The following is a 111,217-nucleotide window of genomic DNA, read 5'->3' as shown; positions in this document are numbered from 1 at the left end:
GCGAACTGGTCTACGACGGTCCCAGCGCCGCGCTCACCCCCAGCTTCCTGCAGCAGCTGTACGGCACCGCGGCCGAGGAGCTGCTGCACGACGACCACGACTTCGCGGCCCCTGCCGCCGAAGCGCCGCCGCTCGCGTTGGCCGCCTGAACCGGTTCTCGCGCGGCCCTTCCGTTTCCCTTCGCCAAAGCCACCACCATGTTCAAACACAAAGCCCTCTTCGCCCTCGCCGCCACCCTGATCGCCAGCAGCGCCACGCTGCACGCGCAGGAGATCAACTTCGGCATCATCGCCACCGACACCGCCTCCACCCAGCGCGAGCGCTGGGAGCCCTTCTTCCGCGACATGGAGAAGAAGACCGGCCTGACGGTCAAATCCTTCTACGCGCCCGACTACGCCGGCGTCATCGAGGCCATGCGCTTCAACAAGGTGCAGGTGGCCTGGTTCGGCAACAAGTCGGCCATGGAAGCGGTGGACCGCGCCAACGGCGAGGTGTTCGCGCAGGTCATGTTCGCCGACGGCAGCTTCGGCTACAAGGCGCTGCTCATCACGCACAAGGACAGCCCCTACCAGTCGCTCGACGACGTCTTCAAGCACTCGAAGTCCATCAACTTCGGCATCGGCGACCCGAACTCCACCTCGGGCTTCCTGGTGCCCACCTTCTATGTGTTCGCCCAGAACAAGGTGGACTACCGCACCCGCTTCAAGACCATCCGCAACGCCAGCCACGGCGCCAACATCCAGGCCGTGCTGGCCAAACAGGTGGACGTGGCCACCAACAACACCGAAGAGATCGAGAAGCTGCGCGCCAACAAGCCCGAGCTGCTCGCGCAGCTGCGCGTGATCTGGGAAAGCCCGCTGATCGCCAGCGATCCCTTCGTCTGGCGCAAGGACCTCGACCCGGCCGTCAAGGCCAAGCTGGCGAACTTCGTCGTCAACTACGCCAAGACCGATGAGCAGGAGAAGGCGATCCTCAAGAACATCTACAACTACGGCGGCTTCCGCGCCTCGACCAACGCGCAGCTGATCCCCACCCGCCAGCTGGAGCTGTACAAGGACCGCAACAAGGTCGAGAACGACGCCGCGCTGGACGCCGGCGCCAAGGCCAAGGCCCTGGCCGAGATCGACGCCAAGCTCGCGCAGCTGCAGCCGTGAGCGTGGCGCACCCCATCAAGGCCAGCGCCACTTCGCTGGCGCAGCTGCGCGAGCGGGCCGCCGCCGAGCGGCCCGGCCCGGGCACCTGGGCCACCTGGGCGGCGGTGGCGGTGCTGCTCGGCTGGTCGTGGCGGGGCGCCGAGATACAGCCCTTCGCCCTGGTCGACAACGCCGGCAACATCGCCACCTACGCGCGCGAGTTCTTCCCGCCGGACTTCCACGACTGGCGCATCTACGCCCGCGAGATGCTGGTCACGCTGCACATCGCCGTCTGGGGCACCGTGCTGGCGGTGCTGGCCGCGGTGCCGGCCGGTCTGCTCTGCGCCTCGAACATCGCGCCGGCCTGGGTGCACCAGCCCATGCGCCGCCTGATGGACGCCTGCCGCGCGATCAACGAGATGGTGTTCGCCATGCTGTTCATCGTCGCCGTGGGCCTGGGTCCCTTCGCCGGCGTGCTGGCGCTGGCGGTGCACACCACGGGCACGCTGGCCAAGCTGTTCTCGGAGGCGGTGGAGGCCATCGACCCGCGCCCGGTGGAAGGCATCCGCGCCACCGGCGCGCACAAGCTGGTGGAGGTCGTGCACGGCGTGGTCCCCCAGGTGCTGCCGCTGTGGATGAGCTTCACGCTCTACCGCTTCGAATCGAACGTGCGCTCGGCCTCGGTGGTCGGCATGGTCGGCGCCGGCGGCATCGGCGTGGTGCTGTACGAGGTGATCCGCAGCTTCCAGTACGCGCAGACCGGCGCGGTGCTGCTGATCCTGGTGGTGACGGTATCCCTCATCGACCTGGCCTCGGCGCGCCTGCGCCAGCGCTTCATCTAGCTAGAGGAAACGGGCGATCTGCTGCACGTCTTCCTCGAACAGCTGCCCGATCTCCGACATCACCACCCGCCCGTCCCGGCCGCGCACGCAGGTGACGGGTATGGCCTTGCCCGGGCGGGGCATCACGCGCTCGATGGCGGGTGTGTGGTGCGCGGTGGGGAAGGTATAGCCCCGCCGCGCCATGTACTGGCGCGCGTCCTCGATGCGCTTGTCGACCGCCAGGCCCAGCATCAAGAGGCCGCGCGGGCGCTGCGCGTCCCACAGCTTCTGGATGAAGGGGTTGGTGGCGCCACAGAAGGGGCACCAGCTGGCCCACCAGTAGACGAGCACCACCTGCCCTTGCGCCGCCGAGGCCTTGAAGGTGCTGCCATCGAAGAGCGGGGCGTCGGGCAGCGTCAGCGCAGTGCCGACCTGGGGCGGCGGTACCTCGTCGGCCGCCCGCGCCAAGGGCGCGCTGGCCAGCGAGGCGGCGCCCAGCGCCTGGAGAAGGGTTCGTCTGTCCATGGTCACTCCTTGCCGCGTGGCGCGCGCTGTGGCCTGGCGGGCGCCTGCGCGCGCAGCGCCTCCCGCAGGCGTTCGATGGAGGCCGCCTTGGCCGTGTCCGGTGGTCCGTGGCGGGTCACGAAGTAGGTGCTCCAGCCCGCGCTGGTCCTGAGCAGCGGGGCCACGCAGAAGTCCCGCTCGGGCAGGTGGCGCGTGGCGTACAGCGGCAGCACGGCCACGCCGAGCCGGGCGCGCACCAGCTCCAGGGCGGTGGAGAGCAGTTGCACCTCGTGGCCGATGGCCAGGCCTTCGTGCGCGGCGAGCTGGTCCTGCAGCAGCAGGTTCCATTGGCCACCGGTGCGGCCCACCAGCACCAGGTCGGTGTGGTGCAGGTCGCTCCAGCCCAGCCCGCCGGCCCGTTCGGCCTGCTCGTCCAGCGCGCCGCCGCGCGCGCACACCACGGCGATGCGGTCCTCGAACAGCAGCGTGGAGCGCAGCTCGCCCGACAGGCGCAGCGGCGAATCGATGGAGCCGACGGCGACGTCGGCCTCGCCCTGCAGGAGCATGTCGCCCAGCATGCCCACGGGGCGGTCGAAGAGCGCGATCTTCAGCTGCGGGTCGCTGGCCTGCAGGCGGGCGATGGCCGGCGGCAGCAGCGCCGCCGAGGAGAGCGAGCCGGCCGCCACGCGCAGCACGACGCGCTGCGCCGCGCCGCCCTGGCGCAGGTCTTTCAGCGCGCGATCGATCTCCAGGTCCGCGCGCTGGCCGGCGCGCTGCAGCTGCTCGCCGGCCTCGGTCAGGCTGATGACCCGCCCGCGCTGCACCAGGGGCATGCCGACCTCTTCCTCCAGTTCGCGGATGAGCGAACTCACGGCCGACTGCGTGATGAAGAGCTTCTCGGCCGCGCGCGTGAAGCTGCCGGTCTGGCCGATGAGGGCCAGGGCCTTGAGCTGGCGAAGGGTGGGCATGGCCGATTATGGTGGCCGCGCCCGCCCGCGGCGGGCGCGCCGCCTCAGGCCAGGGCGCGCTCTTCCACGCGGCTGGTCGCCAGCTCGATCAGGCAGGGGCCGTCGAGCACCTTCGCGGTATCCGGGTCCGACGCAGGCCAGGCCCGCTCCTCGCCGCTCGCCAGGTCCAGCCAGCGCCGCACCCGAAGGTCCTGCGTGTCCAGCCAGTCGGGCAGCTGCATGAGCGCGGCGCCACCCAGGGGCAGCACCAGCAGCAGCTGCGACCGGTCCATCCGCGCGGCGCCGACCAGGAACTGCGGGTCGCGCACCCAGCGCGGCGCGTCCATCGCGGGCAGCTCGCTCAGCGCGCCATGCAGGTTGCGCAGCGCCTGGCCCTCGCGCTTGGGGTTGAAGCGGCGGTCCACCAGGCCGGCGCGCGGGAAGTAGCCGCGGTCGACGTCGCTGAGCGTGTCGAGGAACACGTCGGCCTGCGGACAGCCGCGGCTGGTGAAGGCCGCGCCGAGCGCGCGCACGCCATTGGCCTGCGCATCGGTCCGCGCCTGGGCCGGGCTGTCGGAGGCCAGCCGAACGTGCACCTGCGCGCGCAGGCCGTGGCGCGCCGCGAAGGCGGCGGCACCGGTGATGCCTTCGTCGACGTCGGTGTCGGCCGCGACGCGGAACACCAGGCCGTCGAAGCCCTGGCCCCGCGTGTGCTCGAGCAGCTCCTTCGCGGCCGGGTCGGCCGGGCCGGCGAAGCCGTGGTCCACCAGCAGCTTGATCTGCTTGCCGTCGCGCGACTGGCCCGAGGCGCTCCAGAAGCGCGACAGGTGCAGCGGCACACCGACCCGCGCGCGCAGCGCGCCGAGCCGCCCACCGAGGTCCGGCGCCAGCGGCCATTTCACGATGAGCTCCAGCGCCCGCAGCAGGCCCTGGTGTTGGCGCAGCAGCTCGATCTGCCCATCCGTGGGCCAGCCGAACAGGAAGACCGTGAAGCGGCTGCCCAGAGCGGCCAGGGCCCGCATGCGCGCGCGCGAGGCCGGGTCGCTCAGGTCGTCCAGAGGCACGCGCAGCGCGCGAATGCCCATCTCCCAGAGCGCGAGGATGGGGTAGTCGTTGCGCGCCTGTTTGCGGCGGAACTCGTCGAGCATGCTGCTGTAGGGGATCTGGTGCAGCTCGCCCCAGTGGTAGCGCAGGTCCAGGCCCAGGCCGGGTTCGCGCGCGCCAGCGGCGGGCGGCAGTTGCGGCCAGTCGCGCTGCACCTGGGGCGCGGCGCCCTCGGGCCGGTCCTGGGTGCGGATGAACTGCGGCACCAGCCGGTCCGGGTACACGTCGACCACCAGCACACCGAGCTTGGACACGTCGTTGCGGCCGTTCTCGTGCTCGCTGGGCTGTCCCACGGCAAACAGCTCCGAGTAGTCGCCGCGCACGAAGGCCGTGGACGGCAGGGAGAAGATCGGCGTGCCCGCGTGCTCGTTGAAGAAGAAGTTGTGCACGTGGCCGGTGAACACGGCCGCGAGCCGGTGCCGCGCCACCAGCGACAGCAGCCAGGAGCGGCCGGGCTCGTCGATGTTGTCGTAGTGGCCGTGCTCGTCGGCACTGGCGATGAAGGGCGGGTAGTGCACGAAGAGCAGCGTGCGCCGGCTGGCGTTGGCCTGCAGGTCCTGCTCCAGCCAGCGGGCCTGCCGCGCCTCGGCGGCCAGGCCCGAGTTGATGAGCGAGGTGTTGATCACCACGAAGTGGCAGTCGTCCCGGTCGAAGGCGTAGTGGTGTTCGCCGAAGTGGCGCTGGTACAGATCGACGTAGGGCTCGCAGATCTCGCCGGCGGGCACGTAGTCCGCGCGCTTGTCGCCCACGTCGTGGTTGCCGGGCACCAGGTGCAGGGGCGCCTTGAGGCGGCCCACCGCCGCCTTGAAGCGCGCCACCGCGTCGGGGTAGGACACGGCCTCGGGCACGGGGTGGATCATGTCACCCACGTGCACCGTGAAGTCCGGCGCCAGGGCATTGAGCACCTCGACGGTGTGCGCGAGGCGTGCGTTGGTGAGCCGGTGGGACTCGTAGGGCGAGATCAGGTCTTCGTCGGAGGGGTTGACGTGGCTGTCGGCGATGACCGCGAAACGGAAGAGGCGTTCGGACATGCGGACCTTCTCAACTGGCGGCCGCGCCCGAGTACTTGACGGCGGCCTGCCACAGCTTCTGTTCGCTGGCCATGGTGGCGGCGTAGTCGCGCGCGTCGCGGTAGGCCACGTCCACGCCCACCGCGCCGAGCTGCCCGGCCACGGCGGGCGTGGCCAGCACGCGCTTCATCGCGGCGCTCCATTGCGACAGCACCGCCGCCGGCGTGCCGCTGGGCATCATGAAGCCCAGGTTGGTGCCGCTGGGGATGCCGCGCACGCCGAGCTCGTCCAGCGTCGGCACATCGGGCAGGGAGGCGGAACGCTTCGATCCGGTCTGCGCCAGCGGCACGATCTTGCCCGCCTTGATGTGGCTCAGCGTGGGGCCGATGGCATCGATGCCGATGTCCAGCTCGCCGCTGAGCACCGACGTGATGGCCGCCGGGCTGCCCCGGAAAGGCACGTGAACGATGAAGAGCTTGCGCTGGGCCTTGAGGCTCTCGAAGGCCAGGTGCGCGGTGGTGCCGCTGCCGGGCGAGGCGTAGTTCAAGCGGCCCGGCGTGGCCGCGATGCGGCGCATCAGCGCGTTCAGGTCGCGTGTGCCCAGGGCGGGCGAGCCGTAGATGACGCTTTGCGCCACGCCGAACTGCGCCACCGGCACCAGTTCCTTGTCGGCGTCGTAAGGCAGCCTGGCGTACAGGTAGGGCGCGATGCCGAGGTTGGCCGAGGTGGACAGCAGCACCGTGTAGCCGTCGGCGGACGCGCGCGCCACCTGGCCGGTGGCGATGGTGGCGGAGGCGCCGGGCTTGTTGATGATGGCCAGTGGCTTGAGGCCCTCGTCGGCCAGGGCGTTGGTGACGACGCGCGTGGCGACGTCCATGGCGCCCCCGCCGGGAAAGCCCACCAGCACCTGGATGGCGCGCGCGGGATAGGCCTCCTGGGCCCAGGAGGGCCGCCCGCCCATGAGGGCAGCGGCGCCGATGGCGTGGATCAGTTGTCGTCTTTGCATGGGGCGGTCTCGTTGATGTCCGGCCCATTGTGGGCAACGAGGCCGCGCGACTGAAGCGCAAATTTCTAATGCGCGGATAAGCAGAACTTCTGCCGCCCGCCGCTCAGGCCCGACGGCGCAGCACCGCCGCCAGGTCGGGCGTGCGCGGGTCGAGCTGCAGGTTGCGCTCCACGCTGGTGATGTGCTGCTCCATCAGGCGCGAGGCCGCGCGCCCGTCGCGCCGGGCGAGGGCCTCGACGATGTCCACGTGCTCGGCCTGCGAGTGCTCCGCCGAATGGCCCGACTGGTACATCAGCGCGATCAGCTGCGAACGCGACAGCAGGTCCGCGATCATCTCCGCCAGCACCTCGTTGCCCAGCAGGCGCGCCAGCACCACGTGAAAGTCCGCCAGCAGGCGTGTGCGCCCCGGCACGTCCGATCGCACCACGGCCTGACGCTCTTCTTTCAGGTGCATGCGCAACTCGGCGATCTGCGCGTCGCTGACCTGGGCGGCCAGCTGGCGGACCATGCCGCCTTCGACCAGGCGGCGCACCTGGAACACCTGGCGGGCCTCGTCGATGCTCGGCATGGCCACGAAGGCCCCGCGCGCCGGCTCCAGCGTCACCAGCCGGTCGCGGCTGAGCTGGTTGAGCGCCTGCCGCACGATGGTTCGCGACACCGAGAACACATCGGCGATCTGCTGCTCGACCAGGCGCGTGCCGGGCATCAGCCGGCGTTCGACGATGGCGCCGGTGATGGACTCCGTGATCTGGTCGGTGGCGCTGGCCTCGGTGCGCGGGGCGCGTTTCGCCTCGGTGGGCCTGGGGTTCGCGGCGGGCTTCTTGGCCATGGGTTCGGTCCCTTGAAATGGGCGGTAAGGCGGTGGGGCGGACGGGCGAAGGATCGGGCGGGCCTCAGGGCGCGCGCTGCCACCAGCCGTCCTGGAGCTGGGACTGAAGCCAGGCGATGAAGGACTTGACCTTCTGCGGCACGAGCTTGGGCGAAGGAAACACGGCGTGCATCTCCTGCGACGGCAGGGCGTGGCCCTCCAGCAGCGGCACCACACGGCCCGCCGCCACCGAATCGCGCGCCACGTACCACGGCAGGACCGCGAGCCCAAAGCCCGCCTCGCACGCGGCCAGCACCGCGCTCAGGTTGTTCGAGCGCAGCGGCCCCTTGACGGGCACGGACTCATCCTCTCCCGAGGCGCCGTGGAACAGCCAGCGCGCATCGCCCTGCACGCTGCTGTAGATGAGGCAGTCGTGCGCGGCAACCTCGACCGGCGAGCGCGGCCGGCCGCGCCGCGACAGGTAGGCCGGGGCGGCGCCCAGCATCCACGGATTGGTGCCCAGGTAGCTCGCCCCGAGCGTGGAATCCGCGAGGCGGCCCATGCGGACCGCCAGGTCCACCCCCTGCTCCACGAGGTTGACGTAGCGGTCGTCGAAGCTGAGGTCGATCTGCAGCATCGGCTGCTCGCGCATGTAGCGCAGCACCAGCGGCGCCATCACGCGCCGCCCGAAGGCCACCGAGGCGCTGATGCGCAGCGTGCCCGTCGCCGCCTTCTGCAGCAGCGCGGCGATGTTCTCCGCCTCTTCCACGTCGCGCGTGATGAGCTTGCAGCGCTCGTAGTAGAGGCTGCCCGCCTCGGTGGGGGTGACGCCGCGCGTGCTTCGGTGCAGCAGCCGAACGCCCAGGCGCCCCTCGGCCTCGGCCACGGCCTTGGTGGCGGTGGGCTGCGTGGTGCCCAGCGCCGCCGCCGCCTTGCTGAAGCTGCCGGTCTCGACGACGCGCACGAAGATCTGCATGCCTGCGACTTTGTCCATACCGGAATGTATACACGCCAAGGGGCACATTCCAACCCGGAATAAGACATATCCCCGGGCTGGAATTCCCAGCCGGCCCGCGCCGAACCACCATCGAGTCCGTCCCAACCAAGGAGCCGGATATGGCGAAGATGAAGGCCGCGATGGCCGCGGTGCTGGTGCTGGAGAAGGAAGGCGTGACCCAGGCCTTCGGCGTGCCGGGGGCCGCCATCAACCCGCTGTACGCGCAGTTGCACGAGCGACAGACCATCGCCCACGTGCTGGCGCGCCACGTCGAGGGCGCCTCGCACATGGCCGAGGGCTACACCCGCGCCAAGGCCGGCAACATCGGCGTGTGCATCGGCACTTCGGGGCCGGCCGGCACCGACATGCTCACCGGCTTGTACTCGGCCCAGGCCGACTCGATCCCCATCCTCTGCATCACCGGGCAAGCGCCGCGCGCCCGGCTGCACAAGGAGGACTTCCAGGCGGTGGACATCGCCGCCATCGCCAGGCCACTCACCAAATGGGCCACCACCGTGATGGAGCCCGCCCAGGTGCCGCGCGCCTTCCAGCAGGCCTTCCACCTGATGCGCTCGGGCCGCCCCGGCCCGGTGTTGATCGACCTGCCCCTGGACGTGCAGATGGCCGAGATCGAGTTCGACATCGACACCTACGAGCCCCTGCCCGTGTACAAGCCCGCCGCCACGCGCCGGCAGATCGAGAAGGCGCTCGACATGCTGGACGCAGCCGAGCGGCCGCTAATCGTGGCCGGCGGCGGCGTCATCAACGCCGAGGCCTCGGACCTGCTGGTGCGCTTCGCCGAGCTCACCGGCATTCCGGTGATCCCCACGCTGATGGCCTGGGGCGCGATCCCCGACGACCACCCGTTGATGGCCGGCATGTGCGGCCTGCAGACCAGCCACCGCTACGGCAACGCCAACCTGCTGGCCAGCGACTTCGTCATCGGCATTGGCAACCGCTGGGCCAACCGCCACACCGGCAGCCCGGAGGTGTACTGCAAGGGCCGCCGGTTCATTCACATCGACATCGAGCCCACGCAGATCGGGCGCGTGTTCACGCCCGACTACGGCATCGTCTCCGACGCCCGCGCCGCGCTGGAACTGCTGGTCCAGGTGGCCCAGGAGCGGCGCGCCAGCGGCCGGCTGCGCGAGCGCGGCGCCTGGGCGGCGCAATGCCACGGCCGCAAGGCCGATCCCCGGTACCTGCGCAAGACCCACTTCGACGACGTGCCCATGAAGCCGCAGCGCGTCTACCAATGCATGAACCGGGCGTTTGGCGAGGACGTCACCTACGTCTCCACCATCGGCCTGTCGCAGATCGCCGCCGCGCAGTTCCTGCACGTCTACGGTCCGCGCCGCTGGATCAACTGCGGCCAGGCCGGACCGCTGGGCTGGACCGTGCCGGCCGCGCTCGGCGTGCGCGCGGCCGACCCGCAGCGCAAGCTCGTAGCGCTCTCGGGCGACTACGACTTCCAGTTCATGATCGAAGAGCTGGCCGTGGGCGCGCAGTTCAAGCTGCCCTACCTGCACATCGTCGTCAACAACAGCTACCTCGGCCTGATCCGCCAGGCGCAGCGCGGCTTCGACATGGACTACTGCGTGCAGCTGGCCTTCGACAACGTGAACATGCCCGCCGACGAGGTGGCCCGCGGCTACGGCGTCGACCACGTGAAGGTGGTGGAAGGCCTGGGCTGCAAGGCGATCCGCGTGCACCGGCCCGAAGAGATCGCGCCCGCCATCGCCCAGGCCGAGGCCTGGATGGCGGAGTTCGAGGTGCCCGTGGTCGTCGAGCTGATCCTCGAGCGCGTGACCAACATCGCGATGGGCACCGAGATCGACAACGTGACCGAGTTCGAAGCGCTCGCGCAAGACCGCTGCGACTCGCCGACGGCGATCGCCACCACCTGGCCCGACTGAGCCGCCTTCCCCACCACCCCAAGGAAAGACCCGACATGCCCCAGTTCGCGGCCAACCTGACCATGCTCTTCAACGAGGCGCCCTTCCTCGACCGCTTCGCGCTCGCGCGCGACGCGGGCTTCGAGGCCGTGGAGTTCCTCTTTCCCTACGACCATGCGCCGCAGGAGATCCGTCGCCGCCTGGACGACAACGGGCTGCGGCTCGTGCTGCACAACCTGCCCGCCGGTCACTGGGCGGCCGGCGAACGCGGCATCGCCTGCCTGCCCGGTCGCAGCGACGAGTTCCGCGCCGGCGTGGACCTGGCGATCGACTATGCCCAGGCCCTGGGCGCGCAGCAGCTGAACTGCCTGGTCGGCCAGGTCCCGCCGGACGCGGACCCGGCGAGGCTGCGCGGCAACCTGCTCGAGAACCTGGGCTTCGCCGCCGAGCGGCTGCGCCGGGCGGGCCTCAAGCTGCTGCTCGAACCGATCAACAGCCACGACATACCGGGCTTCTACCTGACCCGCAGCGACCAGACGCTGGACCTGCTCGACGAGCTGGGCGCCGACAACGCCTTTCTCCAATACGACATCTACCACATGCAGCGCATGGAAGGCGAACTCGCGGCCACGCTGCACAAGCGGCTACCGCGCATCGCCCACATCCAGCTCGCCGACAACCCGGGTCGCCACGAACCGGGCACCGGCGAGATCAACTACCCCTTCCTGTTCGCCCACCTCGACCGCCTCGGCTACGCCGGATGGATCGGCTGCGAGTACAAGCCCGCCGGCCGCACCGAAGCGGGCCTGGGCTGGCTCCATCGCCTGACCGCATACGCACCCACCCACTGAAAGACCACGAATGCGCACACCCACCTTGAAGATCGGCTTCATCGGCCTCGGCGTCATGGGCCGCCCCATGGCCGGCCACCTGCTGAGCGCCGGCCACGCCCTCTACGTGTTCGCGCGCGGCAAGGTGCCGGACGAGATCGCCAACAGCCGGGCCACGCAATGCACCCACGCGCGCGGCGTGGCCGAGCGGGCCGACATCGTCATCACCATGCTGCCCGACACGCCGGACGTGGCCTCGGTGCTGTTCGGCCCGGACGGCGTGGCCGAAGGCCTGACGCCGGGCAAGGTGGTGGTCGACATGTCCTCCATCTCGCCCGTGGACACCCAGGCCTTCGCCCGGCGCATCGAGGCGCTGGGCTGCGACTACCTGGACGCTCCGGTGTCCGGCGGCGAGCTGGGCGCCCGCCACGCCACCCTGTCCATCATGTGCGGCGGCAAACCCGAGGTCTTCGACCGCCTGAAGCCCGTGCTCCAGGCTATGGGCCAGAACATCACGCGCGTGGGCGGCAGCGGCGACGGGCAGACCTGCAAGGTGGCCAACCAGATCGTCGTGGCGCTCACCATCCAGGCCGTGGCCGAGGGCCTGCTGTTCGCGGCGCGCGCCGGCGCGGACCCGGCGAAGGTGCGGGAGGCACTGCTGGGCGGCCTGGCCACCTCGCGCATCCTGGAGGTGCTGGGCGATCGCATGGTCAAGCGCAACGTCGAGCCCGGTTTTCGCATCGCCTTGCACCAGAAGGACCTGAACCTGGCGCTGGGCGCCGCCCGCTCGCTCGGCCTGGCGCTGCCGGGCACGGCCACGGCCCAACAGCTCTTCAGCGCCTGCGTGGCGCAGGGCGGCGCGGCCTGGGACCATTCCGGCCTGGTCCGCGCACTCGAACGGCTGTCGGGCGTGGAAATCGGTCGGACGGCCGGCGACCCCGTCCCGTCGAACTGACGCGGGTTTATCCGAAGGCGAATGGCACACAGAACTGTATACACTTTTTGCCATTCGGTCGCCGCGGGTTCCCTTGACGGGGATCGCGACCCTTGCTCCTCACAGAGCCCGCTGTGGTGGGGGGAAGAACCGGTCAGCCCTGGCCGCCTTCCCCCTTGGATCCGTTCCGCCAGGACGCTCGCCACCGCTGAGGCTTGAGGAGACGACCCCATGTCCACCCCCGCTGTCCACCCCGTGGACGAAAAACTCCCCCTCGGCCAGACGGCCGCGCTTGGCCTGCAGCACGTGCTGGTGATGTACGCCGGCGCGGTGGCGGTCCCCCTGATCGTGGGCCGGGCGCTCAAGCTCTCGCCCGAGCAGGTCGCCATGCTGATTTCCGCCGACCTTTTCGTCTGCGGCCTTGTCACGCTGATCCAGAGCCTGGGCGTGACGCGCTGGTTCGGCATCCGGCTGCCCGTGATGATGGGCGTGACCTTCGCCGCGGTCGGCCCCATGGTGGCCTTCGCCAACGCCATGCCCGGCGTGGACGGTGCCCGCGCGATCTTCGGCGCCATCATCGGCGCCGGCGTCGTCTCCATGCTCATCGCGCCGATGGTGAGCAAGCTGCTGCGCTTCTTTCCGCCCGTCGTGACCGGCACCATCATCGCCATCATCGGCATCAGCCTGATGCGCGTGGGCGTGGGCTGGGCCATGGGCGGCCCGGCGCCCATGGCGCAAAGCGTGGACGTGCCCCGGCTGGTGGCCATGGTCGATGGCGCCAAGGCGGCCCAGGCCGCGGCGGTGGCCAGCGGCGCGAGCGCGCCCGCCCTCGTTCTGCCGGGACCGATCCCGATGGTGAACAACCCGAACTACGGCTCGCTGAGCCACATGGCCGTCGCCGCGGCCGTGCTGCTGGTGATCCTCCTGCTGGTGAAGTACACCCGGGGCTTCATCGCCAACATCTCGGTGCTGCTGGGCATCGTCGCGGGCTGCGCGATCGCGGTGTCCATGGGCGCGATGAACTTCGACAAGGTGGCCAAGGCCGACTGGTTCGCGGTGGTCACGCCCTTCGCCTTCGGCATGCCGACCTTCGACATCGTGATGATCCTGACCATGGCCCTGGTCATGATCGTCGTGATGATCGAATCGACGGGCATGTTCCTGGCCCTGTCGGACATGACGGGCAAGAAGATCGAGCAGAAGGACCTGGCGGCCGGCCTGCGCACCGACGGCCTGGGCACGCTGATCGGCGGTCTCTTCAACACCTTCCCCTACACCAGCTTCAGCCAGAACGTCGGCCTGGTTGGCGTGACCGGCATCCGCAGCCGCTGGGTCTGCGTGGCCGGCGGCGCCATCATGGTGGTGCTGGGCCTGCTGCCCAAGATGGCGGCCTTCGTCGAGTCCATCCCGACCTTCGTGCTGGGCGGCGCGGGCCTGGTGATGTTCGGCATGGTGGCGGCCTCGGGCATCCGCATCCTGTCGACGGTGGACTACCAGGGCAACCGCAACAACCTCTACGTCGTCGCGCTGTCCATCGGCTTCGGCCTGATCCCCCTGGTGGCGCCGCGCTGGTCGCAGCAGATGGCCCATGGCCTGCACCCCCTGCTCGAGTCCGGCATCCTGCTGACGGCAGTGGCCGCGGTGGTGCTCAACCTGTTCTTCAACGGCACGAACGGCGACGTCCGTGCCGCCATCAACGCCGCGAAAACGGCGGAGGCGCACTGAGCCCGATTCACCAGCGCGCCCGCGCCAGGTGCGCGGCGCGCGCGCCGAATTCGTAGAAGGCCTCGCGCGCCGCGCGCAGCGGCGCGGCGCGCGGCGGCGTCACGGGCAGGGCCATGTCGGCCTCGCCCTGCTGGCCCAGCACCAGGCGCGCGAACTCGCGGCCGAACACCGTGCCCGGCGCGATGCCCCGGCCGTTGTAGCCACTGAAGGACCAGACGCCGCGCGCGAGGCGGTGCAGGCGCGGCAGCGCGTCGCCCGTCATGCCGATCTGGCCGTACCACTGGTGCTCGAACGCCACGCCGCGCAGGGCGGGAAAGAGGCGCGCGAGCGCGCGCCGGCCCCAGCCGGTGTGGATGGCGCGCCCCGCGCCGCGCAGGGCACCCACGCTGCCGAACACCAAACGTCCCGCGGCGTCCAGCCGGAACGAGGACAGCACCGTGGCCGTGTCCCAGGCGCCCTGGCGCTGGGGCAGGATGGCCGCGCGTTCGCGCTCGTCCAGCGGGCGCGTCGCGAGGTTGAAGTACGGGAAGCGCACCAGCTCCTCGTGCAGCGCGGGCCAGGGGCCGTCGGGCGCGCTGTAGGCGTTGCTGGCCACCAGCACCCAGCGCGCGTGCACCGTGGCGCCCTGCGCGGTGCTCAAGCGCCAGTGCGTGCCCTCGTCCCGCAAGGCGGCCAGCGGCGAGCGCGCGTGCAGCGAGGCGCCGACCGCGAGCGCGGCGCGCGCCAGGCCGCGCGCATAGGCCAGGGGCTGCAGGGTGCCGGCGCGCCGGTCGAGCAAGGCGCCGCGGTAGGCAGGGGTGCCGATCAGCCGCGCGGCGGCGGGCGCGTCCAGCAGCTCCACCGGAGCCCCGAGCGCGCGCCACTGGCGCGCGCGCTCGCCCAGTTCGCGCCAGCCCGACTCGCCCACCGCGCAGTGCAGCGTGCCCTGGCGCACCGCCTCGCAGGCGATGCCGTGGCGCGCGATCAGATCGAACACCACCGAAGGGCCCTCGCCCAGGCGTTGCAGCAGGCGCGGGCCGTGCACGGGGCCCAGGCGCTCGGGCAGCGCCTCGGGCATGAGCCACAGGCCCGCGTTGACCAGGCCCACGTTGCGGCCCGATCCGCCGTGGCCGATGTCCATGGCCTCCAGCACCAGCGCCGAGGCGCCGCCCTCGGCCAGGTGCAGCGCGGCCGACAGGCCGGTGTAGCCAGCGCCGACGATGGCCACGTCCACCGAGTGGTGCCCCTGCAGGGGCGGTGCCTCGGGCGCGGGCGGTGCCGAGGCCGCCCACAGGCCATGCGCACGCGGGTCGCGCTCAGCCACAGGAGCCCACGTAGCCGCAGGCCGTGCAGTGGTCGCAGCCGTCCTTGCGGATCATGGCGTGGGCGCCGCACTCGGGGCACTTGCGGCCGGCCATCTGGCCCGGCACCGACAGCGCCACCGCCGAGGGCGCGGCGGCGGGCGTGGCGACGGATGCCGCGCCCACCACGCCCCGGCGGCGCTCCAGGATGTTCTGCACCGCGAAGGCCAGCGCCGCCACCTCGGAGTCGTGCCACATGGGGATCACCGCGCCGTCCTCGCGTGTGCGTGTGCCCAGGCGCACGGGGCCGCGGTCCCAGGCCACCTTGCGCATGTCGCGCAGCGCGCGCTCCAGGAAGCCGCCGCGCGCGGCCAGTGACAACAGCCGCATGCTGGCGGTGATCCACTGCTGCGACTCGGCGCGCTGGCCCACCGGCATGAAGAACTCGATGGCGCGCGACTGCGTGCCAGGCCCCTCGGCCGCCGGCACGGGCAGGAAGGACACCACGATGTAGGTGGTGTGGTGGCCCTCCTGCGTCCAGTACTCGATCTTCTCGGCCACGGCGTCGAGCGCGCCCAGCGGGCGCTGCTCGATGACGCTGCGCATGGGGTCGCCGGGCGGCGGCGCAACGGACGCCTCGGCCTCGGCCGCGCCCTGCACCGACAGCACGGCGCCCAGGATGTCGTTGGGCCGGTAGGTGGCCAGGCCCTTCAAGCCGCCGCTCCAGGCCTTGAGGTACAGGTCCTTGAAGTCATCGAAGGGGTAGGCCGCGGGGACGTTGACGGTCTTCGATATCGAGGTGTCGATAAAAGGCTGCACCGCGGCCATCATGCCCAGGTGGCCGTCCACGCCCATCTCCAGCGCCGACACGAAGTACGGCGGCAAGGCCTGCGCCTCGCCGCCCAGCGCGCGCCACAGGCGCCAGGCGTGGTCGCTCACCTCATGCTCGCGCGTGCCGCCGTCGGCCTCGCGCTTCTTGCGCGTGTAGGTCCAGGAGAAGGCGGGTTCGATGCCATTGGAGGCGTTGTCGGCGAAGGCCAGGCTCACCGTGCCGGTGGGCGCGATGGACAGCAGGTGGCTGTTGCGGATGCCGTGCGCGCGGATGCCTTGCTGGATGTCGGCTGGCAGGCGGCTGGCGAAGGTGCCGCTGGCCAGGTAGCTGTTCACGTCCAGCTTGGGAAAGGCGCCCTTCTCCTTCGCCAGTTCCACCGAGGCGCGGTAGGCCGCGTCGCGCATGCGCTCGGCGATGCGCGCGGCCATGGCCACGCCGGCCTCGCTGTCGTAGCGCAGCTTGAGCAGGATGAGCGCGTCGCCCAGCCCGGTGAAGCCCACGCCGATGCGCCGCTTGGCCTGCGCCTCGGCGCGTTGTTCGGGCAGTGGCCAATAGGTGAGGTCGAGCACGTTGTCCAGCGCGCGCACCTGCAGGGCCACGGTGCGCTCGAAGGCATCGAAGTCGAAGGCCGGTTCGCCCCCCACGCCGAAGGGGTGGCGCACGAAGCCGGTGAGGATGACGGGGCCGAGGTCGCAGCAGCCGTAGGGCGGCAGGGGTTGCTCGCCACAGGGGTTGGTCGCCTCGATGCTCTCGATCGCGCGCAGGTTGTTGTCGCGCCCGATGGCGTCGATGAACAGGATGCCGGGCTCGGCGAAGTCGTAGGCGGAGCGCATGATCATGTCCCACAGCTCGCGGGCGCGCACGGTCTCGTAGACCCACAGGCCATCGTCGCGCTGGCGCGCACCGCGGGCGAGCTGGTCGGGGCCGGGCTGCGCGCGGTGTACCAGGTCCCAGGGTGCGTCGGCCAGCACCGCGTCCATGAAGGCGTCGGGCACGGCCACCGAGACGTTGAAGTTGTTCCAGCGCCCGGGCGTCCGCTTGGCGGTGATGAATTCGCGCACGTCGGGGTGGTCGATGCGCAGCACACCCATCTGCGCGCCGCGCCGCGCGCCCGCGCTTTCCACCGTGGCGCAGGACTGGTCGAAGACGTTGATGTAGCTGCACGGCCCGGAGGCGACCGAGGCCGTGACCTTCACGCGCGCGCCGCGCGGACGGATGCGCGAGAAGTCGTAGCCCACGCCGCCACCGCGGCGCATGGTCTCGGCGGACTCGCGCAGCGCCTCGTAGATGCCCGGGTAGCCGGACTCGTCGCGGCCCTGAATGGAATCGCCCACCGGCTGCACGAAGCAGTTGATGAGGGTGGCCTGCAGCTCGGTGCCGGCCGCGCTCATGATGCGCCCGGCACCGATGCCGCCCTGCCGCAGGTGCGCCAGGAAGCGCGCCTCGAACCCGGCGCGCAGCTCGGGCGCTTCCACGCTGGCCAGGGCGCGCGCCACGCGGGCGAACAGCTGCTCGCGCGTGGTTTCGCCGTCCTTGAGGTACTTCTCGCGCAGCACCTCTTCGCTGATGGGCTGGGGGTCCAACTGGGGCAACAGCTCGCGCGCGGCGGGTTCTCTGTTCATGGTGTGGGTGTCCTCGGGCGTGGGCACACGCCCCATGGCTGCGTGAAGCCACAGGGTACCCGCTTCCACGGCGCGGCGCACATCGGGCCGATCGGCAGCCGTCCGGGCCCACGCGCCGTGCCGCCGGGCGCGCCGGCCCCGGCGCTCATTGCACCAGCGGCGAGCCCGCGCCGTCGAGCGCGATGCCGCACAGCGTCGCCTCGCCCACCAGGATCTGCATGTACTGGCGCCAGGCCACGGCGCGCGCCTGCAGCGCCAACTCGTCGGCGATGCGCTCGGCGATGGCCTCGAAGGGCGGCAGCGTGCCGTTGCGCCGGCCCAGCACCTCGACGATGTGCAGGCCGTGGCGCGAATGCACCAGGCGCGGGTGCACGCCCATGCCCCAGGCGCTGTCGCGCAGGTGGAAGAGCTCGTTGGCCAGCTCGGGCGCGCAGTCCTCGGGGGCGATCCAGCCCAGGTCGCCGCCCTGCGCGCCGCTCGGGCAGTTGGACAGCTCGCGCGCGAGCGCCTCGAACCGGCCGGGCTCGGCGTCCTTGCGCGTGAGCTCCAGCAGCGCGGCCTCGGCGCGCTGGGCCAGGCGGTGCACGTCCACCCCCGGCGTGACCGCGAACAGGATGTGGCGCACATGGCGGGCCTGGCCCACCAGGTAGCGCTGGCGGTGCGCCTCGTAGTGGCGCCGGCAGGACTCGGCGTCCGGCACGGGCACCGTCACCTCATCGTCGAGCATGGCTTCGATGGCGGCGCGCTGGTCCGCGTTGAGCGGCGGCGCGGTCTGCACGTCCTGCGCGGGCAGGCGGCCTCGCCGCACCGCGGCCTGGCGCAGCAGCTCGGTGTGGGCGCGCTCGCGCAGCTCGTCGGTTCCCAGGCGTTCGCCCGGACCGACCAGCCGAACGCCGTTGACGCTGGGGGTTTCGGCGCCGGCCGCCGCCGGGGCGCTGGCGCTCGCGGCGCAGCCGCAGTGTCCGCTGCCGCAGCCGCTGGGTTCGTGTCCGGTCATGGTTCAGCGCTCCTGTCGGGTAGGCAGCCCGAGACGCCGGCTGCGCACCACCTGGTAGGGGCGCAGCAGGTAGGCCACGGTGGCGAAGCCGCTCCACACATGCACCAGGCGCGAGAACGGGAACAGCAGGAAGATGGTCATGCCGAGCACCAGGTGCACCTTGTAGGGCCAGGCCAGGTTCAGCAGGCCGCTCGCGTCGGGGCGCAAGGTGACGATGCGCTGCGCCCAGTCGGACAGCACCAGCATCACGCTGCCGTCGCTGTGGCCGAGGGAGAACGGCAGCGTGATCAAGCCCAGCACCAGCTGAACCCACAGGATGACCAGGATGAACAGGTCGGTGCGGTGGCTGGTGAGCCGGATGCGCGGATCGAAGATGCGCCGGTGCAGCAGCAGCGTGAGGCCCACGAAGCAGACCGCGCCGGCCACGCCGCCGGCCACCACCGCCAGCATCTGCTTGTGGGCCGGTGAGATGAAGGGCTCGTAGACCCAGTGCGGCGTGAGCAGGCCCACGGCGTGGCCGAAGAACAGGAACAGGATGCCGGCGTGGAAGAGGTTGCTGCCCCAGCGCAGCTGTCCGGCGCGCAGCAGTTGCGAGGAATCGCTCTTCCAGGTGTACTGGTCGCGGTCGAAGCGCGCCAGGCTGCCCATGAGGAAAACCGACAGGCAGATGTAGGGATAGACGCTGAACAGGATGTTGTGCAAGGTGTTCACGGCTGCACTCCTTGGCTGGCGGATCGCACGAAACGAACGGCTTGCTCGGCGCCAGGGCGGGCCTGGCCGGCGGTGGAGCAGCCGTCGAAGACCGGCGGCTCTTCCCAGGTCTGGTCGAGCGGCTCGTCCTCGGGCACGGCCACCGGCTCGGCGCGCTCGCCCGCGAGTTCGAGCGCGGCGGCCAGCACGCTGGCGTAGGGGCTGCCTTTCTTGAGCAGGGCGCTGAAGAGCGCCCGCAGGATATGGGCCGTCTCGGCCAGCAGCTCGCGCGCCTGCGCCGGCGGCTGCGTGGACGCGTACTCGAGCAATACGCTCAGGTGGTCGGGCAGTTCGTCCTCGCGCAACAGCAGGCCGGCCTGCTCGTAGGTGCGGATGAGATCGATCATGGCCGGTCCGCGGTCGCGCGAATCGCCGTGCACGTGTTCGAACAGGTGCAGCGAGGTGCTTCGGCCACGGTCGAACAGCTCCACGAATTCGGCCTCCACCGCCAGCGCGGGCCGGCGCGCCAGGCGCGCCAGCAGGAGCTCGAGCTCGCCGCGGCGGGCCGCGGCGAGCGCGCCCTCGCCGGCCAGCGCCTGGGCCATGTCGGCGGCGTGGCCGCGCAAGGCCTCGTCGGGGTAACTCAGCAGGCGGGCCAGCACGCGCAAGGTGCGCGGGGCCGCGGGTGCGGGCGCAAAAGGGTTCTTCATGTCAGATCTCCGCCTGGATGGGAATCGTGCGGCGCTTCTCGCTGCCGAACAGGCTGGTCTCGGTCACGCCCTCGCTGCAGCCATTGCCAAAGCTGAAGCCGCAGCCGCCCTTGACGTTGAACGCGTTCTCCGCGTACTCGCGGTGGGTGCTGGGAATGACGAAACGGTCCTCGTAGTTGGCGATGGCCATCACGCGGTACATGGCCTCCACCTGCGCCACCGTGAGTCCCACCTGGTCAAGCACGCTCTGGTTGAGCACGCCATCGACGTGCTTGCTGCGCTGGTAGGCGCGCAGGGCCAGCAGCCGCTCGAGCGCGCGCGCCACGGGCTGCGTGTCGCCAGCCGTGAGCAGGTTGGCCAGGTACTTGAGCGGGATGCGCAGCTGCGAGACGTCGGGGATCTCCCCGTTGATGCCCAGCTGGCCGGCGTTGGCGGCGGCCGTGATGGGCGACAGCGGCGGCACGTACCAGACCATGGGCAGGGTGCGGTACTCGGGGTGCAGCGGCAAGGCCACCTGCCACCGCACCGCCATCTGGTACACCGGGCTGTGGCGCGCCGCCTCCAGCCAGGCCTCGGGAATGCCGTCGGCGCGGGCCTGCTCGATCACGGCCGGGTCGTTCGGGTCGAGAAAGATGTCGAGCTGCGAGCGGTAGAGGTCGATCTCCTGCTCGGCGCTGGCCGCTTCGGCGATGCGGTCGGCGTCGTAGAGCAGAACGCCGAGGTAGCGGATGCGGCCCACGCAGGTTTCGCTGCACACCGTGGGCTGGCCGGCCTCGATGCGCGGATAGCAGAAGGTGCACTTCTCGGCCTTGCCGCTTTTCCAGTTGTAGTAGATCTTCTTGTACGGGCAGCCGCTCACGCACATGCGCCAGCCGCGGCACTTGTCCTGGTCGATCAGCACGATGCCGTCTTCCTCGCGCTTGTAGATCGAGCCCGAGGGGCAGGAGGCCACGCAGGCGGGGTTCAGGCAGTGCTCGCACAGGCGCGGCAGGTACATCATGAAGGTGTTCTCGAACTCGCCCACCATGGCCTTCTGCGCGTCGAGGAAGCCGTCGAGGTTGGGGTCCTTGCTGCGTTTGGCGAACTCGCCACCCAGGATCTCCTCCCAGTTGGGGCCCCACTCGATCTTCTCCATGCGCTGGCCGGTGATGAGCGAGCGCGGCCGTGCCGTCGGCGCGTGCCGCATCTCGGGCGCGGATTGCAGGTGGTCGTAGTCGAAGGTGTAGGGCTCGTAGTAGTCGTCGATCTGCGGCAGGTTCGGGTTGGCGAAGATCTTCATCAGCAGCGACCACCGGCCGCCCTGGCGCGGCTCGATGCCGCCGTCGGCGCGGCGCACCCAGCCGCCCTTCCAGCGGTCCTGGTTCTCCCATTCCTTGGGGTAGCCGATGCCGGGCTTGCTCTCCACGTTGTTGAACCAGGCGTACTCGACGCCGGGCCGCGTGGTCCATACGTTCTTGCAAGTGACTGAGCAGGTGTGGCAACCGATGCACTTGTCCAGGTTCAGCACCATGCCGATCTGTGCGCGCACTTTCATGCTTGTTCTCCTGGGGCGGGGGTTTCGTGGGTGTCGACGCCGAACAGCGTCACCAGGGCCGAGCAGGCCTCGAAGGCGCGCACGGCATGCTCTTCATCGGGAGGTAGGTGGCACAGGTCGCCCGCGCCCAGCACGAGCCGGCGGCCCATGGCCTCGAACTCGAAGCGGCCTTCCAGGCACTGGATGACCATGCGGTCGCGCACGCGATGCGGCGCGAGCACCTGACCGGCCGTGAGCACCAGCCGGAAGATCTGCAGGCCACGGTCGCGCACCAGGGTGCGCGACGAGGAAGCGGCCAGCGCCGGGCCCAGAGGGCCGGCGGCAATCACCTCGGCGGCGGCGGCGTGGGGCAAAGCCATGGGGTGCTCCCGCCGCGTTCAGGGGTTTTCGCCCTGGGCCTGATAGGCGCGGGCCAGGTGATCGTCGCGCGGCGTGTCGAGCCAGTCCACCCGGCGCATCTTGCGCACCACCACGAACTCGTCGCGGTTGGTTCCGATGGTGCCGTAGTAGTTGAAGCCGTAGCTGAGCTGCGCGTAGCCACCGATCATGTGGGTGGGCTTGAGCACGATGCGCGTGACCGAGTTGTGGATGCCGCCGCGCACGCCGGTGATCTCCGAGCCCGGCGTGTTGATGATCTTCTCCTGCGAGTGGTACATCATCACCATGCCGGGGTTGACGCGCTGGCTGACCACCGCGCGCGCGGCCACCGCGCCATTCACGTTGAACAGCTCGACCCAGTCGTTGTCCACGATGCCGGCGCGTTGCGCGTCGGTCTCGCTGAGCCAGATCACCGTGCCCCCGCGGTTGAGCGTGAGCATGATCAGGTTGTCGCTGTAGGTGCTGTGGATGCCCCACTTCTGGTGCGGCGTGATGAAGTTCAGCACGATCTCGGTGTGGCCATTGGGCTGGCGGCCCTGCACCGCGTCGGTGGTCTTGAGGTCCACCGGCGGGCGGTAGCTGCTGAAGCCCTCACCGAAGGCGATCATCCAGGGGTGGTCCTGGTAGAACTGCTGGCGCCCGGTGAGCGTGCGCCAGGGGATCAGCTCGTGCACGTTGGTGTAGCCCGCGTTGTAGGACACGGTTTCGCTCTCGATGCCGCTCCAGGTCGGTGAGCTGATGATCTTGCGCGGCTGCGCCTGGATGTCGCGGAAGCGGATCTTCTCGTCCTCGCGGTACAGCGCCAGGTGCCGGTGGTCCCGCCCGGTGGCCTTGCCCAGCGCCTCCCAGGCCTTCACGGCCACGTGGCCGTTGGTCTCGGGCGCGAGCTGCAGGATCACCTCGCAGGCGTCGATGTCGCTGACGATGCGCGGCAGGCCGTGCGTGGCCCCCGGCTCTTCGGTGGCGCCATTGAGCTGGCCGAGCTGCGTGACCTCCTGTTCGGTTTTCCAGCCGATCCCCTTGCCGCCATTGCCCAGCTGGTTCATGAGTGGCCCCAGCGCGGTGAAGCGCTTGAACACGTTGGGGTAGTCGCGCTCGACCACGGCGATCTGCGGCGCGGTCTTGCCCGCGATGAGATCGCACTCGCCCTTCTTCCACTCCTTCACCTCGAAAGGCTGGGCCAGCTCGGCCGGGCTGTCGTGCATCAGCGGCGTGAGCACCACGTCCTTCTCCACACCGAGGTGGCCCACGCAGACCTCGCTGAAGGCCTTGGCGAAACCCTTGTAGATATCCCAGTCGCTGCGGCTTTGCCACACCGGGTCCACGGCGGCCGACAGGGGGTGGATGAAGGGGTGCATGTCGCTGGTGTTGAGGTCGTTCTTCTCGTACCAGCTCGCGGTCGGCAGCACCACGTCGCTGTACAGGCAGGTGGTGCTCATGCGGAAGTCGAGTGTGACCAGCAGGTCGAGCTTGCCCTCGGGGGCTGTGTCGTGCCAGCGCACCTCGGCGGGTTTCGCGTCGTCCGGGCCCAGGTCGGCGCCCTGCACGCCGTGCTGCGTGCCCAGCAGGTGGCGGCAGAAGTACTCGTGGCCCTTGCCGCTGGAGCCCAGCAGGTTGGAGCGCCACACAAAGAGATTGCGTGGCCAGTTCTGCGGGGCGTCCGGGTCCTCGCAGCTCATCTCCAGCGTGCCGTCCTTGAGCGCCTTGACGACGTAGTCCTTGGGGTCCATGCCCGCGGCCGTGGCGTCTGCCACCACCTGCAGCGGGTTGGTCTTGAGCTGCGGCGCGCTGGGCAGCCAGCCCATGCGCTCGGCGCGCACGTTGTAGTCGATCATGCTGCCGCCCCAGGCGGCCTTGTCGGCCAGGGGACTCACGATCTCCCCGAGGTCGAGTTTTTCGTAACGCCACTGGTCGGTGTGGGCGTAGAAGAAGCTGGTGCTGTTCTGCTGGCGCGGCGGTCGGATCCAGTCGAGCGCGAAGGCCAGCGCGGTCCAGCCGGTCTGCGGGCGCAGCTTCTCCTGGCCCACGTAGTGCGCCCAGCCGCCCCCGCTCTGGCCGATGCAGCCGCACATCATGAGCAGGTTGATCACGCCGCGGTAGTTCAGGTCGGCGTGGTACCAGTGGTTCATGGCCGCGCCGATGATGACCATGGACTTGCCCTGGGTCTTGTCGGCGTTGTCGGCGAACTGCGTGGCCACGGTGATCACCTGCTCGCGCGGCACGCCGGTGATGCGCTCCTGCCAGGCCGGCGTGTAGGGCGCGTCCTCGTCGAACGACGCCGCGCCGCTGCCCAGGCCGCGGTCGATGCCGTACTGCGCGACCTGCAGATCGAACACGGTGGCCACGAGCGCGTGGCGCTCTTCACCGGCCTTGCCCAGGCGCAGGCGCACCGCGGGCACGCGCGCCAGGTTCACCGCCCCGGCCGAGTCATTGCCCGCGAAATGCGGCGAGGCCTGGCCGCCGAAGTAGGGAAAGCCCACGTCGACCACCTCGTGCGCCTGCTCGCCGTCCTCCAGCACCGAGAGCTTCAGGCGAACCTCGGCGCCATGGCGCGCCTCCTTGTTCTCCAGGTTCCAGCGGCCGGCGTCGTCCCGGCCCTCGGGGCCCCAGCGAAAGCCGATGCTGCCCTGCGGCAGCACGGCGCGGCCATCGGCATCGAAGGCCACGGTCTTCCATTCCGGGTGGTTCTTCTGACCCAGGCGGCCGTTGAAGTCGCTGGCGCGCAGGTAGCGGTCGGGCACCTGCACCACGCGGCCGTCGGGCAGGGTCTTGTCCTTGAGCACCACCAGCATGGGCAGGTCGGTGTAGCGGCGCGCGTAGTGGTCGAAGTAGCTCGAGCGGGGGCCGTTCTCGGGGAAGTAGAAGCGCTTGAGCACCACATGGCCCATGGCCATGGCCAGCGCCGCGTCCGTGCCCTGCTTGGGGTGCAGCCACAGGTCGGCGAGCTTGGCGACCTCGGAGTAGTCGGGCGTGACGGCCACCGTCTTGGCGCCCTTGTAGCGCACCTCGGTGAAGAAGTGCGCGTCGGGCGTGCGCGTCTGCGGCACGTTGGAGCCCCAGGCGATGATGTACGAACTGTTGTACCAGTCGGCCGATTCGGGCACGTCGGTCTGTTCGCCCCAGACCTGCGGGCTCGCCGGCGGCAGGTCGCAGTACCAGTCGTAGAAGCTCATGCACACGCCGCCAATGAGCGAGAGGTAGCGTGAGCCCGCGGCGTAGCTGACCATGCTCATGGCCGGGATGGGCGAGAAGCCGATGATGCGGTCGGGCCCGTGCCGCTGGATGGTGTAAACGTTGGCCGCGGCCACGAGCTGGTTGACCTCGTCCCAACTGCTGCGCACGAAGCCGCCCATGCCGCGCACCTGCTGGTAGTCGCGCCGCGCCTCGGGGTTCTCGACGATGGAGGCCCAGGCGGCCACCGGGTCCTTCGCCACCGCCAGCGCGGCGCGCCAGCGCTGCAGCAGCCGCCCGCGCACCATGGGGTACTTCACGCGGTTGGCGCTGTAGAGGTACCAGGAGTAGGAGGCCCCGCGCGCGCAGCCGCGCGGCTCGTGGTTGGGCATGTCCCAGCGCGTGCGCGGGTAGTCGGTCTGCTGCGTCTCCCAGGTGACGATGCCGCCCTTGACGTAGATCTTCCAGGAGCAGCTGCCGGTGCAGTTCACGCCGTGCGTGCTGCGCACGATCTTGTCGTGCGCCCAGCGGTTGCGGTAGGCGTCCTCCCAGGTGCGGTCTTCGTTGGTGACCTGCCCATGCCCGTCGGCGAAGGACTCGCGCGGCAGCTTGAAATGCATCAGGCGGTCGAGGAAATGGCTCATGTCGGACTCCTTGGTTCCCGGGGCATCAGCAGGGCATGGGCGCGTTGCGGCGGCTGTACTGCCACCAGGTGATCGCGATGCACAGCAGATAGAAGACGATGAAGAGGTAGAGCGCGGCCTCGGGTCCGCCGGTGAGGGTGATCGAGGTGCCGTAGCTCTTGGGGATGAAGAAGCCGCCGTAGGCGGCCATGGCGGCGGTGAAGCCCAGCGCGGCCGCGCCCTCGGTGTTGCCTTCGCGCGTGGCGCGCGCCACGGCCTCGGCATCGCGCGGGTCGACGCCCTTGAGCGCCTGGTTCAGGAAGATCACCGGGATCATGCGGAAGGTGGACCCGTTGCCGATGCCGGTGGTGAGGAAGAGCACCAGGAACATCAGGAAGAAACCCGTGAAGTGGCCGCCGGCGCCCTGCCTGGGCAGGAACAGCAGCACCCCGCCCACGGCCAGGGCCATCACCACGAAGTTCCAAAAGCTCACGCGCGCGCCACCCAGCTTGTCGGCCAGCCAGCCGCCGAACGGCCGCACCAGGGCGCCCACCAGCGGGCCGAGCCAGGCGTAGGCCAGCGGGTTGACGCCCGGGAACTGGCTCTTGATCAGCAGCGGAAAGCCGGCGGCATAGCCGATGAATGAGCCGAAGGTGCCCAGGTAGAGCACGCACATCAGCCAGTTGTGCTTGCGCCGGAAGATCGCGGCCTGCGCGGCGAAGGAAGCCTTGGCGTCGGCGATGTCGTTCATGCCGAACCAGGCCGCCAGCGAGGCCAGCGCGATCCAGGGCACCCAGATGAAGGCGGCGTTCTGCGTCCAGACCTGCACCGTGGCGCTGTTCTTCACGATGGTCTGGGCCTCGCCGCCGAAGATGCCGAAGATGCCCGCCGTCACCACCAGCGGGCTGAGGAACTGCACCACCGACACGCCCAGGTTGCCCAGGCCGGCGTTCACGCCCAGCGCCGAGCCCTTGCGCTCCTTGGGAAAGAAGAAGCTGATGTTGGCCATGCTGGAACTGAAGTTGCCGCCGCCGAAGCCACACAGCAGGGCCAGCACCAGCATGGTGGCGTAGGGTGTGGTGTTGTCCTGCACCGCGACGCCGATGCCGATCGCGGGGATCAGCAGCAGGGCGGTGGAGATGGCCGTCCAGCGGCGCCCGCCGAAGATGGGCACCATGAAGGAATAGAAGATGCGCAGCGTGGCGCCCGACAGGGCCGGCGCCGCCGCCAGCCAGAACAGCTGGTCGGTCGAGTAGTTGAAGCCCAGCGCCGGCAGGCTGACGGCGACCACGCTCCAGACCTGCCAGATGGCGAAGGCCAGGAACAGCGCGGGCACGCTGATCCACAGGTTGATCTTGGCGATGGCTTCGCCTTCGCGTTCCCAGAAGGCCTTGTCTTCGGGTGTCCAGATGGTGAGGACGCGGCCGGTGGGGGCCGTCGCCCGGGTGCTGGTGCTCATGGGCTTCTCCTGGAGGGGCGCTCAGTGCGCGGGCGAAGGCTCGGCGGACCCCGCGCCGCGCAGGACGTCGGTGCGGCGCACCTCGGTCCAGTACATCCAGATCAGCGACACCCACACCACCCCATAGAGCAGCATGAAGGCGCTGGAGCGGATGCCGGTGAGGTCGAGCAGCAGGCCGAACAGGATGGGCAGCACGAAGCCGCCCAGGCCGCCGGCCAGGCCGACGATGCCGCTGATGGCGCCGATGTTGGTGGGGTAGTCGTCGGCGATGTACTTGAAGACGCTGGCCTTGCCGAAGGCGAAGGCGACGCCCAGAACGGCCATCAGCGCGGTGAAGGCATAGACGTTGAGGCCGATGGTGAAGGTGCGCGGGCCGTCGACGGCGCTGACGGTGAACTGCGTTTTCGGGTAGCTCAGCAGGAACAGGCAGACCCAGCTCACCCACAGCACCCACCAGGTGACCTTGTGGGCGCCGTACCGGTCGCTGAGCACGCCGCCGACCGCACGCAGCACACCGCCAGGCAGCGAGAAGCAGGCCGCCAGCAGCGCGGCCAGGCGGATGTCCAGGCCGTACTCGCCGATGTAGTACTGCACCATCCACAGCGCCAGCGCCACGTAGCCGCCGAAGACGATGCTGTAGTACTGGCAGTACTTGAGGACCCGCCGGTCCTTGAGCGCCTTGAGCTGCTGCGCAAAGCCCGCCTGGCTGGGCACGAGGTGCGCCGGGTCGCTGTGGCTGAACAGCCAGAACAGCAGCACGGTGCCGGCCATGATGGCCGCGTACACCTGCGGCACCATCTGCCAGCCGAAGGCCACCAGGATGACCGGCGCCACGAACTTGTTGACCGCCGAGCCGCTGTTGCCGGCGCCGTACACCCCCATGGCCATGCCCTGCCGGTGCTTGGGAAACCAGCGCGCCACGTAGGGCGTGCCCACCGAGAAGGAGCCGCCGGCCAGGCCGACGAACAAGCCGATGGCCAGGAAGTGCCAGAACTGCGTGGCGTAGGCCATGAGCCAGATGGCGGGCACGGTGGCCGCCATCAGCAGCGTCATCACGGTGCGGCCGCCGTAGCGGTCGGTCCAGATGCCCAGCGGCACGCGCACCAGCGAGCCCGTCAGCACGGGCGTGGCCGTGAGCAGGCCGAACTGCGTGGCGTTGAGATTCAGCATCTGCCGGATCGGGATGCCGATCACGCCGAACATCATCCACACCATGAAGCACACGGTGAAAGCCCATGTGCTCACGATCAGCACGGACCAGGCTTGGCGGGTTCTTGCGGTGTCGCCGTTCATGAGATCGCTCCCTTGACCATGCCGGACACTGTGCCGTCGCGGCGGCGCCCGCAACATCCTGCGCACGAGCGATGGGAGCCTCCCGGTGGAAGGACTCCGGCATCCTCCCAAAGAGCTATGTTCTGTCCACAGCGGCCCCGCGGGCCTAGGATGCGCCATGGTCATGCGCATCGCCCTGCCCGGTCAGGCCCGGGACACCGCCACCACCGAAGTGCCGCTGGAAATGCTCTCGGCCTGCCATGGCCGCGTGCAGGCGCAGTGCGAAACGCTGCGGCGCCTGTGCGGGCACCTGCCGCGCCACGGTGCGGACCGCAGCGCCGCGCAAGCGGCCGAGGCCGTTCTGCGCTACTTCCGCCAGGCCGCGCCGCACCACCACGCGGACGAGGAGGCCGACCTGTTTCCGGCGCTGCGCGACGCGGCGCACGGATCCGAGCGCGAGGCCGTGCTCCGGCTCACGCAGGCGCTGGCGCTGGAGCACCGCGCGCTCGAGGACCTGTGGCGGCGCCTGGAGGCCGGGCTGGAGGGCGTGCGCGGCGGCGACGGCGCGGCGCTGTCGCCGGCCGTGGCCGACGCGTTCATCGCCGCGTACGAGCGGCACATCGAGCGCGAGGAGGCCGAGCTGCTGCCGCTGGCCGAGCGGCTGCTCGATGGCGCCGCGCTCGCGCACATCGGCGCCGCCATGCGCGCGCGGCGCGGCATCGCCGCGCCCTGAAGCGGTTCAGGCCAGCAGTCCGCGCTCGGTGGCGTACACCGCCGCGTGCACGCGGTTGCTCAGTTCGAGCTTGCGCAGGATGTGCTGCACATGGATCTTCACCGTGGTCTCGGCGATGTCGAGGGCGCGCGCGATGTGCTTGTTGCTGTCGCCGCGCGCGATCAGGCGCAGGATCTCGCGCTCGCGCGGTGAAAGGGAGTGGATGGGGTCGGACGGCGGCGGCTCTGGCGGCGCGGGCGCTGGCGCGCCCGCCTCGTCCGCCGCCGGCCCGCGCCGCAGCAGGCCCACCAGCTTGCCCATCATCTCGGGACTGATGACCGAGTCGCCCTCGAACACCCGCCGGATGGAGGCCGCGAGGTCGGCCGTGTCGATGGTCTTGAGCAGGTAGCCGTCGGCGCCCGCGCGCAGGCCGCGCGCAAGGTCGCTTTCGTTCTCGCTCACGGTGAGCATGAGCACGCGCGCCTGCGGCGCGGCGGCCTTGAGCGCGGCGACCGCGTCGATGCCGGTGACGCCGGGCATGTGGTTGTCGAGCAGCACCAGGTCGGGCCGCAACCGGGCCGCCAGGCCCATCGCCGCGGTGGCGTCGCCGGCCTCGCCGACCACCGAAAAACCGGGTTCCTGCGCCAGCAGGGCCATGAGGCCGCGGCGGAACAGCTGGTGGTCATCGACCACGAGAAGGCGAATGACCGGCTCGTTCATGGCATGGCGGGCAGATCGGCGGCGGGAGCGGGCACGTCGAGCGACACCTCGGTTCCGCTGCCGGGGCGGGATTGGACCTCGACCCGCGCGCCGATGCGCTGGGCGCGCTCGCGCATGATGTGCAGGCCCACGTGGGTGTCGGCGTCGCGCGCGCCATCGGTCGCGAAGCCCTGTCCGTTGTCGCGCACGGTGAAGCGCCAGCGCGGCCCGCGCTGCACGCCCACCGACACCTCGCTCGCGCCAGCGTGCTTGCGCACGTTGGACAGCGCTTCCTGCACCACATGCAGCACCTGGAGCTGGGTGTCCGGCGGCAGGGCCACGCCATGGCCTTGCAGGTCCAGGCGCGCGTTCAGGCCGCTTTGCAGCTCGAACTTGCGCAGCGTGGTGCGCAGCGCGTCCTCGATGTCGCCGTCGGGCGTGCGGGTCCTGAAGTGCACCAGCAGTTCGCGCACGTCGTTGGTGCTCTCGCGCACACCGGCCTCGATCTCCTCGATGATGGCCGGCACCGCGGCCGCGTCGCCCCGTTGCACGGCCGCCTTGAGCAGCGCGACCTGGATCTTCAGGAAGGACAGCGCCTGCGCGATGGAGTCGTGCAGTTCGCGCGCGAGCAGCCCGCGCTCCTCGCTCACCGCCGATTCGCGCAGCAGAGCCTGCACGCGCAGGTTCTCGGCCGCATTGGCCAGGTGGCCCGCCAGCGCGTCGTACAGGCCGCGGTCGTCCTCGCCCAGCAGGGCTTCATGGCGGTAGAACAGGTTCACCTCGCCCAGCAGGTATTCCTGGTGGCGGATGGGCACGCCGATCAGGCAGACGTAGCCCTCCTGCGCGCAACCGCCCAGGCGCCGGTCCGCGGCGGTGGCGATGGGGATGACGCGCGTGCGCGCCGTGGCGGCGGGCTGGCCGCAGGCGCACTCGCCGGCCTCCAGGCAGCGCTCGTCTTCCACCAGCTGCTGGGGCAGGCAGTCGCTGGCGAGCATGAAGTAGCGCCGCGAGCCCTCGTCGCTCCAGCGGATGGCCACCGCGTCGGCGCCGCTCACGGCGCGCAGCTTGCGCGCGAAGCCACGCGCCAGTTCATCGAGCGTGCGCGCGTTGACGATGAGCGAACTCACTTCGTACAGCGCCGCCAGGCGCGCGCGCTTGGCCTCCAGGTCGCGCGTCTTGGCCTGCACCTGCCGCTCCAGGCCGTGGTACAGCCCCTGCAGGGTCTGCGCCATGTGGTTGAAGCCGGCCGCCAGCTCGGCGAACTCCTGGTGCGACTCCACCTCCACGCGCGCGGTGAAGTCGCCCGCCTCGATCTGGCGCAGGCCGGCCCGCAGCCGCTTGAGGGGGTGGATCACGAACAGCTGGCCCACATAGAGCGAGACCACGGCCGCGGCCACCGCCATGGCCATCATGACGAACTGGAACAGGTTGAGCACGGCCGTGTAGCGCGCCATGGTGGACTCCATGGCGCGCACCAGGGCGTCGATGCGTTCGACCAGGCCGTCGATGCGCGCCGTGAGCGCCGCGGCCTCGCGCCCGGCGTCGCCGGGGGTCATCCACAGCGGCCGCATGGCCTGCCATCGTCCCTGGATATCGGCGAAGTGCCCGCGGCTGGCTTTGCTCCAGGGCACGGCCAGGGGGCGCTGCGGGTCGCCCCGGTCGAGCAGGGCCAGCGTGCGGTCGACCTCGGCCACGAGCAAGGGCACCTGGGCGGGGTCGCGTCCGCCCTGCCAGGCGCTGGCCAGGCGCCAGGCCTGCATGCGCAGGCGACCGGCCTCGTTGACCGCGGCCGCGCCGCCTTCGATCTGGCGCGTGACCCACATCGTCAGGCCGATGGACAACAGCGCCAGCAGCAGCAGCGCCAGGCCGATGAGGACGAACTTGGTGGAGAGCTGGCGCGGCCAGGCTCGGGCGACGGAAGGCATGGTGACAGCAATGGGTGCGTCGGCATTGTCGGCCCGGCCCCGCGCGCTGTCCACGCGCCGCCGCAGGGGCGTGGACGGGCCATCGTTCTTCCGGAGGATGGCGGGCGCCGGGCACCTTCCACGGGAGGATGGTGGGACGCACCCGTCGGCGGCACAGTGTCCTGGTCGGCCGGCCCGCGCGGCCGGCCCTTTCCCTGTCTTGACCGCGCCCCGCCATGGCACACGCTCCCCGCCCCATCCCCCTGGCCGCCGCCCGGCCGGCACCGCTCGAACCGGCCGCCCTGCGCTGGCGCCCCGCCCACCTGATGCGGGCGCCGCACCGGCTGGCCTTCGCCGGCGCCACCACGGTGCTGGTGCTGGGCTCGCTGTGGTGGCTGTGGGTGCAGTGCGCCCGGCTCGGCTGGCTGCCGGCGGGGCCGCTGGCGGTGTCGCCCAGCCTGGGGCATGGCGTGCTCATGGTGCACGGCTTCATGCCGCTGTTCTTCACCGGCTTCCTGTTCACGGCTGGCCCCAAGTGGCTGGGCGTGGACGGACCCGAAGCGCGCGCCGTGCTGCCTGCGGTGGCGTTGCAGGCCCTGGCCTGGCCATTGTGGCTGTCCGGCGTCCACCTGTCGGCCCGGCTGGCGGTGCTGGCCTTGCTGCTGGCCGCCGCCGGGCAGGCGCTGGCTGGCGCGCGTTTCCTCGGGCTGCTGCGCGCCAGCGACGCCGACGACACCGTGCACGCCCGGCTGGTCGCACTGGGCTGGGCCGTGGGGGCGCTCTCTCTGCTGGGCCTGGCCTGGGGTGTGGGGCGCGACGATCCCGAGTCCGCGCGGCGTTGGCTGCACACCGGGCTGTGGGGCTTCGTGGCGCTGGTTTACGTGACGGTCGTGCACCGCATGGTGCCCTTCTTCACCTCCAGCGCCCTGCCGCTGGTGCGGCTGTGGCGGCCGATGTGGGTGCTGTATGTCCTGGTGGCCACCGTGGCGCTCAAGACCCTGGGGCCCTGGCTCACCTGGGCGGGCCTGGACGCCAGCGGCTGGGGCGCCTTCGAGGGCTTCGCGCTGCTGGTGGCCGGCTTCGTGCTGCTGTGGCTGGCCTTCGTGTGGGGCCTGGCGCAAAGCCTGGCGATCCGGCTGCTGGCGATGCTCCACCTGGGCTTCGTCTGGCTGGGCCTGGGACTGTCGATCGACGGCCTCGGACAAATCTGGGCGTGGATCGGCGGCGCGCCCGTGACGCCGCTGGCGGCGCTGCACGCCACCACCATGGGGTTCCTGGGCTCGCTCATGCTGGCCATGGTCACGCGGGTGGCCTGTGGCCACGGCGGCCGCGCGCTGGTGGCCGATCGCCTGTCGTGGTCGGCTTTCCTGCTGCTGCAGCTGGCGACACTGCTGCGCATCGCCGCGGCGCTGGCGCCACCGGCCTGGGTGGGCGGCCTGACCGCCGCCACCGCCGGGCTGTGGCTGCTGGCGGTCGGGCCCTGGGGACTGCGGCTGCTGCGCTGGTACGGGCAGCCCCGACCGGACGGGCGCCCGGGCTGAGCCCGCCCGCACGGGGCCCCCGCCGTGGCAACATTGACGGACGGCATGGCCCGATCGCTCAAGAACGCCGGCCAGCCGCCGAAAACCCGACAGGGCACGCGCCTGGCGCAGGCCCGGACCTTTCCGATCGCCCCTGGAGCGCGCCATGACGCCATCCTCGCTGAACCCGGTGCCCCGGCGCCACAAGATCCTCATCGTCGACGACGACCCGGGCATGGTGCACCTGCTGGCGCGCACCCTGCTCGACATCGCGCAGCTGCATTTCGCGGTGCGCGGCGACGACGCCCTGACCAAGCTGGCCCAGCACCAGCCCGACCTGCTGGTCATCGACGCCGAACTGCCCGACCTCAATGGCTACGAGGTGATTGCCCGCATGCGCGAGAAGCCGGCGCTGGCCCACACCAAGGTGGTGATGGTGACCTCGCACAACACCTCCTCGTACCGCCAGCGCGCGTTCGAGGCCGGGGTGCTCGACTTCTTCACCAAGCCCATCGACCGCGACCTGATCCGCCTGCGGCTGGAGCAGATCCTCAACGGCGAGGCCATGGAGTACATCGAGCTCGACGAGCGCCCGCTGCCGCTGCGCAAGGCCGCCGCGAGCGCCCCGGCACCCGCGGCCGCGCCGGCCCCGGCACCCGCACCCGCTCCCGCTCCCACGGCCACTCCTGTGGCCGCCGCGGCCGCGGTCGACGTGAACGCCATCACCTCCGAGCTGTTCGAGCGCATCTCGGCCATCCTGCTGCAGGCCGAGACGCTGCGCGAGCGCGTGCCCGCCGGCGCGAGCGCGGCCGAGCTCTACCCCGTGCAACGCATCCAGGAAGAGTGCGCCGAGGTGATCCAGCTGCTGGTCACCATCAGCGGCGAGGACTGAGCCCCGCGCTCAGGCCTTCAGCGAGAACCCCGCGATCCGCTTGTAGTTTTCGGAGATCTCGCGCAACGCGTCCTGGCTGATCAGGTCGTCGATGCGTGTGAAGGGCTGGCCGCCGCTGAGCTCGTCGGCCTTCATGATGATGAAGTCCGGCGGCAGCGTGCGGTTGGTCTCCACCACCTGGGCCGTCGCTGGCCGGCGCGCCGCCTCGTAGCGGCGCAGCGCGGCCTCGGGGTCCGCCGGTGTGGCGGCGAGCTCGTCGGCCAGGGTGCGCGCGTCGATCAGCGCCTGGGCCGAGCCGTTGGAGCCGCGCGGGTACATGGGGTGGGCGGCGTCGCCCATCAGCGTCACGCGGCCCTCGCCCCAATGCGGCAGGGCGTCCTTGTCGACCATGGGGTACTCGAACACCTGTTGCGCGCCCTGGATGAGCGCGGGCACGTCGAGCCAGTCGTAGCGCCAGGCCTCGAAGATCGGCAGGAAGTCCTGCATCCGACCGGGCTTGTTCCAGTCGTTCATGGGCGCGCGCGGGTCGCGGATCTCGGCCACCCAGTTGATGAGCTGGTTTCCCTGGCCGTCCACGTTGTCGACGATGGGGTAGATCACCATCTTGCCGGTGTCGATGCTGCCGATGCGCAGGTAGCTCTTGCCATCCAGGATGGGCTTGTGCACCGTGACGCCGCGCCAGGTGTTGATGCCGGCGTAGCAGACCTGGTCCTGGGGATGGAAGTGGCGGCGGACCACCGAGTTCACGCCGTCGCAGGCGACCACCACGTCGGCACGCTCGACCGCGCCGTTCTCGAAGCGCAGCGTGGCGCCCCCCGCGTCGGGCTCGATCGCCACGCAGCGGTGGCCGGTGTGCAGGCGCTGCGCGCCCAGCCGCTGAACCGCGGCGCGCCAGAGCGCGCCATGCAGCTTGCCCCGGTGAATGCCCAGTTCGGGCAGCGGGTAGCCCGCGTGGCGGCCGCGCGGTTCGCTGTACACATACTGGCCCCAGCGGTTGAAGAACACGCTCTCGCGGTTCTCGATCGCCATGGCTTGCAGCTCGGCGGTCAGGCCCAGGGCGTCGAGTTCGCGCATGGCGTGCGGCAGCAGCGTGATGCCCACGCCCAGCTCCTTCACCTCGGCCACGCCCTCGTACACCTCGCAGGCCAGCCCGCGCTGCTTCAGGCCCAGCGCGAACGCCAGGCCGGCGATGCCGCCGCCCACCACCGCGATCTTCATCGTGTCGCCTGCTTTCATTGGACAAGCCTCCGCGCGGCGCACCGCGTCGCTGCGCGCCTGGGGAACGGCCTCGTGGCGCTCATTCGGCCTTGATGCCCTGCGCCTTGATCAGCGCGGCCCAGCGGTCCGCGTCCCGGGCCACCAGCTTCGCGAAGCCGTCGGGCGTGTCGCTTGCCGGGTCCATGCCCTGCCCTTCGAAGGCCTTCTTCACGTCCTCGGCACGCAGGATGTCGTTGATCTCGCGGTTGAGCGCGGCCACCTGCGCGGCGGGCATGCCCTTGGGCGCAAAGATGCCGTACCACATGTCCACGTTCACCTCGCCGGCCCTGGCCTCGCTCAGCGTGGGCAGGTCGGGCAGCAGCGGGTGGCGCTTGTCGCTGCCGATGCCCAGGGCCACCAGGCGGCCGCTGCGCACCTGCGGCAGCGCCACGTGGATGGGCAGGAACATGGCGTCCACCTGACCGCCGATCATGTCGGTGACCGCCGGGCCCGTGCCGCGGTAAGGGATGTGCGTGAGGAAGACCTTGGCGGTGTTCTTGAACAGCTCCATCGACAGGTGGTGCGGCGTGCCCACGCCCGGCGAGGCGTAGTTCAGCTTGCCCGGCGCCTTCTTCGCGGCGGCGATCAGATCGGCCGCCGTCTTGAAGCCCGAGCGCGGGTGCGTCACCAGGATGAGCTGGCCCCAGCTCGTCAGGCTCACCGGCTGCAGGTCGCGCACGGGGTCGAAAGGCATCTGCGGGTACAGGCTGCGGTTCATCACGAGCGTGTTCACGCTGACCAGCAGGGTGCTGCCGTCGGGCGCGGCGCGCACCACGGCCTCGGTGCCGATGTTGCCGGAGGCGCCCGCGCGGTTCTCCACCACCACCGGCCGCTTGAGGCGCTCGGACAGCTTCGGACCCACGGTGCGGGCGATGAGGTCGATGCCGGTGCCAGGGGTGAAGGGCACGATCAGGCGCAGCGGGCCTTCCTGCGCGGCGCTCAGGCCCACCGTGGCCAGCAGCGCGGCGGCGACGAGGCCGCGGCGCAGGAACGAGACATCGACAACCATGGCAGGCCTCCTATCGTTAGCATGCTATTGATGTTGGCGGAAGTTCGTCCCCCGCACATCCGTAGAATCCCGCTCGCCCGACGAACATCATGACCCTGACCGATCTCTACCAGCGCCCAGGTTTCCTGCTGCGCCGCACCCACCAGATATCGGCGGCGGTGTTCGAGAACGCCTGTGCCAGCGTGGGGCTGACGCCGGCGCAGTACGGCGTGCTCACCGTGGTGGCGGCCGAACCCGGGCTGGACCAGACGCGGCTGTCGCGCGCCTTGGCCTTCGACAAGGTGACCGTCATGCGCGTGCTCAAGGGCCTCGAGGAGCGCGGTCTGGTGAGGCGCGAGCGCTCGTCCGTGAGCCGGCGCCAGATGACGGTGAGCCTGACCGCCGACGGCGAGGCGCTGCTGGCCGCCGCGCGCGAGCCGGCCGAGCGCGCCTACCAGCGCCTGCTGTCACCGCTCACGCCGGCGCAGCGCCGCCAGTTGATCGAACTGCTGCAAACCCTGACCGAAGGCCTGGCGGACGAGGCGCGCGCACCCTTCGTGCCGCTGGAGGCCAGCGCCCCCGCGGCCGGCGAACCCCGGGCGCGCACACGCAACACCCCCACCTGAGGGGTCCGCGGCCCAGGGGCCTGGGACCCGGGAAGCTCAGCGGTCGCGGCGGCCGCGCGGGCCACCCGCGCGCTCGCCGAAACCACCACCGCGCGGGCCGCCGAAGCCGCCCTCGCGCCCACCGCCACCGGCGTTGGGGCGCTGGCCCCAGCCGCGCGCCTGGGCCGGGCGGTCATCGCGCGAGAAGCGCACGTCGCCACGCGGGGCGCGCGTGTCGTTGTTGTAGGGCGCGCGCGGCTCCTGCTGGTACGGCGCGCGCGAATCGGCGCGCGCGGGGCGGGCATCGCCCTGGAAAGGACGGCCCTCGCCACGGAAGGGGCGCGCCTCAGCGTAGGGCGCACGGCCTTCGCCGCGCGACGGGCCCCAGCCCTCGCCCCGGCCAGCGGGACGGCCGCCCGGGCGGCCGCCACCGCCGCGGCGCTCGGACGACCAGCCGTCGCGGCGCGGCGCGGGCGGGCGCTCGCGCGGCTCCAGGCCCGGCACCACCTCGGCCTTGAAGCGCTGCTGGGTGTAGGCCTCGATGTCGGCAATGCGGCGGCGGTCGCGGAACTCGGCGAAGGTCACGGCCAGGCCGTCGCGGCCAGCGCGGCCGGTGCGGCCAATGCGGTGCGTGTAGTCCTCGGCCTTCATAGGCAGGCCGAAGTTGAAGACGTGCGTGATGGTGGGCACGTCGATGCCGCGCGCGGCCACATCGGTGGCCACCAGGATCTGCACCTGGCCGTTGCGCAGCGCCATCAGGCGGCGGTTGCGCAGCCCCTGGCTGAGCGCGCCGTGCAAGGCCACGGCCGCGAAGCCGGCCTGCTGCAGTTCGCCGGCCAGGCCGTCGCACTCGATCTGCGTGCTGGCGAAAACGATGGCCTGGTCGATGGAGGCGTCGCGCAGCCAGTGGTCGAGCAGCTTGCGCTTGTGATCGGCGTGGTCGGCCCAGAACAGCACCTGCTTGATGTTGGCGTGCTGCGCCTGCGGGCTGTCGATCTGCACCTTCTGCACGTGCTTGCCGTTGTCGTGCATCACGCGCATGGCCAGCTGCTGGATGCGCGGCGCGAAGGTGGCGCTGAACATCATGGTCTGGCGGCGCTGGGCGGTCAGGGCATTGATCTCGGCCAGGTCGTCGGAGAAGCCCAGGTCGAGCATGCGGTCGGCCTCGTCGACGACGAGGAACTGCACCTGGTCGAGCTTGAGCTGCATGGAGCGCTGCAGGTCGAGCAGGCGGCCCGGCGTGGCGACCACGAGGTCGGCGTTCTGCAGCTTGGCGATCTGCAGCTGGTAGGGCATGCCGCCCACCACGCTGGCGATGCGCAGGCCGCGGCAGTGGCGCACCAGGTCGATGGCGTCGTGCGCCACCTGCTGCGCCAGCTCGCGCGTGGGGCACAGCACCAGCGCGCCCGGCGTGGCGGCCTTGAAGTGGCGCGGCAGCAGCGGGTTCTTGCGCTTGGGCGCCTTGGGCGGCACCTCGCCGCGCAAGGCGGCCTCGACCGCCAGTCGCTCGCGCTCGGCGCGCTCGGCCGTTTCACGCGCGGCCTGCTGCTGGATCAGGGTGTGCAGCACAGGCAGCAGAAAGGCCGCCGTCTTGCCGCTGCCGGTCTGGCTGGAGACCATCAGGTCGGCGTAGCGCTCGGCGCCCTCGGCCTTGATGGCCAGGGGCATCACACGCGCCTGCACCGCCGTGGGCTGGGTGAAGCCCAGGTCGGCCACGGCGGCCACCAGTTCGGGGGCCAGGCCCAGCGCGGCGAAGGCGCTGGCGTCCACGGGGGCCGTGGTTTCCACCGGGGCCGTGGGTTGTTGTTCGGTAGAGATCGCGGGCGAGGTCTCGCCGCGCGCTTCGAAAGCGTCGCTCATGTCAGTTCCTGCGCCCCGCAAAAGGAATGGGGCGCCAATGACCGAATGCCGCGCGAAGGGGAGTTTCAAGCCCCGGGGCGTCGGATCCGTTCGTGGTTACACAACATCAACCACAAACGGTCCGCCCGGAAGCGGTGGCCCCTGCTCGCTCGCGTCGGATGGCGGGCGGTGTTCGGGGGCCGGGTGTGTGAGGCCAATGCACAAAGGGCTTCGCCGTTGCCAGCGAAGCCCGTGATTCTCTCACAGATTCGGGAAAACCCGAAGCCCTTCACCCATCAAGACATGATCGCGGCCACCAGGTGGAACAGCAGGGCGGCCAGAACCGCCGTGGCGGGCACGGTCACGATCCAGGCCGCCACGATGCGCATGACCACCGATCGCTTGACGATTTCCTTCTTGTAGGCCTTCTTGAAGGCCTTGCGCTCGCCCTTGGCGAACACCGCGCCGTCCAGGCCGCGCACCTTGGCGCGCTGCTTCATCTCGGCCAGCATCTGCTTCTTTTCCTGCACCTCGGCGGCTTCGAAGCGCTGCATGTAGGCCTCGACCTCCTCGCGGTCGGCGCCCTGGTGGCCGGCGCGCACCACGGCCTCCATCTTGGCGTAGTTCACCTTGAGCAGCTCGCGCAGGAAGCCCACGCCGAACACCGCGCCAATGGAAATGTGCGTGGTCGACACCGGCATGCCCAGCTGCGAGGCGACGATCACCGTGAGCGTGGCGGCCATCGCGATGGCGTAGGCGCGCATCTGGTCGAGTTCGGTGATTTCCTTGCCGACGGTGCGGATGAGCTTGGCCCCATACAGCGCCAGGCCCACCGCCAGGCCCAGCGCGCCCAGCACCATGATCCACAGCGGCGTGCCGGCCTTGGTGGCGATGGCTCCGGCCTTCACCGCCTCGAAGATCGCGGCCAGGGGACCGATGGCGTTGGCCACGTCGTTGGCGCCGTGCGCGAAGCTCAGCAGCGCGGCCGAGCAAATCAGCGGCCAGGTGAAGAGGTGATTGACGCCATCCTTGGAGTTCTCCTGGCGCAGCGCGATGCGCTCCAGGGGCTTGCGGATCAGCGTCCAGACCACCGCGGCGGTGGCCGCGCCGGCCAGCAGCGCCACCACGAATCCCACCTTGACCACCTGGTTCACCCCTTTGAGCAGCATGTAGGTGGTGTAGGTCCAGACCATCAGCGCGATGAGGATAGGCACCACGCGCGCGGCCGCTTCGGTCTTTTCGGTGCGGTAGGTCACGCTGCGTTTGATGACGTACAGGAACACGGCCGCGATCAGCGCGCCCGACAGCGGCGAGATCACCCAGCTCGCGACGATGGCGCCGATGGTGGACCAATTCACCAGCCCCCAGCCGCCCGCCGCGATGCCCGCGCCCATGACGGCGCCGATGATGGAGTGGGTGGTGGACACCGGCGCGCCCAGCGCCGTGGCCAGGTTGAGCCAGAGCGCGCCGGCCAGCAGCGCCGCGAACATCACCCAGGCGAACAGGGTGGGGTCGGCAATGTCGGCCGGATCGATGATGCCGCCCTTGATGGTGCCCACCACGTCGCCGCCCGCGACGATGGCGCCCAGCGCCTCGAACACCGCCGCGACGACGATCGCCCAGCCCATGGTCATGGCGCCCGAGCCCACCGCCGGGCCCATGTTGTTGGCCACGTCGTTGGCGCCGATGTTCATGGCCATGTAGGCGCCGACGGCCGCCGAGACGATCAGCAGCCAGACCGCCGTGCGGCTCAAGCCGGCGTCGGACGCGCCGGTGAGCGAGGCATACAGCCCCACAAGCAAGAGAAAGGCCACCGCGGTGGCCAGTTGCAGCGCCTCGAAGTGGCGCTCAATGAAGGGGCGGGATTTCTTTTTCATGTGAAATCGGCGTGAAAGTCACCCTATTGTCACGCAAGGCCCCGGTGACAGGCCCGCGAGGGGAGCGGCGGTGGCGTCGGACCACCCCGCCGCCGGCAAGGGCCGGCAAGCCGCGGACCCGGCCGGATCAGCGCAGAAACCGCGCGCGGTAGTGCTCCAGCTCGTCGATGGATTCGTGCACGTCGGCCAAGGCGGTGTGCAGCTGGCGCTTCTTGAAGGCGTCGACCACTTCGGGGCGCCAGCGCTTGGCCAGTTCCTTCAAAGTGCTCACATCGACGTTGCGGTAGTGCAGGTAGGCCTCGAGCCGGGGCATGTACTTCACCAGGAAGCGGCGGTCCTGGCCAATGGTGTTGCCGCACAGGGGCGAGGCCTGCTTGGGCACGTAGCGCGAGATGAAGTTGATGAGCTGCTGCTCGGCCTCCGCCTCGCTCACCGTGCTGGCGCGCACCTTGTCGATGAGACCGCTGCGGCCGTGCGTGCCCTTGTTCCAGGCGTCCATGGCGTTGAGCAGCTCATCGCTTTGGTGGACCACGATGACGGGGCCTTCGATGCGCGGCGTGAGCTGCGGGCCGGTCACGACCACCGCGATCTCCAGCAGGCGCTCCTTCTCGGGATCAAGACCGCTCATTTCGCAGTCGATCCAGACCAGGTTCTGGTCGTTCTTGGCGAGCGTGGGCACTTCGGGGGCGGCGATGTCGGCGGGATTCGAGGTCATCCCGCGATTTTCCGTCATCCGCCCGCCCCGGCGGGCCGGCGGGGGCACCGGTAGACTGGCGCCTTCATGGACACCGCTTCCCTCGCCTTCACCGCCCTCTTCTGCGCCCTGCTGGGGCTGGGCCTGCTGACCCGCTTTGCCCTTGCCAGCCGCCAGATCCGCCACGTGGCCCGCCACCGCGACCAGGTGCCCGCGCCCTTCGACGCCACCATTGCGCTCGACGCCCACCGCAAAGCCGCCGACTACACCATCGCCAAGACGCGCTTCGGCCTGCTCAGCACCGCCTTCGAGACCGCGCTGCTGATCGGCTGGACCCTGCTCGGCGGCCTGAACGCGCTCAACCTCGGCCTGCTCGACTGGCTGGGTCCTGGCTTGTGGCAGCAGCTCGCCCTGCTCACCGCCTTCGCGCTCATCGGCGGCCTGCTGGGCCTGCCCTTCTCCTGGTACGCCACCTTCCGGCTGGAAGAGCGCTTCGGCTTCAACAAAATGGGCCTGGGCCTGTGGATCGCCGACGGGCTCAAGGGCGCGTTGATCGGTGCGGCCGTCGGCCTGCCGCTGGCCGCGCTGGTGCTCTGGCTCATGGGCGCCGCCGGCAGCACCTGGTGGCTCTGGGCCTGGGGCGTGTGGATGGTCTTCAACCTGCTGGCCCTGGTGCTCTACCCCACGCTCATCGCGCCGCTGTTCAACCGCTTCGAGCCGCTGGCCGACGAAGCCGTCAAGGCCCGCGTCAACGACCTCATGGCGCGCTGCGGCTTTTCGGCACAGGGCCTGTTCGTCATGGACGGCAGCAAGCGCAGCGCGCACGCCAACGCCTACTTCACCGGCTTCGGCGCGGCCAAGCGCGTGGTCTTCTTCGACACCCTGCTCAAGCAGCTCAGCGCCGACGAGATCGACGCCGTGCTCGCGCACGAGCTGGGCCACTACCGCCTGCGCCACATCACCCAGCGCGTGCTGCTGCTGTTCGCGCTCAGCTTCGTCGGCTTCGCGGCCCTGGGCTGGGCGGCCTCGCAGGCCTGGTTCTTCACCGGCCTGGGCGTGGAACCCGACCTGCGCGCGCCCAACGATGCGCTCGCGCTCATCCTCTTCCTGCTGGTGGTGCCGCTGTTCACCTACTTCCTGTCGCCGCTGGCCGCGCAACTGTCGCGCCGGCACGAGTTCGAGGCCGATGCCTTCGCCAAGGACAAGACGCGCGGCGCCGACCTCGCCAGCGCCCTGCTCAAGCTGTACCAGGACAACGCCAGCACGCTCACGCCCGACCCGCTGTACGCGCGCTTCTACTATTCCCACCCCCCCGCCAGCGAACGCCTGGCCCGCCTGACCGCCGCCTGAGAGCGCCCGACCATGCACCCCATCCACCAGAACCGCCGCGCGCTCAACGCCACCGAGATCGTCACCCAGCTCAGCCAGCTCAACGGCAGCGAGGCCGACGGCTGGAAGCTGATCGACGGCGCCATCGAGCGCACCTTCCGCTTCGCCAACTACCACGAGACCATGGCCTTCGTGAACGCCATGGCCTGGATCGCCCACCGCGAGGACCACCACCCCGACGCGGCCTTCGGCTACAACCGCTGCACCCTGCGCTTCAACACGCACGACGTGAACGGCATCTCGGTCAGCGACTTCCACTGCGCGGCGGCGGTCAACGCCTTGCTCGCGTCCTGATGGGCGGCACGCGCCTGGCCCGTGTGGTGGCGGCCCATGGCCGCCATTGCCTGGTCGAGGACGAGCGCGGCCAGCGCACCCTGTGCCACCCGCGCGGCAAGAAAAGCGCCGTGGTCGTGGGCGACATCGTGGCCTGGCAACCCAGTGGCGACGAGGGCAGCATCGAACGCATCGAGACCCGGCGCAACCTCTTCTACCGCCAGGACGAGATGCGCACCAAAGCCTTCGCGGCCAACCTCGACCAGGTGCTGATCCTGCTCGCCGCGGAGCCCGTGTTCTCCGAGGCCCAGCTCACGCGCGCCCTGCTCGCGGCCGAGGCCGAGGGCATCAGCGCCTGCATCGTGCTCAACAAACAAGACCTGGGCGGGCCCTTCGATCAGGCCTGGGCGCGGCTCGAACCCTACCGGCGCATGGGCACGCCCGTGCTGCCGCTGGGCCTTCACGACGGCCACGGGCTGGACGCCCTGCGCCAGCGCCTGACCGGCCGCCACACACTGGTGCTGGGCCCTTCCGGCGTGGGCAAGAGCACGCTGGTCAACCGGCTGGTGCCCGAGGCCGGCGCGCAGACCGGCGAGATCTCGCGCGCCCTCAACACCGGGCGCCACACCACGACCGCCACCACCTGGTACTGGCTGGAGCCGGCGCGCGAAAGCGCGCTCATCGACTCGCCCGGCTTCCAGGAGTTTGGCCTGCACCACCTCGAGGCCGAACGGCTCGCGCAGCTCATGCCCGACCTGCGCGCCGCGCTGGGCGATTGCCGCTTCTACAACTGCACGCACCGGCACGAGCCGGGCTGTGGCGTGCGCGCCCATGTGGGCGCCGATCCATCGGTGGACCCGCTGGCCATCGACCAGAACCGCTACCGGCTCTACGACGAACTGTTCGATGAACTGAGCAACAAGCGGACGTATTGACCGGTCCGCCCCTGCCGCGCGGCCTACACCCGCGCCAGCGTGAGCAGCGCCAGCAGCAGCATCCACAGCACCACCGCGCGCCACACCAGGCCCACCACGCTGCCCAGGTGGGCGAGCTGGGGCTCGGGACGCGCGCCGGGGTCGGTCTCGTCCGGGGGCGGGGCCGCCGGGTCCTGCGGCGTCAGGCGCACGTTGATGGCGCCCGAGGTGGCCGCCAGCACCACGCCGTCGCTGCCCGGCGCGAAGCGCTCGGCATCGGCGCGCCAGCTGGCCACGGCCTCCTCGAAATTGCCCACCACCGCGAAGCCCAGGGCTGTGACGCGCGCCGGCACGTGGTCGATCCAGCGCCAGGCCGTGGCCGCGGCGCGGCGCAGCGACTCGCTGGGCGTGCCGTCGGGGCGCTCGCGCCAGTTGCGCGACAGGTACTCGGCCAGCCGGTAGAACACCGCCCCCGCCGGCCCCAGGCCGATCACCCAGAACACCAGAAAGCACACGAACACGCCGAACACGTGGCGGTGCGCGGCCAGCACGGAGTGCTCGATCACCTGGCGCAGCAGCTCGGTGCGCGGCAGGGCGCTGGCGTCCACGCGCAGCCAGCGCGCCAGCTGCTCGCGCGCGCCGCGCTCATCGCCGTCCTCCAGGCTGCGGCGGATTTCGCTGAAGTGGTGGCTGAACTGGCGAAAGCCCAGGGTCACGTAGAGCACTGCCACCGTCCAGACCAGGGCCAGCACGCCGCTCAGTTCCCACAGGGCGTGGTAGATCAGCGCCGCCAGCGCCGCCGGCACGCCCACGGCCAGCAGCCAGGCCAGCCACCCATGCGACGACTGGCCCGCATCGAGGTTGCGGCGCACGCCACGGCCCCAGGCGCGCAGACCGGCGTGCACGGGGTTGTCGAACGACAGGGGACGGGCCTGCTCGATGAGCAGCGCCAGCAGAATGGCCAGAAAACCCATGGGGCCGATGATAGTGGGCGCACGCGCCCCTTCGCTCAACGGACGCGACCGGGCCGCGCGCCAGGCCCCGGTCAGGCCGTGAGCAGGCGGTACAGGTTGCGCAGCATGCCCGCCGTGGCGCCCCAGATGAAGCGCTCGCGCTGGCCATCGTGCCAGGGCATGGAGTACCACTCGCGCGCGTTGCCGTCGAAGTTCATGAGGTGGCGGCGGTGGTGGCGCGGGTCCATCAGGAAGCGCAGCGGCACCTCGAAGACGTCGTCCACCTCGTGCGGGTTGGGCCTGAGCGTGAAGTCGGGCCGCACCAGCGCCACCACCGGCGTCACGTGGAAGGCGGTGCCGGTGATGTAGACCGGCAACGTGCCCAGCACCTCCACGTTCTGCGGCGGCAGGCCGACCTCCTCGTCGGCCTCTCGCAGGGCGGCGGCGATGGCGTCGGCGTCCTGCGGATCGACCTTGCCACCCGGGAAAGCGATCTGGCCCGAGTGCGTGGACAGGGTGGCGGTGCGCTGCGTGAGCAGCAGGCTGAGTTCGTCGCGCACCACCAGGGGCAGCAGCACGGCCGCGTCGGCCGGCTCGCGCTCGGCGAAGCGGCGCTCGCGCCGCAGCTCGGGCGTCCAGACCGGCGGCGCCTGGAACAGCGCGCGCAGGCCGTCGGGCGTCAGGCGGTACGGGGACGGCGGCGGCAGACCTTCGCTCGCCCCCGTGGCCACCACGGGCACGGTGCGGGGATCGAAGGGCGGGATGCGGACGACGGGTTCGGTCATGGACACAAAAAAGCCGCTCCAGGGAGCGGCTTTTGCGCGGGGCCGGATCAGGCGCCCAGCTTTTCCTTGATGCGGGCCGACTTGCCGCTGCGCTCGCGCAGGTAGTACAGCTTGGCGCGGCGCACGTCGCCGCGGCGCTTGACCTCGATCTTGGCGATCAGCGGGCTGTACAGCGGGAAGGTCCGCTCCACGCCTTCGCCGCTGGAGATCTTGCGCACGATGAAGCTGGAGTTGAGGCCCCGGTTGCGGCGGGCGATCACGACGCCTTCGTAGGCCTGCACGCGCTTGCGGGTGCCTTCGATGACGTTGACGCTGACGATCACGGTGTCGCCGGGGGCGAAGGGCGGGATGGTCTTGCCGAGGCGGGCAATCTCTTCCTGCTCGAGGGTCTGGATGAGGTTCATGTTTCCTGTTCCACGATCGTGGCCGCGCTGCACTGAAGGCCGCGAATCCGTGGGTCAGGATTGACTGAGGAAACGGTCGCGACGGCCGGCCAGAGGATCGAAAAGCCCGCCATTATAGCCAGACCCGCCGGAGCGGGGGATCCGGCCCACCGGCTCAGCCCAGGCCGCGCAGAAAGCGCTCGTCGTCCGGCCCCAGTCGGCCCTCGGCCCGGGCCCTGGCGATCAGGTCCGGCCGCTGGCGCGCGGTCAGCGCCAGCCGCTGCTCGCGGCGGTAGCGCTCGATCTGCCCGTGGTGCCCGCCCAGCAGCACCGGGGGCACGCCCAGGGGTCCGTGCGGGCCCTGCCAGACCTCGGGACGGGTGTGGTGCGGGCTGTCGAGCAGGCCGTCCAGCGCGGGATTGAAGCTGTCCTGCTGGTGGCTGCCCTCGTCGCCCAGCACGCCGGGCTGCAGGCGCGCCACGGCGTCCAGCAGCGCCATGGCGGGGATTTCGCCGCCCGAGAGCACGAAGTCACCCAGGCTGAGCTGCCGGTCGACACAGGCGTCGATGAAGCGCTGGTCGATGCCTTCGTAGCGGCCGCAGACCAACACCGCGCCCCCCGGTCCGGCGGCCCAGGCCTCGACGCCCGCGTGGTCCAGCCGCTCGCCCACCGGCGAGAACAGCACCACGGGCGCGCGCTGGCCCTCGGCTTCGGCGCGCTCGGCGCGGATGGCCTGCAGGCAGCGCCACAGCGGCTCGGCCATCATGACCATGCCAGGACCGCCACCGAAGGGGCGATCGTCCACCCGCCGGTAGTTGCCCTCGGCGAAATCGCGCGGGTTCCACAGGTGCACATCCACCTGCCCACTCTCGAAAGCCCGGCGGTTGATGCCGTGCGCGAGAAAAGGCCCGAACAGCTCGGGGAACAGGGTGATGACGTCGAAGCGCATGGGCGCCTGCCCCGCTCAGTAGTCTTTTTGCCAGTCGGCGGTGATGCGCCGGGTGGCGCGGTCCACGTCGTCGATGTACGCGGCCACGAAGGGGATCATCCGCTCGGCGGCGCGCTCCTCGCCGTCCACCGTCTCGAGGTACTCGAGCACGAGCACCGAGGTCGGTCCCGTGCTCATGAGGTCACGTACCACGCCCAGGTCCTCGCCCTCGCGGTTGACCACCCGGAGGCCGATCAGGTCGACCCAGTAGTACTCGCCCTCTTCAGGCTCGGGAAAGGCGCTGCGCGGCAGACTGATGCGGCAGCCCTTGAGCGACTCCGCCAGAGTGCGGTCGTCGACGCCCTCGAAGCGGGCCACCAGGCCGTCGGCGTGGACCTTGAGTTCGGTCACCCGCACGGCCACGCAGCCCTTGAAAGCAGAAAAGCCGCGCGCGAAGCGGGCTTCGGGCGGCTGGAGGTACCAGTCCTGGCTGGCGAACAGCGCGTCGGTGTCGGCGCTGTGGGGCTGGATGCGGACCCAGCCCTTGATGCCCCAGGCATCCTGGACGCGGCCCAGTTCAACGGCATCGGCCGGCAGGACCGACGCGACCAGGGCCGCGGACATGGCGCGGTCAGGCGGCCGGCGCAGCGGCCTTGGCTTCCTTGACCAGGCGCGCGACGGTGTCGGACGGGGTGGCGCCGACGCCGAGCCAGTAATTCAGGCGGTCCGTGGCGATGCGCAGCTTTTCTTCGCCGCCCTTGGCGTTGGGGTTGTAGAAACCCAGGCGCTCGATGAAGTTGCCGTCGCGGCGCGCGCGCTTGTCGGCGGCGACGATGGTGTAGAACGGACGGGCCTTGGCACCGCCGCGGGAGAGTCGAATGACGACCATGATTTATCCTTCGGGTGGTTGGGCACCGACCGGGCCTTCCGGGGTGCCGCCGGATCTTTCGATCCGCTGCTTCACAGCAATTTCCGCGGTGCCTGAGACACACGACTGACCACCCGGCCAGCGAAACACCGCAAAGCCGGCGATTATAGCCCGCCGCCGATCCCGCCACGCCCCTCTTCTTCCGGCCACCCGCCATGCCCCTGATCCGCCCCAGCACCGACGACGACCTCGCCGCCATCACCCGCATCTACGAACACCACGTGCTGCATGGCACGGGCACCTTCGAAACCACGCCTCCCACCGTGGCCGAGATGGCCCAGCGCCGCGCCGACGTGCTGGGCAAGGGCCTGCCCTGGCTGGTGATCGAAGAGCAGGGCCAGGTGCTGGGCTACGCCTATGGCAACTGGTTCAAGCCGCGCCCGGCCTACCGCTTCTCGGTCGAGGACTCGATCTACCTCGCCCCCGAGGCCGCCGGCCGGGGCCTGGGCCGCCTGCTGCTGGCCGAACTGCTGGCCGTGCTGCAGCGCGCCGGCATCCGCAAGGTGATGGCCGTGATCGGCGATTCGGGCAACGCCGGCTCCGTCGGCGTTCACCGCACGCTCGGCTTCACGCCCGTGGGCACGGTGCAGGCCTGCGGCTGGAAGTTCGGCCGCTGGCTGGACATCGTGATCATGGAAAAGCCGCTGGGCGAGGCGCACCACACCCCGCCGCTGGAGGGCTGAACGTGACGGCACGCAAGAACAAGACACTGGCCGTCTGGCTGGCGCTCATCGGCGGCGCCTTGGGCCTGCACCGGTTCTACCTGCGCGGCCTGGGCGACTGGGTGGGCTGGCTGCACCCCCTGCCCACGGCCCTGGGCTGGTACGGCGTGCAGCGCGTGCTGGCCTTCGGTCAGGACGACAAGCTCTCCTGGGTGCTGATCCCCATGCTGGGCCTGAGCATCGCCGCCGCCTGCCTCACGGGCATCGTCTACGCCCTGGCCGACGCCGAGAAGTGGGACCGCTGGTTCAACCCCGCCGCGCCCGGCGGCACGGCCAGCCAGACCAACTGGCTCACCGTCATCGCCCTGGTGCTCGCGCTGCTCATGGGCACCATCGCCTTCATGGGCAGCCTGGCCTTCGGCATCCAGCGCTACTTCGAATACCAGGTGGAAGAAGCGCGCAAGATCAGCCAGTGAGGCCGGTGGCTCAGCCCGCGAGCGGATTGAGCCAGGCCATCGCCGTCATCACCACGCTCAGGGTGAACAGCGCGAGCACGGTGGACAGGCCCATGCTCGCGGTGGTGAGCGCCTGTGCGGTGTCGTAGCGCTGCGCGAACAGAAAGACGTTGGCGCCCACCGGCAGGGCGGCGGCCACCACCATCACCGTCAGCGGCAGGCCGGTGATGCCCAGCCCCCAGGCCGACAAACCGACCAGCAGCGGCAGCAACAGGTTCTTCACCAGCGACACGCCCAGCGCGGGCCGCCAGTGCCCGGCCAGCGGCGTGCGCGCCAGGCTCACGCCCACCAGCACCAGCGCGATCGGGCCGAAGGCGCTGCCCAGCAACTGCAGCGGCTTGTCCACCACCACGGGCAGGGCCCAGCCGGTCTGCGCGTACAGCAGGCCGCACAGGATGGGCAGCGGGATCGGGTGGATCACCGTGCCTTTGATGACCGAGCCCAGCGTGGCCCACAGCGGCGGCGTGGTCTCGCCGCGCTCGCGCGCCTCGCGCGCGACCACCAGCTCCAGCACCACCGAGCCCACGCTGAGCAGGATGAAGGCATGCACCGACACCAGGGTCAGCATGGTCACCAGCGCCGGCTTGCCGTAGGCCAGCTCGGCCAGGGTGATGCCGATCATCACCATGTTGGAGAACACCCCCGCCATGGCCACCACGACGCTTTCGCGGCTGAAGCCGCGCCAGGCGACGACGGTGAAGAAGACCAGCAGCACCACCGGGAAGTAGGCCAGCACGGGCCGCAGGTCCAGCTCCTCCAGGTGCACCGAGGCCATGGTGCGAAACAGCAGCGCGGGAATGAGGATCAGGAACACGAGGTTGGACAGGTCCTTGACCGCCGTGTCGCGGATCCAGCCGCGCCGACCCGCCAGGTAACCCAGCGCGATGAGCAGGAAGACGGGCGTGAGAGAGACGAAGAGAGGGTGCTGGGCCAGGTTCACCCGGCGATGGTATCGCCCGCCCCCGCCGACACCGGGTGCGGGCGGACCGGGCGCGGTGCGTCAATGCGCGTGGCGCAGGCCGCAGTACTTGCCCAGGGCCAAGCCCTTGCAGGCCTCGGCAAGCGCCGCCTGGCAGGCCTTCTCGCCCTTGCCCGCCTCCAGGCATTTGGCCGCGCCTTCGTGCGCGGCCGCCATGGCGCGGTGGCGCTGGATGTCCTCCTGGATTTCCTTTTGCGAGTGCTGCGCGAGGGCCGCGCCGGCGGACAGCAAGGCAGCGAATGCGGCGGGGATGGCAAGGGCTTTCATGGTTCGGCTCCGGGTTGGGAAAGGGTGTCGGGGTTGGCGCAGCGCGCGCACAGGCCCAGCAGGGCCAGCTCCGCGCGCTCGACCACCTCGCCCTGGCGCGCCAGCGCGCGCTGCAAGCCGCGCAGCCAGGCCTGGGCGGCGGGTGTGTCGTTCAGCGTGCGGTCCTGGCCGCAGCGCCGGCATTCGAAGCGCGGCCGCAGCGCCGGCGCGCCGCGCGGGGTGACTGGCGCGGCCGGGTCCTGCAGGCGGTAGCGCCAGGTGCCCCGGTCGTCGCTGTGGCGCGCCAGCACGGCGCAGGCGGCCAGGCGGTCGAGCAGGCGGTAGAGCGTCACGCGGTTGGGCTCATGGCCGCGCTGGCGCAGGGCCTGCAGCACCTGCGCGTGCGTGAGCCCCTGGCCGGGGCGCACCAGGAACACGCCCAGGGCCGCGCGCGTGGCCAGGGTGCGGCGCAGGCCGGCGGCGTCCAGGCGCGCCTGCAAGGCGGCAGGCACGGCATCGGTGTCGGCGGGGAAGCGGGCCATGGCGTCGAAATTATCGCAACAAAGTTGCAAATAATAACCCCATGCACGACCCCGGCCGGTCCGCCGCGCGGCGCCTGACTACACTGCCCGCTCCCTCCCCCACCCGCACCGACCTTGCCCACCCCGCACCTGCTGCTTGCCCTGGCCGTCGTGGCGGTCTGGGGCACGAACTTCGTCGTCATCCGCTGGGGGCTGGACGGGCTGCCACCCTTCCTGTTCGCCACCCTGCGCTTCACCTTCTCTGCCCTGCCCTGGTTGTTGTTCGTGCCGCGTCCCAAAGCCTCCTGGCGCTCCATGGCCGCCGTCGGCGTGCTGCTGGGTCCGGGGCAGTTCGGGCTGCTGTTTTTCGCCATCAAGGGCCACATCTCGCCCGGCCTGGCTTCCCTGGTGGTGCAGGTGCAGGTGTTCTTCACCATTGGCCTGTCGCTGTGGCTCATGCGCGAGCGCGTGCGGGGCTACCAGGTCGCGGGCCTGCTGCTGGCGATCGCCGGCCTGGGCGTGATCGCCGCTCACCTGGACGCCAGCGTCACCCTGCTCGGGCTGGGCATCATCCTCGCCGCCGCGTTCTTCTGGGCGGCGTCCAACCTGGTGGTCAAGTCGCTGGGTGGGGTGAACATGCTGCACTTCATGGTCTGGAGCAGTGTGTTCGCGGTGCCGCCACTGCTGGCGATATCGCTGGTGGTGGAAGGACCGGCGCTGATCGCGCAGTCGCTGCGCTCGGCCGGCGCGGTGGTGTGGGCCAGCGTGCTGTGGCAGGCGCTGGGCAACACCCTGTTCGGCTACGGCGTCTGGAACTGGCTGCTGGGGCGCCACCCGGCCGCCACCGTCACGCCGCTGGCGCTGCTGGTGCCGGTGTTCGGCATGAGCGCCTCGGCCCTGTCGCTGGGGGAGTCGCTGCCCGGTTGGAAGCTCGGCGCGGCCGCCCTGGTGCTGCTGGGCCTGGCGGTGATCGTCTGCTGGCCGGTGCTGCAGCGCCGGCTGGCCGCCTGACCCCGGGGCCCGCGTCATGCGCCCGGCCGACGACGCCCCGTTCAAGGACTGGATCGCCACCTCGGCCGTGCGCGCCAAGCCGCCGCTGACCGACTTCGCGCTCGGCCGGGGCGATGACCTGGCCAGCGTTCGCTGGTTCGTCTTCGGCGCCCAGGACGAACTGCTGTCCCACCCGGCCCTGCGCCCGCTCGGCCTGGCCGAGCGCAACCGCCTCGCCGCCGCGCGGCTGGTGCAGTTCCTGGACGACATGACGCTCACCGAGCACCGCATCGTCAACACCGCCGCGCAGGCCATCGCGCAGAACCGCCTGAAGGACTTCCTGCCCGAGCCCATGGCGCTGGACGCGCTCAAGCTCTACACCGACGAGGGCTACCACGCCTTCTTCACCGCGCACGCGAGCCGCGCGGTGCGCCAGTGCTTCTCGCTGGCGGCGCGCGACGAACCAAGCCTGAAGATCGCGGCGCTGGAAGCCTGGGTGGCCGAGGCCCCGCCGGCGCAGCGCGACCTGGCCTGGTTCATGGTCGGCTTCGTCGGCGAGACCATGATCACCAAGGCCATCGTCGACGCCATGCGCGGCACCGCGCACTCGGGCCTGCAGCGCCTGCTGCTGGCCCACCTGGAAGACGAGTGGGTGCACGCGCGCTATTTCGCGCAGGCCTTCGCGCTGGTGTGGAAGGGCCTGGACGCCTCGGCGCGCGCGCACTGGGGCGGCCAGCTGCCGCGGGTCATGGCGGCCTTCCACGCGCGCGATCCCCGCCTTCACGGGGAATGGCTGGAACAGGCCGGGCTGGACGCCGCCGCGCGCGAACGCGTGCTCGACCGGCTGTGCGGCGGTGAGGGCCTGACCACCCGCACGCGCCGCCTGTGCGCCAACACCCTGCAGGTCCTCGAACGCTGCGGCGCGTTCAAGCACAAGGCCGTGCGCGAGCGCTTCGTCGAGGCCGGCCTGATCGACCCCGACCACCGCCGCTGAGGCGCGGCGCGCCGCGCACCGTTCCGTCAATCGAAAGCATCGAGAGCCGCCCGCAATTGAAGCGGGGGTGCCGCGTGCGTAACCTCGTCGCACCCACTCGCGGCGGGCCCGCCGCCGCTCAAGGACCCCGATGCCCGACACCCCCCGATTCCTTCCCGTTCACAGCGTTGACATCGCTGGCGCCCGCCTGATGTTTGTCTCCGGTGCCACCGCGGGCACCGCCGCGCCTTACGACACCGCGCAGCAGACACGCATCGTGTTCGACAAGATCCTGGCCCGGCTGGCCGAGCATGGCGCCACGCGCGACGACATCCGCAAGCTCACGGTGTTCCTCACCGACATCCGCGAATACGCGCTGTTCAGCGAGGTGCGCAACCAGCTGTTCGCCGACTCTCCCGCCCCACCGGCCAGCTCGGCGGTGGAGGCGCGCCTGGGCTCGGCCTCGGTGCGCGTGGAGATCGAAGCCATTGCGGTGCGCGTCGGCGGCTGAAGCGATCCTCGAGGAGTCCCCCATGAACACCCCCACCCCCGCCCAAGCCGGCTTCAGCGACTACATCGACCAGGCCTGGGCCGACATGCTGTCCGCCTGCACGCGCTGCGGCGCCTGCGTCGAGGTCTGCCCGGTGCGGCCGTTCGCGCCCGGCCTGGCCGAGGCCGACCCCGGCCAGGTCGTCTCCGGCGTGCTCGACTTCATGCGCGACTCGGTGCCGCTCCCGCCGGCCTCCGCCACCTGGGTGCGCCAATGCAATGGCTGCGGCGACTGCATCCCCGCCTGCCCCGAGGGCATCAACCCACGCCGCCTGGTGATGATGAGTTGCTCCAAGGTGTCCCAAGTGGACAACCCGACGCCACACGTGTTCCGCAAGATGGCGCGGGCCATCCGCATCATGGTCTCCATGCAGCTGCTGCCGGCCGAGGTGGCGCGGCTGCTCAGGCCGCCGCAGGCCCGGCCGGTGGATGTCGTCTTCTACACCGGCTGCAATCCGATCCGCACGCCGCACGTGCTGTTCAACGTGATGACCATCCTGGACCGCCTGGACGTCGAGTACGAAGTGATGGGCGGCCCTTCGGCCTGCTGCGGCATCGTCTACAGCAAGTGGGAGGGCGATCTCAAGAAGGGCGGGCGCGTGTCCGAGCAGACGCTGCAGCGCTTCGGCGAATTCACGCCGCAGAAGGTGCTGAGCTGGTGCCCCTCGTGCCAGATCCACCTGGGGGAAACGATCAAGGGCTACCGCGAAGTCGCCTTCGATTTCGACCACATCACCCAATTCCTGCTCGAGCACGAAGCCGAACTGATCGGGCGCTTCACAACGCCAGTGAACGAGCGCGTGGTGGTGCACACCCACCGCGGCCTGCCCGAGGTGGGCCAGGCGGTGCTGCGCCTGCTGCGCGCCATCCCTGGCCTGACGGTGGTGGCCGAGGCCGAGGAGCCCGGCTACATGTGCGGCGCCTCGGGCTCCGACCGCTCGCCCGAGCTCAAGGCCCACGTGCGCCAGGACACGCTGGCGCTGTGCCGGCAGAACAACGTGGACGCGCTGGTGTCGCTGTTCCATGGCTGCCACCTGCAGTTGTCCAAGGAAGGCCACACGCACGGCTTTCGCGTGACCAACTTCACCGAGCTGCTGGTAAGGGCCTTGGGCGAGCAGCCCTGCCCGGACACGGTGGAGCCCTACCGCCTCATCAAGGACTGGCGCGCGATGGTGGACGAGGCCGCGCCGCTGCTCAAGGCCAACGGCATCCAGATGGACCCGGACGAATTGGCGGCGGTGCTGCCCGAGGTCTTCACCTCGGCCGAATTCCGCGGCGGGCTGTGCAGCTTCGCACCCAACGAATGACGGACAGGGCCTGAGCGCACACCGGGCGCTCAGGCCGCGGCGTAGCCGCCGTCCAGGTTCCAGGCCGCGCCTCGCGTTTGCGCCGCCTCATCCGACACGAAGTAGGCCGCCAGCGCGGCCACCTGCTCCAGCGTCACGAAATCCTGCGAGGGCTGCTTCACCAGCAGCTGGCGCACGACGTCCTCGCGGCTGCCGCCCTCGGCCGCGTGGCGCGCCTGCAGCTGCCGCTCGACCAGGGACGTGAGCACCCAGCCCGGGCAGATGGCATTGCAGGTAATCGCCTCGGTGGCGGTCTCCAGCGCGGTGACCTTGGTCAGGCCCACCAGGCCGTGCTTGGCGGCCACGTAGGCCGCTTTCATGGGCGCGGCCACCAGGCCGCTGACCGAGGCGATGTTGACGATGCGGCCCCAGCCCCGCGCGCGCATCAAGGGCAACGCCAGGCGCGTGGTGTGAAACGCCGCGCTCAGGTTGACGGCAAGGATGGCGTCCCAGCGCTCGGGCGGAAATTGATCGATCGGCGCCACGTGCTGGATGCCGGCGTTATTGACCAACACGTCCAGGCGGCCATGGTCCTGTGCCACGGCGGCCATCAGCCGCTCGATCTGCGCCGGCTGCAGCAGGTCGGCCTCGAAGTGGCGGGCCTGCGGCGCGCCCAGCTTCCTCAGCGCCTCCTCGATCGCGGCCACGCCCTCGGGCGGGGCGAAGCCATGCAAGGCAATGCGGAAACCCTCGCGCGCCAGGCGCCGGGCGATGGCCAGGCCAATGCCGCTGGTGGACCCGGTCACCAGCGCCACGCGCTCGCCGGCGCTCATTCGGCCAGCTCCACCGGCGGCTCGACGTGACACACATCGGGTACCGCCCGCAGCCGCACCAGCCCATCCACCGCCACCGCGCCGTCGCCGCGCGCGATCAGCGGGTTGATCTCCAGTTCGTCGATGTGCTCGCGCAAGGCCCAGGCCGCGTCGGACACCGCCTCGACGGCCCGCGCCAGCGCGGCCAGGTCCACCGCGGCGCTGCCGCGCGCGCCTCGCAGCAGCGGCCAGGCGCGCAGGCGCTGCAAAAGCGCGAGCACCAGTTCGCGGCCCACCGGCAGGGGCGCGTGCACCACGTCGCCCAGGACCTCGGTCCAGAGACCGCCCAGGCCCAGGCTCATCACCAGCCCAAACACCGGGTCGCGCGCTACGCCCACCAGCAGCTCCACGCCGGGCGCGGCCTGCGCCTGCACCAGCGCGCCTTCCACGCGGGCCCGCGGCGCGCGCTGCGCCACCGCTTGCTGCACACCTTCATAGGCTTCGCGCACGGCCGCCTCGTCGCGCAAGTGCAAGCGCACCCCCCCCACGTCGGACTTGTGCGCGAGGTCAGCGCTCAAGACCTTGAGCGCCACGGGGTAGCCGATGGCGCGCGCCGCCAGCACCGCGGCGTCGGCGTCCCGCACCGCGCGTTCGGCCACCGTGGGCACGCCCAGGGCCGCGAGCAGGCGCTTCGAATGGTGCTCGTCGAGCAGCGTTCGGCCTTGTTCGCACGCCTCGCGCAGGAGGCCAAAGGCGGTCGCGCCGAGGCCCGGCCCGGCCGCCGAGACCCGCACCGTGGGCATCGACGCGTAGCGGCGCCGGTTCTCGTGCCAATGGGCGAGGCTAGCCAGCGCCTGCACGGCCCGCGTGGTGTCGTCGAACACGGGGATGCCAGCGTCTTCGAGCGCGCCGCGGCGCGCCACCTGGCCGGTGGAGATCACCGCCACCAGCCGCCCCGCGCAGCGCGACACCTCGGCGATGCCTTCGGCCATGCGGTCGATCAGGAAACCCGGCGCGTACAGCACGGCGAAGTCCGCCTCGCCCGAGTCGAAGATGTGCTGCAGCGCCTCGGCGCTGAACTGGTGGCGGTTGACGATGTTGCCGGTGAAGTCCACCGGGTTGCGCACCATACCGAAGCGCGGAATGCCCGCGTGCAACGCATCGCGCAGCGAAGCGGAGAACTCCGGCAGTTCCACGCCGGCCTGGGTGAAGGCGTCGGCCAGCAGCGCACCGATGGCGCCCGAGATGGTGAGAACCGCCACGCGCCGGCCGCTCGCGCGCTGCCGGAAACGGGCCAGGTAGGCGATGTCGGCCGCGTGCAGGATGTCGCGCGCCGGCACCACGCACAGGCGCTCGAAGACGGCGCGGTAGACGGCGCCGCTGCCGGCCAGGGCGGCGGTGTGCGAGGCCGCGGCCTGTGCACCCTTGTCGGTCTCGCCCGCCTTGAGCAGGGCCAGCAGGCGGCCCTCGTCACGCAGCCGCGCGGCCACGCGCTCGAAACGCGGGCCATCACGCAAGCCCTCGATGTAGCCGACGATGGCCTCGGTGCCTGGGCGGTCGGCGAGGTACTCCAGGTACTCGGCGAACTCCACGCAGGCCTCGTTGCCGGTGTTGATCACCACGCCGAAGCGCACGCCGAGCTGGCGCCCCGCCGCGTAGATGGCCGAGCACAGGCTGCCGCTTTGGGTGATGAGGCCGGTGTCCCGCGGCGCGGGCGGTGGCTCGACCGTGCGGAAGATGGCGGTGAAGGTGCTGTAGGCGTGGCTGTCCAGGTTGCCAAAACCCATGCAATTGGGGCCGGCCACCACGATGCCGAGTTCGCTCGCGGCGTCCACCAGCTCGGCCTGCAGCGCCAGGCCCTCGGCGTCGCCGGCCTCGGCGAAACCAGCAGCGAAGACCACCGCGGCGCGGATGCCGCGCGCGGCCGCCTGCCGCAGCACCGGCACCACCTCGGGAGCGGCCACGGCGATGACGATCAGGTCGGCCGGCTCGGGCGTGGAGGCGATGTCGGGGTAGCAGCGCAGGCCGGCGATCTCGCCGTACTTCGGGTTGATGGGATAGATGGCGCCCCGAAAGCCCCGCTCGGTCAGCAGGGCCACGGGCATGCCACCCAGGCGCGTGAGGTCGGCCGAGGCGCCGTAGACGGCAATCGAACGCGGATCGACCAGGGGTTGCAGGCGCCGGGTGTCGGCAGGAACGGAGGGCATCATTCAGGGGGGTTCAGATGGGGTGCGGATCGCTGACGAGCTCGGCCAGGCCGTGCATCGCCCGCCACAGGCGCAGATCGCGCTCACGCTGCAACTGCAGCGGGGTGCGGCCGGCGTAGTCGTAGAAGCCCTTGCCGCTGGTGACGCCGAGTTCGCCGCGCGCCACCCGCTCCCGCAGCAGCGCGGGCGATCGGTTCACCGGCGCGTCGACGATGTCGGGGTCGCCCAGGTTGCGCAGGCTCAGGTGCAACCCGGTGTAGTCGTAGCGCTGCATGAGACCCAGCACCTGCATGCGCGGCGCCAGGCTGGTGCGCACCGCCACGTCGAGCGCGGCGATGGAGATCACACCGTCCTCGATCATGGCGAAGGCCTCGCGGCCCAGGGCGCGCAGCAAGCGGTTAATGACGAAGCCGGGAACGAACTTGTCGAGCAGCACCGGCGCCTTGCCGAGGGCGCGCAACAGCGCCAGGGTTTCGTCGCGCAGGCTCTCGGGCACGGGCGGCTGGCACACCACCTCCACCAGCGGCAGGATGTGCGGCGGCGCGAACCAGTGCGCCACCAGCAGGCGCGGCGCCAGCGCCGCCGGCGCCAGGCCGAAGACGTCCAGCGTCGAGGTGTTGCTCCACACCACCGCGTGCGGCGGCGCTTCGTCCGCGATGCGCTCGAACACGCCGCGCTTGATCTCGCGGTTCTCGGGCACGGCCTCGATGACCAGGTCGGCCCGGCCCAGGGCCTCGCCCGCCTCCAGGCGCGGGGTGACGCGGGCGATCGCGCGGGTGGCCGATTCGGGCGTGCACAGCCCGGCCTCCTGCTTGAGCAGCAGCGCGTCGGCCAGCGCGGCCATGCCCGCGTCCAGCGCCGGCTGGCTCACCTCGCACAGGTCCACCGGCATGCCGTGTTCGGCGAACACCAGCGCGATGCCCGGGCCCATCACGCCCGCGCCCAGCACCACCACGCGCATCTGCGCGGGCAGCAGGGACCGGCCGGCCAGGCTCAGGCCATCGGTGGCCTTGCCATGCGTTGCACCGTTCATCTCAGTCCAGCACCGCGATGGCCTCGACCTCGAGCAGAAGCTCCGGCCGCGCGAGCGAAGCGACGCCCACCATGGTGCTGGCCGGCAAGCCCTCCGGGTTGAGGAAGGGCGAGCGCGCCTCGCGGATCACGCGCGCCTTGTCGGGATCGAGGTCGCGCACGAACAGCACGGTCTTCACCACGTCGTGCATCGACACGCCCTCGGCCTGCAGCGCGGCCTGCAGGTTGCGGTAGACCTGACGCGTCTGCGCCGCCAGGTCGCCCTCGCCCACGACGCGCCCGCTGGCGTCGTACGAGACCTGCCCCGACACGAAGACGGTGGTGCGGCCCGTGGTGCGCGCCGTGTGGGAAAAGCCGTTCGGCCGGGCCAGGCCCTCGGGTGACTGGAAGCGGTTCATGCCGGCCGCCTCACAGCGAGTTCTTCATGCCCAGGCGCTCGATGGTGCGCGCCTCCTCGGCGTAGGTCTTGGCGGCCCAGGCCGTGTAATCGGCCGAGTTCATGTAGATGACGGGTTGGTCGAAGCGGTCCACGATTTCCATCACCTTGGGATCGTTCAGGCCGGTGCGGAAGGCGTCGTGCAGGACCTTGACCACGGCCGGGTCCATCCCCCGGGGGCCCACGATGCCGAACGGCGAATCGGACGCCGTGTCGTAGCCCAGTTCCTTGAGCGTCGGCACGTTGGGCCAGCGCTTGGTGCGCTGGCTGCCGTAGGTGGCCAGCAAACGCATCTTGCCGCTGTCCACGTGCGGTGCCCAGCCCGTCGTGTCGGTGCCCACCATGATGTGGCCGCCCAGCAGCGCCGGCAGCATGTCCGCGCTGCCCTTGTAGGGCACGTGGGTGAGTTCGATGCCGGCGCGCGAGGCGAACTCGTCCATGGCCAAGTGTGGGCCCGCGCCGATGCCGGTGGAGCCGTAGGTGATCTTGCCCGGGTTGGCCTTGGCGTAGTCCACCAGGTCCTTGACGGTCTTGAACGGCGAGTCCGCGCGCACCACCATGCCGAAGGTATAGCCCGTCAGGTTGATGATGAAGGTGAAGTCCCGGACCGGGTCGAAGGTCTGCGTGCGCTGCATGTGCGGCACGCGGAACATGCCCATCGGGCATTGCGTGAGGGTGTAGCCGTCCGGCCGCGCGGTCCGCATCGTGGGCGCTGTCATGGTGCCGGCGGCGCCCGGCTTGTTCTCGACCACGATGGACTGGCCGAGGGCCCGCCCGGCCGCTTCGGCCAGGGCGCGGAACATCAGATCGGTCGGCCCGGCGGCGGGAAACGGGCAGTACAGCAGCACGGGCCGGGACGGAAAGGCCTGGGCGGCGGCGAGCAGCGGCAGTGCGCCTGCTGCGCCGGTGGCAAGAAGCAATTCACGACGTCGCATGGGGGGCTCCGGTTGGCAATGGCGCCGAAAGGAGCTCGGCGTCCGGGCCCGTTCGTCAAGTTCCGCAGAGCAGAATTGATGAAGGACTTGAATTCAGTTTAGCCAGCCGGCCGACGCCGGTAAACCGGGACACCCCCCACCTCCGGGCATTTGCGACGGCAGAAAGCTTCCGTTTGCCGCCGCTCGTTTTCAGTTCTCGGAACGGATCGCGCGCTCGATGCGGGCGGCCATCTCGATCAGCCGCGGCCCCAGGCAGGCCAGTCTGGCCGCGTCCATGCTGCTGGCTGGCCCGCCGCAATTGAGACCGAACCGGTCGCGGCCGTCGCCCGGGTCCAGCGTCACCGCCACGGCGCCGATGTCCGCACCCGGCGACGACCGCACGTAGCCATGGCGCACCAGGTGCGCCTGTGCCTCGGCCAGGCCGCCGCGCCCCTGTTCCCACTCGGCGGGCGCCTCCGCCCGCAGGGCCTTGAGCGCCTTGTCGCGCGTGTCGGCATCGAGCGAGAACAGCATGGCACGCCCGATCGCCGAGCGCGCCAGCGACAGGCGCGCACCCACATCCAGCCCCAGGGTCAGCGGCGCCGCCGACCGGCAATGCGCCACGTAAACCGCCCAGCCGCCGCTGCGCACCGCCAGCGACACGGCCGCGCCGGCCTCGTCGGCCAGGGCCTGCATGAAGGGCCGCGCGATGCGGCCCAGTTCGAAGTGCGACAGCACGCGAAACCCCAGGCCCAGCACCGGCAAGCCCAGCGCGTACATCTCGCGCTCGGGCGAGTGCTCCAGGTAGCCCAGCGCGGTGAGCGTGTAGGTCATGCGCGAGACCGTGGCCTTGGGCAGACCGGTGCGGTGCGCGATCTCCTGGTTGGGCAGCCACCGCTCCGATGGCTGGTAGCAGCGCAGCACGTCCAGGCCACGCGCCAGCGCCGTCACGAAACGGCGGTCGCCCTCGGCGTCGGAGCGGCGGGTCTTGAGTGGTTTGGCGGTGCGTCCCATGGCGTCCTCTTTTGGTTCCGCTGTGCAGAATATAGATTCTATTCAGATGGCCCGGACAGCGCCTCGTGGCTATACTGGACCGCGAACTCCAACCGACAGAGACACGATGAAAGCTGTGGTTTGCAGACAATGGGGATTGCCGGAATCCCTGGTGGTGGACGAGCTGCCTTCGCCCACGCCCGGCCCGGGCGAAGTCCTCATCGAGGTCCACGCCGCTGGCGTGAACTTCCCCGACACCCTCATCATCCAGCGCAAGTACCAGGTGCAGCCCAAACTGCCCTTCTCGCCCGGTGGCGAGGTGGCGGGCCGGGTGCTGGCGCTGGGCCCGGGCGTCAGCGGCTGCCGGGTGGGCGATCGGGTGGTCGGCAGCGGCGCTTTCGGCGGTTTCGCGCAAGAGGCCGTGGTGGCGGCCGAGCGTGTGGTGCCGCTGCCCGAGGACATGCCCTATGAACAGGCGGCCGCCTTCGTGCTGGCCTATGGCACCAGCCTGCACGCGCTGAAAGACCGCGCCCGCCTGCTGGCGGGCGAGACGCTGCTGGTGCTGGGCGCCGGCGGCGGCGTGGGCATCGCGGCGGTGGAGATCGGCAAGGCCATGGGCGCGCGGGTGATCGCCGCAGCGTCCGACGCGCAGAAGCTGGCCCTGTGCGTGGCCCATGGGGCAGACGACACCATCAACTACGCCAGCGAGGACCTGCGCGAGCGCCTGAGCGGGCTGGTCCCCGGCGGTCCGCAGGTCATCTTCGACCCCGTGGGCGGGGCCCTCAGCGAAACGGCGTTCCGCGGCATCGCCTGGGAGGGGCGCCACCTGGTGGTGGGCTTCGCCGCAGGCGAGGTGCCGCGCCTGCCGCTCAACCTGCCGCTGCTCAAGGGCGCGTCCGTCATGGGCGTGTACTGGGGCGCCTTCCTGCGCCGCGACCCGGAGACCACGCGTGCCCACATGCGCGAGCTGTTCGCGCTGCGCAACAGCGGCGCGGTGCGCCCTCCCGTGACACGCAGCTACCGCATGGAAGAGGCCGGCCAGGCGCTGCGCGACGTGATGGAGCGGCGCGTCAAGGGCAAGGTGGTCATCCTCGTCCGTTAGGAGTCCCCATGGTCCGTCTGGGTGAAGACATTTCCTCGCGCAAGCTCGAGGTGCTGGTGGCCTACCTGGAACATCGAACGCTCAGCGCGGCCGCCGATGCGCTCAACACCAGCGCGGTGAGCGTGCACCGCGCGCTGCACTCGCTGGAGGACAGCGTGCGCTGCTCGCTGTTTCGCCACGAGGGTCGCGTGCTGGTGCCCACCGAAGCCGCCCACACGCTGGCCGGCGTGGCCCAGGACGTGCTGGGGCGGCTGGAGCGCGGCATCGAAGCCACGCGCGCGGCCGCGGGCTACTCGTCGGACCGGCTCAAGATCGGTTCGCTGTACTCACTCACCAGCCACCTGCTGCCCGAACTCATCAAGGCGATGAACCAACGCCGGCCGAACGTGCAGTGCGAACTCGTCCTGGGCAAATCGCGCAACGAACTGCTGCCGCGCCTGCGCCAGGGGCTGGTCGACTCGGTGTTTGCCGAGATCAGCCCGGCCGACACGGACCTGGTCTGCCTGCCGCTGTTCGAGGACGAGCCCTGCTTCGCCGCGCCCCTGTCCTCGCCCCTGGCGGCGCTGGACGCGATCACGCTGGCCGATCACGCCGGCGAAAAAACCGTCACCCTGGCCGAGGGACCGTTCTCGGCCGAGCGCCTGGCCGAGCGCTTCCCGGACTTCCGGCCCACGGTGGTGATGGAGGTGCAGGACATCTTCACGCAGATGAACCTGGTGGCCAACGGCATGGCCTGCGCCGTGGTGCCGGGGCGCATCCGCGCGATGTACCAGCACCTGGTGCGCTTCGTTCCCCTGGCCGAGGGTCAGGGCGCGCGCCAGACCATCGGGCTGTGCTTCATGAAGGCGCGCGAACGCGACCCGAACCTGCTGGCGCTGTCCTCGGTCGCCCGGCTGTTCGTGCGCGGGCGTGAACGCGACGCCGCGCGCGCCTGAGCGGCGGCGCCGGCGGCCCGTTCAGCGCTGCGCGAAGGCCTTCTCGATCACGTAGTGGCCCGCGTGGCCGGTCTGTGGCGACGCCATGAAGCCGCGCGCGTCGAGCCGCGCCGTCAGGTCCGCCAGCATGGACGGACTGCCGCACAGCATCACGCGGTCGCTGGCCACATCCAGCGCCGGCAGGCCGGCGAGGCGCGCCAGCGCGCCCGTGTCCATCAGCTCGGTGATGCGGCCTTGCGTGTGAAAGGCCTCGCGCGTGACAGTGGGCAGGTAGACCAATTGCTCGCGCACCATCTCGCCCAGGAACTCGTCTCGCGGCAAGTCTTCGGTGATGGTGTGCGCGTAGGCCAGGTCGGACACCTTGCGCACCGAGTGCACCAGCACGATCTTGCGGAAGCGCTCGTACACCACCGGGTCGCGGATGATGCTCATGAATGGCGCCAGGCCCGTGCCGCTGCCCAGCAGGTACAGGTATTCACCCGGCAGCAGGTCGTCGATGACCAGCGTGCCCACGGGCTTGCTGCTGACCAAGACCTCGTCGCCCGGCCGGATGTTCTGCAAGCGCGATGTCAGCGGCCCCCCGGGCACCTTGATGCTGAGGAACTCCAGGTGCTCCGCGTAGTGCGCGCTGGCGATGCTGTAGGCCCGCATCAGCGGACGGCCGTCGACCTCCAGCCCGAGCATCACGAAATGGCCGCTGTGAAAGCGCAGCGCCGACGAACGGGTGGTGCGAAAGGTGAAGAGTTCCTGGTTCCAGTGGTGAACAGACGAGACGGTTTCGCGCAGTACGCTGGCCATGGGTTTCCTTGTGTCAGGCGTGGGACGGGTCGGCGGTGCCGAAGGCGGCGAGGAGTTTTCCGGGAACACCGTCCCAATTCGCCGCATCGGCGGGCCGTTCGCCCGGGCGCTCGATCGCCGGCCACGCGGACGCGTACCGGGCGTTGAACGCCACCCAGCCAGCCGCGCTGGCGTCCGGCGCGATCGCATGGGCGGGGCATTCGGGCACGCACACGCCGCAGTCGATGCACAGGTCCGGATCGATGACCAGCATCGATTCGCCTTCGCGGAAGCAGTCCACGGGACAGACCGCGACGCAATCCATGTACTTGCATCGGATGCAGTTTTCGGTGACGACGTACGGCATGGGCACTCGGGTGTGGTGGAGCCCCGAAGCTACCCATGGCCGCGAGCGCGATCAAACAAGCCGCCGTTGAACCCTTTCGCCGCGCGCAACGTTTCCCGGGCCGGCCGCGGCGCGGCGCGCCTACTTCGCCAGCCGCGCGAAGGTCTTGCGGAACTTGGCCACCTTGGGCGCGGCCACCGCCATGCAATAGCCCTGGTGCGGGTTGCGCTCGAAGAAGTCCTGGTGGTAGTCCTCGGCCGGCCAGTAGTTCTCCAGCGCTTGCACCTCGGTCACGATGGGACGGCCAAAGGCCCCCTCCCGGGTGAGCTCGTCGATGATGGCGCGCGCCTCGGCCTGCTGCTCGGGCGTGGTGAAGTAGATGCCGCTGCGGTACTGCGTACCCACGTCGTTGCCCTGGCGGTTGGGCGTGGTCGGGTCGTGCACCACGAAGAAGATCTCCAGCAGCTCGCGCGTGCTCACCTCGTCGGGGTCGTACTCCAGGCGCACCACCTCGTTGTGGCCGGTGCCGCCGGTGCACACCTGCTCGTAGCTGGGCTGCTTCAGGTGCCCATTGCTGTAGCCCGACTCCACGTCGGTGACGCCGCGCACTTCCTTGTAAACCGATTCGGTGCACCAGAAGCAGCCGCCCCCCAGCACCAGCACCTGTTTGTCGCTCATCGTGAATCTCCAGTGGTCCTTGCCAGGCCTCGAGTAGACCACCCGAGGCTTTCACGACACCGAAGCGGGGCCTTGGGCCGCCACCAGGGCGCCTACCTAGCCGGTGAGCACGGGCCGGAGCGCTTCGAGCGCCTCGACGGAGGGCGGCTGGGCCGTGGCGCGCCACGCAGTCCCGCCGCGCAGACCACCCGCAAGGCATCGCCCAGCTTGCGGGCGATCAGACCCAGGACGCGGCCCCTCACGCCCCCGTGTCCTGGCGCAACAGGACACTAACCCCGAACGACGTCGAGAAAGGCCGCCAGCGCGGCGCTTTCACCGCCGTCCCGCCAGAGGCAGTGCGTCTCGTACGTCGGCGAATCGCCCTGCAGCGGCACGAAGGCGGCCCCCGGCAGCCCGGCCTGCTGCAGGGCGGCCGGCACCAGCGAGACGCCCAGGCCCTGCGCCACCACCGACACCACGCTGAGCCAGTGGCGCAGCTCGAAGCGCACGTCGGGCTCGAAGCCGTGGTCGGCGCACAGGGCGAGCAGGCGGTCGTGGTAGTCGGGCGAGACGGCGCGCGAGATCGCCACGAAGGGCTCGCCGGCCAGCGCGGCAGGCGCCAGCCGCCGCTTGCGCGCCAGCGCGTGGCCCGCCGGCACGCAGGCCACGAAGGCCTGGCGCGAGACCAGCACCTGCGAACAGCCCGGCGGCACGCGGGTGGTGTGCACGAAGCCGGCCTCCAGCCGCTGGTGCTGCAGGTCGATGAGCTGGTCGCTGGAGCTCATCTCGCGCAGCACCAGCTTCAGGCGCGGGTGGCGTTGGGCGAAGCCGCGCAGGATCTGCGGCAGGCCCCGGTACAGCACGGTGCCCGCGAAGCCCACGCGCAACTGGCCGCTCACGCCCTGGGCCACCTCGCGCGCCTCGCGCGCGGCCGCGCCAGCCGCCTCCAACAGGGCCCGCGCGCGCGGCACGAAGGCCTGGCCGGCGGGCGTGAGGGCCACGCCCCGGCTGTTGCGCACGAACAGCGGGGCGCCCACCGAGGCCTCCAGTTGCTGGATGTTCAGCGACAGCGGCGGCTGCGTCATGGCCAGGCGGGCGGCGGCGCGGCCGAAGTGCAGCTCCTCGGCCAGGGCGAGGAAACAGCGCAGGTGGCGGAACTCCATGGCCTTCTCCATCGATTTGCTGTTTGTATTGTTGGATACAGGATCGATATTAGACAGCTATGGCGCCACGGCGGACAATCCTTCGATTGCCCCATCAAATACGGAGACACGCCATGCTCTCGCCAAAGAAAGCCAAAGCCAGCTTCAGCTGGGAAGACCCCTTCCAGCTCGACGGCCAGCTCACCGAGGACGAGCGCGCGGTGCGCGACGCCGCCCACACCTACTGCCAGGAACGCCTGCTGCCGCGCGTGACCGAGGCCTTCCGCAAGGAAGTCACCGACCCGGCCATCTTCCGCGAGATGGGCGACCTGGGCCTGCTGGGCGTGACCATCCCCGAGGCCTACGGCGGCGCCGGGCTCAACTACGTCTGCTACGGCCTGGTGGCGCGCGAGGTCGAGCGCATCGACTCGGGCTACCGCTCCATGATGAGCGTGCAAAGCTCGCTGGTGATGGTGCCGATCAACGAGTTCGGCACCGAGGCGCAGAAACAGAAGTACCTGCCCAAGCTGGCCACGGGCGAATGGATCGGCTGCTTCGGCCTGACCGAGCCCAACCATGGCTCCGACCCCGGCAGCATGGTCACGCGCGCCAAGAAGGTGGACGGCGGCTACAGCCTGTCGGGCGCCAAGATGTGGATCACCAACAGCCCGATCGCCGATGTCTTCGTGGTCTGGGCCAAGGACGACGAAGGCGCGATCCGCGGCTTCATCCTGGAAAAGGGCTGGAAGGGCCTGTCCGCGCCCGCCATCCACAGCAAGGTGGGCCTGCGCGCCTCCATCACCGGCGAGATCGTGCTGGACAACGTGTTCTGCCCCGAGGAAAACGCCTTCCCCGAGGTGCGCGGCTTGAAGGGCCCCTTCACCTGCCTGAACAGCGCGCGCTACGGCATCGCCTGGGGGGCGCTGGGCGCCGCCGAGGACTGCTATTTCCGCGCCCGCCAGTACGTGCTGGACCGCCAGCAGTTCGGCCGCCCGCTCGCCGCCAACCAGCTGATCCAGAAAAAGCTGGCCGACATGCTGACCGAGATCAGCCTGGGCCTGCAGGGCTGCCTGCGCCTGGGCCGCCTCAAGGACGAGGGGGTGGCGCCCGTGGAGCTCACCTCCATCCTCAAGCGCAACAGCTGCGGCAAGGCCCTGGACATCGCCCGCCTGGCGCGCGACATGATGGGCGGCAACGGCATCAGCGACGAGTTCGGCGTGGCGCGCCACCTGGTCAACCTCGAGGTGGTCAACACCTACGAAGGCACGCACGACATCCACGCCCTGATCCTGGGTCGCGCGATCACGGGCATCGCGGCCTTCAACTGACCGCACCGGCGGCCTGGGCCGCCCGGCCTCGGTGCAACCCGCTGCGCCGCGTGCACGCTTTCTGCTAGCGTGCGGGCGTGCACCACCTGCTCGACGCCCTCTCCCTGCCGCTGTTCGCCGCCGCCGCGCTGGTCTTCGTCAGCGTGCTGGCCGGCGTGGTGTCCACGCGCGCCGGCTTCTCGTTGCTGCTGGTCTTCCTGGTCGCCGGCATGCTGGCCGGCAAGGACGGGCCCGGCGGCTTCAGCTTCAACGACTTCCGGCTGGCCTTCTGGGTCGGCAACGTCGCGCTCGCGGTGATCCTGCTGGACGGCGGGCTGCGCACCGAACTGGCCACTTTCCGCACCGGCCTGAGGCCCTCCATGCTGCTCGCCACGGTGGGCGTGCTGGTGTCCGCGGCCATCACCGGCGCGGCGGCGCACTGGCTGCTGACCCTGTCCTGGCCCATGGCCCTGCTGGTGGGCGCCATCGTGGGCTCCACCGACGCGGCGGCCGTGTTCGCGCTGCTGAAGTCGTCCGGCGTTCGGCTCAACGAGCGCGTGGCCGCCACGCTGGAGATCGAGTCCGGCATGAACGACCCGATGGCGGTCTACCTCACCCTGGCCTTCATCGGCGTGGCGCTGGCCCTGGGCAACGCGGTGGCGGACGAGGTCACGCTGGGCGGCATCGCCTGGTCGCTGCTGCTGCAGTTCGGCTGGGGCGCGGCCATGGGCCTGGGCAGCGGCTGGGGCCTGGCCGAACTGCTCAAGCGCCTGGGGCGCGGCGCCGACGGCGGCGGCGGCATCCGCGCCCTGCTCATCGTCTCGGGTGGGCTGGCGGTGTTCGCGCTCACCACCTGGCTGGGCGGCTCGGGCTTCCTGGCGGTCTACGCCATGGGCGTGGTGGCGGGCAACCGCGCGCGCCGGCTGGTGCGCTCCTCGCTCTCGGCCATGGACGGCTACGCCTGGCTCGCGCAGGCCGGCATGTTCCTGCTGCTGGGCCTGCTGGTGTCGCCCAGCGAGATGATGGACACCCTGCTGCCGGCCCTGGGCGTGTCGCTGGTGCTGATGCTGGTGGCGCGGCCGGTGGCGGTGTGGCTGTGCCTCAGGCCTTTCCACTTCTCGCCGCACGAAATCGGCTTCATCGCCTGGGTGGGCCTGCGCGGCGCGGTGCCCATCGTGCTGGCGGTGTTCCCCATGATGGCCGGCGTACCCGGCGCGCACGGGTTCCTCGACGTCGCCTTCGTGGTGGTGCTCACGTCCTTGCTGCTGCAGGGCTCCACCATCGGGCTGGCGGCGCGCCGCGCCCATGTGGCCCTGCCGGACCTGGACGACACCGAGGAAGCCCGCCTGGTGTTCGGCGACTTCGTGCTCGACGCCAACACGCCGCTGGAAGGGCTGTGCGGCTTCTACGGCCTGCCGGTGCCCGGCGAATCGGACCAGACGGTGGGCCAGTGGCTGCGCAACGAACTGCACCGCCCACCGGTGGTGGGGGACGTGGCGGAACTGGGCAAGGCCGAAATCAGCGTGCGCGAGATGGACGCGAGCCGGATCACACGGGTGGGGATCAAGCTGGGTTGAGCCGGCGCCGGCGGGCATGCGCTGGCACCGGGCCCGACTTGCCCCTGGCGGCACGCCGCCTGGGGCGGCTGGGGTATATTAATAACCCATCGGTCAGTAACTAGCGCCCATGCCTGCCACCCCCCCGCCACCGCCCGCCGAGGCCCCGCGCCGCGCCCGCCGCAAGGAGGCGCGCCCGGGTGAGTTGATCGAGGCGGCCCTGGCCCTGTTCGTCGAAAAGGGCTTCGCCGCGACGCGCGTCGAGGAGGTGGCCGCGCGCGCCGGGGTGTCCAAGGGCACGCTGTTCCTGTATTTCCCCAGCAAGGAAGATCTGTTCAAGGCCGTGGTGCGCGAAACCGTCGCCGGCCGCTTTCCGGAATGGTCGAACGAGTTGGCCGAGTTCCAGGGCGACAGCGTGGAGCTGGTGCGCTACGCCATGCACACCTGGTGGGAGCGCGTGGGCATGACGCCCGCCTCCGGCATCACCAAGCTCGTCATGGCCGAGGCGGGCACCTTCCCCGAGATCGCCAGCTTCTACCAGAACGAGGTGGTCGCCCCGGGCCACGAGCTGATCAAGCGCATCCTGCAGCGCGGCATCGACCGCGGCGAGTTCCGCGAGATGCCGCTCGACTACGCGGTCTACAGCCTGATCGCGCCCATGATCTTCCTGCTCATGTGGAAACACGCCATGACGCCCTGCGCCCCGCCCTCGCAGCAGATCGATCCTCTGACCTTCATCGACACCCAGGTCGACCTGATCCTGAGCGGCATGCTCAAACGCCCGCGATGAGCCCCGCACGACCGCCCCAAAGGGCCCGCACCACAGCGCGCCGCGCGAAGGTTTCCCCATGACCACCTCCCGTCTGCGAAAGACCCTCTACTGGGCCCTGGCCGGGCTGGCCGTGGCCGCGCTGGCCCTGGGCGTGGTGCGCGCGCTGCACAAGCGCAGCGCCCAGGCCGCGCAGGCGAGCGCCGCCGCCCAGGCCCTGCAGACCGCGCCGGTCTATGAGGTCGCCGCGCGCGACGTGTTCACGGTGCGCCGCCTCGCACTGCAGCAGACGGCCGAGGTCTCGGGCTCGCTGGTGGCGGTGCAGACCGTGGCCATCAAGGCGCGGGTGGCCGGCGAACTGCAAGGCCTGACCAAGCGCGAGGGCGACAGCGTGGCCGCCAACGAGGTGGTCGCGCGCATCGACCCGACCGAGCCGCAGGCGCGCGTGCGACAGGCCGAGCAGCAGGCCGAGTCGGCGCTGGCGCAGGTGCGCATCGCGCAGCGCAACCAGAACAACAACCAGGCCCTGGTGCAGCAGGGCTTCATCTCGGCCACCGCGCTGGACACCTCGCAGGCCAACCTGGCCGCGGCCGAGGCCAACCACCGCGCGGCCATGGCCGCGTTGGACATCGCGCGCAAATCGCTCGCCGACACGGTGCTGCGCTCGCCCATCGCCGGCCAGATCGCCGCCCGGCCGGTGCGCAACGGCGAGCGCGTGGGCGTGGACACACGCGTGCTCGAGGTGGTCGACCTCTCGGCCTTTGAGGTGGAGGCCGCGCTGAGCCCGGCCGACGCCGCGCGCATCGCGCCGGGCCAGGGCGCGCGCCTGGTGGTGGAAGGCCTGCCCGAACCGGTGAACGCCACGGTGGCGCGCATCAACCCCAGCGTGCAGGCCGGCAGCCGCAGTGTGCTGGTCTACCTGCGGCTGACCGCCCAGCCGGGCATGCGCCAGGGCCTGTTCGCGCGCGGCGGGATCGTGGCCGGCACCGTCGAGGCCCCGGCCGTGCCGGTGTCGGCCATCCGCAACGACCGGCCCGAGCCCTACGTGCAGGTGCTGCGCGACGGCGTGGTCAAGCACGTGGGCCTGGCGCCCGCGCCCACGGGCAGCGTGGACGGCGTGCCCCACCAGGCGGTACCCGCCCTGGCCGAGGGCGACACCGTGCTGGCGGCCACGGCCGGCGCCATCCGCGACGGCACGCGCGTGAAGCTGGCCGCCGCGGCCAAGCCCTGAGCCCCGGGAGCGCGACACGCCATGTGGTTCACCCAGGTCTCGCTGCGCAACCCGGTCTTCGCCACCATGGTCATGCTGGCCTTCGTGGTGCTGGGCGCGTTCTCCCTGCAGCGCCTGCAGGTGGACCAGTTCCCCAACATCGACTTTCCGGTCGTGGTGGTCACCACCACCTACCCCGGCGCCTCGCCCGAAATCGTCGAGTCCGAGGTGACCAAGAAGGTCGAGGAAGCCGTCAACGCCATCGCGGGCGTCAACAGCCTCACCTCGCGCAGCTACGAAGGCAACTCGGTGGTGATCATCGAGTTCCAGCTCACCGTGGACGGCCGCAAGGCCGCCGACGACGTGCGCGAGAAAATCGGCATCCTGCGCCCGCTGCTGCGCGACGAGGTGGACGAGCCGCGCGTGCTGCGCTTCGACCCCGCCAGCCGCTCCATCTGGTCGGTGGCCGTGGTGCCCGAGGCGGTGGACGGCCGCGCGATGTCGGCCGTGGAGCTGTCCACCTGGGCCGACCAGGTGCTCAAGAAGCGGCTGGAGAACGTGCGCGGCGTGGGCTCGGTCACGCTGGTGGGCGCCACGCGGCGCGCCATCAACATCGAACTCGACCCCGCCGCCATGCGGGCGATGGGCGTGACCACCGAGCAGATCAACGCCGCCGTCCTCAGCGAAAACCAGGACCTGCCCGTGGGCACACTCAAGACCGGCGAGTCCGAGCGCGTGGTGCAGGTGCTCTCGCGCCTGGCCAACCCGCGCGACTTCGACGACATCATCGTCGCCCGCCGCGGCGGCCTGCCCATCAAGCTGGGCCAGGTGGCGCGCGTGAGCGACGGCACCCAGGAAGTCGAGAGCCTGTCGCTCTACAACGGCCAGCGCACCTTGTTGCTGCAGGTGCAGAAGGCGCAGGACGAGAACACCATCGCGGTGGTCGACGGCCTGAACGCGGCGCTGGCCGCGGTCAAGCCCGAGCTGCCGCCCGGCGTTCGGCTGGAGCCCATCGCCGATGGCTCGCGGCCGATCCGTGTGTCGGTGCAGAACGTGCGCCAGACGCTGATCGAGGGCGCCATCCTCACCGTGCTCATCGTCTTCCTGTTCCTCAACTCCTGGCGCTCCACCGTCATCACCGGGCTCACGCTGCCCATCGCCATCATCGGCACCTTCTTCGTGATGAACGCGCTGGGCTTCACCATCAACATGATCACGCTGATGGCGCTCACGCTGTCGGTGGGCCTGCTGATCGACGACGCCATCGTGGTGCGCGAGAACATCGTGCGCCACGTGCAGATGGGCAAGGCGCCCTACCAGGCCGCCATGGAAGGCACGCAGGAAATCGGCCTGGCGGTGCTGGCCACCACGCTGTCCATCGTGGCGGTGTTCCTGCCCATCGGCTTCATGGGCGGCATCATCGGCAAGTTCTTCCACGAGTTCGGCATCACCATGGTCGCGGCGGTGCTGATCTCCATGTTCGTGAGCTTCACGCTGGACCCGATGCTGTCCTCGGTGTGGCACGACCCGGCCATCGACACGCACGGCCAGCCGCCGGGCCGCTCGCTGTACGACCGCACCCTGGGCCGCGTGACGCACTGGTTCGACCGCTTCCAGGACGACCTCGCCGACGGCTACCAGGCCGCGCTGCGCTGGTCGCTGCGGCACAAGCTGGCCACGCTGGCCCTGGCCTTGGCCACCTTCGTCGCCAGCCTGGCCCTGCTGCCGCTGCTGGGCACCGAGTTCGTGCCCAAGGCGGACTTCTCCGAGACCTCGGTCAGCTACCACACGCCGGTGGGCAGTTCACTTCCCGCCACCGAGGCCAAGGCGCGCGAGGTCGAGGCCGTCCTGCGCACCTTCCCCGAGGTGCGGTACACGCTCACCACCATCAACACCGGCAACGCGCAGGGCTCGATGTACGCCAGCACCTACGTGCGCCTGGTGGACCGCAAGGACCGCACGCTCAGCGCCGACGCTATGTCGGCCCTGCTGCGCGACCGGCTGCGCGCGGTGCCCGGCATCACCGTCACGCACGCCGGGCTGCTCGACGCCGTGGGCGGCGGCAAGCAGATCGAGTTTTCGCTGCAGGGCGACGACCTCGACGAGCTGGAACGCCTGAGCGCGCTGATCACCGAGCGGCTGCGCCCCATCGTCGGCCTGGTGGACCTGGACTCCAGCCTCAAGCCCGACAAGCCGACGGTGGACGTGGTGCTCAGGCGCGACCTCGCCTCCGACCTCGGCCTGTCCACCAAGGCCATCGGCAACAGCCTGCGCACCCTGGTGGCCGGCACCACCGTCGGCAACTGGCGCGCCCAGAACGGCGAGACCTACGACGTGATGGTGCGCCTGCCCCCGCCGCAGCGCCAGCGCACGCAGGACCTGCTGCAGCTGCCGCTCAGCGTGGGCAACGCGGCCGACGGCAGCGTGCGCACCGTGCCGCTGGCGCAGGTGGCCGACGTCGTGGAAGGCACCGGCCCGAACCAGATCAACCGCCGCAACCTCAACCGCGAGGTGTCCTTCAGCGCCAACGTCTACGGCCGCTCGGCCGGCGAGGTGTCGGCCGAGATCCAGCGCGTGGTCGACGGCATCGCCCTGCCGCCGGGCTACCGCACCGAGTTCAGCGGCTCCACCAAGAACATGAAGGAGTCCTTCGGCTACGCCCTGTCGGCGCTGGCGCTGGCCATCATCTTCATCTACATGATCCTGGCCAGCCAGTTCCAGAGCTTCCTGCAGCCGCTCTCGCTCATGACCTCGCTGCCGCTCACGCTGATCGGCGTGGTGCTGGCGCTGCTCATGTTCGGCTCCACCATGAGCATGTTCTCCATCATCGGCATCGTGCTGCTCATGGGCCTGGTGACCAAGAACGCCATCCTGCTGGTGGACTTCGCCATCCGCGCGCGCGAGGGCCGCGCCGGCGGCCCGCCGCTGCCGCGCGACGAGGCCCTGCTGCTGGCGGCCAAGGTGCGGCTGCGCCCCATCCTCATGACCACCCTGGCCATGGTCTTCGGCATGGTGCCGCTGGCCTTCGCGCTCACCGAAGGCTCGGAGCAGCGCGCGCCCATGGGCCAGGCCGTGATCGGCGGCGTCATCACCTCCTCGCTGCTCACGCTGGTGGTGGTGCCGGTGGTCTACGGCTACCTCGACGACCTGGCCGCCTGGCTGCGCCGCAAGGCCGGGCTGCCGCCCGCCGCCACGCCCCCGCAGGACAGTGCGCCATAGGGCGCCTCCTAAAATCCACCGGTTGTGCCGACCCCATTGGAGATATGAGATGACCACCGCGAACAGCCTCGAACAGGCCCGCTTCAACATGATCGAGCAGCAGATCCGCCCCTGGGAGGTGCTCGACGGCCGCGTGCTCGAGCTGCTGGGCCGGGTGCGCCGCGAGGACTTCGCGCCCGCCGCCCACCGGGCCCTGGCGTTCACCGACATGGAACTGCCCCTGACCCAGCCCGCGGTCGATGGCCAGTGCATGCTGGCGCCGCGCGTGCAGGCCCGCCTGGTGCAGGACCTGGCCCTCAAGCCCACCGACAAGGTGCTGGAGATCGGCACCGGCAGCGGCTACACCGCCGCCCTCATGGCCAGCCTGGCTCAGCGCGTGCTGTCGCTGGAGATCGAGCCCGCGCTGGCCTCGCAGGCCCGCACCCGCCTGATGCAGGCCGGCGTCACCAACGTCGAGGTGCGCCAGGCCGATGCCGCGGCGAACGGCTTCGCCGCCTGCCGCGCCGACGGGCCGTACGACGCCATCCTGCTCGGCGGCTCGCTGGCCGAGGTGCCACCCGCCCTGCTGGGTCTGCTGGCGCCGGGCGGGCGCCTCGCCGCCATCGTGGGCGACGAACCCGTGATGCGCGCCACCTTCATCACCCGCGGGGGCGAAGCCGACTACCGCAGCGCCCAGCCCTGGGACACCCTCGCGCCGCGCCTTCGCCACTTCCCCGAGCCTTCGCGCTTCCGCTTCTGAACCGGCGCCACCGCATGCAAGCCATCACCCCCGCCCAGCTCGACGACTGGCTGCGCCAGGAAACCGCGGACGGCGCCACCGTGCCCGTGCTGCTCGACGTGCGCGAGCCCTGGGAACTGCAGACCGCGAGCGTGCCGCCCGGCCCGGGCTACGACCTGCTGCCCGTGCCCATGCGCAGCGTGCCCGCCCGCCTGGCCGAACTGGACCGCGACCGCCCCATCGCCTGCCTGTGCCACCACGGCGGGCGCAGTGCCCAGGTGGCCCGCTTCCTGCAGGACCAGGGCTACACGCGCGTGGTCAACGTACACGGCGGCATCGACCTGTGGTCGCGCGAACGCGACCCGTCGATCCCGCGCTACTGATATGAAGCACCCCCTGCGCCGCTTCGCGGCTTCTCCCTCTCTCGCCCACGACGGGCGGGGGACGGCACCCCAGGCCCGGCAGAGCCGGTTCCTCGGTGCCCCCGGCCGTCGTCTCTGAGGAGCTATCCATGATCTTTGCCGTTGCCTTTCGTCCGATGGCGGTCGCCGCGCTCCTGGCCCTGGGCGCGGCGTCCGGTGCACAGGCCCAGAGCCTGGTCCAGCTGTTCGAGGCCGCGCGCGGCTTTGACGCCACCTACCTGGCCGCGCGTTCGTTGTACGAGGCCAACCTGGCCCAGGCCGACCAGGCGCGCGCCGGCCTGCTGCCCCAGGTCGGCCTGGGCGCGGGCGCCAGCTGGGCGAACCGCGACAGCAGCAACAAGCTGCTCGACGGCACCAGCAACAGCCAGAACGTGACGCTGTCGGCCAGCCAACCGCTGTACCGGCCCGCCAACAAGCTCGCCAACGACCAGGCCATCCTGTCCAAGGACATCGCGCAGGCCCAGCTCGTGCAGGCCGAGCAGGACCTGATCGTGCGCGCCGCGCAGGCCTATTTCGACGTGCTCGCCGCCCAGGACACGCTCACCTTCGTGCGCGCGCAAAAGACCGCGGTGGAACAGCAGCTCGCCGCCGCGCGACGCAATTTCGAGGTCGGCACCGCCACCGTGACCGACGCGCGCGAGGCCCAGGCCCGCTTCGACCTGGTGATCGCCCAGGAGATCGCGGCCGAGAACGACCTGCGGGTGAAGAAACTCGCGCTCGACCAGCTGGTGGGCCGCAGCGGCGTGACGCCCCTGCCCCTGGCCACGCCGGTGGACCTGCCGCCGCTGGAGCCCGCGACGCCGCAGGGCTGGCTGGACCGCGCGGGCGACCAGCACCCGGCGATCCTGAGCGCGCAGCGCAACCTCGACATCGCCAGGCTCGAAACGCAGCGCGCCGAGGCCGGCCACAAGCCCACGGTGGACCTGGTGGGCCAGTACCAGGTGGCGCGCGCGCCGTCCGGCGTGCAGGGCATACCGGGCAACGTGCGCAACAACAACGCCAGCGTGGGCGTGCAGTTCAACATGCCGCTGTTCGCGGGCTATTCCATCCAGAACCGCGTGAAGCAGACCCTGGCGCTGGAGGAAAAGGCCCGCGCCGACCTCGACGCCGCCCGCCGCACGGTGGACCTGCGCACGCGCAGCGCCTTCCTCGGCCTGGTCTCGGGCCAGGGACAGGTGAAGGCGCTGGAAGCGGCCGAGACCTCCAGCCAGAGCGCGCTGGAAGCCAACCAGCTGGGCTATCAGGTGGGCGTGCGCATCAACATCGACGTGCTCAACGCCCAGAGCCAGCTCTACCAGACCAAGCGCGACCTGGCCCAGGCCCGCTACAACGTGCTGCTGGGCAGCCTGCGCCTGCGCCAGGCCAGCGGCGAGCTGACACCGGCCGACCTGCAGGCCGTCGACGCCTTGCTGGCGCGCTGAGCGCCGGTCCCACCGGGGGGGTCGGCGTTCGAGCCGCCCACCCGGAGCCGATACACTCCCCCGATTGCCCACCCGCCCGGCCCCGACCCGGGCGGGCCCGTTTTTCACCCTGCAGGAGATGACGTGCAAGCCGTCAACGTGCTGTGCATCAAATGGGGCCGCAAGTACGGCCCCGAATACGTCAACAAGCTCCACAGCATGGTGTCGCGCCACCTGAGCCGGCCCTTCCGCTTCGTCTGTCTCACCGACGACGCCACCGGCATCCACTCGGGCATCGAGGTCAAGCCGATTCCTGCCGTGGGCTTCGACGAATTCGACCAGCGCAAGCCCTGGACCTTCGGCCACGGCTGGCTCAAGCTCACCAGCTTCGCCGACCCGCTGTACGACCTCACCGGCCGCACCCTGTTCCTGGACCTGGACATCGTCATCGTCGACAGCCTCGACCCCTTCTTCGACCAGCCCGGCGAATTCGTCGTGATCAAGGAATGGGACAAGACCGACGGCACGGGCAACACCTCGTGCTACCTCTACACCATCGGCGCCCACACCGACGCGCTGGAGCACCTGAAGACGGGCTACCCCCAGTCCATCGCCGACGTGCGCAACGAGCAGGAGTACATCACCGGCTACCTGGGCCGCCAGGGCAAGGTGAGCTTCTGGCCCGACGGCTGGTGCGTGAGCTTCAAGCGCCACTGCATGCAGCGCGGCCTCATGGGCTGGTTCAAGCCGCCCGAGATCCCGCCGGGCGCCCGCATCATCGCCTTCCATGGCAAACCCAACCCGCCCGACGCCATCGCCGGCGTGAGCGGCAAGTGGTACCGACGCGTGCTGCCCACGCCATGGGTGGCCGAACACTGGCGGTGAACCCGCCGCGCGCCACCGCCACGCTGAGGGCCTACCAGGGCCTGAGCCGCGCGCTCACGCCCTGGTTGTTGGGCTGGTTGTGGTGGCGCGGCCGGCGCGAACCCGGCTACCGCGACCGCCTGGGTGAACGCCTGGGCCGCTTCGCCATCGAGCCCGAGCGCCTCGGCGGCCTGTGGCTGCACGCGGCCTCGGTCGGCGAGGTGCAGGCCGCGCGGCCCCTGATCGAGGCCCTGCTGCACGACTGGCCCGCGCACGCCCTCACCGTCACCACGCAGACGCCCACGGGCGCGGCCGCGCTGCGCGCCGCCTGGGGCGATCGCATCGCGCACCGCTTCGCGCCGCTGGACACGCCGGGCGCGGTGCGCCGCTTTCTCGACCGGCTGCAGCCGCAGGCCCTGGTGCTGGTGGAGCGCGAGCTGTGGCCGCAGTGGTTGTTCGAATGCGCGCAGCGGGCGCTGCCGGTGCTGCTGGCCAACGCGCGCCTGTCCGAGGGGTCCGCGCGCACCTACAGCCGCTGGCCGGGGCTGATGCGGCACGCCTGGCCCCGGCTCGACGTGGCCGCCGCCGACGGGGCCTCGGCCGAGCGCCTGCGCGCGCTGGGCGTGCCGCCGCAGCGGGTGACGCTCACGGGCAACCTCAAGTTCGACGCCGCCCCGCCCGCGCAGGCGCAGGCCCTGCCGCCCGAGCTGGGGTCGCGCCGCCTGGTGGTCGCCGGCAGCACGCACGACGGCGACGAGGCCGCCTGGCTCGACGCCTGGCGCGGCCTGCGCGAGCGCCACCCCGACGCCCTGCTCGTGCTCGTGCCGCGCCACCCCCAGCGCTTCGACGCCGTGGCGGCCGAGCTGCGGCGCCGTGGCCTGGCCTTCGCGCGCCGCAGCATCGGCGACGCCGTGGAACCGCAGACCACCGTGCTGCTGGCCGACACCATGGGCGAGCTGATGCACTGGTACCGCCACGCCAGCCTGTGCTTCGTCGGCGGCACGCTGGCGCCCGTGGGTGGCCACAACCCGCTGGAGCCCATGGCCCTGGGCCAGGCCTTCCTGTTCGGCCCGCACACCACCAACGCGCCCACCCTGTTCGACGAAGCCCAGGCCGCTGGCGCCGGGCTGGCGGTGCACGACGCGGCCACGCTGGAGCGCGCGGTGGACGAGGCCCTGCGCGACCCCGCCGCCTGGGCCGTGCGCGGCGCGGCGGCACGCACCCTCATCGACGCCCACCGCGGCGCGGCGCCGCACGCAGGCCCACCTGCGCGCGCTGCTGGGCGATGTCGACGGCTCGGCACTCGGACCGGTCCAGGTCGCCACGCGGGACGGCGACACGCTCTGGCACGACCCGCGCCGCGTCGACGCAAGCGACGCGCCCCGCCTGTTCGAGGCCCAGGCGCCCACCGAACACCTGGCCACCGGCAGCGGCCGTGGCCAGGCGCGGCTCGTGCAGCACCAGGGCCAGGGCCTGGTGCTGCGCCACTACCGGCGCGGCGGTCTCATGGCGCGCCTGAGCGAGGACCGCTTCCTGCGCGAGGCCGCGCACCGCAGCCGCGCCATGCGCGAATTCGCGCTGCTGCGCCTGCTGCGGTCCTGGCGGCTGCCCGTGCCCGAGGCCGCGCTCGCGCGCCACCGCGCCCACGGGCTGGTCTACAGCGCCGACATCGCGGTCGGCCTGATCCCGGGCAGCCGCAACCTCGTGCAGCGACTGCAGTCCGTGCGCCCCACGCCGGCGGACTGGGCGGCCCTGGGCCGCGCCATCCGCGCCCTGCACGACCGACAGGTCTTCCACGCCGACCTCAACGCCCACAACCTGCTGCTCGACGCGCAGGGCCGTGCCTGGGTGGTCGACTTCGACAAATGCGCCGTGCGCCCGGGCGATGCCTGGAAAGCGGACAACCTCGCGCGGCTGCAACGCTCGTTGCGCAAGGAAGCGACCCGCGTGCACCCGTACCACTGGGACGAAGCCGACTGGACCCACCTCACCACGGCCTACGAGCGGCCCGACGCCACCCCCCCATGAGCTTCACCCACGCCTGTTCCACTGGCGCCCGCGCCGCCCTGGTGCTGTGCTTCCTGGCCTTCCCCATGTCCGTGGCCCTGGCCAACGTGGCCCTGCTGCTGACCTTGCTGCTATGGTTGCTCTCGCTCGCCGGTGCGCCAGCGCGCGCCGAGCTGCGCGAGGCCTTGCGCAACCCGCTGGCCGCGCCCGCGCTCGCGCTGTTCGCCTGGATCGTGATCGCCGTGGCCTGGTCGCCGGCCGACCCCCAGGGGATCCTGGGCGCCTTGCAGAAGTACCTGAAATTCCTGATGGTGCCGATGTTCATCGCGCTGCTGCAGGACCCGGCCACGCGCCGGCGCTGCTGGCATGCCTTCATGCTGGCCCTGCTGTTCACGCTGGCCGTCACCTGGCTCAGCGTGTGGATCGAGATTCCCTGGACGCGCGCCAGCCGCTTCGGGCGCGTCAATGACCACACCGTATTCAAAGACCACATCTCGCAAGGCTTGATGATGACGGTGTTCGCAACGATCACGGCCCTGATCGCCATCACCTCCCGCAACACCGTGTGGAGATGGCTCTGCGGCGCACTCTGGGTGCTCGCCACCGTTTCCATCCTCTTCCTGTCCGAAGGGCGCACGGGCTACCTTGCCTGGGCCGCGTCCAGCGGCGTGTTCGCCATTACGCTGGCCTTCGCACACTCAAGGCGCGCCGTTCTCGGCGCCGTGGTGGGCTTGATCGCCGTGGGGGCGTTGGCTTTCGCCACGTCTCCGGTTTTTCAGGAACGCGTGGCCAATGCGTGGCGAGACATGCGCACCGTCCAACTGGACAACACCCCCGGCGCCGTGGTCACCTCCACCGGCGCGCGCGTCGAGATGGCCCGATTCGCCCTTGACGCTTCGCTCCAGGCCCCGGTGTTCGGCCACGGCACCGCGTCCTATCCCGTACTGGCCAAGCAGCACTTCACCAGCACCGAATGGTGCTCGGTGGTGTGCCCGCACCCGCACAACCAGTTCCTCTTCTTCCTGGTCGAACAGGGCGCCATCGGCCTGCTGCTGTTCCTGTGGTTCATCGCCGCCATCGCGCGCGAGGGCTGGCGGCACGACCCGCCGCGGCGCGCCTTCTCCCTGGCCTTCGTGGCCACGCTGGCGGCGGCCTGCCTCTCGCACAGCTCGTTCTGGTTGTCGACCGAGAACCATTGCCTCATCCTCATGAGCGCGCTCACCATGGCCAGCCTGCGCGCGCGGCGCGCGCCGGTGTCCACATGACCCGCCTCACCATCGCCTTCCACTCCAACCAGATCTCGTTGCGTGGCACCGAGGTGGCGCTGTACGACTACGCGGTCGGCGCCGAGGCGGTGCTGGGCCACCGCGCCGTGATCCTGCACGACGCCACCCACCCGGGCAACGACGGGCAGGCAATCGCCAAGTTCCGCGCGCGCTTCGACGTCGCCGCGTACCGCGAGCGCGGCGAACTCGACGGCCTGCTGCAGCGCCACGGCGCGCAGCTGATGTACGCGATCAAATCGGGCAAGAACGATGGCCTGGTGTCGCGCACGGTGCCCACCATGGTGCACGCGGTCTTCCCCACGCACCCGCGCCAGATGCATGGCGCGTCCTACGCCTTCATCTCGGAGTGGCTGAGCCGGCGCTGCAGCGCCGGCCGCATCCCGGCCGTGCCACACATCGTGAGCCTGCCCGCCGAGGACAGCGACCTGCGCGCCGAACTGGGCATTCCCAGGAAAGCCAAGGTGCTGGGCTGCCACGGCGGCGCGCACAGCTTCGACGTGCCGGCGGCCATCGAGGCGGTGCGGCGCGTGCTGGCCACGCGCGACGACACCTGGTTCCTGTTCCTCAACATCGAGCCCTTCGTCGACCACCCGCGCGCCCGCTTCCTGCCCGGCACCAGCGATCTGGTGTTCAAGACGCGCTTCATCAACAGCTGCGACGCCATGCTGCACGCGCGCCTGCAGGGCGAGTCCTTCGGCCTGGCCTGCGGCGAGTTCTCCGTCCGCAACAAGCCGGTGCTGACCTACGCGCGCAGCAAGCACCGCCACCACCTGGACGTGCTGGGCGACGCCGGCTGGCCCTACCGCGACGCCGACGACCTGGTGCGCCGCATCGAATCGCTGGACCCCGCCGCCGTCCGCGCGGGTTCCTGGGACCGCTACACGCCGCTCTACAACCCCGAGCGCGTGATGGGCCTGTTCGACCAGCACCTGATCCAGCCCGCGCTGCGCAACCCCTCACGCGAGCGGCCCCAGCTGCACGTGCCCTGGGTCGACACCCTGGCCTATTGGCGGCTGAAGCTGGACATGCGCCTGCGGCGCGGCGCTCGCCTGTGACACCGATGAAACGGCCCTTCCCATGAGCCTGCCGCTCTTTGACCCCCGGGATCCTGGCGCCGCGCCCAGGGTCTACGACTGCTTCACCTACGACGGCGAAGACTGCCTGGATCTGAGGCTGCGCGCGCATTGGGACCGCGTCGATGTCTTCGTCATCGTCGAGGCCGCGCTGACCTTCGCTGGGCACGCCAAGGCCCTGAGTTTCGACCCGGCGCGCTTCGGCTGGGCCATGTCCAAGATCCGCTACCTCCCCCTGAGCGAGGACAGCTTCGCGGGCTGCAAGACGGCCTGGGACCGCGAGCGCCGCCAGCGCGATGCCCTGCGCCAGGGCTATGCCGATGCGGCCGACGGCGACGTGGTGGTCATCGCCGATGTCGACGAGATCCTGCGGCCGGAGAAGATCGGCCCCGTGCCCGCGGGCGAGGTTCAGGTCTTTGAGCAGCTCATGCTCTATTTCTACTGCGATTACCTCATGATCTCGGAGCCCTTCTGGCGCAAGGCCATCGCCGTCAGTGGCGCCGATGCCCTGCGCCACACGCCCGAGGACCTGCGCAACGACAAGGCGCTGAGGCAATCGATGCGCGAGGTGGTGATCCCCGACGCCGGCTGGCACTTCAGCTACCTGGGCGGCATGGAGATGATCGAAAAGAAGCTGGAGCGCTTCTCGCACCAGAACCTCAACAAGCCGAAGTACCGCGATCGCCAGAAGAACCTGGCGCGCCTGTACGCCGGCAAGGACATCTACCACCGCCCCAAGCAATGGGGTCGCGTGCAGCTCACCGCCGGGCAATGGGCCCCCGAGGTCGTGGAACGCTGGTTTCGGGAGCGTCCCGAGCTGCGCGCGCCCGAGGACATCCGCAGCGCCGGCAGCCTGGCCGCCGTGCTGCGGCGTCAGCGCGAGCGGCCGCGCTGGCGGCGCGCCTGGGACAAGCTGCGCCTGCGGATCTGGAACGCCTTCTGAGGCCCCACGCCGGCCGCTAAGGCCGCCAGCGCGCCAACCCCATCCAGCGGCCCGCCATGCGCGCCAGCAGGCGCGGCGACCAGGCGATGGCGCGCAACGGCAGCGCCACCGTGGTGCCCAGCAGCACGCTCCAGCGCTGCCGCCGCGCCTGCGCGGGCGAGCGGTGCTTGGCCGTGTAGATCAGCTTGGACTGCGCGTGGTGGTAGCCGCGCAGGTACTCGCTTTTCCACGGCGCCTTGCCTTTGACGGAGCCGCGCGCGCGGTGCACCGCCGTCACGGCGGGCCACACCACCAGCGGGCGCTGGTGCTGGAACAGGCGCAGGCAGAGGTCGTCGTCCTCATAGTAGAGAAAGAAACGCTCGTCGAAAAAGCCCACGCCCTCGAAACGCTCGAGGCGCAGCAGCATGGCCGCACCGACCACGAAGCCGACGCAGGCCGGCCCTTCGGCGCCGGGCCCGCGCGAGGGCCACAGGGTGCTGGGCCAGCGGTAGTTCACGTCGGGCCGGCCCGGCGCGCCTTCCAGCTGCGGCGCGACGACGGCGGCCTCGGGCATCGCCTGCGCGGCGCGCACGAGCTCGCGCAGGCCGTCCGGCGTGACCTCGCAATCGGGGTTGAGCAGGAAGGCGAAGGGCGTCTTCACCCGCGCGATGGCGCGGTTGTTGGCCGTGCCGAAGCCCAGGTTGCGGCCATGCTCCAGCACCGTGGCGCGCGGCCAGCGCGCGCGCGCCTGCCCGGGCGTGCCGTCGCCACTGCCGTTGTCGGAGATCACCACGTGGGGGCAGTGGGCGAGCAGGCCGTCGAGCGCGGGCAGGCAATGGGCGCTGTGGAACGTGACCAGCACCACGGTCACGTCATTGAGCAGATCCTCAGCCATGCGTGCCCTCATCGGGAAATGCCGCGGAACCGGCTTTGCCGGGCCGCTGGCATTGCCCCCTTGAGGGGGTGGCGCGAAGCGCCGCGGGGGTGTTCATATTTGTCAATGCGCGCTCGCGCCCACGACGGCGTCGGGCTTGGCCTGCTTCAGCAGGTCCAGCATCGTCGCCTCGATGCGGTGCAGCGCCTCGATCGTTTGGCCTTCGAAGCGCAGCACCAGCACCGGCGTGGTGTTGGAGGCGCGGATCAGCCCGAAGCCGTCGGGCCAGTCCACGCGCACCCCGTCGATGGTGGAGACCCGCGCCGGCGCCTCGAAGCGCGCCAGGTCCACCAGCGCCTTGACCACCGCGTGCGGCTCGCCCTCGGCGCAGGCCACGTTGAGCTCGGGCGTGCTGTGGCTGGTGGGCAGGCCGTTGAGCACGGCGTTGGCGTCGGGGTGACGGCTCAGGATCTCCAGCAGGCGCGCGCCCGCGTAGCTGCCGTCGTCGAAGCCGAACCAGCGCTCCTTGAAGAAGATGTGGCCGCTCATCTCGCCACCGAGCGGGCTGTCCAGCTCCTTCATGCGCGCCTTGATCAGCGAATGGCCGGTCTTGTAGATGTGCGGCACGCCGCCGGCGGCCTCGATGGCCGGGCCCAGGCGCTGCGAGCACTTGACGTCGTAGACGATGGCGCCGCCCGGCACGCGCGACAGCACGTCCCGCGCGAACAGCACCATCTGGCGGTCGGGGAAGATGTTGTGGCCGTCCTTGGTGACGATGCCCAGGCGGTCGCCGTCGCCGTCGAAGGCCAGGCCCAGCTCGGCGTCGGTCTCGGCCAGGGCGCGGATCACGTCGCGCAGGTTCTCGGGCTTGCTCGGGTCGGGGTGGTGGTGGGGGAAGTTGCCATCGACCTCGCTGAAGAGCTCGATCACCTCGCAGCCCAGGGCGCGGAACAGCGCGGGCGCCGAGGCGCCGGCCACGCCGTTGCCGCAGTCCACCACGATCTTCATCGGCCGCGCGAGCTTCACGTCGCCCACGATGCGGTCGCGGTAGGGGCCGGCCACGTTGACGTGGCGCACCCGACCGCCCTCGGCGCGCTCGCCGCCGTCGCGCTCGATGAGCTGGCGCAGGGCCTGGATGTCCTCGCCGTAGATGGCCCGGCCGCCCAGCACCATCTTGAAGCCGTTGTAGTCCTTGGGGTTGTGGCTGCCGGTGACCTGGATGCCGCTGTGGCACAGCGTGGCGGCGGCGAAGTACAGCATGGGCGTGGTGACCATGCCGACGTCGATGACGTCGATACCGGCCGCCACCAGGCCGCGGATCAGCGCGGCCGACAGCGCCGGTCCGCTCAACCGCCCGTCGCGGCCCACGGCCACGGTGCGCTCACCCTGGCGGCGCGCCACGGTGCCGAACGCCAGGCCCAGCGCTTCGGCCACGCGCTCGTCCAGCGTGCTCGGCACCACGCCTCGGACGTCGTAGGCCTTGAAGATGGAGGCGGACACTTGCATGCAGGGGCTCCCGTGAGGTGATGGCAAAGCGGGCATTGTAGGAAGCGGGGTGCCGGCCCCCTGTTACAGGATCATGTCCGGAAACGGCGGGTCGGCCGGCGCACGCGGGCCTACCATGGCCGCCATGGACACCCGAACCGCCACCGACGACGACGCCCGCTACCTCGCGCTGTGCGCGCGCGACGCCCGCTTCGACGGCCGCTTCTTCACCGGCGTCACCTCCACCGGCATCTACTGCCGCCCGGTCTGCGCGGTGCGCACGCCGCGGCGCGCCAACTGCCGCTTCTTCGACCACGCGGCCCAGGCCGAGCGCGCGGGCTTTCGCCCCTGCCTGCGCTGCCGCCCCGAGCTGGCCCCGCTGTCGCGTGCCTGGTCGACGCAGGACGCCAGCGAGCTGCTGGTGCAGCACGCCAGCCGGCTGCTGGACGACCCCGCCCAGTGGACCGGCGACGACGGCCCCGCCATGCAGCGCCTGGCCGCCCGGCTGGGCGTGAGCGACCGCCACCTGCGCCGCGTGTTCGAGGCCCGGCTGGGCGTGTCGCCCCTGCAGGTGCTGCACACGCGCCGCCTGCTCGCGGCCAAGCAGCTGCTCACCGACACGCGCCTGAGCGTGTCCGCCGTGGCCGCCGCCAGCGGCTTCGCCAGCCTTCGCCGATTCAACGCCGCACTGCTGGAGCGCTACGGCCTGAGCCCCACAGCCATGCGCCGGCGCGGCGGCAGCGGCGAAGCGGGCAGCCAGGCCATCGCTTTGGGGTGGCGTCCGCCGCTGGACGTGGCGCCGCTGCTGGCGTTCCTCGACGCCCGCCGCCTGCCCGGGGTGGACGCGACCGACCTCGCCGCCGGGCGCTACTGGCGCACGCTGCGCCTGCACACGCCCTCGGGCGCGCACACCGGCTGGTTCGGCCTGCGCTTCGAGCCCGAGCGCCACCGCGTCTGGCTGCACGCCAGCGACGGCCTGCTGCCCGCCCTGCCCACGCTGATCTGGCGCGTGCGCGCGCTGTGCGACCTGGACGCCGACCCGCACGCCATCGAGGCCGTGCTGGGCACGCACTTCCCCGGTGGCGCCGGCCTGCGCGTGCCCGGCGCCATCGACGGCTTCGAGCTCGCGGTGCGCGCCGTGCTGGGCCAGCAGGTCACGGTGGCCGCCGCGCGCACCCTGGCAGGGCGGCTGGTGGCGCGCTTCGGCGAGCCGCTGGACACCCCCGACCCGGCGCTCAACCGCCTCTTCCCCACGCCCCAGGCGCTGGCCGAGGCCAGCGGCGAGGGCCTCGGCACGCTGGGCATCGTGCGCCAGCGCCAGGTCGCCATCCAGGCGCTGGCGCGCGCCGTGGCCGACGGCGCACTGGACCTGGGCCCGCACGCCGATCTGGCCGCCACCACGCGCGCGCTCACCGCCCTGCCAGGCATCGGCGCCTGGACGGCCCAATACATCGCCATGCGCGCGCTGCGCTGGCCCGACGCCTGGCCCGCGGCCGACATCGCCCTGCACAACACCCTGGGCCTGAGCGGGACGCCGCGCGAGCGCGAACGCGCCTGCGAGGCCCTGGCCCGGGCCTGGCAGCCCTGGCGCAGCTACGCCGTGCTGCGCGCCTGGGCCGGCCTCTACCGCGCGGCCCCTCCCCCCACCCCCGCCACGGATTCGCCATGAAACTGCCCCACACCCTCATCCAGACCACCATCGCCACCCCCCTGGGCCCCCTGCGACTGGCCGCCACCGAACACGCCCTGGCCGGCGCCTGGTTCCACGACCAGCGCTACGCGCCCGAGCCGGCCCTGGTCGCGTCGTGGCGGCCCGACCCGCACCACCCTGTGCTGCGCGAGGCGGCCCACCAGCTCGCCGACCACTTCGCCGCGCGGCGGCTGGCCTTCGACCTGCCGCTCGACCTGTCCTTCGGCACGCCCTTCCAGACCGCCGTCTGGCGGGCGCTGTGCGCCATCCCGGCCGGCCACACGCTGAGCTATGGCGAACTCGCCCGCCGGCTGGACGCACCGAACGCCGTGCGCGCCGTCGGCGCGGCCGTGGGCCGCAACCCGCTCAGCGTCGTGGTGCCCTGCCACCGGGTGCTGGGCGCGCGCGGCGGGCTCACCGGCTATGCTGGCGGACTGCCGCGCAAACAGGCCCTGCTGCGGCTCGAAGCCACCGGGCGGCCTGCCCCCCTACCCATCCCCATGCCCGCATGACCCCCCTGCTGCTGCTCGAATTCGTCGCGCTCGCCGCCCTCTGGGGCGCGTCCTTCCTGTTCATGCGCCTGGGCGCTGCCGAGTTCGGGCCCGTGCCCACGGCGGGCCTTCGCGTGGGCATCGCGGCCTTGTGCCTGCTGCCCATGTTCCTGAAGGCCGCCGTCTGGGCCGACTTCCGCGCGCGCTGGCGGCCCATCCTGCTGGTGGGCCTTCTCAATTCCGGCCTGCCCTTCCTGCTGTTTTCGTTCGCGGTGCTGCACATCCCGACGGGCGTCTCGGCCATCCTGAATGCCACGGTGCCGCTCACCGGCGCGCTGGTGGCCTGGCTCTGGCTGAAGGACCGACCGGGTGGCTCGCGCATCCTGGGGCTGGTGATCGGTTTCGTCGGCGTCACGCTGCTGGTGCTGGGCAAGTCGGGCGTGGACGCGCGCGGCGCGACCAGCGCGCAAGGCTCGGTCATGTCGCTGGTGGCCATGGGCGCCTGCCTGCTGGCCACGCTCTGCTACGGCATTGCCGCCAGCTTCACCAAGCGTTACCTGTCGGGCGTGGACCCGCTGGCCTCGGCCAGCGGCAGCCAGATCGGCGCGGCGCTGGCGCTGGCCCTGCCCATGGCCTGGCTCTGGCCCTCGCAGCCGGTGAGCGCGGGCGCCTGGACGGCCGTGGTGGCGCTGGCCGTGCTGTGCACCTCCATTGCTTACATCCTTTACTTCCACCTCATCGAACGCGCCGGGCCAGCCAAGGCCCTCACCGTGACGTTCCTGATCCCGGTGTTCGCCCTGGTCTACGGCGCGGTGTTCCTGGGCGAAATGGTGAGCGCCTGGATGGTGGGTTGCGGCCTGGTCATCGTGTGCGGCACGGCGCTGTCGACGGGCTTGGTGAAGGTGCGAGCGCTCGAACGCCAGGCACCCTGAGGGCGGCTAGAGGCAATGCGGCCCTATGATTTTTTCCGCCACCCTGGTGAGCACCCCGATGCCGAAGGCACCGGCCAGGCTCCCGGCCACCCGCCCGGCAATCGCGCCCGGATCCAGTTCACCGTTCAGGATCAGAGGCACCCCCAGGAAAACGAACGCCGCCGTACCTGCCACGGCCCCCGCGGCCACGCCTGCGCCCCCCCTCAGCCGCTCGCACCACCCGCCCGGCCCTTCGGCGCCCACGTCCAGCGGCGCCTCGGGCAGCGCAGGGCGATTCAACTTGGTCTGAACCTGCACCACCAGCTCTGGCACCGGCTCGCCCGTGTCTTGCGGCTCAGTCCCCGGCGGCTCCGTCTCCAAGCGGGTTTGGCGCTGATCGTCCAAGCCGTCCCCTGGCACGGAACCGCCCGGCCATGAAGCGCTCAGGTCCGACGGCACCTTGCGCCGGCCGGCAGCCTTGCTGGCTGATTGCATGAAATGACTCCCAAAAAAATGAAGCTGCTGGTGTGCACGCCTTGCGGAGGGTCCTTCAGCAGAAGCTGTGAGGGGCCTGGGGCGTCCACTCGTTGAACTGGTACTCGTACATCGCTCTGGCCGCGCCAACGGCGGCCGCACCCAGCGGGATGCCCGTGCACAGGGACGCCGGCAGGTGCTGGACCAGAAAGAGATCGTGGTCGTCGTAGAAACCCAGGTAAGCGATCAGTGCGGCCATGCCCGGGCCGACAAGGCCGCCGAACAGCATCGCCTTGGCGATGTTTGTCCAGGATCGATGGCCCGCCGCCGCTTCAGAGTCGGTGCTGGAATCGGAACTGGCCTCGGCGCCGGACCCCAGGGCCAGCGGTGACCGCGCGACGCTCTGCACCGCGGCGGCGATGGCCTCCGGTTGCACGTCGGTGCGCGCGGCAGCGGGGCAGAGCACCGAGGGCTCTGGGGGGTCGACATCCATTGACGCCGCGTCCTCCAGGGCCGGGCCTGCGGAGACCGCGACCGGCGACCGGGACCGGCCCTTGTTGGTCGGAATGGACTGTGTTTTGGCTTGCATGGGGGCTGATGAAGAAACGACGCCATGGGCACCACCCTGGCGAGAAGGGCCGGCACAAGCCGGCGAAACGCGTTGCACGGGCGCGAAGCACGCCCCCCAACTAGCTCAAGCGCCGCGACCGCGCCATCGCCTCGGACTGCAAATGGTGGTATCGCTCGTCGCAGCGGCCCAGCGCCACGGCGTGCTCATAGGCCTGTTGGGCCGACTCGGTCTCGCCCAGCGCGGCGCAGCACTCGCCCATGCGGAAGGCCGACGGCGCGTGGGTGGCGTCCTGGCCGAGGGCCAGCAGGTACATCACCGCCGCTTCGCGGTAGCGCTGGCGCTTCTGCAGGCACAGGCCCGCGAGGTAGCTGTACTTGACCGAGCGCGCCTCGTGCGCGACCAGGGCCAGGCTCACGGGCAGGGCGCGCTCGTGGTCGCCGGCCTCGTAGAGCTGCATCGCCACCGCGTACAGGGCCTCGTAGTCTTCATGGTTCATGCCACGCAGGTCACCCGGGCTGTGGCCGGACTGCAGCGCGTCCGCGCAGTGTTCGAGCAGGGTTCCCATGCCGGCCAGGGATTGGCAAGACGCGGCGATCGCGCCTTCGATGACGGGATCGGGGTGGGCGGGAAGCGAATGGATCATGGTTGTTGCCCCACCGAGCCGTCGGTCGTGGACGCCCGGTAGGCCATGTCCAGGCTCAGCCCGCCCCGCCCGAAGCGCACGGCGCCCAACCCGGACTGGGCCCGCAGCACGGCGTCCACCGCCTGCACTCCACCCGCCTGGGGTTCGGTGACCGGAGCATGGCGGGGTGGTGGGTGGCTGTCGGCGCCAGCCACGGCCCGCGCCGTGGTCGGTGTATCGGTGAAGACCGGGCCATGCCCGAAGGCCCCCTTGACCGCGTGGGTGAATGCCTGCATGAAACCCTCCTGAAGGTGTGACAGCCATCGCCGAAGCACGGTGCCACGGCGCGCTCGCCGGCAGCCGGGCGAACGGCGTCTGAGTGGCGCCGCGCCGACCGAGGTTCGGGGCACGGCACCCCCATCAGGCAAACATAAAAAAGGCCTCCACGGTGTGGAGGCCTTGCGTGCGGCACCGCTCGGGCGTGCGATCTGGTCAGAACCCTCGGTTTCAGGCCGGCACGACCGCTTCCTGCCGCGTGCGCATCTGCAGGTGGGCCAGCGCCGCCTCCACCTGGTCCACCAGCACCAGGCACAGGTCGCCGGGCTGCAGTCGCTCCAGCGCGGCGTCGATGGCGTTGAACTCGCCCCGGATTTCCAGCACCTCGCGCACGCGCGGGGCGCCCGCCAGGCCTTCGCGCAGCAGGCCGATCACCTCGCCGTCGGCGCGGCCGCGCTGGCAGGCGTCCTGGTACAGCACGACCTCGTCGAAGGCCTTGCCCAGGATCTGCGTCTGCTCGCGGATGTCCTGGTCGCGCCGGTCGCCGGCACCGCTGATGACCACCGAGCGGCGCTGCGCCGGCAGCGCCTCCACCGCCTGCACCAGCGCGCGCATGGCGTCCGGGTTGTGGCCATAGTCGGCGATCACGGTGGCGCCGCGGTACTCCATCACGTTGAAACGGCCGGGCGCGTTGTGCGCGTCGTTGTGGAAGCTGGCCAGGCCGCGGCGCACCGTGTCCCAGGCCAGGCCCGCGCCCCAGGCGGCCGCGATGGCGGCCATGGCGTTCTCGACCTGAAAGCCGATCTGGCCGTTGCGCGTGATGGGAATGCCCGAGAGCTCGAAGCGCTCGCTGAACCCGCCCTGCTCGGCCACCACCGCGCCGCTGTCCACGTAGACCACGCGGCGGCCCTGGGCGCGGTGCGTGGCCATGACGGGCTGCTGGCGGTCCTGCGCGAAGTAGATCACCTCGCCGGGGCAGTTGTGGATCATGTCGGCCACGATGGGGTCGGCCGCGTTGAGCACGGCGTAGCCGGTCTCGGCCACGTTCTGCACGATGACGCGCTTGAGCACCGCCAGGTCCTCGACCGTGGTGATGTAGTTCAGGCCCAGGTGGTCGCCCGCGCCCACGTTGGTGACCACGGCCACCTGGCAGCGGTCGAAGCCCAGGCCTTCGCGCAGCACGCCGCCCCGCGCGGTCTCGAACACGGCGGCGTCGACGTCGGGGTGGGCCAGCACGTTGCGCGCGCTGCGCGGGCCGGCGCAGTCGCCGCTGTCGGTCTGGTGGCCGTTGACGTAGACGCCGTCGGTGTTGGTCATGCCCACGCGCAGGCCGCTGGACGCGAACAGGTGGGCGATCAGGCGCACGGTGGTGGTCTTGCCGTTGGTGCCGGTGACGGCCACGACGGGGATGCGGCCGTCGCCGCCATCGGGGTACATGTCCTCGATCACCGCCTTGCCGACGTCGCGCGCATGGCCGTAGGAGGGCGAGAGGTGCATGCGCAGGCCGGGCGCCGCGTTCACCTCGACGATGCCGCCGGCCTGGTCTTCCAGCGGCTTGAGCATGGTCTCGCAGACCACGTCCACGCCGCAGATGTCCAGGCCGATCATCTGCGCCGCCGCCACGGCGCGCGCGGCGATCTCGGGGTGCACGTCGTCGGTGACGTCGGTGGCGGTGCCGCCGGTGCTCAGGTTGGCGTTGTTGCGCAGCACCACGCGGCGGCCCTTGGCCGGCACGCTGTCGGCCTGCAGGCCCTGCACGGCCAGGCAGCCCAGGGCGATGTCGTCGAAGCGGATCTTGGTGAGCGCGGTGGCATGGCCCTCGCCGCGGCGCGGGTCGGCGTTGACGATGTTCACCAGTTCGCGCACCGTGTGCACGCCGTCGCCGGCCACCTGCGGCGGATCGCGGCGCGCGGCCGCCACCAGGCGATCACCCACCACCAGCAGGCGGTAGTCGCTGCCCGGCAGGTAGCGCTCGACCAGCACTTCGCCATAGTCGGCCGCCGTCTGGAACGCGGCGTCGAGCTGCTCGCGCGCCGTCACGTTCACGGTGACACCCTTGCCCTGGTTGCCGTCGCGCGGCTTGAGCACCACCGGCAGACCGATCTCGAGCGCGGCGGCCCAGGCGTCGTTGGCGTCGCTCACGGGCCGGCCCTGCGGCACGGGCACGCCAGCGGCTTGCAGCAGCCGCTTGGTGAGCTCCTTGTCCTGGGCGATGGATTCGGACACGGCGCTGGTGCGGTCCACCTCGGCCGCCTGGATGCGCCGCGCGCGGCTGCCCCAGCCGAACTGCACCAGGCTGCCGGTGGTCAGGCGCCGGTAGGGAATGCCGCGCGCCACCGCCGCATGGACGATGGAGCCCGTGCTCGGCCCCAGGCGCTCGTCCTCGTCGAGTTCACGCAGCTCGGCCACGGCGGCGGTCAGATCGAAGGATTCGCCGCGCAGCACCGCCTCGATCAACCCATGCGCCAGCGCCAGCGCGCGGCGGCCCACGGCCTCCTCGCTGTACTGCACCACCACCTGGTAGACGCCCGATTCGAGGGTGGCCGAGGTGCGGCTGAAGGTGACCGGGCAGCCCGCCTGCGCCTGCAGCGACAGCGTGGCCACTTCCAGCACGTGGGCCAGCGAGAGCGAGCCGCCGGCGCTGTGCAGCGCGCCCGGGTGCGGAAACTGCTCGCGCAGGCGCGCCTCGAAGCCCGGCAGGCTGGCCAGGGCGCGTTCGTTGTCGCCGCAGTGCACCACGGTTTCGATCGCGGTGTGGCGGGTCCAGAGGTTGGGGCCGCGCAGGGCCCGGATGCGGGTGAGTTCCATCAGAGGCTCTTCTCGGCAAGGGATTCGGGGGACGGCTGCGCCGCGGGCTCGCGCCGAACGGGGGCGTGGGCGATCGGGGCTTCGCGGGCGAAGGTGCGCAGGCCGGCGGCCATGAGCGCGGGCGAAATGTCCAGGGCCCAGGCCGCCGCCAGCGAGGCGAGCAGCACCGCCGTCTTGTCTTCGGGGGCCACGCCCTCGCCCAGCGACACCTGGGCCAGCGACGCCACCACATGCTCCTGCTGGCCGTCGCTGAGCACGAGGTCGCCCTGGCGCAGGAAGACCGCGCGGCGGTACTGCGCCAGGTGCTCCACCAGCACCGGCAGCTCGGGGTCCTCGGCGTAGAAGATGACATCGCCGTCGCACAGCGGCGCCATCTCGGCCACCACCGGGTCGGCGGCGTTGAGCACGGCCGCGCCATCGGGCAGCACCACGTCCACCTGGGTGCGCATGACCTTGAAGAGCTGCTCGACCTCACGGATGTGGCAGGCCGCCAGCGCGGGGCTGCCCGAGGCGTCGGTCACCACGCCCACCTGGCAGCGGTCGTAGGCCAGGCCTTCGTTGACGATGGTCAGCGGGTCGTTCTCGAACACCGCCGTCTGCACGCCGCGGTTCATCAGCAGGCGGCGCGCCGCGCCGGCCTTGGAAAAATCGCCGTGCTGCAGCGCCCGGCGGCCCAGGAACAGGCCCGCCTTGCACGCCAGGCCCACCTGCGGACCGCTCAGCGAGGCCAGCCAGGCCACCAGGCGCGCGATGCCAGTGGTGCCGCGGCTGCCCGCCACGCCCACCACCGGCACGCGGCCCGAATCGCCGGGCACGAAGAGGTGGTCGACGATGGCGCGCCCCACCGGCCGCGGCTGGCCCACGGCGGGCTTGAGGTGCATCAGCAGGCCGGGGCCGGCGTTGACCTCGACGATGGCGCCGCCCTGATCGGCCAGCGGGCGCGAGATGTCCTGCGCGACCAGGTCGACGCCGGCGATGTCCAGCCCGATGACACGCGCGGCCAGCGCCACCACGCGGGCAACGTCCGGATGGACCTCGTCGGTGCAGTCCACCGAGAGGTTGCCATTGCGCATGATCAGCACGCGCTGGCCGGCGGCCGGCACGCTGTCGATGGTGTGGCCCTGGCGCTGCAGCTCGACCGCCATGGCGGGGTACTCGTCGAGGTGGATGGCGTTGAGCGGGAATTCCTCGTTCAGGCCGCGGCGCGGGTCGCTGTTGATCTGGCTGTCGATGAGCTGCCGCACGCTGCTGCGGCCGTCGCCCGTCACCCAGGCCTCGTCGCCGCGCGTGGCGGCCACCACGCGCCCACCCACCACCAGCAGGCGGTGCTCCAGGCCGCGCACGAAGCGCTCGACCATGACGCCGCTGCCTTCGGCGTCGGCCACGACGAACGCCGCCTCCACGTCTTCCTGGCGCATCAGCTCCAGCGACACCCCCCGGCCGTGGTTCGCGTCGGTGGGCTTGACCACCACCGGAAGACCAATGTCGCGCGCGGCCTCCCAGGCAGCCTGCGGGCTCTCGACCACCTGGCCCTCGGGCACCGGCACGCCGCAGGCGGCGAGCATGCGCTTGGACAGGTCTTTGTCGCTGGCGATGCTCTCGGCGATGGCGCTGGTGCGGTCGGTCTCGGCCGTCCAGATGCGGCGCTGGCGCGCGCCGTAGCCGAGCTGCACCAGGTTGCCGTCGTTCAGGCGGATGTGCGGGATGCGGCGGCCGGTCGCGGCGTCGACGATGCTCGCCGTGCTGGGACCCAGGCAGTGGTCGTCGACCAGCTCGCGCAGCTCGTGCACCGCGGCGGCCACGTCGAAGGGGCTGTCGTTGATGGCGGCCATCAGCAGTTCGTGCCCCAGCGTGAGCGCGCGCCGCGCCACCCGCTCGTCGCGGGCGCGAAACACCATCTTGTAGACGGCGCGCACCGGCGTGCTGCGTGTCTGGCCGAAGCCGGTCTGCAGGCCCGCCAGGTTCTGCAGCTCGATCACCACGTGTTCGAGGATGTGGCCGGCCCAGGTGCCTTCCTGCAGGCGCTGCAGGAAGCCCCCGCGCTCGCCCACGCCGCACTGGTGCTCGATCAGGCCAGGCAGCCAGGCCGTCAGGCGCTCGTACAGGCCGGGCAGCAGGTGCGAGGGGTAGTCCTCCAGCTCACCGATGTCGATCCAGCTCTCGAGGACCGGGCGGTAGGTCCAGATGTTCGGTCCGCCGAGGTAGCTGACGCGCAGAAAACGAATGGGTTGTTTCATGGTTGTCGATTCAACGGCATAACGCGATGGCGGCTCCGTGGACTTACTCGGCGTTTCATCTAGGACAATATCGGATACGCCCGCGGGCGCCGGTCATTTTCCGGATGGGTCCACTTCTAATGAATTCACCTTTACCCGAACTTACGTCGCCGTTCAGTGCCTTGCCGTCACCGTTTCAAGACGGTCTGCGGGCGCGCTTGCTGGACAACGAGCAGGTTTCAAGTTGGCTGCAGCTTGACCTCGATTCGCAATTGAATTTTTCTGCCGGCTTGCTGGTGCTGACCACCCAACGGCTGTTGAGCTGGGAGCCCGGCGGGGCCGATGCCGGCTGGCGTGAGTGGTCCCTGGGTGGCGTATTGTGCTTGAAGCACAACGACCATGCAGGCCTCGCGCAGCTCAGTGTGCACGGCGCCCAACAGCGGCTGGCTATTTGGCGTTTTACTGCGACGCACAACACACGCGCGCTGCGGTTCATTGCAGAATTCGACCGCCTGCAAGCCCTTCGCAACCGTGCTGGATTAAATGATGCGGTGCAAAAACCCGCCCCATCATCGACCAACGCAATACCGCTGTCGCCAAATCACGAAAGCGAGTTGTCGCCGATTGGCGACGAATTAATCGACACCCCGGAATTGCACCGGTCGCCGTCCACCTGGGTGCTATTGCGGCTCGGACGATTCGCCAAACCGTACCGCGCGCAATTGGCCCTGGGTTTTGGCCTGACGCTGGCCGCCACGGCCGCCACGCTGGTGCCGCCCTACCTGACCATGCCGCTCATGGACGAGGTGCTGATCCCCTTTCAGAACGGCCAGCGCATCGATCCCTGGCAGGTGGCCATGCTGCTCGGCGGCCTGCTGCTGGCGGCGCTGACGGCCTGGGGCCTGGGCTGGGCGCGCACCTATGTGCTCTCGCTGGTGTCCGAGCGCATCGGCGCCGACCTGCGCACCACCACCTTTGAACACCTGCTGGCGCTCTCGCTCGAGTACTTCGGCGGCAAACGCACCGGAGACCTGATGGCCCGCATCGGCTCGGAAACCGACCGCATCTGCGTGTTCCTCTCCTTGCACGCCCTGGACTTCGCCACCGACGTGCTGATGATCCTGATGACCGCGGTCATCCTCTTCAGCATCAACCCCTGGCTGGCGCTGGTGACGCTGCTGCCCCTGCCTTTCATTGCCTGGATGATCCACCTCGTGCGCGACCGCCTGCGCACCGGCTTCGAGAAGATTGACCGCGTCTGGTCGGACGTGACCAACGTCTTGGCAGACACCATCCCCGGCATCCGCGTGGTGAAGGCCTTCGCGCAGGAAAAGCGCGAAGCCGCCCGCTTTCGCGAGGCCAACCGCCACAACCTGGAGGTCAACGACAAGCTGAACAAGACCTGGTCGCTGTTCACGCCCACGGTCACGCTGCTCACCGAACTCGGCCTGCTGGTGGTCTGGGCCTTCGGCATCTGGCAGGTCTCGCGCGGCGACATCACGGTGGGCGTGCTCACCGCCTTCCTGGCCTACATCGGCCGCTTCTACAGCCGGCTCGACTCCATGAGCCGCATCGTCTCGGTCACGCAGAAGGCCGCCGCCGGCGCCAAGCGCATCTTCGACATCCTCGACCACGTCTCCAACGTGCCGGAGCCCGCGCAGCCCGTGAGCCGCCCGCGCATCGAGGGCGGCATCTCACTGAACGACGTGCACTTCCGCTACGGCAACCGCTCGGTCATCCGCGGCATGAACCTGGACATCCGGCCCGGCGAGATGATCGGCCTGGTGGGCCACAGCGGCTCGGGCAAGAGCACGCTGGTCAACCTCATCTGCCGCTTCTACGACGTCAGCGGCGGCAGCATCCGCGTCGACGGCACCGACGTGCGCCAGTTCGCCGTGGCCGACTACCGACGCCACATCGGCCTGGTGCTCCAGGAACCCTTTCTGTTCTTCGGCACCATCGCCGAGAACATCGCCTACGGCAAACCGGACGCCACACGCGCCGAGATCGTGGCCGCCGCGCGCGCCGCGCACGCGCACGAGTTCATCCTGCGCCTGCCGCACGGCTACGACTCGCTGGTGGGCGAGCGCGGCCAGGGCCTGTCGGGCGGCGAGCGCCAGCGCATCTCCATCGCGCGCGCGCTGCTGATCGACCCGCGCATCCTCATCCTCGACGAGGCCACCTCCAGCGTGGACACCGAGACCGAGAAGGAGATCCAGAAAGCGCTCGACAACCTCGTGGCGGGGCGCACCACCATCGCCATCGCCCACCGCCTGTCCACATTGCGCCGCGCCGACCGGCTGGTGGTGATGGACCGCGGTGAGGTGGTGGAGGTGGGCCCTCACGACGAGCTGATGGCGCGCGAGGGCGCCTACTGGCGGCTCTACATGGCGCAGTTGCGCAACGTGGACGCGGAAGACGAGCCGAGCCTCGCGCCACCCAACGCCAACCCCACGGCGCATGGCGCCACGGCAGGCACCGACTGAACGCGGAGATCAGCATGACGACGATCGACTGGACACTGCGCCGAGACCCGCAAGGCCCGCTGCAGCTCACCACCGCCGATGGGCAGGTGCACGCCGGCGTGATGCCCGTGCGCGCCTTCCCCCTGGCCGCGCCCGACGAGGGCCTGTCGCTGGTGGGCAGCGACGGGCACGAACGGGTGTGGATTCAGCGCCTGTCGGCACTCGACGCCGCGACGCGCGCGCTGATCGAGGAAGAACTGGCGCCGCGCGAGTTCATGCCCCGCATCCAGCGCATCCTGGGCGTCTCGGGCTACGCCACGCCCAGCACCTGGACGGTGGAAACCGAGCGCGGCCCCGCGCAACTGGTGCTCAAGGCCGAGGACGACATCCGCCGGCTCGACGGGAAGCGTCTGTTGATCCAGGACGGCAATGGCCTGCAGTTCCTCGTCGCCGACCGCTTCGCGCTGGACCGATTGTCCCGACGCATCCTCAATCGCTTTTTATGACAACCAACCCGCTCCGCCAGGGAGCGAGGATGGGGAATTGGGCGGCCGCCCCACGACCGGCAACGCCGAGACGGGTCAATGACGATCGGTGCGGCCAATGCGCCCCGCCACAGGCCCAGATGAAAAGACGTCGAATGAATGGCCTCGGGTAGGCATCGCCGTCTTCCTGCATCAGAAAAGGCGACATCGGCTCATCGGCCGCGTGGGAACTGATGAGCCGAACTGGGTCAAGGATTGAGACGAGACCAAGGGGCGGCCGAACATCCAGCCACCCCTTGGCGCGCATGCCTTCATTTAGGGAAGAAACACCACTTGAGATAGCCACCTGCTGGATCCCCAAAAGTCGAGTTGTTGCACTTCTGCGTATTGTTGAGAGTCTGGCTCGTGTCGCCCATCATACTACTTCCGCCCGACCAACCCATATAAAACACGGTATTGCATGCAAGATAGCCAGCCGTGCTGCAGCCAGAATTGCCATTCACAACCGTGTCTTTAAGCAGAGTCGAACTGTTCTCCACGGCCACAACCTTGAATGGCGCCCCCACACTCCCGTGCCCAAAACCAGAGAGCCATGTCAACTTCTCACAGTTTTTTGCGCGATTGGGGTAAGGATCACCCCCAAACGCCGTGTTATTGCAACCCGACGATCCCGACGTGGTGAATGCCTTGAAGGTCCACTTGCCGCCGCAGGAAGTGTCTCCACAATCCGGTATATCGGTTACCCCATAACGAATAAAATCCCCTGGGGAATAGCTGAACGACCCGCCTTCGATCGCAACCGAAGCCCAGCTTCCGCTGTATGCCATGGCAGAACCAGCCCCCCACAACGCAGAGAGCGTCAGAAAGCAACTGAAAATGAGCTTAAGCAACCTTGATTGACAGATATCCATGTGAGCACCTTTAAACAGAGAATAAAAGAGTGCATCTGGCCATCCACCGGCAAGACCGATTGAAATGGTCGACACGTTCCCGGTAATCCCTCCCTCCTGCGGCAGATTGCCGACCTATTACGGAAGGCATCCCCATGTACCAGCCTGGGAGAGACGTTAATACAACCGTCCAGACAATTCATTCGGCCAGTTGGCTGATTCCGCCTGAACGGTCGAATTTCGCCCCCTCATAGGTGGACCAATGGTGGCAAGGCGGTGAAGACTGCGACGCTGGTCGCCATCGCCAACCACCGCATCCACGTCGATGCAACTGACCCTATCCCCGGATTTCGAGTCGTTCTGTTACAGAGAAGCCCGGCATGATGAACGCCCCGTAGGGGCCAGCGCAAGGCACCTAATACGCCGACCCCACGTATGAGCCATAGTCGCCGGCCTCTCGCGGCTCTCTGCATAGTTTGGGAGACGCTCATGGGCCCCGTCGACACGTTCGCAGCGGCCCTCCCTGCCACAGCAGGTTTCCGCTTATCGAGCTGCGCTTCCTTGGGAACCGCCATGAGAAATAGCCTGCCAGCCAGGGAGACGTGCAATTCGATCCGCTGAGAATCTGGGCAGGTGAGCTATTCCTGCCCTTATTTTCTATTCCAGAGAGGAAGAAGAGGACGTCCCCGCAATTCAGCGGCGGACAATGACAGACCTTTCCGATAGGTCGGCAGGCGCATTTTTTGCGCAAACATGGAGTCGGCCGGTCGATAGCCCTGAGGCACGACCGGCCCAAATTTTCAGCCTCCCCCAACCGAATTCATGAGACTTCGTTTAGCCCATTTCTCTATTTCGGGAAGAAGCAATTTTTCGCGGTACCCCACACTGGGTCACCCCCAAAAGATGCAATTGAACAGGTCATCGAACCATTAAGAGTTGCAGTCTTCGAAAATGCACTCGAATTGCTCGTCCATCCTATGAAGTATGCAGTATCACATGGCACGCCGGCCATGGCCAACGCCGCACAGCCCGAGTTACTGTTGGACACCGTGGAAGAAAGGTTGGTATTACCTTCCGGAGCAACATATTTCAGCTGATAACTAACCCCCGTCTGTCCCGAGACGCCAAACAGGGACAGTCTTTCACAGTTCTTTGCCCTATTGGGATAGGGATCCCCCCCCCACCAAGTATTGTTGCAGTACACCGTCGTCGCACTGGTGAATCCCTTGAAGGACCAATTACCCGTACACGCTTGAGTTGAACAATCCGGGATATCAGTCACGCCATAACGGATGAAATCACCCGGCTGAGCGACAAAGGACCCACCCTCGATCGCGGCCGACGTCCAGATACCGGTGTACGCCATTGCCGAACTCGCACCGAACAACGCGACAAGCGTCAAAATACCACTTAGCAACAGCTTAAAAAAGCTTGATTGACAAATATTCATAACAGCACCTTTAAAAAAGAAAGAGTGCATCTGGCCATCCAATAGCAATGCCCATTGCAAATGGTCGACACGTTCCCAGCTACTCCCTGATACCGTGGGACCCCCGCCAACTGAGCGGACTGCCCAAAGAGTTCGTCTGGAAGAAACAGTAATCCAGACACGTAAAACACTCAATTCGGCCAGTGGGATGATTCCGCTTGAACGGTCGAATCTGACCCCTCACAGGTGGATCAATGGTGACAACGCGGTGAAGACTGCGCCGCAGGCCGCGCACCCGAGAATCCGGGTCCCGGATGTCACGAGTGGCGTGCAGGCCCAGCATTCACCATCTTGCCCAGCCCCGTGAGGGCTAGGCTGCGCCGAGAGTGGCCGCGAGGCCGGGCCCGCCGTTCTGATGCGTGAGTGCGCCGGGGCGAGCCGATCGATCGACCGGCGCCAGGCGCGCTGATGGGCCAGGAAATGAAAACGGGCTACGCGATTTCTCACGTAACCCGTTGATGTGTCTGGCGGAGTGGACGGGGCTCGAACCCGCGACCCCCGGCGTGACAGGCCCACACCAAAAGTCAGCAACGGCGCGAGCGACAGCCTGATTTGATATTCCAAAAGCGGGCGCTCGGCCAGGACTTTTCCCTGGGGACAACTTGGGGCTATTCCAAAGATTTCAGCCCTGCGGACGGCTCCAACTGGCGCCTAGTCCAATGGTCACGGGCATCGGTCACCAGCCACCCTTGCAGCACGAAGCGCTCCTCGCCCGCAGGACCTATGCGCTCCATGCCACGCAGGTGCATGCCCTGTGGGGAGACGCAGAAGAGCTTGACGTCGTAGAGCTCGACCAGCGGTCCATGGGTGACGTTGTCAGCCTGAAGGGTGGCCACCTTGTAGCTGCCACCAGGCGTGCGCATCTCGTGTGTCCGCAGCTCGCCCACCAGCGGCTCGGAAGACCGCCCGCGGGACCGTTTCCTGCCATTCTGGTGAGTGAACTCGACGACGACGCGCATAGATATACTGTACAAACATACAGTCTTTGCGCGCAGCCACTTGGCGGTTACATCAGGCTGGACCAGCGTCAAAAGTCTCAACTGGCGCCAGCTTTAGCAGGGCACTCGCCTCCTGTATCGTGCCCTGCAGCCACTGGTCCACGTCGGCTAACTCGATCGGGATCACGCTGCGTTTGTCCTGCTTATCCGGGTCCAGCTTCGGGTCGGGCTTGTGCATGCGCGACATGAGCGGGTGCGCGTCGGCGTTGATGGTGAGCATCGTGTAGCTCTCGACCTCCTCGCCCGTCTTGGGGTCGCGCCAGACGTTCCACAGGCCGGCCAGGCCCCAGAGGTCGCCGTCGGCGCGGCGAAAGCGCCACCAGACGTTTTTGCCGCTCTCCCAGTTTGGTTCGTCGAAGGTGGTAGCCGGGATGATGCAGCGCTGTCCGCGAGCCCATGGCTGCTTGAAGCTGGCCTTGGCTGCCACTTCCTCGCTGCGCGCGTTGTTCGTGGACGCCTTGAAGTCCTGCAGGTCTTTCACGAACCACGGGACGAGGCCCCAGCGCCCCACCACCACCTCGCGGCTGTAGCCGGGGTCGTGACGCGCGCGGCGGATGAAGGGCCCCGGCTGGCGCGGGAAGACGTCGCCGCCCTCCCACCAGCGGTTTTCGTCCTTCGGGCCGCCGATGTGCCAGAAGCGCTCGATCTCGGCGATGCGCGGGGTGCCATAGCGGTTGCACATGGGCCCCAGAATACCCCCATGGAGCATCCCACCCTAATGCGCGTGCCCGGGCCGCCGCCTGTGATGTTCGAGGAGCGGATCCTGCCCCTGGCGCCAGAGGCCTACCAGGTGAGCCAGGCAGGCGCCTGGTGTGTGGTCACAGTGATGGCCACCGGTGAGGAGGTCTACCGTGGGCCCGGACCGGTCGAGGTCCTGCGCTCGCGCGCGCCGTTCTGAAAACAACTGGAGGAGACCTAATGCCTACCGCTCAAGAACGCCTAGATCAGATCAATCTCAAGCTGGATCGCGCATCCGCCCACATCGACGAACTCCAACGGCGCATCGGTGAGTTCTTCAATACCGACCCCATTCGGGTATCAACAAAACGCGATGCCACAGATACAGGCATCGTCTACTACGTATCGCACATCGATCCATCGCCGCCCATGCTGGCAGCGGTTGTTGGAGATGCAATTCAATGCATGGTCACCGCACTGGATCACGTCGCGTGGCACATCTGTTGCAGCGAGACGAACGGCAATCCCACAAGCCCATCGAAGATCTACTTTCCCGTCGCCGACAACGCAGCTGACTACCTCAAGAACAGAGCTCGCAAGCTTCCCGGAGTGTCGCCCGCCGTTCTCGCTGCGTTCGACGCGGTCAAGCCGTACAAGGGAGGCAATGACGCAATCTGGCAACTGCATGAGCTGAACCGCACAGAGAAGCATCGCACGCTGCTCACCGTAGGCTCGACGACACATGGAACAGACATCGGACAGTTCATGTGGAACAGCATGAAATCAGCTCCGAATATGCCCCCAAAACTACTGGAGAGAATGGGGGAGAACACGATGTTTCGTTTCGTGCTGAAAGGAGACCACGACGGCACGATCCCGATAGCGGTGGGCATGGAGTTGTTCGGCGACCTAAGCGGCGACCCTCCGCGGTCAGATTTCAAGTTTGAGTGGGGCATCGGCCTCAAAGAACCGAACGTAGTCACCCACCTCAACATCGTCGCCGCACTGCGCGACTATCAGGTCGCCGTTTCGCGGGTCGTCGACGACCTGAAGGGATTCCTCAAGACCACCCCGTAATTGCTCGCCGCAACTCGTAGCGATCGAAGCGAACACGCGTCTACGCCTCCGGGAAAAATTTCCCCCTCCACCCAAAGGCAGAGGGGGCGAACGCGCGGCATCCGATGGTGTAGTGGCTTCACCACCGCGCGAGGAGACAACCGGGTCAGGGGCTTAGCGCGTCGTAGGAGCGCTCGCAGGTCTGGCCGGCGATTCGGAGCCGGTCAGCGAACTCGCCGACTTGGACAAGCTCTCCGCTATGCCTTGCGAGCATCCCTGTGAGCAGATCGAGGGCGTCGGCACCTTCGACACCCGCGCCTGCGACGGCAGTGGCGGGGTGCTGGGGGGCGCTACGGAGGCGGGCGGCAAGGGTGGCAAGCTGCCCCCGCAGGCGCTCAGCAGCAGCGCGAGCGTCAACAGCGTGGCCCTCAGCCACAAGGCGGGCTTGGTCGGCTTCATCTGCGGCTTTCTGCACCTCTGCGGTGCGGCGTCGTTCTTCGGCTCGGGCAGCCTCGGTGGCGCGGCGCGCCTCCCGCTGCCAATCGGCATGTACCTGGGCGTGCTCGTTGCGGGTGTCGGCATGGGCGCGCTGCTCGTTCGCCAGGCGCCAGGACTGCAGCCCAGCGATGGCGGCGAACCCGAGCAGCAGCCAGGCACTGAGCTTCACGCTTCCCCCACCGTGGCCGGCGCCTCGCCCATCACCAAGTCATGGTCTGGCAGGGGCACGGCCAGCGGCCAGCGGTAGCCGAGCACGCGGGAGCGGGGAAATGCGGCGATGCTCACGGAGTTACCCTGGTTTCCGCCGAGCAACAGCAGGTCGCCGTGTCGGTCCACGCCGGCACCGAACGCCACATGGCCGCCGCCGGTGCGGCCCAGGACTGTGATGCAGCCCGGAACGGGCTTGTCGAGCGGGCGCCCCCATTCGAGGTAAGACCGGGCCGACTCGAAGCGGCTGGAGACGATGCCGACGTTCTCCAGGCAGAAGCCCACGAAAGCCGCGCACCAGGGCGTCTCGTCGTCGCGGATGCCACCGCGCTTGATGGCCTTCCACATGGCCAGGATCAGCGGGTGGTGGTTGACGCCGGGGATCTCGCGCACGCCGAGGTAGCGGCGCGCCTCGGCGAGCCAGAGGGGATCGATGCTCATCGCCGGTCCTTTCCTTTGCCGCGCTCGCGCGGTGTTTCCAGGCCCATCCAGTCGCTGGTGCGCTCCCACGTGTAGCGTGCCGGGCCGGCGACGTTCTGCGCCCACCACCGCGCGCGATCGATTGGCGTGCAGTAGCGCTGGCTCATGCTGCGCGGCGTGCCAACCACGGACAGCAGCAGGCCGATGAGGCAGGCCGCGGCGAAGGCGAGGCACACGGCGCCGGCAGGTAGGTTGCCGACGAAGCCAGCGTGCGCGGTTCCCATTCCCGCAGCGCCGCCGACGACCACCAGCACCATCACGTGCAGCGGAACGGCCTGGCGCTTGACATAGGCCGAGAGCAGCAGCAGGTTGACCCACATGCCAAGGCCTAGCAGCAGCAGCACCAAGCGGGCGACATCGCGGCCGGTGGCCGTGGTGGTGATCCAGGTGAGGAGCGCGTCCATCATTGGCCTCCTGATTTCGGCACCGGCATGGCGTCGGCCGACTTGCGAAACCAGCCCCAGACGATGGGCACCAGCCAGGGCCAGGCGATCGAGAGGACCGCCGCCAGCACCAAGTCGTTGGCGTAGACATCGCCGAACTGGTGGGCGATCACGCGCGCGGCGAAGGGCGCGCCCAGGCCGCCGAACAGCACACTGATGGCGCCGTTGGCGATGGCGGCCTTCGCGCCCGATGGCGCGCGCAGAAGGAAAGCGATGGCCGCGCCGGCAGCGCCGATCGCCCAGGGCAGCGGATCCGCGCCCAGCATCGCCGCCGTCATGCCCGCCGCTGCGGTGGTGGCCGTGGTAGTTGCCGCGAGGGCCGCGGCGGCGGTTGTGGTGACAGGTTCGGTCATGTGGCCCTCAGTCGTGGCGGTGCAGGCTCTCGGCGGCCCAGCGTTCAAGGTCGGCCGGGCTGGGCACCGGATCGAATGGGGCGTTGAAGCCCACGTTTCGCAGCCACAGCGCGCACATCTCGCTGCAGATCAGGCCGCCCACGTTGCGCGTGCTCTTGCCCACCAGGTGGTAGAGCGGGCGCAGGGCGAACAACAGGTAGTCCATCCAGCCGTAGGTGTGGATGGAGTCGCGCTGCAGGTAGCCCTCGCAGGCCTCGCGCGTGAGGCCAGGCACCTCGTACAGCACCACCCACTTCGGCGCGGCGTAGCGCGGCCAGTCGCATTTGCGCGGCAGCAGGTGCATGTCGAACATGGTGCCCGCGGCCTCGTCCACAAACCCGCAGTGGTAGGCCGTCGAGCCCGTGAACAGCTTCGTCAGCCGCGCGCTGAAGTGCTCCGCTGGGTCGGCGTGGATGAAGGCGAGCTTCACGCGTCCACCTTCTGGTAAATGCGGCGAAACCAAGCACCCATTTGGGCGTCGGTGCCGATGCACAGCTCACCGTAGAGGCCCATGTCCAGCGTGCCACCGAGGACAGCCTCGTGGTCCCAGCGCCTTTGCTTGCCGTCGAGCTTCACGTGTGCCGGCATCGGTGCGCCACCGGCAATGGCGACGATGAACTCGGCAGCGCTCATCTGCACGCCGTTTGAGTCAAGCCAATAGCGTCCATTGGTGAGGTCGAACATCACCCACTTGCCGCCGTGGAAAACCTCCAGCACCTGGTGGCCGTCGTCATACCCGTTCTTCGGGCCGAGAGTGGACACCCCGACTTGACGAACCGAGAAGCCGAACTGCGGCAGCAGCCAGGCCATGTAGTTGCCCGCGTACCCACAGCGCATGCGCCAGACGAACATCCGCCCGGCATCGCTCACCGGCTGAAGGTTGCCGATCACCTCATGGCCTGTCCCGTGAATCTGGTTCCAGCAGAAGGCCGAGACAATGGCATGCAGGTTTGCCGGAGAGCCGGCGACGATACGGTTGCGAAAGAACGCCTCCGTCTCGTGCTTGAACCGGTACAAACCGGGACGGGTGCAGTCGTACACCTCGCCGTGCATCATGTACACCCCGGCGGGTAGGGTGACGTGCTGAAACGGCATGATGGGCGCTGACCCACCAAGGGGGAAGATGTCTTCTTCGGTTTCGTTCAGGTAGTACTTGGCGATTTCCATCATGCGTCCCTTCCGCGCTGGTCAATCCACCCGAGCGTCGCTATGCGAATGCCGCCATCGGATCGTGTGTTTCTCTGGCGAACCCGCGCTGACGTGTCCGTCGTAACCATGATCTGACCGCGCGCGGAGGTTGCGTTAAGAGGCGCGCCAGTTACGCCGAGCGGCCACGCTGAGGCTGACGGAGCGACATCTGTTGTGTCAGGGTCAGAGACGTAGTGGATGGAGCCGGCTGCGTCGTTGCCGTCGTGCACATTCAAAATTGCTTTCACCTTCAACCCGGTTGGCACAGACAGCGTGACAAGCGCCGCGACGGTCGACGAGGTGCCGCTGAAGTCCAACGCGCCGAGGTTGTCCCAGAGGAATTGATCGCCGGTTTGGAAAAAGCGCACCCACTGCGCACTGCCGTTCGTTCGCCCAGACCCGATGCGGCGGAACTGTGTGTAGTTCGTCGGCAGGGTTGGAGCCGTGGGGGACAGCGAGAACAGCACATCGACCACCCCGGTATCGGGCCGGCGAATCAAGTGGAAGTGATACCAGGTGTTGTTTGCGATGCTGCCGGTGTCCAGGCCGCCGTTTGTGGTGCCTGCCGCCCATGCGCCGGTGGTCTTGGCAATGCTGGCCGCCAGGGTGAGAAGAGCAACTGCTGTCGAGTCGGTCGCCTGGCCCGCCGAAATGCTCATCGTCGAAGACGAGCCGGCCGTGGACATTTGCAGCCCGGAAATGTGCCCGCGCAGCACGGGACCGGTGGCAGAGCCTGTGCCGCCCTGCGCGGTCGACAACGCCGTGGTCAGACCAGATAGGCTCGTGATGTCGTTGTTTGCCCCACTGTTGGCTTTCGCGGCCAGGGCAGGCAAATCGGCCACGGCGGCGAGGATGGAGGCCATGTTCGCGGCCACGGTTTGCACGTCGGCTGAAATTGAGTCGACCTCGATGACCTCGTCTGCGATGGTCGCGACCGTCACGATCTGAGCGGCAATGATCGCCAAGGTTTGAATCTGGGCGCTGATCGCGGCCAACGTGTTCACGTCCGCGATTTCGTCGGCCAGCGTGACCAAGTCGCTGATGTTCGCCACGACGGTCTGCAGCGTGGCCAGGTTCGCTGCAAGGATGTTGATGCTCTCGAAGAGCGCTTCGGCATCCGTAGACGACACGGGCACCTGTGCGCACCGGTCGGTGATCTCCTTGATCTGCTGCAGCAGGATCACGATGCGATCGAGCGCGTTCTCGACCTGCTGCGCGCGGTAGGCACCGCCGTCTGGAAGATCAGACGGCTGTTCGTACGAGAGGTCGCCGACGATGGTGACCTTCTTCGTGGCAGCCGGCGCGACCAGGTAGTTCACCGTTCCGCCGGGCGTGCTTTCCTGGTCCGGGTTGAGCGCGACGGTGTAGTCGGCATTCAGGGTCGGCTCGGTCTCCACGCTCGTGGGGACATCGAGTTCGACCACTCGCAGGTCCGTCTCGTCGAAGACCTTGAAGCTGAACCCGAAGGCGATCTGCGAGCCCGTGCCGGCGTACGGGCCCGCGCGGCGTGGGCTGACGGGGATGGTCATTGAGGGGTGCTCCTGCAGGTGGGCAAATTCTCAAAGGCCCACCTGCGGATAAGCGCACGCCCTACTGCCGGCTCTCCGGACTCACAGCCCCGGTCAGCAGGCCTCGCGCGAGGTCGAGGCCATCGGTCGGCGCGACGCGGTCATCGGCTACGCCAGCGAGGTAGCCCAGCGGGCGCGCTGCAGCGTAGAGTGGAAGGCCAGTTGCCAAGCTGATGGCGCTTGCCACATCGCGCACCGCCGTGCGCGCGCTACCGTCCTCCGCCAGGGCCTTGTAGACCGAGTGCGGCGCGCCGACCGAGCTTTCCAGCAGGCTCACCGCTGGCGACAAGCTGATGCGGTCGTCGATCGGGTTGCCGTTGAAGCGCGCGAAGCCGGCGTTCACGGCCTGGCCCACGAACGGCACCATGGCGAGGCTGCCCTTGATCGTGCCCATGCCGATCACGGCGGCGATCCAGTCATCGAGATACCACCCGTCTTCATCGTCATCCTCGGGCCCGCCGCGAAACGCGATGGCGATGGCCTCCGCGACCCACATCGGCACCAGCATGCCCATGGTCACCACGTACAGCGCCTTGCCAGCGCCACGCTTGAGGCCCACGTCGCGCGCGATCTTGGTCAACTCCGCGCCGTTGGTGTTGGCCAGCATGTTGAAGTAGCTGACGAACTGCGTGAACATGCGCAGGGGTGCCGGGCCGGTCTCGATGCGGCTCACGTCCTCGGGCAGCGTGCTGCCCTGGGTCTGGCGCACCGCGGCGTCACCCGCCTTGATCGCGTCGGCCTCTGGTTCACCAGCCTCCAGCGCCTGGTTGTAGGCGCCCATCCACACGATCGGCGACATGACGTTGTCCACCGCCGCCTGCAGGAAGTAGGCGTGGCGCTGAGACCAGGCCTGCGCCTTCTCGTAGGTCGATGGGTTCAGCAGGATGTCGTTCATCGCGTCGTTGATGGCCGCGATCTCGTTCTGCATGCGGTCGCGCATGGCGATCGAGTGCTCGGCAACGAACTCCGCCGTCTTCTTCGGGTTGGCGACGTACTGCGCGGCGGCCTGCAGCAGCAGGCGAGGCCGAACCTTAATGGCCGCGGTCGCAAAGCCCGTGATCTGCTGGGCCGTGTTCGAGACGTTGGCGAACATCAGCGCCATCCCTGCGCGGTTGCGCATGGCCGACAGCACCCGGGAGATTCGCCCGTCGCCTGCGATCGGCGTTTCCACCTGCTGCCGCGCGGAGCGGTTGAGCCAGGGGATGAGCGCGCCCTCGTAGGCCGCCGGATCGATCTTGGACAGCTTGTTGCTCACGCCTTTGTCGCGCAGCAGGCGGTTGACGTCACGCACCGCGGGCTCCATGTGGCTGAACAGCAGCACCTTGTCGATGTGCTGGCCGATGGTGCGCAGGTCCAGGATCAGCGGGCGGTTGTATTCCACCCGCCCCTTCGTGAAGCCCCGACTCGTCGAGGGGAAGGAGAAAGCCATGTTCTCGTTCTCCATCTCGGCCAGCCGGCGCAGCGCGGCGTCGGTGACGATGCGCGGATCGGCCTGGGCTGGCGCGTAGCCGCCGCGGTAGGCGCCGAACGGGGTGTCGATCGCGTTGGCGGTGATCTCGTCGAAGTAGCGGCCGAACACGTCGCGGTGCGCCTTCTGCGCGATGGGCTTGATCGATTCCAGCAGATCCCACACGCCCTGTGCGAAGTCGTAGTGCGCCTTGCGCAGCACGCCGTCGCGGTGCATGCGCTCGATGAAAGCGTCCCAGCGCGAGGTGTCCAGCGTGCCGTCTGGGTTCTCTATCGCCCACCGGCGGCCCAGCAGCAGCTTGCGCTTGTTGCTCTCGTTGCCGGTGTGCAGGATGGCGTGCAGCAGCTCGGCGTGGCCGATCCCGTTGTGCCCGCGCCCGAAGGTGTAACCCAGCTCCGGCGCGGCGACCTCGCCCTTGCGCAGCGCGGGCGCCACCTGGTTGACCAGCACCTGGTACTGCTTGCGGAACTTGACGCGGTCGGCGCGGTAGCGGTCAGCCGCCGCCTTCACCGGGCCGTACACCAGCTTCGTGAAGGCACCGCGCCCGCCGTCCATGGCCTCGGCCCACTGCTCCATGCGCCGGGTGATGGCTCGCGCGCTCTGCAGCCAGCTCTTGCGCTCCTCCTCCTTGGTGATGGCGCTGCGCTCGCCAGGAACCTCCTTCGGGACACCAACGGCCTCCAGTCGGCCGACGATTCGGTCGGTGGCATCTTTCAGGTCCATGAGATTGCCGTCCACCTCCATCTGGCGGGAGCGGCGCGCGAGCTGCTGCATGGCTTCGATCTCGGCCACCAGGGCGTCGAGCTCGTCCACGGTGAGCTGGTCGTAGGGCTTGGCATTGGCCAGCGTGGCCTCGACCGGGCCCTTCAGGACGGCATACATCTCCGGGTCGTTTCGCTCGACTGTCTCCAGGTACTCCACCGCCGACTTCCCGATGCGCGGCGCGAGACCGTAGGCAGCGAGGATCGAGCGGGTGGCGGCCACCACGTCAGGGTCATACCCGCGATCCACCAGGCGCTCGGGCGTTCCCCGAAGCACCCGGCGGAACAGGTCTTCGGCCTTCTGGACCTGGTCCTCTGCCTCCTGCAGGGCCCGGTACACCTCGTGGTTGAGCAGTTGGTCCTGCTTGGCCTGCACCGCTGCCATGGTGTCGCCGGCTGCGGTGGCGCGCGTCCATTCCTTCGCGGCGCGGCGCTCTGCCTGTAGGTGCGAGAACGCGGCCGACTTGAGGTCGGCAATGCGCTTGCGCCCCGCAAGGTCCACCGCGAACTGCCGCGCAGCCTCCAGCGTCGCGTTGACCGTCATGAACCGGCCGCCAGCGTCGAGCTGCCCGGTGCTGCGCCGGTTGTTCGACAGATCGCGCTGGGCGGCGAGTTCGGTCGCCAGCGCCCGCGCGCGCGCCTCGTTGTGCACTGCCTCGATGGCCGCCTCCTCCACCGCGCGCTCATCCACCAGATCGCCGTAGCGCTCCAGCATGCGTTGGTCGGTGAGGTCCTGGACCACCGCGCTCATGGGCCGGGCCTGCAAGATGGCGCGCACGAGGGCGTCCCCGCTCTCGAAGCCGAACATGTCGGCCGCGACATCGGGGTGCACGCCCTCCTTGCCGGCCATGCGGCGGTCGGTGAGCGGCTTCCAGTCCAGCAGCGCGTACCGGTCGCCATCGCCCATGTAGAGCGACTCCAGGCCGTCGATGCTGAGCTTCGTGTCCTGGCGCAGCCATTGCATTGCTCGGTAAACGGGTTGCTCGCCGACCTCCGCCCGGGCCTCGGCCTCGATGCCCTTGCGCAGGCTTCGGGCCTTCGCCTGCATCTTGCTGATGGCCTTGGATCGAGCATTCGTCGCCCA

The 111,217-nt window shown here is 70.0% G+C and carries 105 protein-coding genes and 1 pseudogene (2 of these 106 cut by a window edge); 43 read left to right on the top strand and 63 right to left on the bottom strand.

Annotation, left to right across the window (positions count from 1 at the left end; translation table 11 throughout):
- The 3 genes in view from phnC to phnE are tightly spaced (at most 48 nt apart) and all read left to right on the top strand, a layout consistent with a single transcriptional unit that may run on beyond the window.
- On the top strand, positions 1–149 hold the end of the coding sequence (gene phnC, locus SOM08_RS06755; RefSeq protein ID WP_322470358.1) for a phosphonate ABC transporter ATP-binding protein. 685 nt of this gene lie to the left of the window's left edge; the window shows 149 of its 834 coding nt (coding positions 686–834); the start codon falls outside the window, past its left edge; its stop codon occupies positions 147–149.
- A 48-nt stretch (positions 150–197) separates the two neighbouring features.
- Entirely contained in the window at positions 198–1,154 is a 957-nt protein-coding gene (gene phnD, locus SOM08_RS06750) for a phosphonate ABC transporter substrate-binding protein (protein WP_322470357.1), read from the top strand.
- Positions 1,155–1,156: 2 nt separating this feature from the next.
- A complete protein-coding gene (gene phnE, locus SOM08_RS06745) occupies positions 1,157–1,975 on the top strand; it encodes a phosphonate ABC transporter, permease protein PhnE (RefSeq protein ID WP_416187010.1) in 819 nt (272 codons plus the stop codon).
- On the opposite strand, the gene SOM08_RS06740 is transcribed toward phnE, so the two are convergent.
- The 6 genes from SOM08_RS06740 to SOM08_RS06715 all read right to left on the bottom strand — a co-directional run bounded on the left by SOM08_RS06740 (position 1,976) and on the right by SOM08_RS06715 (position 8,327).
- A complete protein-coding gene (locus SOM08_RS06740; RefSeq protein ID WP_322470356.1) occupies positions 1,976–2,479 on the bottom strand; it encodes a TlpA disulfide reductase family protein in 504 nt (167 codons plus the stop codon).
- A gap of 2 nt (positions 2,480–2,481) precedes the next feature.
- The gene (locus SOM08_RS06735) at positions 2,482–3,426 is read right to left on the bottom strand and encodes a LysR family transcriptional regulator (protein WP_116958074.1); all 945 of its coding nucleotides are present in this window, start codon (positions 3,424–3,426) and stop codon (positions 2,482–2,484) included.
- Positions 3,427–3,470: 44 nt separating this feature from the next.
- Positions 3,471–5,540 (bottom strand): metallophosphoesterase, encoded by a 2,070-nt coding sequence (locus tag SOM08_RS06730; protein WP_322470355.1) that lies wholly within the window; start codon positions 5,538–5,540, stop codon positions 3,471–3,473.
- Between the two features lie 10 nt (positions 5,541–5,550).
- Entirely contained in the window at positions 5,551–6,525 is a 975-nt protein-coding gene (locus tag SOM08_RS06725; protein WP_116958076.1) for a Bug family tripartite tricarboxylate transporter substrate binding protein, read from the bottom strand.
- A gap of 103 nt (positions 6,526–6,628) precedes the next feature.
- The gene (locus SOM08_RS06720) at positions 6,629–7,354 is read right to left on the bottom strand and encodes a GntR family transcriptional regulator (protein ID WP_116958077.1); all 726 of its coding nucleotides are present in this window, start codon (positions 7,352–7,354) and stop codon (positions 6,629–6,631) included.
- A 64-nt stretch (positions 7,355–7,418) separates the two neighbouring features.
- Positions 7,419–8,327 (bottom strand): LysR family transcriptional regulator, encoded by a 909-nt coding sequence (locus SOM08_RS06715; RefSeq protein WP_116958078.1) that lies wholly within the window; start codon positions 8,325–8,327, stop codon positions 7,419–7,421.
- 122 nt (positions 8,328–8,449) lie between these two features.
- Here SOM08_RS06715 and gcl point away from each other — a divergent pair, with 122 nt between their 5' ends.
- The 4 genes from gcl (at position 8,450) to SOM08_RS06695 (ending at position 13,714) form a co-directional block, all read left to right on the top strand.
- Positions 8,450–10,246 (top strand): glyoxylate carboligase, encoded by a 1,797-nt coding sequence (gcl, locus tag SOM08_RS06710; protein WP_322470354.1) that lies wholly within the window; start codon positions 8,450–8,452, stop codon positions 10,244–10,246.
- 35 nt (positions 10,247–10,281) lie between these two features.
- Complete coding sequence (hyi, locus tag SOM08_RS06705) at positions 10,282–11,076, top strand: hydroxypyruvate isomerase (protein ID WP_322470353.1); 795 nt, start codon at positions 10,282–10,284, stop codon at positions 11,074–11,076.
- Between the two features lie 10 nt (positions 11,077–11,086).
- A complete protein-coding gene (locus tag SOM08_RS06700; RefSeq protein WP_116958081.1) occupies positions 11,087–12,010 on the top strand; it encodes a 2-hydroxy-3-oxopropionate reductase in 924 nt (307 codons plus the stop codon).
- A 210-nt stretch (positions 12,011–12,220) separates the two neighbouring features.
- Positions 12,221–13,714 carry a nucleobase:cation symporter-2 family protein gene (locus SOM08_RS06695; RefSeq protein WP_322470352.1) on the top strand — a complete coding sequence of 498 codons (1,494 nt, stop codon included), beginning with the start codon at positions 12,221–12,223 and terminating at the stop codon, positions 13,712–13,714.
- 7 nt (positions 13,715–13,721) lie between these two features.
- Here the strand turns inward: SOM08_RS06695 and SOM08_RS06690 are convergent, their stop codons facing one another.
- From SOM08_RS06690 to SOM08_RS06645, 10 genes are all read right to left on the bottom strand, one after another.
- On the bottom strand, positions 13,722–15,017 hold the full coding sequence (locus SOM08_RS06690; RefSeq protein ID WP_322470351.1) for an FAD-binding oxidoreductase: 1,296 nt from the start codon (positions 15,015–15,017) through the stop codon (positions 13,722–13,724).
- The gene (locus tag SOM08_RS06685; protein ID WP_116958510.1) at positions 15,010–17,448 is read right to left on the bottom strand and encodes an adenosylcobalamin-dependent ribonucleoside-diphosphate reductase; all 2,439 of its coding nucleotides are present in this window, start codon (positions 17,446–17,448) and stop codon (positions 15,010–15,012) included. Before SOM08_RS06685 ends, SOM08_RS06690 begins: the two co-directional genes overlap by 8 nt.
- Before the next feature lie 145 nt (positions 17,449–17,593).
- On the bottom strand, positions 17,594–18,445 hold the full coding sequence (locus SOM08_RS06680; protein ID WP_116958084.1) for a peptidylprolyl isomerase: 852 nt from the start codon (positions 18,443–18,445) through the stop codon (positions 17,594–17,596).
- Between the two features lie 3 nt (positions 18,446–18,448).
- A complete protein-coding gene (gene narI / locus SOM08_RS06675) occupies positions 18,449–19,156 on the bottom strand; it encodes a respiratory nitrate reductase subunit gamma (protein WP_070398838.1) in 708 nt (235 codons plus the stop codon).
- On the bottom strand, positions 19,153–19,845 hold the full coding sequence (gene narJ / locus SOM08_RS06670; protein WP_116958086.1) for a nitrate reductase molybdenum cofactor assembly chaperone: 693 nt from the start codon (positions 19,843–19,845) through the stop codon (positions 19,153–19,155). The genes narI and narJ overlap by 4 nt, the downstream gene beginning before the upstream one ends.
- A 1-nt stretch (position 19,846) precedes the next feature.
- Positions 19,847–21,379: a nitrate reductase subunit beta gene (gene narH, locus SOM08_RS06665; protein ID WP_322470350.1), complete on the bottom strand. Its 1,533-nt coding sequence runs from the start codon at positions 21,377–21,379 to the stop codon at positions 19,847–19,849.
- Entirely contained in the window at positions 21,376–21,738 is a 363-nt protein-coding gene (locus tag SOM08_RS06660; RefSeq protein ID WP_322470349.1) for a cupin domain-containing protein, read from the bottom strand. Before SOM08_RS06660 ends, narH begins: the two co-directional genes overlap by 4 nt.
- Positions 21,739–21,756: 18 nt before the next feature.
- Positions 21,757–25,572 carry a nitrate reductase subunit alpha gene (locus SOM08_RS06655; protein ID WP_322470348.1) on the bottom strand — a complete coding sequence of 1,272 codons (3,816 nt, stop codon included), beginning with the start codon at positions 25,570–25,572 and terminating at the stop codon, positions 21,757–21,759.
- Between the two features lie 25 nt (positions 25,573–25,597).
- Positions 25,598–27,010, bottom strand: coding sequence for a NarK family nitrate/nitrite MFS transporter (locus tag SOM08_RS06650; RefSeq protein ID WP_116958090.1), 1,413 nt, complete (start codon positions 27,008–27,010; stop codon positions 25,598–25,600).
- 21 nt (positions 27,011–27,031) lie between these two features.
- On the bottom strand, positions 27,032–28,303 hold the full coding sequence (locus tag SOM08_RS06645; RefSeq protein WP_116958091.1) for an MFS transporter: 1,272 nt from the start codon (positions 28,301–28,303) through the stop codon (positions 27,032–27,034).
- A 157-nt stretch (positions 28,304–28,460) separates the two neighbouring features.
- Between SOM08_RS06645 and SOM08_RS06640 the strand changes: the two genes are divergently transcribed.
- Positions 28,461–29,015: a hemerythrin domain-containing protein gene (locus tag SOM08_RS06640; protein ID WP_116958092.1), complete on the top strand. Its 555-nt coding sequence runs from the start codon at positions 28,461–28,463 to the stop codon at positions 29,013–29,015.
- Positions 29,016–29,021: 6 nt separating this feature from the next.
- Here SOM08_RS06640 and SOM08_RS06635 read toward each other — a convergent pair whose 3' ends face one another.
- Positions 29,022–29,714, bottom strand: a complete 693-nt coding sequence (locus tag SOM08_RS06635; RefSeq protein ID WP_116958093.1) for a response regulator — start codon at positions 29,712–29,714, stop codon at positions 29,022–29,024.
- Complete coding sequence (locus tag SOM08_RS06630) at positions 29,711–31,618, bottom strand: type IV pili methyl-accepting chemotaxis transducer N-terminal domain-containing protein (protein WP_322470347.1); 1,908 nt, start codon at positions 31,616–31,618, stop codon at positions 29,711–29,713. The genes SOM08_RS06635 and SOM08_RS06630 overlap by 4 nt, the downstream gene beginning before the upstream one ends.
- 215 nt (positions 31,619–31,833) lie before the next feature.
- Between SOM08_RS06630 and SOM08_RS06625 the strand changes: the two genes are divergently transcribed.
- A complete protein-coding gene (locus SOM08_RS06625; protein ID WP_322470346.1) occupies positions 31,834–33,138 on the top strand; it encodes an NnrS family protein in 1,305 nt (434 codons plus the stop codon).
- A gap of 145 nt (positions 33,139–33,283) precedes the next feature.
- The gene (locus SOM08_RS06620; protein WP_322470345.1) at positions 33,284–34,009 is read left to right on the top strand and encodes a response regulator; all 726 of its coding nucleotides are present in this window, start codon (positions 33,284–33,286) and stop codon (positions 34,007–34,009) included.
- A gap of 9 nt (positions 34,010–34,018) precedes the next feature.
- Here the strand turns inward: SOM08_RS06620 and SOM08_RS06615 are convergent, their stop codons facing one another.
- Positions 34,019–35,227: a flavin-dependent oxidoreductase gene (locus SOM08_RS06615; protein WP_116958095.1), complete on the bottom strand. Its 1,209-nt coding sequence runs from the start codon at positions 35,225–35,227 to the stop codon at positions 34,019–34,021.
- A 79-nt stretch (positions 35,228–35,306) separates the two neighbouring features.
- Positions 35,307–36,275, bottom strand: a complete 969-nt coding sequence (locus tag SOM08_RS06610; RefSeq protein ID WP_116958096.1) for a tripartite tricarboxylate transporter substrate binding protein — start codon at positions 36,273–36,275, stop codon at positions 35,307–35,309.
- A gap of 89 nt (positions 36,276–36,364) precedes the next feature.
- On the opposite strand from SOM08_RS06610, the gene SOM08_RS06605 reads away from it, so the two are divergent.
- Positions 36,365–36,880 carry a MarR family winged helix-turn-helix transcriptional regulator gene (locus SOM08_RS06605; protein ID WP_116958097.1) on the top strand — a complete coding sequence of 172 codons (516 nt, stop codon included), beginning with the start codon at positions 36,365–36,367 and terminating at the stop codon, positions 36,878–36,880.
- 36 nt (positions 36,881–36,916) lie between these two features.
- Here SOM08_RS06605 and SOM08_RS06600 read toward each other — a convergent pair whose 3' ends face one another.
- From SOM08_RS06600 to orn, 3 genes are all read right to left on the bottom strand, one after another.
- Entirely contained in the window at positions 36,917–38,719 is a 1,803-nt protein-coding gene (locus tag SOM08_RS06600; protein ID WP_322470344.1) for a DEAD/DEAH box helicase, read from the bottom strand.
- A 275-nt stretch (positions 38,720–38,994) separates the two neighbouring features.
- The gene (locus SOM08_RS06595; RefSeq protein ID WP_116958099.1) at positions 38,995–40,575 is read right to left on the bottom strand and encodes an inorganic phosphate transporter; all 1,581 of its coding nucleotides are present in this window, start codon (positions 40,573–40,575) and stop codon (positions 38,995–38,997) included.
- Between the two features lie 127 nt (positions 40,576–40,702).
- On the bottom strand, positions 40,703–41,290 hold the full coding sequence (gene orn / locus SOM08_RS06590) for an oligoribonuclease (RefSeq protein WP_322470343.1): 588 nt from the start codon (positions 41,288–41,290) through the stop codon (positions 40,703–40,705).
- 66 nt (positions 41,291–41,356) lie between these two features.
- Between orn and SOM08_RS06585 the strand changes: the two genes are divergently transcribed.
- Genes SOM08_RS06585 through rsgA form a run of 3 tightly spaced genes read left to right on the top strand, consistent with a single transcriptional unit; the run spans position 41,357 to position 43,866 of the window.
- Entirely contained in the window at positions 41,357–42,619 is a 1,263-nt protein-coding gene (locus SOM08_RS06585; protein ID WP_116958101.1) for a M48 family metallopeptidase, read from the top strand.
- Between the two features lie 12 nt (positions 42,620–42,631).
- Complete coding sequence (locus tag SOM08_RS06580) at positions 42,632–42,952, top strand: 4a-hydroxytetrahydrobiopterin dehydratase (RefSeq protein ID WP_116958102.1); 321 nt, start codon at positions 42,632–42,634, stop codon at positions 42,950–42,952.
- A complete protein-coding gene (gene rsgA, locus SOM08_RS06575) occupies positions 42,952–43,866 on the top strand; it encodes a ribosome small subunit-dependent GTPase A (protein WP_322470342.1) in 915 nt (304 codons plus the stop codon). The genes SOM08_RS06580 and rsgA overlap by 1 nt, the downstream gene beginning before the upstream one ends.
- 23 nt (positions 43,867–43,889) lie before the next feature.
- Here the strand turns inward: rsgA and SOM08_RS06570 are convergent, their stop codons facing one another.
- The 6 genes from SOM08_RS06570 to rpsP form a co-directional block, all read right to left on the bottom strand.
- A complete protein-coding gene (locus SOM08_RS06570; RefSeq protein WP_116958104.1) occupies positions 43,890–44,819 on the bottom strand; it encodes a CobD/CbiB family protein in 930 nt (309 codons plus the stop codon).
- A gap of 71 nt (positions 44,820–44,890) precedes the next feature.
- Positions 44,891–45,583 carry a CoA pyrophosphatase gene (locus SOM08_RS06565; protein WP_116958105.1) on the bottom strand — a complete coding sequence of 231 codons (693 nt, stop codon included), beginning with the start codon at positions 45,581–45,583 and terminating at the stop codon, positions 44,891–44,893.
- A 47-nt stretch (positions 45,584–45,630) separates the two neighbouring features.
- Positions 45,631–45,987, bottom strand: coding sequence for a 50S ribosomal protein L19 (gene rplS, locus SOM08_RS06560; protein ID WP_009518047.1), 357 nt, complete (start codon positions 45,985–45,987; stop codon positions 45,631–45,633).
- Positions 45,988–46,141: 154 nt separating this feature from the next.
- The gene (gene trmD / locus SOM08_RS06555) at positions 46,142–46,915 is read right to left on the bottom strand and encodes a tRNA (guanosine(37)-N1)-methyltransferase TrmD (RefSeq protein ID WP_116958106.1); all 774 of its coding nucleotides are present in this window, start codon (positions 46,913–46,915) and stop codon (positions 46,142–46,144) included.
- Between the two features lie 15 nt (positions 46,916–46,930).
- On the bottom strand, positions 46,931–47,518 hold the full coding sequence (rimM, locus tag SOM08_RS06550; protein WP_116958107.1) for a ribosome maturation factor RimM: 588 nt from the start codon (positions 47,516–47,518) through the stop codon (positions 46,931–46,933).
- A 7-nt stretch (positions 47,519–47,525) separates the two neighbouring features.
- Positions 47,526–47,783 carry a 30S ribosomal protein S16 gene (gene rpsP / locus SOM08_RS06545; RefSeq protein ID WP_070398861.1) on the bottom strand — a complete coding sequence of 86 codons (258 nt, stop codon included), beginning with the start codon at positions 47,781–47,783 and terminating at the stop codon, positions 47,526–47,528.
- 194 nt (positions 47,784–47,977) lie between these two features.
- On the opposite strand from rpsP, the gene SOM08_RS06540 reads away from it, so the two are divergent.
- Positions 47,978–48,505 carry a GNAT family N-acetyltransferase gene (locus SOM08_RS06540; protein ID WP_116958108.1) on the top strand — a complete coding sequence of 176 codons (528 nt, stop codon included), beginning with the start codon at positions 47,978–47,980 and terminating at the stop codon, positions 48,503–48,505.
- A 2-nt stretch (positions 48,506–48,507) separates the two neighbouring features.
- On the top strand, positions 48,508–48,960 hold the full coding sequence (locus SOM08_RS06535) for a hypothetical protein (RefSeq protein ID WP_322470341.1): 453 nt from the start codon (positions 48,508–48,510) through the stop codon (positions 48,958–48,960).
- A 10-nt stretch (positions 48,961–48,970) separates the two neighbouring features.
- On the opposite strand, the gene SOM08_RS06530 is transcribed toward SOM08_RS06535, so the two are convergent.
- From SOM08_RS06530 to SOM08_RS06520, 3 genes are read right to left on the bottom strand one after another with little or no spacing between them, the layout of a single operon-like run.
- Complete coding sequence (locus SOM08_RS06530) at positions 48,971–49,939, bottom strand: AEC family transporter (RefSeq protein WP_116958110.1); 969 nt, start codon at positions 49,937–49,939, stop codon at positions 48,971–48,973.
- Between the two features lie 60 nt (positions 49,940–49,999).
- On the bottom strand, positions 50,000–50,245 hold the full coding sequence (locus tag SOM08_RS06525) for a hypothetical protein (protein ID WP_116958111.1): 246 nt from the start codon (positions 50,243–50,245) through the stop codon (positions 50,000–50,002).
- Positions 50,242–50,766, bottom strand: coding sequence for a Fur family transcriptional regulator (locus SOM08_RS06520; protein WP_116958112.1), 525 nt, complete (start codon positions 50,764–50,766; stop codon positions 50,242–50,244). Before SOM08_RS06520 ends, SOM08_RS06525 begins: the two co-directional genes overlap by 4 nt.
- A gap of 114 nt (positions 50,767–50,880) precedes the next feature.
- Here SOM08_RS06520 and SOM08_RS06515 point away from each other — a divergent pair, with 114 nt between their 5' ends.
- The 4 genes from SOM08_RS06515 (at position 50,881) to SOM08_RS06500 (ending at position 54,564) form a co-directional block, all read left to right on the top strand.
- Positions 50,881–51,756, top strand: coding sequence for an EamA family transporter (locus SOM08_RS06515; protein ID WP_116958113.1), 876 nt, complete (start codon positions 50,881–50,883; stop codon positions 51,754–51,756).
- Positions 51,757–51,772: 16 nt separating this feature from the next.
- On the top strand, positions 51,773–52,729 hold the full coding sequence (locus SOM08_RS06510) for a diiron oxygenase (RefSeq protein ID WP_322470340.1): 957 nt from the start codon (positions 51,773–51,775) through the stop codon (positions 52,727–52,729).
- 190 nt (positions 52,730–52,919) lie between these two features.
- Complete coding sequence (locus SOM08_RS06505; protein WP_322470339.1) at positions 52,920–53,219, top strand: RidA family protein; 300 nt, start codon at positions 52,920–52,922, stop codon at positions 53,217–53,219.
- A 22-nt stretch (positions 53,220–53,241) separates the two neighbouring features.
- On the top strand, positions 53,242–54,564 hold the full coding sequence (locus SOM08_RS06500) for a (Fe-S)-binding protein (protein ID WP_322470338.1): 1,323 nt from the start codon (positions 53,242–53,244) through the stop codon (positions 54,562–54,564).
- A 29-nt stretch (positions 54,565–54,593) separates the two neighbouring features.
- Here the strand turns inward: SOM08_RS06500 and SOM08_RS06495 are convergent, their stop codons facing one another.
- From SOM08_RS06495 to SOM08_RS06470, 6 genes are all read right to left on the bottom strand, one after another.
- Positions 54,594–55,376: a 3-hydroxybutyrate dehydrogenase gene (locus tag SOM08_RS06495; RefSeq protein ID WP_322470337.1), complete on the bottom strand. Its 783-nt coding sequence runs from the start codon at positions 55,374–55,376 to the stop codon at positions 54,594–54,596.
- Positions 55,373–57,562, bottom strand: a complete 2,190-nt coding sequence (locus SOM08_RS06490) for an acetate--CoA ligase family protein (RefSeq protein WP_322470336.1) — start codon at positions 57,560–57,562, stop codon at positions 55,373–55,375. Before SOM08_RS06490 ends, SOM08_RS06495 begins: the two co-directional genes overlap by 4 nt.
- Before the next feature lie 13 nt (positions 57,563–57,575).
- Complete coding sequence (locus tag SOM08_RS06485) at positions 57,576–58,595, bottom strand: 3-hydroxyacyl-CoA dehydrogenase family protein (RefSeq protein WP_322470335.1); 1,020 nt, start codon at positions 58,593–58,595, stop codon at positions 57,576–57,578.
- 1 nt (position 58,596) lies between these two features.
- A complete protein-coding gene (locus SOM08_RS06480; protein ID WP_322470334.1) occupies positions 58,597–58,992 on the bottom strand; it encodes a RidA family protein in 396 nt (131 codons plus the stop codon).
- Between the two features lie 10 nt (positions 58,993–59,002).
- On the bottom strand, positions 59,003–59,965 hold the full coding sequence (locus SOM08_RS06475; protein WP_070398873.1) for a tripartite tricarboxylate transporter substrate binding protein: 963 nt from the start codon (positions 59,963–59,965) through the stop codon (positions 59,003–59,005).
- Between the two features lie 189 nt (positions 59,966–60,154).
- Entirely contained in the window at positions 60,155–60,958 is an 804-nt protein-coding gene (locus SOM08_RS06470; protein WP_322470333.1) for an IclR family transcriptional regulator, read from the bottom strand.
- Positions 60,959–61,064: 106 nt separating this feature from the next.
- Between SOM08_RS06470 and SOM08_RS06465 the strand changes: the two genes are divergently transcribed.
- Complete coding sequence (locus SOM08_RS06465; protein ID WP_322470332.1) at positions 61,065–62,039, top strand: NADPH:quinone oxidoreductase family protein; 975 nt, start codon at positions 61,065–61,067, stop codon at positions 62,037–62,039.
- An 8-nt stretch (positions 62,040–62,047) separates the two neighbouring features.
- Entirely contained in the window at positions 62,048–62,974 is a 927-nt protein-coding gene (locus SOM08_RS06460; protein ID WP_322470331.1) for a LysR family transcriptional regulator, read from the top strand.
- 21 nt (positions 62,975–62,995) lie between these two features.
- Here SOM08_RS06460 and SOM08_RS06455 read toward each other — a convergent pair whose 3' ends face one another.
- The 4 genes from SOM08_RS06455 to SOM08_RS06440 all read right to left on the bottom strand — a co-directional run bounded on the left by SOM08_RS06455 (position 62,996) and on the right by SOM08_RS06440 (position 65,917).
- Complete coding sequence (locus tag SOM08_RS06455) at positions 62,996–63,772, bottom strand: ferredoxin--NADP reductase (RefSeq protein WP_322470330.1); 777 nt, start codon at positions 63,770–63,772, stop codon at positions 62,996–62,998.
- Between the two features lie 13 nt (positions 63,773–63,785).
- On the bottom strand, positions 63,786–64,118 hold the full coding sequence (gene fdxA / locus SOM08_RS06450) for a ferredoxin FdxA (protein ID WP_322470329.1): 333 nt from the start codon (positions 64,116–64,118) through the stop codon (positions 63,786–63,788).
- 120 nt (positions 64,119–64,238) lie between these two features.
- A complete protein-coding gene (gene msrA, locus SOM08_RS06445) occupies positions 64,239–64,775 on the bottom strand; it encodes a peptide-methionine (S)-S-oxide reductase MsrA (RefSeq protein ID WP_322470328.1) in 537 nt (178 codons plus the stop codon).
- A 269-nt stretch (positions 64,776–65,044) separates the two neighbouring features.
- On the bottom strand, positions 65,045–65,917 hold the full coding sequence (locus tag SOM08_RS06440; RefSeq protein WP_116958513.1) for a LysR family transcriptional regulator: 873 nt from the start codon (positions 65,915–65,917) through the stop codon (positions 65,045–65,047).
- 113 nt (positions 65,918–66,030) lie between these two features.
- Here SOM08_RS06440 and SOM08_RS06435 point away from each other — a divergent pair, with 113 nt between their 5' ends.
- From SOM08_RS06435 to SOM08_RS22480, 10 genes and pseudogenes are all read left to right on the top strand, one after another.
- Positions 66,031–67,224 (top strand): acyl-CoA dehydrogenase, encoded by a 1,194-nt coding sequence (locus tag SOM08_RS06435; protein WP_116958116.1) that lies wholly within the window; start codon positions 66,031–66,033, stop codon positions 67,222–67,224.
- A gap of 77 nt (positions 67,225–67,301) precedes the next feature.
- The gene (locus SOM08_RS06430; RefSeq protein ID WP_116958117.1) at positions 67,302–68,780 is read left to right on the top strand and encodes a potassium/proton antiporter; all 1,479 of its coding nucleotides are present in this window, start codon (positions 67,302–67,304) and stop codon (positions 68,778–68,780) included.
- Between the two features lie 109 nt (positions 68,781–68,889).
- Positions 68,890–69,549, top strand: a complete 660-nt coding sequence (locus SOM08_RS06425) for a TetR/AcrR family transcriptional regulator (RefSeq protein WP_116958118.1) — start codon at positions 68,890–68,892, stop codon at positions 69,547–69,549.
- 58 nt (positions 69,550–69,607) lie between these two features.
- Complete coding sequence (locus SOM08_RS06420; RefSeq protein ID WP_116958119.1) at positions 69,608–70,759, top strand: efflux RND transporter periplasmic adaptor subunit; 1,152 nt, start codon at positions 69,608–69,610, stop codon at positions 70,757–70,759.
- A 21-nt stretch (positions 70,760–70,780) separates the two neighbouring features.
- Positions 70,781–73,957, top strand: a complete 3,177-nt coding sequence (locus tag SOM08_RS06415; protein WP_322470327.1) for an efflux RND transporter permease subunit — start codon at positions 70,781–70,783, stop codon at positions 73,955–73,957.
- A gap of 49 nt (positions 73,958–74,006) precedes the next feature.
- Positions 74,007–74,696, top strand: a complete 690-nt coding sequence (locus SOM08_RS06410) for a protein-L-isoaspartate O-methyltransferase (RefSeq protein ID WP_322470326.1) — start codon at positions 74,007–74,009, stop codon at positions 74,694–74,696.
- A 14-nt stretch (positions 74,697–74,710) separates the two neighbouring features.
- Positions 74,711–75,058 carry a rhodanese-like domain-containing protein gene (locus SOM08_RS06405; protein WP_322470325.1) on the top strand — a complete coding sequence of 116 codons (348 nt, stop codon included), beginning with the start codon at positions 74,711–74,713 and terminating at the stop codon, positions 75,056–75,058.
- 128 nt (positions 75,059–75,186) lie between these two features.
- Complete coding sequence (locus SOM08_RS06400) at positions 75,187–76,518, top strand: TolC family outer membrane protein (protein WP_116958122.1); 1,332 nt, start codon at positions 75,187–75,189, stop codon at positions 76,516–76,518.
- A 123-nt stretch (positions 76,519–76,641) separates the two neighbouring features.
- Positions 76,642–77,382 carry a glycosyltransferase gene (locus SOM08_RS06395; RefSeq protein ID WP_116958123.1) on the top strand — a complete coding sequence of 247 codons (741 nt, stop codon included), beginning with the start codon at positions 76,642–76,644 and terminating at the stop codon, positions 77,380–77,382.
- Positions 77,358–77,972 (top strand): annotated as a pseudogene (locus SOM08_RS22480) (3-deoxy-D-manno-octulosonic acid transferase); the annotation flags it as partial. The gene SOM08_RS06395 and the pseudogene SOM08_RS22480, both read left to right, overlap by 25 nt.
- A 613-nt stretch (positions 77,973–78,585) precedes the next feature.
- Here the strand turns inward: SOM08_RS22480 and SOM08_RS06385 are convergent.
- The gene (locus tag SOM08_RS06385) at positions 78,586–78,849 is read right to left on the bottom strand and encodes a hypothetical protein (RefSeq protein WP_322470725.1); all 264 of its coding nucleotides are present in this window, start codon (positions 78,847–78,849) and stop codon (positions 78,586–78,588) included.
- Here SOM08_RS06385 and SOM08_RS06380 point away from each other — a divergent pair.
- The 4 genes from SOM08_RS06380 to SOM08_RS06365 are packed head-to-tail and all read left to right on the top strand — an operon-like array spanning position 78,748 to position 82,670.
- A complete protein-coding gene (locus SOM08_RS06380) occupies positions 78,748–79,389 on the top strand; it encodes a 3-deoxy-D-manno-octulosonic acid kinase (RefSeq protein ID WP_322470691.1) in 642 nt (213 codons plus the stop codon). The genes SOM08_RS06385 and SOM08_RS06380 overlap by 102 nt on opposite strands.
- Complete coding sequence (locus SOM08_RS06375; RefSeq protein WP_322470323.1) at positions 79,386–80,633, top strand: O-antigen ligase family protein; 1,248 nt, start codon at positions 79,386–79,388, stop codon at positions 80,631–80,633. Before SOM08_RS06380 ends, SOM08_RS06375 begins: the two co-directional genes overlap by 4 nt.
- Complete coding sequence (locus SOM08_RS06370) at positions 80,630–81,709, top strand: hypothetical protein (protein ID WP_322470322.1); 1,080 nt, start codon at positions 80,630–80,632, stop codon at positions 81,707–81,709. Before SOM08_RS06375 ends, SOM08_RS06370 begins: the two co-directional genes overlap by 4 nt.
- 22 nt (positions 81,710–81,731) lie before the next feature.
- Complete coding sequence (locus tag SOM08_RS06365) at positions 81,732–82,670, top strand: hypothetical protein (RefSeq protein WP_322470321.1); 939 nt, start codon at positions 81,732–81,734, stop codon at positions 82,668–82,670.
- A gap of 16 nt (positions 82,671–82,686) precedes the next feature.
- On the opposite strand, the gene SOM08_RS06360 is transcribed toward SOM08_RS06365, so the two are convergent.
- Positions 82,687–83,544 (bottom strand): glycosyltransferase family 2 protein, encoded by an 858-nt coding sequence (locus tag SOM08_RS06360; protein ID WP_322470320.1) that lies wholly within the window; start codon positions 83,542–83,544, stop codon positions 82,687–82,689.
- A gap of 102 nt (positions 83,545–83,646) precedes the next feature.
- Complete coding sequence (locus SOM08_RS06355) at positions 83,647–85,029, bottom strand: phosphomannomutase/phosphoglucomutase (protein WP_116958129.1); 1,383 nt, start codon at positions 85,027–85,029, stop codon at positions 83,647–83,649.
- Between the two features lie 124 nt (positions 85,030–85,153).
- Here SOM08_RS06355 and SOM08_RS06350 point away from each other — a divergent pair, with 124 nt between their 5' ends.
- From SOM08_RS06350 to SOM08_RS06340, 3 genes are read left to right on the top strand one after another with little or no spacing between them, the layout of a single operon-like run.
- Positions 85,154–86,677 carry an Ada metal-binding domain-containing protein gene (locus SOM08_RS06350; protein WP_322470319.1) on the top strand — a complete coding sequence of 508 codons (1,524 nt, stop codon included), beginning with the start codon at positions 85,154–85,156 and terminating at the stop codon, positions 86,675–86,677.
- Entirely contained in the window at positions 86,674–87,210 is a 537-nt protein-coding gene (locus tag SOM08_RS06345) for a methylated-DNA--[protein]-cysteine S-methyltransferase (protein ID WP_116958130.1), read from the top strand. The genes SOM08_RS06350 and SOM08_RS06345 overlap by 4 nt, the downstream gene beginning before the upstream one ends.
- Complete coding sequence (locus SOM08_RS06340) at positions 87,207–88,121, top strand: DMT family transporter (protein WP_116958131.1); 915 nt, start codon at positions 87,207–87,209, stop codon at positions 88,119–88,121. The genes SOM08_RS06345 and SOM08_RS06340 overlap by 4 nt, the downstream gene beginning before the upstream one ends.
- A gap of 6 nt (positions 88,122–88,127) precedes the next feature.
- Here SOM08_RS06340 and SOM08_RS06335 read toward each other — a convergent pair whose 3' ends face one another.
- The 6 genes from SOM08_RS06335 to cphA (SOM08_RS06310) form a co-directional block, all read right to left on the bottom strand.
- Entirely contained in the window at positions 88,128–88,595 is a 468-nt protein-coding gene (locus tag SOM08_RS06335) for a hypothetical protein (RefSeq protein ID WP_147326184.1), read from the bottom strand.
- Positions 88,596–88,650: 55 nt separating this feature from the next.
- A complete protein-coding gene (locus tag SOM08_RS06330; protein ID WP_322470318.1) occupies positions 88,651–89,163 on the bottom strand; it encodes a hypothetical protein in 513 nt (170 codons plus the stop codon).
- A gap of 100 nt (positions 89,164–89,263) precedes the next feature.
- Positions 89,264–89,788 carry a CDC27 family protein gene (locus SOM08_RS06325; RefSeq protein WP_322470317.1) on the bottom strand — a complete coding sequence of 175 codons (525 nt, stop codon included), beginning with the start codon at positions 89,786–89,788 and terminating at the stop codon, positions 89,264–89,266.
- On the bottom strand, positions 89,785–90,063 hold the full coding sequence (locus SOM08_RS06320) for a hypothetical protein (RefSeq protein ID WP_322470316.1): 279 nt from the start codon (positions 90,061–90,063) through the stop codon (positions 89,785–89,787). The genes SOM08_RS06325 and SOM08_RS06320 overlap by 4 nt, the downstream gene beginning before the upstream one ends.
- A gap of 211 nt (positions 90,064–90,274) precedes the next feature.
- The gene (gene cphA / locus SOM08_RS06315) at positions 90,275–92,851 is read right to left on the bottom strand and encodes a cyanophycin synthetase (protein WP_322470315.1); all 2,577 of its coding nucleotides are present in this window, start codon (positions 92,849–92,851) and stop codon (positions 90,275–90,277) included.
- The gene (gene cphA / locus SOM08_RS06310; protein WP_322470314.1) at positions 92,851–95,088 is read right to left on the bottom strand and encodes a cyanophycin synthetase; all 2,238 of its coding nucleotides are present in this window, start codon (positions 95,086–95,088) and stop codon (positions 92,851–92,853) included. The genes cphA (SOM08_RS06315) and cphA (SOM08_RS06310) overlap by 1 nt, the downstream gene beginning before the upstream one ends.
- Before the next feature lie 119 nt (positions 95,089–95,207).
- Here cphA (SOM08_RS06310) and SOM08_RS06305 point away from each other — a divergent pair, with 119 nt between their 5' ends.
- Positions 95,208–97,553: an ABC transporter ATP-binding protein gene (locus SOM08_RS06305; RefSeq protein ID WP_322470313.1), complete on the top strand. Its 2,346-nt coding sequence runs from the start codon at positions 95,208–95,210 to the stop codon at positions 97,551–97,553.
- A 14-nt stretch (positions 97,554–97,567) separates the two neighbouring features.
- The gene (locus SOM08_RS06300; protein ID WP_322470312.1) at positions 97,568–98,038 is read left to right on the top strand and encodes a DUF1854 domain-containing protein; all 471 of its coding nucleotides are present in this window, start codon (positions 97,568–97,570) and stop codon (positions 98,036–98,038) included.
- A 290-nt stretch (positions 98,039–98,328) separates the two neighbouring features.
- Here SOM08_RS06300 and SOM08_RS06295 read toward each other — a convergent pair whose 3' ends face one another.
- The 4 genes from SOM08_RS06295 to SOM08_RS06280 form a co-directional block, all read right to left on the bottom strand.
- Positions 98,329–99,003, bottom strand: a complete 675-nt coding sequence (locus tag SOM08_RS06295) for a hypothetical protein (protein WP_322470311.1) — start codon at positions 99,001–99,003, stop codon at positions 98,329–98,331.
- A 751-nt stretch (positions 99,004–99,754) separates the two neighbouring features.
- Positions 99,755–100,387 (bottom strand): hypothetical protein, encoded by a 633-nt coding sequence (locus tag SOM08_RS06290; RefSeq protein ID WP_322470310.1) that lies wholly within the window; start codon positions 100,385–100,387, stop codon positions 99,755–99,757.
- A 617-nt stretch (positions 100,388–101,004) separates the two neighbouring features.
- Entirely contained in the window at positions 101,005–101,355 is a 351-nt protein-coding gene (locus SOM08_RS06285; protein ID WP_322470309.1) for a hypothetical protein, read from the bottom strand.
- 52 nt (positions 101,356–101,407) lie between these two features.
- Positions 101,408–102,076 carry an SOS response-associated peptidase gene (locus tag SOM08_RS06280; RefSeq protein WP_322470308.1) on the bottom strand — a complete coding sequence of 223 codons (669 nt, stop codon included), beginning with the start codon at positions 102,074–102,076 and terminating at the stop codon, positions 101,408–101,410.
- Positions 102,077–102,094: 18 nt separating this feature from the next.
- On the opposite strand from SOM08_RS06280, the gene SOM08_RS06275 reads away from it, so the two are divergent.
- Positions 102,095–102,292 carry a hypothetical protein gene (locus SOM08_RS06275; protein ID WP_322470307.1) on the top strand — a complete coding sequence of 66 codons (198 nt, stop codon included), beginning with the start codon at positions 102,095–102,097 and terminating at the stop codon, positions 102,290–102,292.
- A gap of 20 nt (positions 102,293–102,312) precedes the next feature.
- Positions 102,313–103,149, top strand: coding sequence for a hypothetical protein (locus SOM08_RS06270; RefSeq protein ID WP_322470306.1), 837 nt, complete (start codon positions 102,313–102,315; stop codon positions 103,147–103,149).
- 145 nt (positions 103,150–103,294) lie between these two features.
- Here SOM08_RS06270 and SOM08_RS22475 read toward each other — a convergent pair whose 3' ends face one another.
- From SOM08_RS22475 to SOM08_RS06230, 8 genes are all read right to left on the bottom strand, one after another.
- Positions 103,295–103,795, bottom strand: a complete 501-nt coding sequence (locus tag SOM08_RS22475) for a DUF2514 family protein (RefSeq protein WP_416186999.1) — start codon at positions 103,793–103,795, stop codon at positions 103,295–103,297.
- Positions 103,792–104,274 (bottom strand): TIGR02594 family protein, encoded by a 483-nt coding sequence (locus SOM08_RS06260; RefSeq protein WP_322470304.1) that lies wholly within the window; start codon positions 104,272–104,274, stop codon positions 103,792–103,794. Before SOM08_RS06260 ends, SOM08_RS22475 begins: the two co-directional genes overlap by 4 nt.
- A complete protein-coding gene (locus tag SOM08_RS06255) occupies positions 104,271–104,717 on the bottom strand; it encodes a hypothetical protein (RefSeq protein WP_322470303.1) in 447 nt (148 codons plus the stop codon). Before SOM08_RS06255 ends, SOM08_RS06260 begins: the two co-directional genes overlap by 4 nt.
- Positions 104,717–105,109, bottom strand: a complete 393-nt coding sequence (locus SOM08_RS06250; protein WP_322470302.1) for a hypothetical protein — start codon at positions 105,107–105,109, stop codon at positions 104,717–104,719. Before SOM08_RS06250 ends, SOM08_RS06255 begins: the two co-directional genes overlap by 1 nt.
- 7 nt (positions 105,110–105,116) lie before the next feature.
- Positions 105,117–105,578, bottom strand: coding sequence for a hypothetical protein (locus SOM08_RS06245; protein WP_322470301.1), 462 nt, complete (start codon positions 105,576–105,578; stop codon positions 105,117–105,119).
- Complete coding sequence (locus tag SOM08_RS06240; RefSeq protein WP_322470300.1) at positions 105,575–106,318, bottom strand: hypothetical protein; 744 nt, start codon at positions 106,316–106,318, stop codon at positions 105,575–105,577. Before SOM08_RS06240 ends, SOM08_RS06245 begins: the two co-directional genes overlap by 4 nt.
- Positions 106,315–107,865, bottom strand: a complete 1,551-nt coding sequence (locus SOM08_RS06235; RefSeq protein ID WP_322470299.1) for a hypothetical protein — start codon at positions 107,863–107,865, stop codon at positions 106,315–106,317. Before SOM08_RS06235 ends, SOM08_RS06240 begins: the two co-directional genes overlap by 4 nt.
- A gap of 61 nt (positions 107,866–107,926) precedes the next feature.
- Positions 107,927–111,217, bottom strand: the 3' end of a protein-coding gene (locus SOM08_RS06230; RefSeq protein WP_322470298.1) for a hypothetical protein. Its footprint extends 3,471 nt past the window's final position; the window shows 3,291 of its 6,762 coding nt (coding positions 3,472–6,762); the start codon falls outside the window, past its right edge; it ends in the stop codon at positions 107,927–107,929.

It is taken from the genome of Hydrogenophaga sp. SNF1, from assembly GCF_034421675.1.
Lineage (GTDB): Bacteria > Pseudomonadota > Gammaproteobacteria > Burkholderiales > Burkholderiaceae_C > Hydrogenophaga > Hydrogenophaga borbori.
The sequence above is the reverse complement of the archived record's forward strand: the minus strand, read 5'-3'. Positions and strand labels throughout refer to the sequence as shown.

What these genes read in the sequence shown, in the direction of transcription:
- SOM08_RS06500 (WP_322470338.1), top strand. Translation starts at nt 53,242, where the DNA reads ATGAACACCCCCACCCCCGCCCAAGCCGGCTTCAGCGACTACATCGAC.
- SOM08_RS06565 (WP_116958105.1), bottom strand. Translation starts at nt 45,583, where the DNA reads ATGACCGAACCCGTCGTCCGCATCCCGCCCTTCGATCCCCGCACCGTG.
- msrA (WP_322470328.1), bottom strand. Translation starts at nt 64,775, where the DNA reads ATGAGCGACAAACAGGTGCTGGTGCTGGGGGGCGGCTGCTTCTGGTGC.
- SOM08_RS06290 (WP_322470310.1), bottom strand. Translation starts at nt 100,387, where the DNA reads ATGCACTCTTTCTTTTTTAAAGGTGCTGTTATGAATATTTGTCAATCA.
- SOM08_RS06645 (WP_116958091.1), bottom strand. Translation starts at nt 28,303, where the DNA reads ATGAACGGCGACACCGCAAGAACCCGCCAAGCCTGGTCCGTGCTGATC.
- SOM08_RS06655 (WP_322470348.1), bottom strand. Translation starts at nt 25,572, where the DNA reads ATGAGCCATTTCCTCGACCGCCTGATGCATTTCAAGCTGCCGCGCGAG.
- SOM08_RS06505 (WP_322470339.1), top strand. Translation starts at nt 52,920, where the DNA reads ATGTTTGTCTCCGGTGCCACCGCGGGCACCGCCGCGCCTTACGACACC.
- SOM08_RS06410 (WP_322470326.1), top strand. Translation starts at nt 74,007, where the DNA reads ATGACCACCGCGAACAGCCTCGAACAGGCCCGCTTCAACATGATCGAG.
- phnD (WP_322470357.1), top strand. Translation starts at nt 198, where the DNA reads ATGTTCAAACACAAAGCCCTCTTCGCCCTCGCCGCCACCCTGATCGCC.
- SOM08_RS06370 (WP_322470322.1), top strand. Translation starts at nt 80,630, where the DNA reads ATGACCCGCCTCACCATCGCCTTCCACTCCAACCAGATCTCGTTGCGT.
- SOM08_RS06400 (WP_116958122.1), top strand. Translation starts at nt 75,187, where the DNA reads ATGATCTTTGCCGTTGCCTTTCGTCCGATGGCGGTCGCCGCGCTCCTG.
- SOM08_RS06340 (WP_116958131.1), top strand. Translation starts at nt 87,207, where the DNA reads ATGACCCCCCTGCTGCTGCTCGAATTCGTCGCGCTCGCCGCCCTCTGG.
- SOM08_RS06440 (WP_116958513.1), bottom strand. Translation starts at nt 65,917, where the DNA reads ATGGAGTTCCGCCACCTGCGCTGTTTCCTCGCCCTGGCCGAGGAGCTG.
- SOM08_RS06280 (WP_322470308.1), bottom strand. Translation starts at nt 102,076, where the DNA reads ATGTGCAACCGCTATGGCACCCCGCGCATCGCCGAGATCGAGCGCTTC.
- SOM08_RS06270 (WP_322470306.1), top strand. Translation starts at nt 102,313, where the DNA reads ATGCCTACCGCTCAAGAACGCCTAGATCAGATCAATCTCAAGCTGGAT.
- SOM08_RS06455 (WP_322470330.1), bottom strand. Translation starts at nt 63,772, where the DNA reads ATGGCCAGCGTACTGCGCGAAACCGTCTCGTCTGTTCACCACTGGAAC.
- SOM08_RS06355 (WP_116958129.1), bottom strand. Translation starts at nt 85,029, where the DNA reads ATGCAAGTGTCCGCCTCCATCTTCAAGGCCTACGACGTCCGAGGCGTG.
- SOM08_RS06580 (WP_116958102.1), top strand. Translation starts at nt 42,632, where the DNA reads ATGCACCCCATCCACCAGAACCGCCGCGCGCTCAACGCCACCGAGATC.
- SOM08_RS06405 (WP_322470325.1), top strand. Translation starts at nt 74,711, where the DNA reads ATGCAAGCCATCACCCCCGCCCAGCTCGACGACTGGCTGCGCCAGGAA.
- SOM08_RS06305 (WP_322470313.1), top strand. Translation starts at nt 95,208, where the DNA reads ATGAATTCACCTTTACCCGAACTTACGTCGCCGTTCAGTGCCTTGCCG.
- SOM08_RS06465 (WP_322470332.1), top strand. Translation starts at nt 61,065, where the DNA reads ATGAAAGCTGTGGTTTGCAGACAATGGGGATTGCCGGAATCCCTGGTG.
- rimM (WP_116958107.1), bottom strand. Translation starts at nt 47,518, where the DNA reads ATGTCCGCGGCCCTGGTCGCGTCGGTCCTGCCGGCCGATGCCGTTGAA.
- SOM08_RS06520 (WP_116958112.1), bottom strand. Translation starts at nt 50,766, where the DNA reads ATGGCCCGCTTCCCCGCCGACACCGATGCCGTGCCTGCCGCCTTGCAG.
- SOM08_RS06320 (WP_322470316.1), bottom strand. Translation starts at nt 90,063, where the DNA reads ATGCAGGCATTCACCCACGCGGTCAAGGGGGCCTTCGGGCATGGCCCG.
- SOM08_RS06475 (WP_070398873.1), bottom strand. Translation starts at nt 59,965, where the DNA reads ATGCGACGTCGTGAATTGCTTCTTGCCACCGGCGCAGCAGGCGCACTG.
- SOM08_RS06365 (WP_322470321.1), top strand. Translation starts at nt 81,732, where the DNA reads ATGAGCCTGCCGCTCTTTGACCCCCGGGATCCTGGCGCCGCGCCCAGG.
- SOM08_RS06600 (WP_322470344.1), bottom strand. Translation starts at nt 38,719, where the DNA reads ATGAGCGACGCTTTCGAAGCGCGCGGCGAGACCTCGCCCGCGATCTCT.
- SOM08_RS06680 (WP_116958084.1), bottom strand. Translation starts at nt 18,445, where the DNA reads ATGACCGGACACGAACCCAGCGGCTGCGGCAGCGGACACTGCGGCTGC.
- SOM08_RS06735 (WP_116958074.1), bottom strand. Translation starts at nt 3,426, where the DNA reads ATGCCCACCCTTCGCCAGCTCAAGGCCCTGGCCCTCATCGGCCAGACC.
- SOM08_RS06485 (WP_322470335.1), bottom strand. Translation starts at nt 58,595, where the DNA reads ATGAACGGTGCAACGCATGGCAAGGCCACCGATGGCCTGAGCCTGGCC.
- SOM08_RS06730 (WP_322470355.1), bottom strand. Translation starts at nt 5,540, where the DNA reads ATGTCCGAACGCCTCTTCCGTTTCGCGGTCATCGCCGACAGCCACGTC.
- SOM08_RS06425 (WP_116958118.1), top strand. Translation starts at nt 68,890, where the DNA reads ATGCCTGCCACCCCCCCGCCACCGCCCGCCGAGGCCCCGCGCCGCGCC.
- SOM08_RS06345 (WP_116958130.1), top strand. Translation starts at nt 86,674, where the DNA reads ATGAAACTGCCCCACACCCTCATCCAGACCACCATCGCCACCCCCCTG.
- SOM08_RS06740 (WP_322470356.1), bottom strand. Translation starts at nt 2,479, where the DNA reads ATGGACAGACGAACCCTTCTCCAGGCGCTGGGCGCCGCCTCGCTGGCC.
- fdxA (WP_322470329.1), bottom strand. Translation starts at nt 64,118, where the DNA reads ATGCCGTACGTCGTCACCGAAAACTGCATCCGATGCAAGTACATGGAT.
- cphA (WP_322470315.1), bottom strand. Translation starts at nt 92,851, where the DNA reads ATGGAACTCACCCGCATCCGGGCCCTGCGCGGCCCCAACCTCTGGACC.
- SOM08_RS06605 (WP_116958097.1), top strand. Translation starts at nt 36,365, where the DNA reads ATGACCCTGACCGATCTCTACCAGCGCCCAGGTTTCCTGCTGCGCCGC.
- SOM08_RS06615 (WP_116958095.1), bottom strand. Translation starts at nt 35,227, where the DNA reads ATGAAGATCGCGGTGGTGGGCGGCGGCATCGCCGGCCTGGCGTTCGCG.
- SOM08_RS06490 (WP_322470336.1), bottom strand. Translation starts at nt 57,562, where the DNA reads ATGCCCTCCGTTCCTGCCGACACCCGGCGCCTGCAACCCCTGGTCGAT.
- gcl (WP_322470354.1), top strand. Translation starts at nt 8,450, where the DNA reads ATGGCGAAGATGAAGGCCGCGATGGCCGCGGTGCTGGTGCTGGAGAAG.
- SOM08_RS06570 (WP_116958104.1), bottom strand. Translation starts at nt 44,819, where the DNA reads ATGGGTTTTCTGGCCATTCTGCTGGCGCTGCTCATCGAGCAGGCCCGT.
- SOM08_RS06700 (WP_116958081.1), top strand. Translation starts at nt 11,087, where the DNA reads ATGCGCACACCCACCTTGAAGATCGGCTTCATCGGCCTCGGCGTCATG.
- narJ (WP_116958086.1), bottom strand. Translation starts at nt 19,845, where the DNA reads ATGAAGAACCCTTTTGCGCCCGCACCCGCGGCCCCGCGCACCTTGCGC.
- SOM08_RS06375 (WP_322470323.1), top strand. Translation starts at nt 79,386, where the DNA reads ATGAGCTTCACCCACGCCTGTTCCACTGGCGCCCGCGCCGCCCTGGTG.
- orn (WP_322470343.1), bottom strand. Translation starts at nt 41,290, where the DNA reads ATGACCTCGAATCCCGCCGACATCGCCGCCCCCGAAGTGCCCACGCTC.
- SOM08_RS06495 (WP_322470337.1), bottom strand. Translation starts at nt 55,376, where the DNA reads ATGAGCGCCGGCGAGCGCGTGGCGCTGGTGACCGGGTCCACCAGCGGC.
- SOM08_RS06255 (WP_322470303.1), bottom strand. Translation starts at nt 104,717, where the DNA reads ATGGACGCGCTCCTCACCTGGATCACCACCACGGCCACCGGCCGCGAT.
- SOM08_RS06510 (WP_322470340.1), top strand. Translation starts at nt 51,773, where the DNA reads ATGCGCCCGGCCGACGACGCCCCGTTCAAGGACTGGATCGCCACCTCG.
- SOM08_RS06540 (WP_116958108.1), top strand. Translation starts at nt 47,978, where the DNA reads ATGCCCCTGATCCGCCCCAGCACCGACGACGACCTCGCCGCCATCACC.
- hyi (WP_322470353.1), top strand. Translation starts at nt 10,282, where the DNA reads ATGCCCCAGTTCGCGGCCAACCTGACCATGCTCTTCAACGAGGCGCCC.
- SOM08_RS06595 (WP_116958099.1), bottom strand. Translation starts at nt 40,575, where the DNA reads ATGAAAAAGAAATCCCGCCCCTTCATTGAGCGCCACTTCGAGGCGCTG.
- SOM08_RS06350 (WP_322470319.1), top strand. Translation starts at nt 85,154, where the DNA reads ATGGACACCCGAACCGCCACCGACGACGACGCCCGCTACCTCGCGCTG.
- SOM08_RS06250 (WP_322470302.1), bottom strand. Translation starts at nt 105,109, where the DNA reads ATGACCGAACCTGTCACCACAACCGCCGCCGCGGCCCTCGCGGCAACT.
- SOM08_RS06285 (WP_322470309.1), bottom strand. Translation starts at nt 101,355, where the DNA reads ATGCGCGTCGTCGTCGAGTTCACTCACCAGAATGGCAGGAAACGGTCC.
- rplS (WP_009518047.1), bottom strand. Translation starts at nt 45,987, where the DNA reads ATGAACCTCATCCAGACCCTCGAGCAGGAAGAGATTGCCCGCCTCGGC.
- SOM08_RS06275 (WP_322470307.1), top strand. Translation starts at nt 102,095, where the DNA reads ATGGAGCATCCCACCCTAATGCGCGTGCCCGGGCCGCCGCCTGTGATG.
- rsgA (WP_322470342.1), top strand. Translation starts at nt 42,952, where the DNA reads ATGGGCGGCACGCGCCTGGCCCGTGTGGTGGCGGCCCATGGCCGCCAT.
- SOM08_RS06660 (WP_322470349.1), bottom strand. Translation starts at nt 21,738, where the DNA reads ATGGCTTTGCCCCACGCCGCCGCCGCCGAGGTGATTGCCGCCGGCCCT.
- SOM08_RS06725 (WP_116958076.1), bottom strand. Translation starts at nt 6,525, where the DNA reads ATGCAAAGACGACAACTGATCCACGCCATCGGCGCCGCTGCCCTCATG.
- SOM08_RS06300 (WP_322470312.1), top strand. Translation starts at nt 97,568, where the DNA reads ATGACGACGATCGACTGGACACTGCGCCGAGACCCGCAAGGCCCGCTG.
- SOM08_RS06420 (WP_116958119.1), top strand. Translation starts at nt 69,608, where the DNA reads ATGACCACCTCCCGTCTGCGAAAGACCCTCTACTGGGCCCTGGCCGGG.
- SOM08_RS06360 (WP_322470320.1), bottom strand. Translation starts at nt 83,544, where the DNA reads ATGGCTGAGGATCTGCTCAATGACGTGACCGTGGTGCTGGTCACGTTC.
- narH (WP_322470350.1), bottom strand. Translation starts at nt 21,379, where the DNA reads ATGAAAGTGCGCGCACAGATCGGCATGGTGCTGAACCTGGACAAGTGC.
- SOM08_RS06585 (WP_116958101.1), top strand. Translation starts at nt 41,357, where the DNA reads ATGGACACCGCTTCCCTCGCCTTCACCGCCCTCTTCTGCGCCCTGCTG.
- SOM08_RS06630 (WP_322470347.1), bottom strand. Translation starts at nt 31,618, where the DNA reads ATGCCTTCCGTCGCCCGAGCCTGGCCGCGCCAGCTCTCCACCAAGTTC.
- SOM08_RS06480 (WP_322470334.1), bottom strand. Translation starts at nt 58,992, where the DNA reads ATGAACCGCTTCCAGTCACCCGAGGGCCTGGCCCGGCCGAACGGCTTT.
- SOM08_RS06720 (WP_116958077.1), bottom strand. Translation starts at nt 7,354, where the DNA reads ATGGCCAAGAAGCCCGCCGCGAACCCCAGGCCCACCGAGGCGAAACGC.
- SOM08_RS06695 (WP_322470352.1), top strand. Translation starts at nt 12,221, where the DNA reads ATGTCCACCCCCGCTGTCCACCCCGTGGACGAAAAACTCCCCCTCGGC.
- SOM08_RS06435 (WP_116958116.1), top strand. Translation starts at nt 66,031, where the DNA reads ATGCTCTCGCCAAAGAAAGCCAAAGCCAGCTTCAGCTGGGAAGACCCC.
- SOM08_RS06610 (WP_116958096.1), bottom strand. Translation starts at nt 36,275, where the DNA reads ATGGTTGTCGATGTCTCGTTCCTGCGCCGCGGCCTCGTCGCCGCCGCG.
- SOM08_RS06650 (WP_116958090.1), bottom strand. Translation starts at nt 27,010, where the DNA reads ATGAGCACCAGCACCCGGGCGACGGCCCCCACCGGCCGCGTCCTCACC.
- SOM08_RS06415 (WP_322470327.1), top strand. Translation starts at nt 70,781, where the DNA reads ATGTGGTTCACCCAGGTCTCGCTGCGCAACCCGGTCTTCGCCACCATG.
- SOM08_RS06240 (WP_322470300.1), bottom strand. Translation starts at nt 106,318, where the DNA reads ATGATGGAAATCGCCAAGTACTACCTGAACGAAACCGAAGAAGACATC.
- cphA (WP_322470314.1), bottom strand. Translation starts at nt 95,088, where the DNA reads ATGAAACAACCCATTCGTTTTCTGCGCGTCAGCTACCTCGGCGGACCG.
- SOM08_RS06640 (WP_116958092.1), top strand. Translation starts at nt 28,461, where the DNA reads ATGGTCATGCGCATCGCCCTGCCCGGTCAGGCCCGGGACACCGCCACC.
- SOM08_RS06685 (WP_116958510.1), bottom strand. Translation starts at nt 17,448, where the DNA reads ATGAACAGAGAACCCGCCGCGCGCGAGCTGTTGCCCCAGTTGGACCCC.
- rpsP (WP_070398861.1), bottom strand. Translation starts at nt 47,783, where the DNA reads ATGGTCGTCATTCGACTCTCCCGCGGCGGTGCCAAGGCCCGTCCGTTC.
- SOM08_RS06260 (WP_322470304.1), bottom strand. Translation starts at nt 104,274, where the DNA reads ATGAGCATCGATCCCCTCTGGCTCGCCGAGGCGCGCCGCTACCTCGGC.
- SOM08_RS06620 (WP_322470345.1), top strand. Translation starts at nt 33,284, where the DNA reads ATGACGCCATCCTCGCTGAACCCGGTGCCCCGGCGCCACAAGATCCTC.
- SOM08_RS06715 (WP_116958078.1), bottom strand. Translation starts at nt 8,327, where the DNA reads ATGGACAAAGTCGCAGGCATGCAGATCTTCGTGCGCGTCGTCGAGACC.
- SOM08_RS06235 (WP_322470299.1), bottom strand. Translation starts at nt 107,865, where the DNA reads ATGACCATCCCCGTCAGCCCACGCCGCGCGGGCCCGTACGCCGGCACG.
- SOM08_RS06335 (WP_147326184.1), bottom strand. Translation starts at nt 88,595, where the DNA reads ATGCAATCAGCCAGCAAGGCTGCCGGCCGGCGCAAGGTGCCGTCGGAC.
- SOM08_RS06635 (WP_116958093.1), bottom strand. Translation starts at nt 29,714, where the DNA reads ATGAACGAGCCGGTCATTCGCCTTCTCGTGGTCGATGACCACCAGCTG.
- SOM08_RS06460 (WP_322470331.1), top strand. Translation starts at nt 62,048, where the DNA reads ATGGTCCGTCTGGGTGAAGACATTTCCTCGCGCAAGCTCGAGGTGCTG.
- SOM08_RS06525 (WP_116958111.1), bottom strand. Translation starts at nt 50,245, where the DNA reads ATGAAAGCCCTTGCCATCCCCGCCGCATTCGCTGCCTTGCTGTCCGCC.
- trmD (WP_116958106.1), bottom strand. Translation starts at nt 46,915, where the DNA reads ATGCGCTTCGACGTCATCACCCTGTTCCCCGAGCTGTTCGGGCCTTTT.
- SOM08_RS06330 (WP_322470318.1), bottom strand. Translation starts at nt 89,163, where the DNA reads ATGCAAGCCAAAACACAGTCCATTCCGACCAACAAGGGCCGGTCCCGG.
- SOM08_RS06625 (WP_322470346.1), top strand. Translation starts at nt 31,834, where the DNA reads ATGGCACACGCTCCCCGCCCCATCCCCCTGGCCGCCGCCCGGCCGGCA.
- SOM08_RS06325 (WP_322470317.1), bottom strand. Translation starts at nt 89,788, where the DNA reads ATGATCCATTCGCTTCCCGCCCACCCCGATCCCGTCATCGAAGGCGCG.
- SOM08_RS06470 (WP_322470333.1), bottom strand. Translation starts at nt 60,958, where the DNA reads ATGGGACGCACCGCCAAACCACTCAAGACCCGCCGCTCCGACGCCGAG.